Here is an 86,399-nt window from a genome sequence, read left to right as displayed (position 1 = left end):
CCCATATAGACCACGGAGACAGCCATGGGGACCACAATGACTAGTTGCAAAAGCCTTAGCCCCGTAAGGGGATTGCTACCACTGGGGACAGGTTCCCTCCCGCCAGCGAACCCTCGTTGCAAAAGCCTTAGCCCCGTAAGGGGATTGCTACGTTCACCTCCGCGGATAGGGAACCTTATTCCCTATCCAATGTGTTGCAAAAGCCTTAGCCCCGTAAGGGGATTGCTACAGTGCTTCCACGAGGGCCCTCAAATGGGCGGGTACGCGCAGTTGCAAAAGCCTTAGCCCCGTAAGGGGATTGCTACACACCAATCTGGTGCAGTTTGAGCTGGTGCGCCTCCTCCTCAGTTGCAAAAGCCTTAGCCCCGTAAGGGGATTGCTACATCTTCAACCCCTCCAGAATGCCTTCCTGGTAGGCAGTTGCAAAAGCCTTAGCCCCGTAAGGGGATTGCTACAGAACATCACTGGGCGCCGTGCCTCCACTGGAAGCGCGTTGTTGCAAAAGCCTTAGCCCCGTAAGGGGATTGCTACCCTGTCCGTCAGGGCCGCAGCATGCCCGTAAGCTGCCAGGGCCTGTTGCAAAAGCCTTAGCCCCGTAAGGGGATTGCTACCCGTTCGGTCCGGCAATGATGATGCTGTCCTCATAGACGTTGCAAAAGCCTTAGCCCCGTAAGGGGATTGCTACAGAACCTTGAAGACCTTCCTCTTGCTCATCCTTTCCCTTGTTGCAAAAGCCTTAGCCCCGTAAGGGGATTGCTACACGGCGCCCCTGGCCGCCCAGGTGGAGCTGGGGTTCCTCCCCGGTTGCAAAAGCCTTAGCCCCGTAAGGGGATTGCTACGAGTAGCGAACTCATCTGCGTGCCGTAGCCCACATCGGGGAGTTGCAAAAGCCTTAGCCCCGTAAGGGGATTACCTCCGGAGTGAGGGCGGCTGTCATTGCCCCTTGCTTTGACGGGGATACAGGGGCTTCTGCAGGGCAACCGCCAAAACTAGGACGGGGGTTCGTCCCCCGTCCTGCGTTTTTTGGTCCTAGCCCCCCACCTACACCCGCGCCCAAAGGAGCCTGAGGCTATTCAGGGTCACCAGGACAAGGGCCCCGTTATCGGCCAGGACCGCGGGCCAAAGCCCCGTGAGCCCGAGAAGGGTGGTGAGGAGGAAAAGGCCCTTGAGGCCCACTGCCAAGGCGATGTTCTGCCGCACCACGGCCAGGGTCCTCCGGCTCAGGTAAAAGGCCCTGGGCAGGGCGGCTAGGCTAAGAAGGCCCACGTCGGCGGCCCTCAGGGCGGCCTCGGTGCCCTCGGCCACCGCCAGGCCCACCGTGGCCCGGGCCAGGGCAGGGGCATCGTTCACCCCGTCCCCCACCATGGCCACCCCACCCCGCTCCGCCAGGTCCGCCACCACCTGTAGTTTTTCCACCGGGGAAAGACCCGCCAGCACCTCCCCTTCCGCCAGCCCCAGGGCCTGGGCCAGGGCCCGGGCGGCCTCCTCCCGGTCCCCCGTGAGGAGGAGGGGCCTGAGGCCCAGCCCCCGAAGCGCCCTCAGGGCCTGGGCGGCCTCGGGCCTGGCCTCATCCTGGAAGGCCAGGAGGGCCAGGGGCCTCTCCTCTTCCACTAGAAGGGAGAGGGTGCGCCCCTGGGCCTGCCAGGCCCGCACCAGGGCCATGGCCTCCTCCGTAAGGGGCCAGGCCTCGGGGCGCACCAGCCCCACCTCCCGGCCCGCCACCCGGGCAAAGGCACCCAGGCCCGGCACGGTGCGGTGGGCCTCGGCGGGAAGGGAGGGAAGCCCGATGGCGGCCTCCCGCACCGCCCGGGCCAGGGGGTGGCCCGAACCCTCGGCCACGGCCTTGGCCAGGGGCAGGAGGTCCCTCGAGGCCTCCCCCAGGGGCCGAAGCTCCACCAGCCGCGGGCGCCCCAGGGTGAGGGTGCCCGTCTTGTCCAGGGCCAGGTGCCGCACCCCCGCAAGCCGCTCCAGGGCGGCCCCGCTCTTGAAGAGCACCCCAGCCTTGGCCCCCCGGGCCACCCCAGCGGCGATGGCCGCCGGCACGGAGACCACCAGGGCGCAGGGGCAGGCGATGAGGAGGAGGGCCAGGGCCCGGTAGACGTGGCCCAGGAAGTCCCCCTGGAACAGGGGAAGGACCAGGGCCACGAAGGCGGCCAGAGCCAGGACCAGGGGGGTGTACCGCCGGCTGAAGGCGTCCACCACCCTTTCCGCCTGGCTCTTGCGCAGGAGGGCCGCCTCCGCCAGGCGCTCCATCTCCGCCAAGAAGCCCTCCTTGGGGTGGCGCTCCACCTCCACCACCAGGCTCCCCTCGACCACCAGGCTACCCCCCAGAACCCGGTCCCCCGGGGCTTTGGCCTGGGGCAGGGGCTCCCCGGTGAAGGCGCTTTCCTCCACCAGGGCCTCCCCCGAGACCACGCGGCCATCTGCCGGCACCCGCTCCCCGGGTGGGACCCGCACCCGGTCCCCCACCCGCAGGGCCTCGAGGGGCACCTCCTCCACCCCCGCCTCCCCCAGGCGGTAGGCCCGCCGGGGCAGGAGCTCCCCCAGGGCGAAAAGGGCCCGGCGGGCCTGGGCCACGGAGTAGGCCTCCAAGACCTCCCCCACCAGGAAGAGGAAGACCACCACCGCGGCCTCGGCCTGGGCGCCGATGAGCAGGGCCCCCAGGGTGGACACGGTCACCAGGGCCTGCATGCTGAAGGGGTTCTGCCGCAGGCCGAGGAGGGCCCGCCGGGCCAGGGGCCAGACCCCCACCAGGGCCGCCAGGGCGTACCCCAGGCCGCCCCAACCGGGCAGGAAGCGGGAAAGGAGAAAGGCCAGAAGGAGCAACCCCCCCGAGAGCAACGCCCAGCGCCAGGGCCCAGGAAGGCCCTCCGCGGCCTCCCCCTCGGGTCGGAGGCGGTAGCCCAGGGCCGAGAGGGTCTGGGCCGCCACCCTTTCCGCCTCGGGGGCCTCGAGGTGAAGGTAGGCCTTGCCGCTTTGGAAGCTCACCTCCACCTTGGCGATCCCGGGGACGGCCCGCAAGGCCCCCTCCACCTTGCGGGCGCAGTCGGCGCAGTCCATGCCCTCTACCTGGTAAACGCGCACCCTGGGGGTCTCCATGCCCCCAGGGTAGTATCATTTGAGCAGTTGGTCAAGTGTTTTCTTCCGCGTGGGCCAGGGCCTCCTGCAGGAGCCGGGCCACGTGGGCATCGGCCAGGCGGTAGTAGACCTGCTTGCCCTCCCGGCGAAAGGCCACCAGCCGGGCCTGGCGTAAAAGCCGGAGCTGGTGGCTCACCGCCGAAACGGAGACCCCCACCACCAGGGCCAGGTCGCAGACGCAAAGCTCCCCCGCCGCCCCCAGGGCCAGGAGGAGGCGCATACGGGTGGGGTCGGAAAGGGCCTTCAGGAGAAGGCTGGCCTCCTGCAGGAGGGCCTCCTGGGGCAGGGCGGCCCGGGCCTGCTCCACCCGCTCCGGGTGGATCTCGTAAATCCCGCAGACCGCCCGGGCCATCCCACTCCCCCTACCAGCCCCGCCGGGCCAGGCGCTCCTCCTCCTTGAGCTGGTCCAGGTTGATGCCCACCATGGGCTCCCCCAGGTCCTCGCTCACCTCGGCCAGGACCTCGGGGTCGTTGTAGTGGGTCACCGCCCGCACGATGGCCCGGGCCCGCTTCCTGGGGTCCCCGGACTTGAAGATGCCGCTTCCCACGAAGACCCCATCCATCCCCAGGTGCATCATCAAGGCGGCATCGGCCGGGGTGGCGATGCCCCCGGCAGCGAAGTTCACCACGGGAAGGCGGCCGTGGTGGTGGACCCACCGGACCAGCTCCAAGGGGGCCCCGATCTCCTTGGCATAGGCCACCAGCTCGTCCTCCCGCAGGGACTGGACGTAGCGGATCTGCTTCCACATGGTGCGGGCGTGGCGGACCGCCTCCACCACGTTGCCCGTGCCCGCCTCCCCCTTGGTGCGGATCATGGCCGCTCCTTCGGCGATGCGCCTTAAGGCCTCCCCCAGGTCCCGGGCCCCGTTCACGAAGGGCACCTTGAACTTCCACTTGTCAATGTGGTGCTCCTCGTCGGCGGGGGTGAGGACCTCGGACTCGTCAATGAAGTCCACCCCGATGGCCTCGAGGATCATGGCCTCCACGAAGTGGCCGATCCGCACCTTGGCCATCACGGGAATGGAAACCGCGGCCATGATCTCCTTGATGACCTTGGGGTCGGACATGCGGGCCACCCCACCCTGGGCCCGGATGTCGGCGGGGACCCTCTCCAGGGCCATCACCGCCACCGCCCCCGCCTCCTCGGCGATCACCGCCTGCTCGGGGGTGGTCACGTCCATGATCACCCCACCCTTGAACATCTCGGCGAAGCCCGTCTTGATCTGAAAGGTTCCCTTCTCCATCCCGTCCTCCATCCTCCAGCTTACCGCCCACCGGGTCAAGCGGCTAAACCTAAAAGCCGGGGGCCGGCGCCCCCGGCCCTCCCCGGCTTCCCCTAGGGCAGGTAGGCCAGGGGGTTGCGCACCACCCCGTTCACCCGCACCTCAAAGTGCAGGTGGGGCCCCGTGGACCAGCCGGTGGAGCCCACGTACCCGATGACCTCCCCCGCCTCCACCCAGTCCCCGGCCCGCACGGCCATGCGGGAAAGGTGGGCGTAGAGGGTCTCCACCCCACCCCCGTGGTCCAGGACCACGTGGAAGCCGTAGCCGAAGGCGCTCCAGCCCGCCACCTGCACCTGCCCCGCCTTGGCGGCCACCACCGGGGTGCCGTAGGGAGCGGCCAGGTCTATCCCGGTGTGGTAGCGCTGGAAGGCCCCCCGCTGGCCGAAGTAGGTGGTGATGCGGAAACCGGAAAGGGGCCAGCGCATGGCCCCCTCCTGGTAGCTCACCCGGCGCACCTGGGGCCGCTGGGTCTGGGCCTGCTGCACCTGCCGGGTACGTTGCTGGGCCAAGGCCTGCTGCCTCCTCCTCTCCTCCGCCAGGCGTCTAAGCTCCTCCTGGCGCCGGCGCTCCGCCTCGAGGCGGGCCTGCCGCTCCGCCTCCTGTTTGGCCAAAAGGCGCTGGTAGGTGGTCCTGGCCTGGATGCCGGGGAGGAGGACCAGGTCTCCCGGGCGGAGCTCCGCGGGGTTTTCCACCCCGTTGGCCTGGGCCACCCGCACGGGGGAAAGCCCAAAGCGCTGGGCCAGGTCCACCAGGGTCTCCCCCTCGGGCAGGGCCACCACCAGGCCCTTGGCCTCCTTGGGGATGTAGAGGACGCTACCCGCCACCAGCCGGTCCAGGCTCTCCAGGGAGGGGTTGGCGGAGACCAGCTCCAAAGGGGTGAGGCCGAAGCGCTGGGCCACGGAGGCCAGGGTGTCCCCCGGGCGCACCCGGTAGGCCTTCACCCCCGGGGGTACCCGGGGAGGGCGCTCCTCCGCCGCCACCAGGGGAATCTGCAGGCGCTGGCCCACCTGGAGCCGGTCGTCTTTAAGGCCGCTGGACCACATGATGTGCTTGGGGTCCACCCCGTAGCGGGCGGCGATGCCGGCCAGGGTGTCCCCGGGCCTCACCTGGTAGACGACCCACCCCTTCTTGGCCGCCCGCCCCACCTCCACCGTGGCCTCGGGAAGGGGCAGAGGGCTCAGAATGGAAACCTTGGCAAAGGCTAAAGCGGAGAGGGCAAAAAAGCCCAACGCTCCTTTAATTCCCCGCAACGTGCACCTCCAAAAAGAACCCCCTATGAACCACCGCCGGGATTATACCAACCCCTACCCCTAAGAAGGCAAGGGGCAAAACGCCCTGGGGGGCGGAAAGCCCGCCCCCCAGGGCCACAAACCCCCTAGCGGGCCGCCAGGGAGGCCAGGAACTCCTTGTTGCTCTTGGTGCGCCCCAGGCGGGAGAGGAGCATCTCCATGGCCTCAGCGGGGTCCATGTCCGCCAGGACCTTGCGCAGGAGCCACATCTTGTGCACCACCTCCTCCCCCAGCAGAAGCTCCTCCCGCCGGGTGCCCGACTTGAGGATGTCTATGGCGGGGAAGATGCGGCGCTCCTCCAGGCGGCGGGAGAGGTGGAGCTCCATGTTGCCCGTCCCCTTGAACTCCTCAAAGATCACGTCGTCCATGCGGCTACCCGTCTCCACCAAGGCGGTGGCCAGGATGGTGAGGCTACCCCCACCCCGGATGTTGCGGGCGGCCCCCAGGAAGCGCTTGGGGAAGTAGAGGGCGGCGGAGTCCAGACCCCCGGAGAGGGTGCGGCCCGTGGGCGGGGTCACCAGGTTGTTGGCCCGGGCCAGGCGGGTGATGGAGTCCAGGAGGATCATCACGTGCCCGCCTTCCTCCACGATGCGCTTGGCCCGCTCGTGGACGAACTCCGCCACACGGATGTGGTTCTGGGGGGGCTCGTCAAAGGTGCTGGCGATGACCTCGGCCCCCTGGACGCTCTCCCGGAAGTCCGTCACCTCCTCGGGGCGCTCGTCAATGAGGAGGACGATTACCTTGATGTCGGGCTCGTTCTTGAGGACGGCGTTGGCGATCTTCTTGAGGAGGGTGGTCTTCCCCGCCTTGGGCGGGGCCACGATGAGCCCCCGCTGCCCCCGGCCGATGGGGGCCAGGAGGTCAATCACCCGGGTGGAAAGCTCGTCCGGGGTGGTCTCCAGCCGGATCTGCCGGTCGGGGAACTGGGGGATGAGCTCGTCAAAACGGGGGCGGTTCTTGGCGGCCTCGGGGTCCAGGTCGTTCACCGCCTCCACCTTGAGGAGGGTGCCGTAGCGCTCGTTCTCCCGGGGCGGGCGCACCCGGCCCACCACGTGGTCCCCGCTCCTCAGGGCGTACTGGCGGATGAGGCCGGCGGAGACGATGGCCACCCGGGACTCCAGGTTGTAGAGGTTTTCCGTGAGGAACCCGTAGCCATCAGGGCTGATCTCCAGGTAGCCCTTGACCAGCTGCAGGCCCTCGCCCTGGGTCTGCCTCTCCAGGAGGGCCATGATCAGCTGGTCCTTCTTCATCCGCTTGTAGTTCTCAATGCCCGCCTCCTGGGCCAGGAGGTGCAACTCGGGCAGAATCTTGGCCGAGAGCTCCTGGTAGGAGAGGGGCGTCTCCGGGGCTTCCGCTTTTCTCCTCATGGCTTAACCTTCTCCCAATCCTCCATAAAGCGCTTGAGGCCGAGGTCCGTAAGGGGGTGCTTCAGGAGCTGCTTGAACACGGCATGGGGCATGGTGGCGATGTCCGCGCCCAGGAGGGCCGCCTCGGTGACGTGGCGCGGGTGGCGGATGGAGGCGGCAATGACCCGCACGGGAAGGTCCTGGACCTGAGCCATCTCCACGATTTCCCGCAGGAGCTGGCCCCCATCCCAGGAGATGTCGTCTACCCGGCCCAGGAAGGGGCTCACGTAGCTGGCCCCTGCCCGGGCCGCCAGGAGGGCCTGGTTGGCCGAGAAGATCAGGGTCATGTTGACCCGCACCCCCTCGGCGGAAAGCCGCCGGCAGGCCTTGAGGCCCTCCTCGGTGGTGGGAAGCTTGACCACGATCTGAGGATGCAAGGCGGCAAGCCGCCTTCCCTCGGTCACCATGGCCTCGGCCTCGAGGGCCGTCACCTCCGCGGAAACCGGGCCCCCGGCCGCCTCACAGACGGCCCGTAGGTGGGCGGCCAGCCCCTCCTCCGTGAGGCGCTCCCCCCGGGCGGCGAACTCCTTGGCCACCAGGGTGGGGTTGGTGGTCACCCCGGAAAGCACCCCCCAGCCGGCAATCTCCCGTATTTCCTCCAAGTTAGCGGTGTCCAGGTAAAGCTCCATGATCAAACTCCTTTTGTGCGGAAAGGGTACCGGCTTAGCCTGAGTCTAGCAGACCCGAGAAGGGCGTTGTCAAGCTGGGGGAGGGGCTGCTAGCATAGCCTTAGCCGCCAACGGGGGATTTTACCCCAGGGGGCGGAAGCTGTAAAGGCGAGGATGGGGAGAGTACCCCTTTCCAAGAGCCCCTAGCGAGCCGGGGAGGGTGGAAGCCCGGTGGTGAGGAAAGGCGGGAAGATCACCCCGGAGCCGCGGGAGGAAAAGGGCAACCCCCTGAGTAATGCCCGCCGGGTGCGCCCGTAATAGCGCCAACGAGGGCCTGGGGACACCCCCAGGAAGCGCGGTGGTACCGCGGAAGCCCTGCTGGCTTTCGTCCGCGCCCATAGGGCGCGGGCGTCCTTTTAGGGAGGTGGCCATGTTCAAGGAGGTCGGCGAGCCCAACTTTCCCAGGCTGGAGGAGGAGGTCCTGGCGTTCTGGAAGCGGGAGGCCATCTTTGAGAAGAGCGTGGAAAACCGCCAGGGTGGCCCCCGGTTCACCGTCTACGAGGGCCCCCCCACGGCCAACGGCCTACCCCACGTGGGCCACGCCCAGGCGCGAAGCTACAAGGACCTCTTTCCCCGCTACAAGACCATGCGGGGCTACTACGTGCCCAGGCGGGCGGGTTGGGACACCCACGGGCTTCCCGTGGAGCTGGAGGTGGAGAAAAGGCTTGGCCTCAAGAACAAGCGGGAGATTGAGGCCTATGGCATTGAGCGCTTCAACCAGGCCTGCCGGGAGTCCGTCTTCACCTACGAGAAGGAGTGGGAGGTTTTCACCGAACGCCTGGGCTACTGGGTGGACCTCAAGAACGCCTACGCCACCCTCCACCCCACCTACGTGGAGAGCATCTGGTGGAGCCTGAAGACCCTCTTTGACCGGGGTCTCCTCTACCGCGACCACAAGGTGGTGCCCTACTGCCCCCGGTGCGGCACCCCCCTCTCCTCCCACGAGCTGGCCCTGGGCTACAAGGAGATCACCGACCCCTCGGTCTACGTGCGCCTTCCCCTCCGGGAGCCCAAGAGGCTGGGCCTGGAGGGGGCCAGCCTCCTCATCTGGACCACCACCCCCTGGACCCTGCCCGGCAACGTGGCGGCGGCCGTCCACCCCGACTACACCTACGCCGCCTTCGCCGTGGGCGAGGAGGCCCTGATCCTGGAGGAAGGCCTGGGGAAGCGGCTCCTTGGAGAAGAGGCCCCGGTGCTGAAGACCTTTGCCGGACGGGACCTCGAGGGCCTGGCCTACCACCCCCCCTATCCCCAGGCCCTGGACAAGGGCTACGTGGTGGTCCTGGCGGAGTACGTGAGCCGGGAAGACGGCACCGGCATCGTCCACCAGGCCCCGGCCTTCGGCGCCGAGGACCTGGAGACCGCCCGCGCCTACGGGCTACCCCTCCTCAAGACCGTGGATGAGGAAGGACGGCTTTTGGTGGAACCTTTCCAGGGCCTCTTCTTCCGGGAGGCCAACCGGGCCATCCTCAAGGACCTCCGCGCCCGCGGCCTCCTCTTCAAGGAGGAAAGCTACCTCCACAGCTACCCCCACTGCTGGCGTTGCTCCACCCCCCTCATGTACTACGCCACCGAGACCTGGTTCATCCGCAACACCCGCTTTAAGGAGGAGCTCCTGGCGAAGAACCAGGAGATCAACTGGGTGCCCCCCCACATCAAGGAAGGGCGCTACGGGGAGTGGCTGAGGAACCTGGTGGACTGGGCCTTAAGCCGCAACCGCTACTGGGGCACCCCCCTGCCCATCTGGGTCTGCGGGGACTGCGGCAAAGAGGAGGCCATCGGGAGCTTCCAGGAGCTGAGGGAAAGGGCCACCGCTCCCCTTCCCGAGCCCTTTGACCCCCACCGCCCCTACGTGGACCGGGTGGAGCTCCGGTGCGCCTGCGGCGGGGTGATGCGCCGGGTACCCTACGTGATTGACGTGTGGTACGACTCCGGGGCCATGCCCTTCGCTTCCCTCCACTACCCCTTTGAGCACAGGGAGGAGTTCCAGGAGGCCTTCCCCGCGGACTTCATCGCCGAGGGGATTGACCAGACCCGGGGCTGGTTCAACTCCCTGCACCAGCTGGGGGTGATGCTCTTCGGCTCCATCGCCTTCAAAAACGTCATCTGCCACGGCCTCATCCTGGACGAAAAGGGGCAGAAAATGAGCAAGTCCAAGGGGAACGTGGTGGACCCCTGGGACATCCTGCGGGAGTTCGGGGCCGACGCCCTCAGGTGGTACATCTACGTCTCCGCCCCTCCCGAGGCCGACCGCCGCTTCGGGCCCAATCTGGTGCGGGAGACGGTGCGGGACTACTTCCTGACCCTCTGGAACGTGTACAGCTTCTTCGTCACCTACGCCAACCTGGACCGGCCGGACCTGAAAAACCCCCCTGCCCCGGAGGCGCGGCCCGAGCTGGACCGCTGGCTTTTGGCCCGCATGCAGGACCTCATCGCCCGGGTCACGGAGGCCCTGGAGGCCTACGACCCCACCACCTCTAGCCGCGCCCTCCGGGACTTCGTGGTGGAGGACCTCTCCCAGTGGTACGTGCGCCGGGGCAGGCGGCGCTACTGGAAAAACGAGGACCCCCTGGACCGGGAGTCCGCCTACGCCACCCTTTACGAGGCCCTGGTCCTGGTGGCCAAGCTCACCGCCCCCTTCACCCCCTTCCTGGCCGAGGTGCTCTGGCAGAACCTGGTGCGGAGCCTGGACCCCGAGGCCCCCCTCTCCGTCCACCTGGCGGACTGGCCCCAGGTGGACCCCGCCCGGGTGGACGAGGCCCTGGTGGCCAAGATGCGGGCGGTGCTCAAGGTGGTGGACCTGGCCCGCTCCGCCCGGGCCAGGAGCGGGGTCAAGACCCGCACCCCCCTCCCCCTCCTCCTGGTCACCGCCCCCACCCCCCTGGAGCGGGAGGGCCTCAGGCACTTCGCCCCGGAGATCGCCGAGGAGCTCAACGTGAAGGAGGTGCGGGTCCTGGAACCCGGGGAGGCCATCCTGAGCTACCGGGTCCTGCCCAACCTCAAGCTTCTTGGCAAGAAGTACGGGAAGCTGGTCCCCAAGATCCGCGAGGCCCTGGAGAGGGAAGCGGAAAGGGTGGCGGCCCTGGTGCTGAAGGGGGAGGGGGTGCCCCTTTTGGTGGAGGGGGAGACCCTAACCCTGGCCCCCGAGGAGGTGCTCCTCGAGGCCCAGGCCCCCGAGGGCTACCAGGCCCTGGAGAAGGACGGGTACGTGGCCGCCCTGGAGGTGCGGGTGACGGAGGAACTGCGGCTTGAGGGCCTGGCCCGGGACCTCATCCGCCACCTGCAGCAGGCCCGGAAGGAGATGGGGCTTAGGGTCTCCGACCGCATCCGGGTGGGCTACCAGGCCCAGGGGGCCTACCGGGAGGCCCTGGCCCGCCACGGGGCCTGGATCGCCGAGGAGGTGCTGGCCCTGGAGTTCGGAGAAGGCACCTTCCCCGGCTTTGAGACCACCCTGGAGGACGAGGAGGGCCAGGTGGTCTTCAACCTGGAAAAGATGGCGGGGTGACCCGGCCCCTCCGGGTGGACGCGCCTCCTCAGGGCGTGTATAGTGGCCCCGTGCTGGACCCAAAGACCCTCCTGGAACCCCTGGGGCTGGACGCCCTCTATGTGACGCGCCCGGAAAACGTCCGCTACCTTTCCGGCTTCCCCCACCCGGAGGACGCCCAGGTCCTCCTGACCCTGGAAGGGGCCTTCCTCCTCACCGACCCCCGCTACCCCGAGGCGGAAAAGGAAAGCCGCATTCCGGCCAAGGTGCTGAGGCGGGAGGAGAAGGAAGCCCTCCTCAAGGAGCTCCGGGGACGGGTGGGGTTTGAGGCCGAGCACCTGCCCTACGCCGCTTTGGAGCGCCTTCGGGAGCTCTCCCCCGTGGAGTGGGTGCCCACCCAGGGGGTGGTGGAGCGGCTCCGGCTCAAGAAGACCCCGGAAGAGGTGGCCACCATCCGCCAGGCCCAGGCCCTGGCGGAGGAGGCCCTGGAGCACGCCCTCACCCTCCTCCGCCCCGGACGGACGGAGCGGGAGGTAGCCCTGGAGCTGGAGTTCTTCCTGCGCCGCCGGGGGGCCGAGGGGGTGGCCTTCCCCCCCATCGTGGCCTCGGGGCCCCGGGGGGCCCTGCCCCATGCCGGGGCCTCGGAAAAGCCCCTCCAGGCTGGGGAGCTGGTCACCCTGGACCTGGGGGCGCGGCTTGGGGGGTACGCTTCCGACATGACCCGCACCTTCGCCCTGGGACGGGTGGACAGCACCCTGCGCCGGGCCTTTGACGCCACCCTGGCCGCCCTGGAGCGGGCCCTCGAGGCCCTGGGCCCCGGGGTGAGCGCCAAGGCGGTGGACGCCCTGGCCCGGGAGGAGCTTAAGCGGTGGGACCTGGACCGCTACTTCGTCCACTCCCTGGGCCACGGGGTGGGGCTGGCGGTGCACGAGGGCCCGGGGCTTTCCCCCTACTCCGAGGACACCCTGGAGCCCGGCATGGTGGTCACGGTGGAACCCGGGGTGTACCTGCCCGGGGTGGGAGGGGTGCGGATTGAAGAGCTGGTCCTCATCACCCCCAGCGGCATAGAGCTCCTCTCCCGCTTCCCCCGGGGCTGGCAGGAGGTCTAGGTGCGGGCCCTCTTCCTGGCCTTCCTCCTCAGCTCGGCCCTGGCCCAGACCCACACCGTGCAGAAGGGGGACACCCTCTACCGCATCGCCCGGGCCCATGGCCTCAGCGTGGAGGAGCTGAAACGGCTCAACGGCCTCACCTCGGACCTCATCCGCCCGGGGCAGGTGCTCCGGCTGGCCCCGGCCCAAGGAGCGTCCCAAGCAAAGGGCTTCCTCCAGGTGGGCCTGGCCGTCTGGTACGGCCCGGGCTTCCACGGCCGCCGCACCGCCAGCGGGGAGCGCTACGACATGCACGCCCTCACCGCCGCCCACCCCACCCTCCCCTTCGGCACCCGGGTGCGGGTGACCAACCTCCGAAACGGGAAAAGCGTGGTGGTGCGCATCAACGACCGAGGGCCCTTCGGGGGGAAGTACATCATAGACCTCTCCTACGCCGCCGCCAAGGCCATTGGGGCCCTTTCCGCCACCCGGGTGCGGGTGGAGGTGGTGGAGGACTAGATGGTGCGCTACGGGTTCCACCTGTCCATCGCCGGGAAAAAGGGGGTGGCCGGGGCGGTGGAGGAGGCCCAGGCCCTGGGCCTAAGCGCCTTCCAGATCTTCGCCAAAAGCCCCAGGAGCTGGAAGACCCGCCCCCTCTCCCCCGGGGAGATAGAGGCCTTCCGCGCCCTGCGGGAGCTGGCTGGGGGGCTTCCCGGGGTAATCCACGCCTCCTACCTGGTGAACCTGGGGGCCGAGGGGGAGCTCTGGGAAAAGAGCGTGATGAGCCTGGCGGACGACTTGGAAAAGGCCCGCCTCCTGGGGCTGGAGTACGTGGTGGTCCACCCGGGCTCGGGAAGCCCCGAGCGGGTCAAGGAGGGGGCCCTGAAGGCCCTGCGCCTCGCCGGGGTGCGGGAGCGGCCCACCCTGCTCCTGGAAAACACCGCCGGGGGCGGAGAGAAGGTGGGCCAACGCTTTGAGGAGCTGGCCTGGCTCATCCAGGACACCCCCATGGGGGTCTGCCTGGACACCTGCCACGCCTTCGCCGCCGGGTACCCGGTGGGGGAACGCCCCGCCGAGGTGCTCTCGGAGCTGGACCGCGCCGTGGGCCTGGAGCGGGTACCGGTGGTCCACCTCAACGATTCCGTGGGGAGCCTGGGAAGCCGCATAGACCACCACGCCCACCTCCTCCAGGGCCAAATCGGGGAAGGGCTTAAGGGGGTGCTTCTGGACAGGCGCCTGCGGGACCGGGTCTTCATCCTGGAAACCCCCAGGAGCCCGGAGGAGGACGCCTGGAACCTCCGGGTCCTGCGGGGCTGGCTAGAGGAGTCCGCCTCCCAGGAGAAGCCTTAGGGCCGAAACCCCCACCACCAAAAGCCCCAGCTTCCACGCCCGCTCCTCCCCGCTCAAAAGGCCGAGCCCCGCCCCCAGAAGGGCCAGGGGCACCACCATCCAGTTGAGCCAGCCCAAAAGGGGCAGGAGGGCCGGGAGGAGAAGGAGGAGGGCCAAAACCACGAGGAGCAGGCTTAGGGTGCGCACCTCCTCAGTCTAGGGGGGCCTAGCCCAGGAAGAGGCCGAAAAAAGCCCGGCGGGCCAGGGCCAGCACCTCCTGGATGGGCCCCCGGAGCACGGTGAGGATGAGGAGGAAGGAAAGCCAGGCGTACTGCTCCAGCCGCCACAGGAGGGGCTGCCAGGAAAGGGGCAGGAGGCTCTGCAGGATCTTGGAGCCGTCCAGGGGGGGGATGGGCAGGAGGTTGAACACGGCCAGGACCAGGTTGATGGAGCTGGCGAAGTAGAGGGCCAGGGCCAGAACCCCCACCAGACTCCGCTCCTCCCCCCGGAAGGCCAGGAGCACCCCCAGGGGGTCCAGGGCCACGAGGCCCCGGACCAGCAGGGCAAAGAGCACCGCCAAGAAGAGGTTGATGAGGATGCCGGCAACGGAGACCACAAAGAGCCCCAGGCGGTAGGTGGGGAAGGCCCCCGGGTTCACCGGCACCGGCTTGGCCCAGCCGAAACCCACCAGCAGGAGGAGGAGGGTGCCCAAGGGGTCCAGGTGGCGCAAGGGGTTCAGGGTAAGGCGGCCCTGGCGCTGGGCGGTCCCGTCCCCGAAGCGGAAGGCGGCGTAGGCATGCCCCCACTCGTGCAGGGAGAGGCTAAGGAGGAGGACGGAGAAGGCCAGGAAAAAGGCCAGGGGGTCTTGTTGCCAAAGCCCCATCATAGCCCGATGGCCCGGTAGATGGCGTTGAGGAGGCCGGAAAGCCCCCGCACCACCGCCCCCGTGACCCCGGTGTAGGAGAGGACCAAGAAGATGAGGAGGAAGCCTAGGGGGCCGTAGGCGGAAAGCTGGTCCAGGAAGCGGCGGGCCTCGTACCCCCCCACGGCATAGAGGGCCTTGGCCCCGTCCAGGGGGGGTACGGGGAAGAGGTAGATGGCGGCGTGGAGGAGCATGAGCCCCTGGGCGAAGAGCAAGCCCTCCCCGAAGGGGTAGGGGAGGAAGCGGGCCAGGAGGCCGTAGAGGAAGGCGGCCGCGAAGAAGCCCAAAGGGCCCATGAGGGCCACCCAGGCCCCCTTGCGCCCCGGGAGGGCGGTGGGGACAAAGCGGGGCCAGCCGAAGCCCAAAAGGAGGAGGAGTACCAGGCCCAAGGGCTCCAGGTGGGCCCGCAGGTCCAGGGAGAGGAAGCCATAGCGGCGAGGGGCCGTGTCCCCGTAGCGGTCCGCCAGCCAGGCCTGGAAGAGGTTGTGGAGGACCAGGCCTAGCGTGGCCAGGGCGAAGGCCACCAGGAAGACCGGGGGGTCATTGAGGAGGGGAAAGAGTCCCATCGCCCACCAGTCTACGGGCTAAGGCCAGTTCCTCCTCAAAGGTCCGCACCTCGCCCCGGGCCCGGGCCTCGGCCACCCGGCGCAGGATTTCCCCCACCCTGGGCCCCGGCTTCAGGCCCATCTGCAGCAGGTCGCGGCCCATGAGCTGGCGCGGCTTCTCGGCAAGCCAGCCCTCCCGCTCCGGGAAAAGGGCCAGGAAGGCGCTCCGCAGGGGCTCCTTGGCCAGGGCTTCCCGTTCCACCTCGGCCCCCCTGGCCGCCTTGAGGAGGAGGGCCAAGGCCTCCTGCAACCGCTTGGGGGTCCCCAGGGCCACGGCCCGCTCCAGGGGATCTTCCTGGAAGTAGAGGAGGAGCAGGAGCCGGGCCTCGCCCAAGAAGCGCTCGGGATGGGCCTCATCCCGGGGAACCGCCAGGCGGCGGAAGGGCTCGAGGGGAGGAAGCCTAAGGCCGTAGAGGGGCCCCAGGGCCCCGAGTGCCTCCAGCAGGGCCAGGGCCTGGTGGAAGGTCTCCTCCTCCAGGGTGAGGAGGAGCTCGTCCCGGAGGCGGCTTTTGCTGGCGGTGGCCAGGACCTCGGGCAATAGGGCCGGCGGGAGGGCCTTGAGGGCCTCCTCGGCGAAGCGGAAGCCGAGCCGGGCGGCCAGGCGCGCCCCCCGCACGATGCGGCTGGGGTCTTCCACGAAGGAGAGGGGATGGAGGGGGCGGAGGAGGCGGGCCTCGAGGTCCCTAAGCCCCCCGTAAGGGTCCAGAAGCTCCAGGGTGGCCAGGGAAAGCGCCATGGCGTTCACGGTGTAGTCCCGGCGCTCCAGGTCCTTGGCGATGGGGGCAGGGCGCACCTGGGGCAGGGCCCCGGGGTAGGGGTAGACCTCCTCCCGGCTCTCCGCCAGGTCCACGGTGAGGCCGAAGGCCAGGCGCACCCTTCCCGTGCCGAAGGCGTAGTGCAGGCCATAGCTTCCCCCAAAGCGCTCCACCAGGAAGCGGGCCACCTCCCCCACCCGCACCCCGGGCTCCAGCACCAGGTCCAAATCCGGGCCAGAGCGGGCCAAAAGGGCATCCCGCACCGCCCCCCCCACCAGGTAGACCCCCTGGGGGAAGGCCTCCTTCAAGGCCAAGAGGACCCGCCTGGCCCCCTCGGGCAGGGCCTCGAGGATCCTCTGCCCCAGGGGCTTCTCCCCCAGGGGCTTCTTGCGGTAGAGGTCGGTGCGGGTGAAGATGCCAAGAAGCCGGACCCCCTCCCCCACCCGCTCCCCCACCAGCACCCGGCCCCCGCCCTCCTTGAGGTAGGGCTCCACCTGGGAAAGGGGGGTCTCCGGGGGAAGGACCACCGCCCGGGCCAAAAAGCCCTCCACCGGGTGGTCCGAAAGCCCAAGCCGCTCCGCCTTCCTGAGGTCCCGCCTGCGGGCCAACCCCAGGACCCGCACCTCACCCCCCTCCAGGGGCACCCCCACCGGCATGGCCCCGTAGCCCCGCTCCTCCAGCACCCTGAGGGCCTCCCGCACCGTGGTGGGGGAGAGGGTCTCCACGGGGGCGGTCATGGCCTCCTTGAGGGTGGGCTCGGGGTCCAGGTACTGGGGAAGGCTTTCCAGCAGGCGGGCCACCGCGTGGCGCACCCCCCGAACCCGGGCGAAGGCGGCCCGGGGGTGTCCCCCGCCCCCCACCTGGGCGAGCCAGCGGCCCACGTCCAGGCGCTCCTTGCTCCGGGCGATGAGGAGGACCTCCTTGCCCAGTTTGAGCACCAGGAGCACGCCCTCGGCCTCGTGCAGGTCCAGGAGGGTGTGGGCCAGGGGGGCCAGGGCGGGCACATACCCCTCCTCCCGGGCCTGGGCCAGGAGGAGGCGGAAGCCTTCCCTTTCCACCACCCGGGCCGTTTTGAACAGGGCCCTGAGCACCGCCCGGGCCTCCTCCCCCAGGTGGGGGCGCACCCACTCCCGCACCCGGGGAATCTCCGCCCCCATGAGGGCCAGGTGGTGGGCGGCCTCGAGGTCCTGGGGGGTGGTGGAGGGGAAGCTGAACCCTCCGGTGTCCTCCCAGATACCCGCATAGGCCAGGGTGGCCTCCAGGGGGGTGAGGGAAAGCCCCCGCTCCCGCACCAGGGGCAGGAGGAGGCTCACCGTGGCCCCCACCGCCGCCACCCTGCCCCCCACCGCGGGCACGTCCCCCGGGGCCTTGGGGTGGTGGTCAAAGACCAAAAAGGGCACCCGGCCCACCAGGGCGCGGAAAGGGCCGATGCGCTCCGGGCGGGCGTTGTCCACCAGGACCACCTCGGAGACCTTCTCCAGGGGCACCTCGGCGGCGGGCACCAGGTCCAGCCGGTCCTCCAGGAGGGGGGCAAGCTCCTTCAAGGGGCCCTCGAGGCCCCCCACCAAGGCCAGCAGGCTTCCCGGGAAAAGCCTCCCCGCCAGGACCATGGACCCCAGGGCGTCAAAGTCCAGGTTCTCGTGGGCCACCACCACCCGCACGTTTCCCAGCTTACTTGACGATGGAAAAGGCTCTTGTTAGACTCAAGGTCGGCACTTGGAGAGGTGCCCGAGTGGCTGAAGGGACACGACTGGAAATCGTGTAGGCGGGCTTAAACCTGCCTCGCGGGTTCGAATCCCGCCCTCTCCGCCAAACGCCCCCGGCCTCAGGGCCGGGGGTTTTCCACCTCCACCACCCTTCCCCCCCGCCTGGCCTCCTCCGCCAGGAAGGTGAGCCGGTGGGCGTACACCGCCTCGGCAAAAGGCTCCAGCAACCCCTCCTCCCCTAAGGCCACCGCCCGCAAAAAGGCCTCCACCAGCCCCAGGTCCCCGCCCCCGTGCCCCCCGCGCACCGAGGCCTCGCCAAACCGGCCCACCTCCACCACCCGCTCCCCCCGCACGAAGTGGTGCACCCAGATGCGCTCCCCATCCCCAAAAAGCTCCCCCTCCGTCCCAAACACCCGCGTCTCCCGAAACCGCATCCGCGAAAGCCCCTCCACGTGCAGGCTCGCCGTCTCCCCACCCTCGTACTCCAGCATCACCACCTGGTGGTCCGCCACGTCGTTTCGCCCCAGGTACACGCACTCCCCGTAGGGGCCCTCCCTCAGAGCCTCCACCAGCCCCTCCCAGGTCACCGGGTAAGCCACCACGTCCAGGGGCCAGCCCCGCTCCCCACGCGCGTAGGCCTCCAGGTAGATCCGCCGCGCCGAGAAGGGGCACCTCCGCTCCACCCCCTCCGGGCAGTCCAGGCACCGCGTCCCCGCACCCTCGGGGCGCCTTTCGGGGCGGAAGTGGTACAGCCCCCCGAAGGAGGCCACCCGCCGCACCCCCTTGGGCAGCAGGAAAAGCAGCCAGTCCAGGTCGTGCACGCTCTTGGCCAGAAGGAAGGGGCTGGACTCCCCTTCCTTCCGCCAGTTCCCCCGCACGAAGCTGTGGGCGAAGTGCCAGTGCCCCACGGGCTCCAGGTGCTGCACCGAGACCACCTCCCCAACGGCCCCCTCCCGCAACAGGGCCTTCAGGGCCCGGGCGTAGGGGGTGTACCGCAGCACGTGGGCCACGGCCACCATGCGCCCCGTGCGGGCCTTGGCCTCCGCCACCCGGGCCACCTCCGGCCAGGTGGGGGCGATGGGCTTCTCCAGGAGGAGGTGGTATCCCCGCTCCATGAGGGCCACCGCCGCCTCCGCGTGCAGCCGGTCCGGCAGGGCCACCACCGCCGCCTCCCCAAGAGGGGGGGCCTCCAGGGCCTCCCGCCAGTCCCCAAAGGCCCTCTCCACCCCAAAGGCCTCCCGGAAGGCCTCCCGCCGCTCCCCCCTCGGCTCGGCCACCCCAGCAATCCGCGCCCCCAGGGCGTGGGCGAGGCGGGCATAGGCGAAGCCCCGGTTGCCCGCTCCCAGAAAAAGGAGGCTCACGGACACGCCCGCAGTCTACCCGCCGCCCCCACGGGCTAAAAGCCCCACTCCCGAGGGGGGAGTGGGGCTTGGGCTGCCTGGTGGAGCGGAGGGGATTTGAACCCCTGACCTCCCGCTTGCAAGGCGGGTGCTCTCCCTCTGAGCTACCGCCCCAGACCGAAGGAAGTATAGGCCAAGCGGGGGGCTTTCGTAAAGGGCAAGGGGGGCCTATAATCGGGGAGGTGTGCCGGACCAGCCCGCCAGGCAGGGGAAGGTCCTGCGGGAAATAGGCCGGCACGCGGGAAACGCCAAGCCCAACCTTCCCCAAATGGGAGGAATATGCCTGTCAACATCAGCGTGAAGGAACTTTTGGAAGCAGGGGTGCACTTCGGCCACGAGCGCAAGCGCTGGAACCCCAAGTTCGCCCGCTACATCTACGCCGAGCGCAACGGCATCCACATCATTGACCTCCAGAAGACCATGGTGGAGCTGGAGCGCACCTTCCGCTTCCTGGAGGACCTGGCCATGCGCGGGGGCACGGTGCTCTTCGTGGGCACCAAGAAGCAGGCCCAGGACATCGTGCGCATGGAGGCGGACCGGGCGGGGATGCCCTACGTGAACCAGCGCTGGCTGGGCGGGATGCTCACCAACTTCCGGACCATCGCCCAGCGGGTAAACCGCCTCGAGGAGCTGGAGAACCTCTTCGCCTCCCCCGAGATCGCCGAGCGGCCCAAAAAGGAGCAGGTGCGCCTCAAGCACGAGCTGGAGCGCCTCCAGAAGTACCTCATGGGCTTCCGCCGCCTGAAGCGCCTCCCCGACGCCATCTTCGTGGTGGACCCCACCAAGGAGGCCATCGCCGTGCGGGAGGCCAGGAAGCTCTTCATCCCGGTGATCGCCCTGGCGGACACCGACTCCGACCCCGACCTGGTGGACTACATCATCCCCGGCAACGACGACGCCATCCGCTCCATCCAGCTCATCCTCTCCCGGGCGGCGGACCTCATCATCCAGGCCCGGGGTGGGGTGGTGGAGCCCTCCCCCTCCTACGCCCTGGTGGAGGAGGCCGAGCGGCAGGCCCAGGAGGAGCCCCTGGGCCTTGACGGCGAGGACGAGGTGGAAGCATGAGCCAGATGGAACTCATCAAGAAGCTGCGCGAGGCCACGGGGGCCGGGATGATGGACGTGAAGAAGGCCCTCGAGGACGCCGGCTGGAACGAGGAGAAGGCGGTGCAGCTCCTCCGGGAGCGCGGGGCCATGAAGGCCGCCAAGAAGGCGGAGCGGGAGGCCCGGGAAGGCATCATCGGCCACTACATCCACCACAACCAGCGGGTGGGGGTCCTGGTGGAGCTCAACTGCGAGACGGACTTCGTGGCCCGCAACGAGGTCTTCCAGAACCTGGCCCGGGACCTGGCCATGCACATCGCCATGATGAACCCCCGCTACGTCTCCGCCGAGGAAATCCCCCAGGAGGAGCTGGAGCGGGAGCGGCAGATCTACATCCAGGCCGCCCTCAACGAGGGGAAGCCCCAGGCCATCGCCGAGAAGATCGCCGAGGGGCGGCTCAAGAAGTACCTGGAGGAGGTGGCCCTGCTGGAGCAGCCCTTCGTCAAGGAGGACAAGGTGAAGGTGAAGGAGCTCCTGCAGCAGGCCATCGCCAAGACCGGGGAGAACATCGTGGTGCGGCGCTTCTGCCGCTTTGAGCTGGGGGCTTAGGCCATGCCGTCCAACCGGGGCCCTGGGGAAAAGGGGCCCCGGTTTTTGCTAAAGCCATGAGGTACAAAAGGGTTCTCCTCAAGCTTTCCGGCGAGTTCCTCACGCAAAACGGCTTCGGCATTGAGCCCGAGGCCACCCGGGCCCTGGCCAAGGAGATCAAGGCCGCCTACGACACCGGGGTGCAGCTGGCCATCGTCATCGGGGCGGGCAACCTCTGGCGGGGAGCCAGGCAGGGGGTGGGCATGGACCGGGCCACCGCCGACTACATCGGCATGCTGGCCACCATCATGAACGCCCTGGCCCTGCAGGACGCCCTCGAGGCCCTGGGCATCCCCACCCGGGTGCAGACCGCCCTCACCATCACCCAGGTGGCCGAGCCCTACATAAGGCGGCGGGCCCTGCGCCACCTGGAGAAGGAACGCATCGTCATCTTCGGCGGGGGGACCGGCAACCCCTTCTTCTCCACGGACACCGCCGCGGCCCTGCGGGCCCTGGAGGTGGGGGCCGAGGTGGTCCTCATGGCCAAGAACAAGGTGGACGGGGTCTACTCCGACGACCCCCGCAAGAACCCCAATGCGGTGCGCTTTGACGAGCTCTCCTACCTGGAGGTGCTGAACCGGGGCCTCCAGGTCATGGACACCACGGCCATCACCCTGTGCATGGAGGCGGGACTCCCCATCGTGGTGTTTGACATCTTCAAACCGGGCGCCCTGGTGGGTATTATCCAGGGGGAAAAGGTGGGCACCCTGATCCACGCCTAGAGAGGAGGGAGCATGACCCTGAAAGACCTTTACGCGGAGACACGGGCGCACATGCAGAAGAGCCTCGAGGTCCTGGAGCACAACCTGGCAGGCCTGCGCACGGGACGGGCCAACCCCGCCCTGCTCCTCCACCTAAAGGTGGAGTACTACGGAAGCCAGGTACCCCTAAACCAGATCGCCACCGTCACCGCCCCGGACGCCCGCACCCTGGTGGTGCAGTCCTGGGACCAGAACGCCCTCAAGGCCATTGAGAAGGCCATCCGGGACTCCGACCTGGGCCTCAACCCCAGCAACAAGGGGGACGCCCTCTACATCAACATCCCCCCCCTTACCGAGGAGCGGCGCAAGGAGCTGGTGAAGGCGGCCCGCCACCTGGCCGAGGAGGGGCGGGTGGCCATCCGCAACGTCCGCCGCGAGGCCCTGGAGAAGCTGAAGAAGCTGGCCAAGGAGCTCCACCTCTCCGAGGACGACACCAAGCGGGCGGAGGGGGAAATCCAGAAGATCACCGACGAGTTCATCGCCAAGGCGGACGCCCTGGCGGAGAAGAAGGAGCAGGAGATCCTGGGCTAGGCACCCCTTCGGGGCCAGGAGAGCTCCCCAAAGGGGCGGATTTTTAGCGTGGACGAGGGCTTAGGGAAGAGCACCCGGGGGCCAAGGCCGTCCTGGGGAAAGGCTGGGGTGTGATCAAGGAAGGAGAAAACCTGGCGGCCCGCGTGGCTTCCGCCTTGGTGGGGGCAGTCCTGCTCCTTTTCGTGCTGTGGGCGGGGCTTCCCCTGGTCCTCCCCACCCTAATCTTCGTCCTCTGGCTGGGGAGCCTGGAGCTTAGGGACATGCTGGCCCGCCGGGGCATCGGGCTGAACCTGTCCTTTCTCCTTGGGGGGGGTGTGGTCCTCTTCCTCTTCTCCTTGCCCCAGCTCTATTGGCACTTCCCCCAGGTGCCCTGGCGGGAGGTGGCCCTGGGGCTTTTCCTCATGGCCAGCTTCAGCTACGAGCTCCTGCGGGGCGCCGACCTCACCCGCTTCGCCTTCACCCTCCTGGCCTTCCTCTACCTCCCCTGGAGCCTGGGGTACGTGCTCCTCCTGCGGGAAACCCCGGACGGCCACATGGGCCTCTGGACCCTTTCCCTGCCCATCGTGGCCAGCTTCGCCACCGACATCGGGGCCTACTTCGTGGGCCGGGCCTTTGGCCGGCGCAAGCTGGCCCCGGAGATCAGCCCCGGCAAGACGGTGGAGGGCTCCTTGGGGGGCATCCTGGTGAGCTTTTTGGCCCTGGTGGGCTACACCGGCCTGGTGCGGGAGGTCTTCCCCTTTGGCCTACTGGAGCTTTGGCTTTTCAGCCTCCTCCTCTCCCTGGCGGCCCAGCTTGGGGACCTGGCGGAGTCCATGCTGAAGCGCTACTGTGGGGTGAAGGACTCCGGGCGCTTCCTTCCCGGGCACGGGGGGCTTCTGGACCGGATAGATAGCCTCCTCTTCACCTTCCCCCTCACGTACTACCTGGTGGTGCTCTTCACATGAAACGGGTTGTGGTCCTGGGTTCCACGGGCTCCATCGGGCGGCAGGCCCTCGAGGTCTGCCGCTGGCGGGGCTACCGGGTGGTGGGCTTGGCGGCGGGCAGAAACCTGGAGGAACTCTCCCAGCAGATCGCCGAGTGGCAACCCCTCCTGGTGGCGGCGGAGGAAAGCCTGCACGGCGAGCTCAGGGCGCGCTTCCCCGGCCTTAAGCTGGGGACCCCGGAGGAGGTGGCCGCCCTGGAGGCGGAGGTGGCCGTGGCCGCCATCCCGGGCCTGGCGGGGCTTAGCCCCACCCGGGTGGCGGCCCGCACGGGCAAGCGCATCGCCCTGGCCAACAAGGAGGCCATGGTGGCCGCAGGGCCCCTCCTCTGGCAGGAGGTGGAGGCCCACGGGGCGGAAATCCTCCCCGTGGACTCCGAGCACTCCGCCCTCTTCCAGGCCCTTTTGGGAGAAAGGCGGGAGGATGTGGCCGAGCTCATCCTCACCGCCAGCGGGGGACCTTTTCTGAAGGAGCCCCAGGACCTCTCCCAGGTGACCCCGGAGATGGCCCTCCGCCACCCCCGCTGGCGGATGGGGCCCAAGGTGACGGTGGACTCGGCCACCCTCTTCAACAAGGGCCTCGAGGCCCTGGAGGCCAAGGAGCTCTTCCGCTTCCCCCTGGAAAGGGTGCGGGTCCTCGTCCACCCTCAGGCCTACGTGCACGGCCTGGTGCGCTTCCGGGACGGCAGCCTCAAGGCCCAGCTGGGCCCCACGGACATGCGCCTACCCATCCAGTACGCCCTGACCTACCCCGAGCGGGCGGAGACCCCCCTCAAGGACCTCCCCCTCCCCGGAACCCTGGAGTTCCTGGAGCCCGACACCCGGCGCTTCCCCGCCCTGGAGGTGGCCTACGCCGCGGGCCGGCGGGGCGGGCTAGCCCAGGTGGCGGTCTCCGCTGCGGACGAGGTGGCGGTGGAGGCCTTCTTGGCCGGCCGCCTTCCCTTCACCCGGATTCCCGAAGTGTTGGCCCGGGTGCTGGAAGCCAGCCCCAACCTTCCCCTAACATGGGATAACCTCTTCGCCGTGGACGCCTGGGCCCGGGAGGAGGCCAAGAGGTGGGCATGAGCCTTGTTTGGTTTCTAATCATCATCGGGGTCAGCATCTTCGTGCACGAGCTGGGGCACTACCTGGCGGCAAGGCTCCAGGGGGTGCGGGTCAAGGCCTTCAGCATCGGCTTCGGCCCCATCCTCTGGCGGCGGCAGGCGGCGGGCACGGAGTGGCGGCTCTCCGCCATCCCCTTAGGGGGCTACGCCGACATTGAAGGCCTCCTCCCCGAGGAACGGGGCCGGGGGTACGATGCCCTTTCCCTTCCGGGCAAACTCCTGGTCCTGGTGGCGGGGGTGGCCATGAACATCCTCCTGGCCTGGGGGCTTCTCGCCTACCTCTTCAGCGCCCAAGGGGTGCCGCAGGCCACGGGGCGGGCGGTGGTCCTGGAGGTGCTCCCGGGAAGCGTGGCCGAAAGGGCCGGCCTAAGGCCCCAGGACGTCCTGGTGGCGGTGGACGGAAGGCCCCTGGAAACCCCCCGGGACATTGAGCGGGTGAAGACCCCGGGGACCCATACCCTCACCGTGAGGCGGGGTGGGCAGGAGGTGGTCCTGAACCTCCGTTGGGAGGCGGGGATGGAGCGGCTCGGGGTGGTGTACCAGCCGGAGGTGGCCTACCGCCGGGTGGGCTTCCTGGAGGGCCTCTTCTTGGCGGCAAGCCGCACCCTGGCCTTCGGCCCGGAGATGGTGCGGGCCCTGGTGGGAGGGCTATTGGGGGTGCTGGCGGGCAACCCCGACAGCGGGGTGATGGGCCCGGTGGGCATCGTGGCGGAAACCGGCCGGGCGGCCCAGGAGGGGTTTTTCCGGCTGGTTGAGCTCACCGTGGCCATCAACCTCTCCTTGGCCCTCTTCAACCTCCTGCCCATCCCCGCCCTGGACGGGGGGCGGATCCTCCTCCTCTTTCTGGCCCGGCTCTTCCGCATCCGCCCCGAACAGGAGGCCGTGGTCCACTACCTGGGCTTCCTCTTTCTCATCCTGCTGGTGATCCTGGTCACCTTCCAGGACCTGAGGCGGCTTCTGGGAGGCTAGATGGAGGCCACGGTGCTCATCCCCGCCTACAACGAGGAGGCCACCATCGCCCAGGTGGTGCGGGCAGCCAAGGAGGCGGGCTTCCCCGTGGTGGTGGCCGACGATGGCTCCCAGGACCGCACCGCCCAGGAAGCGGCCGCAGCCGGGGCCCAGGTGGTGCGCCTGCGGGAGAACCGGGGCAAGGGGGGGGCCATCGCCGCGGGGCTCAAGGCGGTGGACACCCCTTTGGTTCTCCTGGCGGACGCCGACCTCCTGGGGCTCAAACCCCAGCACCTCCAGGCCCTGCTGGACCCCGTGGCCCGGGGGGAGGCGGAGATGACCGTGGGGGTCTTCCAGGGGGGGCGGCTTTCCACCGACCTGGCCATGCGCCTCACCCCCTTCCTCTCGGGCCAGCGGGCCCTGCGCACCGAGGACCTCCAGGCCATTCCCGGCCTGGAGGGAGCCCGCTACGACCTGGAGCTCCTCCTCACCCGCCACGCCAAGCGCCTGGGCTGGCGGGTGCGCTACCTGCCCCTGCCGGGGGTGAGCCAGGTGATGAAGGAGGAGAAGCGGGGCCTCCTGAAGGGCTTCTTCCACCGCCTGCGCATGTACGGGGAGATCCTGCGCTACTACCTCAGGGCCCAGGCTTAGGAACCTCCAAAAGCTCCACCCAGCTCTCCCCCGCCCGGTAGGCCACCACCCCCAGGCCGGGGACCAGGTAGAGCTCCTTGAGGTCAGTCCCCCCTTTTTCCGTGGTGTAGGCCACCCGCACCCGGTAGGCGTTGAAGGCCCCGGCCCGCACCCTCACCCCCTCCACCCCCTCCACCCGGGCGGAGAGGGCCACCCGCTGGCCCCGGAAGCGGACGCTTCCCCCCCAGGCCAGGCCCGGCTCCAGGCGATGGGGGTAGAGGAGCAAGGGGGGTTCAAAGGGGAAATACCCCTCGGGCAGGCCCACCCCCAGGAGGAAAAGCCCCTCGGGAAGGGCCTTAAGCCGGTCTTCTCGGAAAAGCTGCCCTCCTTTGAGGTAGCGCAGGCGGAAGCCCTCCGGGGTGGGGAGGAGTTCCTGCCGGGTGCCGTCGGAGTAGGCGTAGCGGGCCCCCGCCTGAGGAAAGACCTGGCCCCAGGCCAAAAGCAGGAGGCCAAGCCCGGCCAGGAGCGCCCACCTCCCCATGGCCCTATTCCACCTCCCCGAGCTCATGCCCCCGCCGGGTGGCCGCCTCCACCGCCTCGTAGAAGGCGGCGCGCAGGGCGCGGGCCTCGAGGGCGTGGAGCCCGTGGATGGTGGTGCCCCCGGGGCTTGCCACCTCGTCCTTGAGCTGGCCGGGATGGCGGCTTTTCAGAAGCTCCCCGGTGGCCGCCAGGGCCTCCGCCGCCAGGCGCAGGGCCAGGGAACGGGGCATCCCCATCTTCACCCCCGCGTCCGCCAGGGCCTCGGCCACCACCGCCAGGTAGGCGGGGGCAGAGGCGGACATGGCGGTGAAGGGGTCAAAGAGGTGCTCAGGAATCTCGTATACGTCCCCCACGGTGGCGAAAAGGCCCCGGGCGAAGTCCAGGTCCCCCGCCTCCCGGGCCTCCTTTAGTGCGGTGAGGGCGGTGGAGCTCTCCCCGATCACCGCCGCCAGGTTGGGCATGGCCCGCACGACCCGCCGGGTGTCCAGCCGGCGGGCCAGCACCGCCGTGGAAACCCCGGCCATGATGGAGATGTACCCCACCCCGGGAAAGGCGATCTCCGGGGCCAGGTGGGGGAAGTCCCGGGGCTGCACGGCCAGGAGGACCCGCTCCGCCCGGGCCAGCCCCTTCAGATCCAGGGGACGCAGGCCAAAGGCCGCCGCCAGCTCCCGGGTGCGCTCGGGGGTGCGCCCCACCACCCCCACCTCCTCCGGCCTGAGGAAGCCCCGGTCCAGGGCCCCTTTTAGGATGCTCCGGCCCATCTTGCCCAGGCCCAGGAAGGCCAGCTTCATGCTCTAGAGTCTACCCTGCGCAGGCGGAGGTAATAAAACCCGTCCAGCCCCCCCTCGGGGGCCACGTACACCCCAAGCCCCGCCTTAAGCACCGGGAAGGGGCAGGAAAAGGGCTCGGGCTGGAACTCGGGGTGCCTGGCCAAAAAGGCCCGGGCTACCCCCTCCCCCTCCTCCTCAGTAAGGGAGCAGACGGCGTAGACCAGAACCCCCCCTTCCGCCGTGGCCTTTGCCGCCGTTTCCAGCAGGGCAAGCTGAAGCTCGGCCATGGCCTGGGGGTCTTCCGGGGCCAGGCGGTAGCGCAGCTCAGGGTGGGTGCGGAAGGTGCCCGTCCCGGTACAGGGAGCGTCCAGGAGCACTTTCTCCGCCTTCTCGGGAATGGGGTGCCTCAGGTCCTGGGTGCGGTAGGCCACCTTCAGGCCAAGCCGGGCCGCCGTCCTGGCCCCCGCTTCCTGCCGCTTCTTGTTCAGGTCGTAGGAGATGACCTCCGCCCCCTTGGCCGCCAGGTAAAAGGCCTTGAGCCCCGCCCCCCCGCAGAGGTCCAGCACCCTCTCCCCCGACTTAGGCTCCAGGAGCTCTGCGGCGAAGAGGGAGGCCGGGTTCTGGGGCTGGAGGCCCAGGGCAGAGAAGTCCGTCTTAGGCCCTTCCCAGAGGTAGCTGTGAGGGATGGGGCCCGGGCGCAACCCCTCCACCGGCCGGTAGGCGGTGAGGAAAAGGGGAGCGGGCTCGTTAAAGCCCTCGGCAAAGCCCAGCCCCCCGAAGAAGGTACGCCAGGCGGCGCAGAGCCAGTCGGGGAGGCTTAGGCGCACGCACTCCGGGGCCTCCCTGGGGGCCAGGCGCCGCAGCACGGCGTTTACCAGGCCGGCCAGGCGGGGAAAGTGGCGCTTGGCCTCCTCCACCCAGGGGCTCACCCGGGCGTGGTGGGGCTTGCCGAGAAGCCACTCCAGGGCCCCTAAGCGCAAGGCCCAGCGCACCTCCGGGGGAAGCTTTTCCGGATGGGGGAGGAAAGGCTCCAGGAGAAAGTCCAGGAGGCGGAGCCGGCGCAGGGCCCCGTAGACCAGGTGGGTGGCGTAGGCCTTGTCCCGCTCCGGCCAGGGGAGGCGGTCCAGGGCCCGGTCCAAAAGGAGCTGGGCCCGGCCTCCCCGCTCCACCTCCAGGAGGAGGACCAGGGCCAGGGCCCTAGGGTTCTCGGGCCTCAAGACTCCAGGGGGTGGGCCTTGATGCTGAACTTCAGCGCGGTCCGCTCCTCGTTCTCCAGGTCCAGCTTCACGAAGGCGGGCTTGACCACCAGGTCCAGGTTGTCGGGGGCGATGTAGCCCCGGGCGATGGCGATGGCCTTCACCGCCTGGTTCACCGCCTGGGGACCGATGGCTTGCACCTCCACCTCCCCCTTAGTGCGCAAGAGCGCCGCGATGGCGCCGGCCACGGAGTTGGGGCGGGACTTGGAAGAGACGCGCAACGTTTCCACTTTGACCTCCTGAAAGCTCTTGGGCCACCCCGTCTGGAAAAACATGGGCGGCTTCAGGCCCATGCTAGAGCAAAGGGACCCAGGACGCAACTAGGCGGCCAGGACCCGCTCCTCCAGGCCCTTCAGCAGGCTTTCCACGTTTTCCTGCATGAGCTTCTGCACCAGCTTCTGCAAAAGCCCCCCGAAGATGGGGATGGTGAGCTCGTAGGTGAGGGTGAGGACCACCCGGGTCCCCTCCCCCTCGGGCTGGAAGACCCAGGTGCCCTCGTAGCGGTCAAAGTCTCCCTCGGGGGAGAAGAAGCGGTTTTTAAGGTTCTCGTCGTCCCACTCCTCCTCCTCCAGCCAGCGCACCTTCTTGCCCATGGCCACCGCCACCCACTCGCTTCGGGTGCGGTTTCCCTCCTGGGCCAGGACCTTTAGGCTCTCCACCTCCTTGAGGTAGGGCTTGAGGCCCTCCAAGTCCTTGGCCAGGGCGTAGACCTTCTCCGGGGGTGCGGGGATGAAGCGCTCGGCGCGTACCTCAGGCATGGGCCCTTTTTACCCGCTTTCCTCCTCCTTGACAAGCCGGTAGGCCTGAAGGGCCACGGAAAGGGGAAAACCCCGCCCCTGGAGAAAGCGCACCGCCTTGGCCTGGTCCTGGCGGCGGGGGTAGCGCCGGAGGACCTTTAGGGCGGCCTCCAGGGCCTCTTCCTCCCCGTACTGGGAGAGCAGGGCGTCCACCACCTCTTCCGGCACCCCCTGGGCCCAGAGGAGGTGGCGGAGCTTCCGCGGACCGTACTTGCGCCTTCCCGCCACGAAGGCCTCGGCGAAGGCCCGGTCGTCCAGGTACCCCAGGGCCTCCAGCCGTTCCAGGGCCGCTTCCACCTCTTCCTGGGGAAAGCGGGCCCCTAGCTTCTCCTTAAGGCGGGCGCGGCTGAAGGCCCGTCCCGCCAGGAGGCGGAGGGCATAGGCCAGGGCCTCTCCCATGCCTTTAGGGTACGCTAAAGCCCATGCGGGTATTCGCCATCGCCGACCCCCATCTATCCCGCGTCCACCCCAAGCCCATGACCGTCTTCGGCCCCGGGTGGAAAGGGCACCCCGAGGCCTTCTTCCACGGCTGGCGGCAGGTGGTGGGGGAGGAGGACCTGGTGGTGGTCCCCGGGGACATCTCCTGGGCCATGCGCCTGCCCGAGGCCCTTCCCGACCTCCTGGACCTGGCGGCCCTGCCCGGGCGGAAGGTGCTCCTCAAGGGCAACCACGACTACTGGTGGCCCTCCATCAGCCGCCTGAGGGCGGTCCTCCCCCCGGGGATGTACGCCCTGCAAAACGATGCCCTGGTGGTGGACGGGGTGGCGGTGGCCGGCACCCGGGGTTGGCAGTACCCACCCCCCACCCCGGAGGATGAGAAGGTTTTCGCCCGGGAGGTGGAGCGGCTCAAGCTTTCCCTGAGGGACCTGGAGGGCAAGCCCTACCGGCACCTGGTGCTGGCCTTCCACTTCCCCCCCTTTGGCCCCAGCGGGGAACCCACCCCCCTGCTGGAAGTGGCGGCGGAGGCTAGGCCCACGGCCATCGTCTACGGCCACCTGCACGGGGCCGACCCCAGCAAGCTCCCCCAGGCCTTCCAGGGCATCCCCCTCCACCTGGTGGCCGCCGACGCCCTGGCCTTCCGGCCCAGGCTGGTGCTGGAAATCCCCTAGGATGAGAAGGTGGCCCTGGTCACGGCCCGGGCCCCAAGCTGAGCGCCCTCCCGTGCCCGCACCCTTCGGCCTCCTCCTCGCCCTCCAGGTAGGCCTCCTCCTCCTGGGGGCCTCGGGGATGCTCCTCCTGGGCCTGCCCTTCGGGGAGGCCAGGGCCGGGGACCTCCTCTGGGCGGGGGGGCTTCTTCTGGCCCTGGGGGGCCTCGAGGCCCTCTTCCGCCTCCTCCTCCCCGCCTCCTTCCGGGAGACGGAAAGGCTCCACCAGGCCCTGGGGCGGGCCCTGAAGGAGGCCGGGATGGGGCCTTCTGCCCTCCTCCTCCTGGCCCTCCTCTCCGGGGTGGCGGAGGAGGTCTTCTTCCGCGGGCTGGTGCAAGGCCTCCTGGTAAAGGGGTTTGGCCCCTGGGGGGTCCTGCTCCAGGCCCTCCTCTTCGCCCTCTTCCACCCCGCACCCCGGCGGGCCCTGGCCTACCCCCTCTACACGGGCTTCGCCGGCCTCCTCCTGGGGAGTGCCTACCTCCTCACGGGAAGCCTCCTGCCCGGCATCCTGGCCCACTTCCTGCACAACGCCCGGGGTTTTTACGAGCTTTACCGCACACATTAGCAAAAGACCCCCTTCCCCGCAAGGTTCTCCCCCACAATCCCCGGGGTAAACCTGCTATAATGGGCCTAAAGCTATCCAAAACTTCCCGCGGGTCCCTATGGAGGAGGGTTTCCATGAGTGAGCTGGAACGCATCCGGCGCCGCCAGGACCTCGAGGCCTACCGGGCCCTGAGTTGGGAAGGCTCCTTCGCCGACTATCTGCGCCTCCTCAAGGAGGACCCGAGGCCCCTGAGGACCAGCTTCCAGCGGGTCCACGACATGATCCTGGCCCAGGGGGTGGAGGAGTACACCCTCTTCCGGGAAAAGCTCCTCCACTACCGCTTCTTTGACGACCCCTTTGAGGGGGGCAAGGACGCCATCTTCGGCCTGGACAAGCCCCTCATGCGCCTGGTGGCCACCCTCAAGGCGGCGGCCCACCGCCTGGGCCCTGAGCGGCGCATCCTCCTCCTCCATGGCCCCGTGGGCTCCGCCAAGAGCACCATCGCCCGCCTCCTTAAGAAGGGCCTCGAGGCCTACAGCCGCACGGAGGAGGGCAGGCTCTACACCTTCTACTGGAAAACCGAGGAAGGCCCCCTCCCCTGCCCCATGCACGAAGAACCCCTCCACCTCCTGCCCAAGGAGCTCCGGGAGGAGTTCCTGGCGGAACTCAGGGCCCTCCACCCCGCCTACCCCTATCCCCTGGAGGTGGAGGGGGACCTCTGCCCCGTCTGCCGCTTCCAGATGCGGGAGGCCCTGGCCCGGCACGGGGGGGACCTGGCCGCGGTTTTGGAGGAGGAAATCGTGGTGAAGCGCCTGGTCCTTTCGGAAAAGGACCGCGTGGGCATCGGCACCTTCCAGCCCAAGGACGAAAAGAACCAGGACGCCACCGAGCTCACCGGGGACATCAACTACCGCAAGGTGGCCATCTACGGCTCCGACTCCGACCCCCGGGCCTTCAACTTTGACGGGGAGCTCAACATCGCCAACCGCGGCCTGGTGGAGTTCATTGAAATCCTCAAGCTGGACGTGGCCTTCCTCTACGACCTCCTTACCGCCAGCCAGGAACACAAGATCAAGTCCAAGAAGTTTGCCCAGACGGACATTGATGAGATTGTGCTCGGGCACACAAATGAACCGGAATACCGCAAGCTCCAGGCCAACGAGTACATGGAGGCCCTGCGGGACCGCACCATCAAGATTGACGTCCCCTACATCCTCCGGGTCTCCGACGAGGTGAAGATCTACCAGCGGGACTTCGCCAAGGTGCGGGGTAAGCACATCGCCCCCCACACCCTGGAGATGGCCGCCACCTGGGCGGTGCTCACCCGGCTGGAGCCCCCCAAGCGAGCGGGGCTTACCCTGATGCAGAAGCTCAAGCTCTACGATGGCCGCCTCCTCCCCGGATGGACCGAGGAGGCGGTGCGGGAGCTCATGGCCGAGACCAAGCGGGAGGGCCTGGAGGGCATCAGCCCCCGCTACATCCAGGACAAAATCAGCAACGTCCTGGTCACCTCGGAGGAGCCCTGCATCAACCCCTTCATGGTGATGAACGAGCTGGAGGAGGGCCTGAAGCACCACTCCCTCATCTCCGACGAAAAGACCAAGGAGCGCTACAAGGCCCTCCTGCAGGAGGTCAAGGCGGAGTACGCGGAGATCGTGAAGAACGAGGTGCAACGGGCCATCGCCGCCGACGAGGAGGCCCTGAACCGCCTCTTCCACAACTACATTGACCACGTGAAGGCCTACGTCCTGGGGGAGAAGGTGAAAAACCCCTACACCGGCGCCCCCGAGCCCCCCAACGAGCGCCTCATGCGCTCCATTGAGGAGCGCATTGAGATCCCCGAGTCCCGCAAGGACGACTTCCGCCGGGAGATCATGAACTACATTGGGGCCCTGGCCCTGGAGGGGCGGCAGTTCACCTACAAGGACAACGACCGCCTGCGGCGGGCCCTGGAGCTCAAGCTCTTTGAGGACCAGAAGGACACCATCCGCCTCTCCGCCCTGGTTTCGGGGGTGGTGGACCCGGAGACCCAGGCCAAGATTGACGTGGTCAAGGCCCGGCTCATCCGGGACTACGGCTACTGCGAGCACTGCGCCGGGGGGGTCTTGGAGTTCGCCGCCTCCCTCTTTGCCCGGAGTGAGCGATGAGGCCCATTGAGCGCGACCTCTTGCGCTTCAAGGAAATCGTCCGGGGGGAGGTGAAGAAGCGGGCGCGGGAGTTCCTCACCCGGGAGGAGTTCTTCGGGCAGGTGGAGGGCCGCCTGGTCTCCATCCCCCTGCCCCAGCTGGAGGTGCCCAAGATCGTCCACGGGGAGCCCCCGGGGGAAGGTCTGGGCCTGGGGGGAGCGGGGGCCGAAGGGATGGGCCCGGGCGGGCACGTGCCCGTGGCCGAGCTGGAGCTGGAGGAGTTTTTGGACCTCATGGGGGAGGCCCTAAGGCTTCCCCGGCTTAAGCCCAAGGGGGAAGGGGAGGTAACGGAGGAGGCCTTCCGCTTCACCACCATCGCCCGCAAGGGGCCAAGGGGCCTGCGCCACGTGCGCCGAACCCTGAAGGAAAGCCTCAAGCGGGCCCTGCAAACCGGGGAGTACCAGCCCGAAGACCCCCTCCTGGTGCCGGAGCGGGAGGACCTGCGCTACAAGGCCCCCAGGAGCAAGCCCAGGCCCCACGCCCAGGCGGTGGTCCTCTTCGCCCTGGACGTCTCGGGGAGCATGCGGGAGGAGGAGCTAAGGCTGGTGAAGGTCCTCTCCTTCTGGATCACCCTCTGGATCAAGCGCCACTTCCCCCGGCTGGAACGCCGCTACCTGCTCCATGACGCCGAGGCCTGGGAGGTGAGCGAGGAGGAGTTCTTCCGGGCCCGGGAAGGCGGGGGTACCCGGCTTTCCAGCGCCCTCCTCCTGGCGGAGGAGATCCTGAAGCGCTACCCGGAGGCCTTTTACAACCGCTACCTTTACCACTTCTCCGACGGGGAGAACTGGCAGGGGGATACCCCCCTGGCCCTCGAGGCCCTAAGGCGCCTCCTCCCCACCCTGGCCCTCTACGGCTACGCCCAGGTGCAGGGCCCCTACGGTCAGGGGCGCTTTCTGGAGGACCTGAGGGAGAATCTGGGCAAGGCAGAAGGGCTCGCCACCGCCGAGGTGCGGGGCCGGGAGGACCTGCCCGCGGCCCTCAGGCGGCTCCTTGGGGGGTGAGGATGCAGAAGGAACTCCGCCACTGGGCCGGCCTCCTGCGGGAGCGGGCAGAGGCCGCGGGGCTTTCCTTTCCCCCGGTCCTCTTTGAGGAGGTGGGCCCCGAGGAGATGGCCATGCTGGCCGCCTACGGGGGCTTTCCCCGCCGCTACCCCCACTGGCGCTTTGGCAGCGAGTACCTACGCTACCGGGAGACCTACCGCTATGGCCTCTCCCGCATCTACGAGCTGGTGGTGAACACCCATCCCGTGCAGGCCTACCTCCTCCGGGGCAACACCCTGCTGGCCCAGAAGCTGGTCATGGCCCATGTGTACGCCCACGCAGACTTCTTCCACAACAACCTGGCCTTCAAGCCCATCCCCAAGGACATGCTCTCGGAGATGGCCCAGCACGCCGCCTTCGTGGAGCGGGCCATGGAGCGGCACGGGGCCAGGAGCGTGGAGGAGTTCTTGGACATGGCCCTCTCCCTGGAAAACCTCATAGACCCCCACGCCCCCTACATCCGCCGGGAGGAAGGCGAGGAGGAGGAAAGGCCGCCGGAGCGCCTGCGGGTGCGCCCCTACCTGGACCCCTACGTGAACCCGCCCCCCGAACCCCCCAAGGAGGCCCAGGAGGGGGCAAGCCCCAAGCCCCTTCCCCCCAGGCCCACCCGGGACCTCCTGGGGTTTTTGGCCCGGCACGCCCCCCTGGCCCCCTGGCAGAAGGGCATCCTGGAGATCATCCGGGAGGAAAGCCTCTACTACGCCCCCCAGGGGGCCACCAAAATCCTGAACGAGGGCTGGGCCACCTACTGGCACACCCGCCTCCTCCTCCCCCTCCTCACCCCCGAGGAGGCCCTGGAGTTCGCCGAGATGCAGGCGGGCCTCCTGGCGGCCCAAGGCTTCAACCCCTACCGGCTGGGCTACCTCCTCCTCAAGGAGGTGGAGGAGCGCTGGGACAAGGGGCGGTTTGGGCCGGAGTACGAGGCCCTGCCCCTGGGGGAGAGGCTCCGCTACGAGCGGCCCACGGGGGAAGGGCGCAAGAAGCTCTTCCAGGTGCGCACGGTCTACACGGACCTGCCCTTCTTGGAGGAGTTCCTCACCCCTGAGTTCGCCCTGCGCCAGGGGCTCCTCTCTCCCGAAGACCTCCCCCGCTTCGCCGAGGCCAAGCGGGTCCTCCTCTTCCGCCTTAGCAACCTGGGCTACCCCATTGTGGAGCTCCTGGACGCCAACCACGGCAACCGGGGTGAGCTCCTCCTGGCCCACGCCTACGAGGGGGTGGAGCTGGACCTTAAGAAGACCAAGGCGGTGCTGGAAAACCTGCACCGCCTCTGGGGCCGCCCCGTGCACCTGAAGACGGTGGTGGGGGGCAAGGAGGTTTTGCTTTCCGCCGGAACCTAGCGCAGGGCCCGCAGGTAGCCGAGGAGCAGGGCCTCAGAAAGTTCCCCCAGGTGCCGGGCCACCAGGCGCCCCTCCCGGTCAAAGAAGAAAGTGGTGGGCAGGCCCTGGGCCCCCAGGTCCTGGGAGAGGTGGGTTTCCGGATCCAGGAGGACCCAGTCCGCCTCGAGGCCCTCCTCCTCCAGGAAGCGGCGGACCACCGCCGGCCCCTCGCCCTGGCTGGCGAAGACGAAGTGGACCTCGGGGTGCTCGTGGCTCAGGCGCACCATCATGGGAAGCTCCCGGCGGCAGGGGGGGCACCAGGTGGCCCAGAGGTTCAGCACCACCGGCTTGCCCCGGAAGGCCTCGAGGCTCACCGGCGTACCCCCCAGGCTGGTGAGCTGGACCTCCGGGAGGCCCTGGGCCTCCGCCCCCCGGCCCCGGGTGAGGAAGACCCCCGCCACCAGCCCCGCGGCCAGGGCCGCCGCCAGGGTGTAGCGCCAAAGGTGCTTGGGCAGAACCATCAGCGTGTACCCTCCTCCTGCCAGGATACCCCAGATGGGGTCAAACCCTCCCTGCCACACATAGAGGACGGAAAGGGGGTCGCGGGCGAAAACAGGAAGGTTTTCCAGCACGAACCCCAGCCGCGCCCCCAGAAGCCCCACCAGCACCACCCCGCTGGCCCAGGAGGAAAGCCTCCGGTCCACCCGCCGGGCCAGGAGCTCGGCCACCAGGACCAGGGCCAAAAAGGCCAGGGCCACCCCCAGCCGCACCCAGGGGATGGCGAAGGGCCCAAGCTGCACCCCGTCCATCAGCGCACCAGGGGGTACCCCGCCTGCTGGATAGCCCTCACCCCGCCTTCCACGTGGTAGAGGTTGGTGTAGCCCCGCTTCTTCAGGTACTCCGCCGCCTGGCGGCTACGGTTGCCGCTACGGCAGTAGAGGTAGACGGGCTTGTCCTTGGGGACCTCATCCGCCCAGGTGGCGATGGCCTCCACCGGCAGGTTGACCGCCCCGGGCACGTGGCCCTGGGCGAACTCCCCCGGGGTGCGCACGTCCACAATGAGGGCCCCGGACTCCAGGGCCCGGTAGAGCTCCGCCGGGCCCACATCCTGGTAGCTCCCCTTGGGGCCGCAGGCCAGGAGAAGGAGGGGGAGAAGGGCAAGGAGGGCGCGGCGGGTCATGGCTAGGCCTGCACCCCCACGGCCTTGCGGATGGCCTGGAGGAACTGGGAGAGGGGCTGGGCCCCCAGCACCCGCTCCTTGCCGTGGTTGACGATGGTGTCCGGCACCCCGTGGATGTGGTAGCGGTTGGAGAGCTCGGGGAACTCGTTGGCCTCAATCATCTCGCCCCACACCTTGGGGGAAGCGTAGGCCATGCGGTGGGCGGTGCGCACCGCCTGGGGGCAGTAGGGGCAGGTGGGGGTGACGAAGACCTGCAGGACCACCTCCTCGGGCAGGCCCTGGAGCTCCTGGACCACCTGCTCGGGCAGGCCGTGCCCATCCCGGCCCAGCATCTCCAGGTCCTCCAGGAGGCTGGCGAACTCATAGCCCGCGGGGATACCCCGGTAGCGGAGGTTGATGGCCTCCGAGCCCTTCTCCCGAAGGATCAGGGTGGGAGCGGCCTCCACCCGGTAGGCCTGGGCCTGCTCCTTGCCCTCAGGGGTGGCTAGGTCGTAGACCACCAGGTGGAGCCTGGGGGAAAGCTGGGCAAGCTCTTCCAGAAGCTGCTTGGTCTCCTTGCAGTACATGCAGGGCTCCTTGCCCGGGGCGATGAGGGTGGAGGTGTCGGTGAAGAGCACCATCTCCACGTCCCGCACCAGGCTGGAAAGCCGCTCGCGCACGATTTCCTGTTCCTTGGGTCCCAGTAGCGCCATGCTGTCCTCCTGGATACCCCCGTAGGGGTACATCCTTCACCAACTATAGCAGAGGTCCTTTGGCAGACATAGGGGCAACGGTCACCATGCCCCCGGCGTTGACAGGATTACCCCGGTAGGGTATCTTGGCCTCGTGGGGACAAACGTCCCATCTCGGAGGTGAAGCCATGATCTTCCGGCAGATCTACGAAGAAGGCCTGGCCCAGATGAGCTATCTCCTGGGTTGCGCCGCCACCGGGGAGGCCCTGGTGGTGGACCCCAAGCGGGACGTGGACACCTATTTGGAGCTGGCCGAATCCCTGGGCCTGCGCATCACCGCCATCGCCGAGACCCACATCCACGCGGACTACCTCTCGGGGGCCCGGGAGCTGGCCCGGCTCACGGGGGCCACCCTCTACCTCTCCGACGAGGGGGACGAGAACTGGAAGTACCGGGGCCTCGAGGGCTTCGCCCATGTCCTCCTCAAGGACGGGGACGAGTTCAAGGTGGGCAACATCCGGGTGAAGGCGGTGCACACCCCCGGCCACACCCCCGAGCACCTCTCCTTCCTGGTGGCCGATGGGGCGGTGACGGACGAGCCCCTTCTCTTCCTCACCGGGGACTTCGTCTTCGTGGGGGATATCGGCCGCCCCGACCTCCTGGAGGAGGCCGCGGGCATCAAGGGCACCGCGGAGCCCGGGGCCCGGCGCATGTTCCGTAGCCTCCTGGAGAAGTTCCTCACCCTGCCCGACCACGTGCAGGTCTGGCCCGGCCACGGGGCAGGCTCCGCCTGCGGCAAGGCCCTGGGAGCCCTCCCCGCCACCACCGTGGGCTACGAGCGCCGCCACGCCTGGTGGGCGGAGTACCTGGAGCGCCGGGACGAGGAGGGCTTCGTGAGGGCCCTGCTCTCCGGCCAGCCCGAGGCCCCCACCTACTTCAAGGAGATGAAGCGGCTGAACCGGGACGGGATGCCCATCCTGGGGGGTATTCCCCACCCGGGCCGCCTCACCAAGGCCCAGTTTGACCGCTACCTGCAGGAGGGGGCCATCCTGGTGGACACCCGGGACAAGTTCGCCTTCGCCGGGGGGCACTTCCCGGGAAGCATCAACATCCCCGCCGGGAAGAACTTCTCCACCTGGGCGGGCTGGCTCCTCCCCTACGACCGGCCCCTCATCCTCTTGGCCCACCCCTCGGAGGTGGAGGCCCTGACCCGGGCCCTGATCCGCATCGGCCTGGACGAGGTGGTGGGCTACATCCCCAGCCTCCAGGGCTACGCGGAAGGGGAGCTGGAGACCGTGCCCCAGATCACGGCCAAGGAGGCTAAGGCCCTTTGGGAGAAGGGCCAGGCCGTAGTCCTGGATGTGCGCGGCCGGGACGAGTACCTGGCGGGCCACATCCCCGGGGCCAAGAACCTGCATGCGGGCCGCATCCTGGCCCACCTGGAGGAGCTTCCCAAGGACCGGCCCCTCATCCTCCACTGCGTGGGCGGGGACCGCTCCAGCACCGCCATCAGCGCCCTGCTGGCCCACGGCTTCCGCAACGCCCTGAACCTCACCGGGGGCATCCGGGCCTGGCAGCAGGAGGGCTTCCCCGTGGTCAAGGGGGAGGAGCTGGTGGGGGCCTAAGGCCCCGGGGCGGGGGAAACCTCCCCCGCCCGCCCTTAACGGAGGTGTTATGTACGAGACCGAGGTGAAAGACCTTACCCCTGAGGAAGCCAAGCGGCTCTACGACCAGGGCGTGCCCTTCGTGGATGTGCGGGAGGTGGAGGAGTACGCCCAAGCCCGCATCCCCGGGGCCAGCCTCCTGCCCCTTTCGGAGTTCCTGGCCCGCCACGGGGAGATCCCCAAGGACCGGCCCGTGGTCCTCTACTGCCGCACGGGCAACCGCTCCTGGCAGGCGGCGGCCTGGCTGGCGAGCCAGGGGTACGGCAACGTGTACAACCTGGAGGGGGGCATCGTGCGCTGGTACCGCGCCGGCCTCCCCGTGGACACCACCCCGGTGGAGGTGGGCTACGCCGCCACCCCCTACCGGGAGGTGGGGCCCCACGAGGCGGAGAAGCTCCTCCCCGAGGCCTTCGTGGTGGACGTGCGCGAGCCCTGGGAGTACCGGGAGGGGCACGTGCCGGGGGCGGTGAACATCCCCCTCTCCCTCCTTCCGCAAAAGCTCTCCACCCTGCCCCAGGACCGCCCCATCCTCCTGGTGTGCAACTCCGGCAACCGCTCCGGGGTGGCCGCGGACTTCCTGGTGCAGCAGGGCTTTTCCGGGGAAAAGGTGTACAACCTCGAGGGCGGCACCTACGCCTGGATGGGGGCCGGCCTCCCCATAGAGCGATGAGCCTGGCCCTCCTAGGTGCCCTCCTCATCGGCCTCTCCCTGGGCCTTCTGGGCTCGGGGGGGTCCATCCTCACCGTGCCGGTCCTGGTCTACCTCCTGGGGGAGGCCCCCAAGCAGGCCATCGCGGAAAGCCTCCTCATCGTGGGGGGCATCGCCCTCCTGGGGGCCGTCCCCTACGCCCTGAGGCGCCTGGTGGACTGGCGCAACGTCCTCCTCTTCGGCCTGCCGGGGATGGGGGGCACCTACCTGGGGGCCTGGCTTTCCCGCTTCGCCTCGGGGGAGGTGCAGCTCCTCACCTTCGCCCTGGTGATGCTCCTGGCCGCCTACTTCATGGCCCGGCCTGCCCCCTTGCAGGGCGGGAAGCCCAAGGGGCGCAAGGGGTGGAAGATCGTGCTGGACGGCATTCTGGTGGGGGCCCTCACGGGGTTCGTGGGGGTGGGGGGCGGGTTTTTGATCGTGCCCGCCCTGGTGCTCCTGGGGGGGCTTCCCATGCACCTGGCGGTGGGGACGAGCCTCTTCATCATCGCCCTCAAGTCCTTCGCCGGCTTTTACAAGTACCTCCACCTCCTGCCCCAGTACGGGCTTTCCGTAAACTACGCCGTGGCCGGCCTCTTCGTGCTGGTGGGCACCCTGGGAAGCCTCCTGGGGGGCAGGCTGGCGGTGCGCCTGCCCCAGGAGGGGCTTAGGCGGGGCTTCGCCCTCTTCCTGGTGGTCATGGGGGCTTTCATCGTGGCCCAGAGCCTGGCGGGTTAGACTCTAAGGGTGCCCTTCCGCACCCTCTTGGTCCTGCAGACCGAGGTCCGGCCCGAGCCCTACCGCTCCCGGAAGGCCTTCCGGGAGCGCGTTTTTTCCCTGCTCGCCCCCCTGGAGGGCACCCCTGCCCCCAGGCTGGCCGCCTTTCCCGAGCTCTTCGGCCTGCCCCTCCTCCTCCACCTCGAGGGCGACCTCCACCCCAAAGACCTCCTCCGAGACCCCCTCCTCCCCTGGCGGAGGGCGCGGCGGGCCTTCTGGACCTTCCACGGGGTGATGGCCGAGGCGGCGCGGGCTTTCGGCACCTACCTGCTGGCGGGGTCCATCCTGAGCCCCCCCTACGAGGAGGAGCTCTCCCGGGGCCGCTTCGCCCGCACCCCCCTCTTCCAGAACCTGGCCCTCTTCTTCAACCCCCAGGGCCGCCTCCTGGCCCAGGTGCCCAAGATGGAGCTCACCCCCGCCGAGCGCTGGCTAAAGCGGGGGCGCTTTGGCCCCCATCTGGTGGAGACCCGGGCGGGCCGGGTGGGCATCCTCATCTGCCTGGACGGGTTTTACGAGGGCCACCTGGCCCGGCTGGACGCCCTGGGGGCGGAGGTCCTCCTCCAGCCCTCGGCCAACCCCGCCCTCTGGGACCGCCCCTGGCCCCAGGACCCCGGGCGCAAGGAGGGGGAGGTCTGGCTGGCCTCGGCCCGGGAACGGCTTTGGGGCCGGGAAAACCTGCGCTTCCTCCTGAACCCCATGCTGAACGGAACCCTCCTGGGCCTCACCTTTGAGGGGCAAAGCGGCCTCTACGCCCCCGGGGAGGCCCTACGCCTGGCCCAGGCCCCCCGGGGGGACGAGGCCCTCCTCCACCACCCCTAAAGCCGCTCGGGGAAGAGCCGGACGGGGTAGGGGCGGGCCAGGGCCTTGGCCAGCTTCTCCCAGGCCAGGTCCTTGACGGAGGCCAGGAGGGCCTCCTGCACCTCCCCCAGGGGGTAGCGGCCCGCGGGCTTTACCCCCTCCAGGAGGATGAGGTGGAAGCCGAACTGGGTGCCCACGGGCTCCGAGACCTGCCCGGGCTTCAGGGCCAGGAGGGCCTTCTCAAAGGCGGGGACGTAGGTGCCCTCGGGCTCGCAACCCAGGTTGCCCCCGGCCTCCTTGGAGCCCGGGTCCTGGGAGAGGGCCTGGGCCACCTGGGCGAAGGCCTCCCCCCGCTCCAGGCGGCCGAGGGCCTCCTTGGCGGCCTCGAGGGTGGGCACCAGGATGTGCCGGGCGCAGTAGAGGGTGGGGTGGCGGTACTCGGGGCTCAGGAGCCAGAGGGCCTTGAGGGCCGCAGGGGACACCTGGAGCTTCTCCCGGTAGTGCCCCTCCAGGGCCTCCAGGGCCAAGGCCTCGGCCAGGAGGAGGCGGTAGGTGGCCAGGTCCGGCACCCCCGCCCCCCTCAGGGCCTGGAGGAGGGTCTCCTGGTCGGGGAAGGCCTCCTGCAAGGCCAGCACCCGGGCCTCCACCGCCTCGGGCCTGGGCCAGAAGCCCCGGGCCTTGGCGGCGAGGAGCAGGGCCCGCTCCTCCGCCAGGGCCTGGAGGTAGGGGGCGCGGTACTGCTCCAAAAACTCCCGGGTCTCCTCGGTGTCGGGCAGGCCCAGTTGCCTCAGGGCGCTCCGGGCGAAGAGGCCAAAGCGGAGCTCAAACTGGCTCTTGGTGAGGACCTCCGGCCCCACCTGGGCCACCACGGGGTCGGCCTCCTGGGCGGCGGCCAGGCCAAAGGCCAGGGTCAGGGCGAGGAAAAAAGCGCGCATGCCCCATGCTAGCATGGGGGGCGTGAACGACCTCATCCTGCGCGCGGCCCGGGGGGAGCCCACCCCCAGGCCCCCCGTCTGGTTCATGCGCCAGGCCGGCCGCTACCAGAAGGAGTACCAGGAGATCCGCAGGCGCTACACCCTGCCGGAGATCGTGAAGACCCCCGAGGTCTGCGCCCAGGTCACCCTCCTGCCGGTGGAACAGCTGGGGGTGGACGCCGCCATCCTCTTCGCCGACATCACCACCCCCCTCTACGGGATGGGGGTGGAGCTGGACCTGGTGGAGGGCAAGGGCCCGGTCATCCACCGCCCCATCCGGGACGCCAAGGGGGTGGAGGCCCTGAGGCCCCTGGAGCCCGAGGAGGCGGTGCCCTTTGTCCTCAAGACCATCCGCCTCCTCAAGGGGGAGCTCAGGGTGCCCCTCATCGGCTTCGCCGGGGCCCCCTTCACCCTGGCCAGCTACCTGGTGGAAGGGGGGCCAAGCCGCCACTTCAAGGAGGTGAAGGCCTTCATGTACCGGGAGGAGGCCCTCTGGCACCAGCTCATGGAGCGGCTTACCGAGGCCATGGCCCGCTACCTGAGGGCCCAGGCGGAGGCGGGGGCCGACCTCCTCCAGGTCTTTGACTCCTGGGTGGGGGCCCTCTCCCCCGCGGACTACCGCCGCTACGTGAAGCCCCACATGGCCCGCCTCTTCCAGAGGCTCAAGCCCCTGGGGGTCCCCGTCATCCACTTCGGGGTGGGCACCATGGGCCTCCTGAAGGAGATGCAGGAAGCCGGGGGGGACGTGCTGGGCCTGGACCACCACACCCCCCTCCCCTGGGCCCGGGAGGTGCTGGGGAAAACCCCGGTGCAGGGCAACCTGGACCCGGTGGTCCTCTTCGCCCCCAAGGAGGTGGTGCGGCGGGAGGTGGGGCGCATCCTGGAGGAGAACGCCTCCCGCCCCGGGCACATCTTCAACCTGGGCCACGGGATCCTGCCCGGCACCCCGGTGGAGAACGTGCGGTACGTGGTAGAACTCCTGAAGGAGGTAGCGGCATGAACGTCCTCTTGATGGCCTACGGCACCCCCTACACCCCGGAGGAAATCGAACCCTACTACACCGACATCCGCCGGGGCCGGCGACCCTCGGAAGAACTCCTCCACGAGCTCACGGAACGCTACGCCGCCATCGGCAAGAGCCCGCTGAACGAGATCACCCTGGTCCAGGCCATAAGGCTCCAGGCCCTTTTGAACCTCGAGGCCCCCCCCTACCCCAAGCGCCTCCTGGGCCCCTTCGGCCCCCGTACCCCCCAGGGCCCGGCCCGGGTCTACGTGGGCACCAAGCACTGGCACCCCGCCATCGGCGAGGCGGTGGCGGCCATGCACGAGGACGGGGTGCGGCGGGCGGTGGCCATCGTGGCCGCCCCCCACTACTCCCTAAGGAGCGTGGCCGAGTACAAGGAGAAGGTGGACCAGGCCCTAAAGGCCCTGCCCGAGCCCATTGAGATGGTCTGGGTGGAAAGCTACGAGGCCCACCCCGGGCTGATCGCCGCCTACGCCAGGAGGCTGGAGGAGGCCATCTGGCGGCTTCGGGACCCCAGGCGGGCGGCCTACGTCTTCACCGCCCATTCCATCCCCGTGGCCGCGGTGGAGAGGGGCGACCCCTACCCCCGCCAGGTGGAGAAGACGGCAGAGCTCATCGCCAAAAGGCTCTCCCTGCCCCGCTTCCAGGTGGCCTACCAGTCGGCGGGGAGGACCCCCGAGCCCTGGCTTGGCCCCGACATCAACGAGCTCTTGCGGCAACTCAAGGAAGAGGGCTTTGAGGAGGTGGTGGTGCAGGCCGTGGGCTTCCCCGCCGACCACCTGGAGGTCTACTTTGACCTGGACCTCGAGGCCCAGGCCACGGCCCGCGAGGTGGGGCTGAGGCTCCTCCGGGCCCGGAGCCTCAACGCGGACCTGGACTACATCCAGGTGCTCAAGGACCTGGTGGAGGCGGCGTGGCTCAGGTAGTCGTGGTGGGCGGGGGATGGGCAGGGCTTTCCGCCGCCCTGGCCCTGAAGGAACGGGGCGCAGACTTCCTCCTCCTGGAGGCCGCCCCCCGCCTGGGAGGCAAGGTCTTCACCCACCGGGGGGAAGGCTTCCTGATTGAGGGGGGCCCCGACGCCAGCGTGCGCTACAAGAAGGAGGTGCTGGCGCTGGGGGAGGCCTTTGGGCTCACCCCCATAGGCACCCTGCCGCAAAAGCCCGCGGCCTTCATCCTGCGCAAGGGAAGGGCCCACCCCCTCCCCGAGGGGCTTCTGCAGGTGGTGCCCGGGGACCTCAAGGCCCTGGCCAAAACCCCCCTCCTCTCCCCCTGGGGGAAGCTCCGGGCCCTCTATGACCTCTTCCTTCCCCGGGGGGGAAAGGAGGACGAGAGCCTCAAGGAGTTCGTGGAGCGCCGGCTGGGCCTCGAGGTCTACGAGGCCCTGGTGGCCCCCCTGGCCGGGGGGATCTACGGGGGGGAGCCCGAGGAGCTTTCCATGAGGGCCGCCTTTCCCCAGCTCCTGGAGCTGGAGCGGAAGCACCGAAGCCTGGTCCTTGGGGCCATGCGGGCCAGGAGGGCCCGGGGAAGCCGGGAGGGAGGAAGCCTCTTCTTCTCCTTCGCCGAGGGGCTTTCCGCCCTTACCCGCAAGATGGCGGAGGCCCTGGGGGAAAGGACCCTCCTGGCCACCCCGGTCCTAGGCCTAGAACCCGGGAAGGGGGGCTACCGCCTCCACACCCCCAGGGGGGTCCTGGAGGCGGAGGCCGTGGTCCTGGCCACCCCCGCCCCGGTGGCCGCGGCCCTCCTAAGGCCCTTCCTCCCCGAGGCCACCGCCCTCCTCAAGGGCATCCCCCACACCCCGGCGGCCACGGTGAGCCTGGCCTTCCGGGAACCCCTTCCGGTGAGGGGCCACGGCCTCCTCATGGCCAAGGGGGAGGGGTACCGGGTGCGGGGCTTCACCTGGACCCACCAGAAATGGCCGGGAAGGGCCCCCGAGGGGTTTTCCCTGGCCCGGGCCTACCTCTCGGGGGAGGTGGCCCGCCTGGCCGAGGCGGAGCTGGTGCGGGTGGCCCTGGAGGACCTGCGCCGCTTCCTGGGGCAGGAGGTGAAGCCGGAGCGCACCTGGGCCTTCCGCTTCCCCGAGGGCATGCCCGCCTACCGGGTGGGGCACCTGGAGCGGGTGGAGCGGCTGGAGATGGCCCTCCTTAAGGCCCCTGGGGTGTTCCTGGCCGGGAACTACCTGGAAGGGGTGGGCCTTCCCGAGGTGGTGCGCACGGGCAGGCGGGCCGCGGAAAGGGCCGTGGCCTACCTGGCCCTCTCCCCCTCCCCCGGCTGAACCCCCTGGCAAAAGGAGCAGAGCCTGGGTTAGCATGGCCCAAACATGGCCCTGCCCTATCCCGTGATCGCCTTGGGGGCCCTCCTGCTGGGGCTTCTGGTGGGGGTTTTGGGCTACTCGGATCCCTACATCCTCCCCTGGTTCATGATCTTCACCGCCACCACGGCCAGCCTCTACGGGCTTGGGTGGGGACTGCTGGCCAGCCTGCTCTCCACCGCCTTGCTCTTGCCCTTCCCGGGGTTCCAGCCCCTGGCCGTGGCCCTTCTCCTCCTCTCCGCCCTGCTGGCCAACGACATCGGACAGAGCCTCCGGAAGGCCCACTTCAAGGCCCGGGCCCTGGCCCACACCCAGCGCCTCCTGGCCAGCGCCCTCGAAGGGCTCCCCCAGGCGCAAAACCGCAAGGCCCTCCTGGAAAGCCTTCCCCAGAGCCTGGCCGCCCTGGGGGAAGGGGGGCACGTGGGGGTGTGGGTGCCTTCCCCCAGGGGCTTCCGCCTTTTGGCCAGCGTCCCTCCCCTGGCCCTGGAGGAGATTCCCCCAACCGGGGTGGTGGGCCGGGCCTTCCGGGAGGGGAAGCCCCTTTACATCCCCGATGTGCGCCAGGAGCCCAGCTACCTGGGCGCCCCGGGGCACCAGGCCCTTTCCGAGCTGGCCCTGCCCCTTAAGCTTCGGGGGGAGGTGGTGGCGGTCCTCAACCTGGAGCGGGACAGACCCTTCTCCCCTGAGGACGTGGGGGGGCTTTCCCGCTTCGCCCAGGCGGTGAGCCTGCACCTGGACCGCCTGGTGGACCTGGAGGAGCGCCGCTTTTTGGCCGAGCTCTCGGAGCGCCTGCAAAGCGCCGCCACCCTCGAGGAGGCGGCCCAGAAGGCCCTGGCCCTGCTCCTGGAGGTGCTCCAGCTGGAATCTGGGGCCCTTTGGGAGGTGCGGGGGGCCAGGCTCCAGGCCCTAGCCCATCAGGGGGTGAAGGAGGAAACCCTCCTCCGCGTGTTGCAAGAGGGCCTCCCCTACGGCCAGGGCCTGGCCTGGCAGGTGTACGAGACGGGAAGCCCCCTCTTCACCGCCCGCTATGCGGAGGAAAACCGGGTAGTGCCCGCACTCAAGGCCCTGGACTGGCGCACCTTCGCCGCCCTTCCCCTGCCTTCCCCAGGCGCCCCCAGGAGCCGCCGGGTGCTGGTGGTGGGCCAGCGGGCAGAGCGCCTCTGGTGCCAGGCCGAGGTGGAACTCCTCCTCCTGGCCTGCCGCACCCTGGGCCTGGGGCTGGAACGCCTGGCGGAAAAGCGCCGGCACGAGGGAGTGAACCGGCTTTTTCTGGACCTTTTGGAAAAGCCCCTGGAGGAACTCTACCAGCGGGTCTTGGAGGAGGCCATCCACCAGGTGCCGGGTTCCGAGGCAGGAAGCCTCCTGGTGCTGGAGGAAGGCCAGTACCGCTTCAAGGCGGCGGTGGGCTACGACCTCCCGGCCCTCCAGTCCGTGGCCTTCAGCCCCGAGGACCAGCTCCTCTGGTACGGCCTGGGGGAAGGACAGGCCCGCCGCGGGGAACCCCGCATCATGAGCCAGGAGGAGCGGAACATCCCCGAGATAAGCCACCGGACAGCTCCGCCCCAAATCATTGACACCGCCGGCCGTGCCCGGGAAATCCAGGCCAACCTCTGCCTGCCCATCCCCTACAAGGGGGAGGTGCTGGCTTACTTGAACCTGGACAACCTCCACGACCCCCGGGCCTTCGGGGAGGACTCCTTGCAGGTGGCCCGCTTCTTCGCCGCCCCCATCGCCACCCTGCTCCACGAGCACCGCACCCGCCACCTCCTGGAGGAGGCCGCCCTCACCGACCCCCTCACCGGCCTCCCCAACCGCCGCGCCTTTGAACGCGCCTTCCTGGAGGAGCTCAAGCGAGCCGAGCGCTACGGCTATCCCCTCTCCCTGGCCGTCTTGGACCTGCAGGGGTTCAAGGCCATCAACGACCGCCTGGGCCACGCCACGGGGGACCTGGCCCTCATCAAGGTGGCCGAGGCCCTTTCCCAAGAGCGGCGCAACGGGGACCGCCTCTTCCGCTGGGGCGGGGACGAGTTCGCCGCCCTCTTTCCCCACACCGGCAAGGAGGGGGCCCTGGCCGCCGCCTTCCGCTACGCCCGGGCCATAGAGGCCCTCTGCTTCCAGGGCCTCTGCCTGGGGGTGAACATCGGCCTGGCCACCTACCCCGAAGACGGAACCGCCCCAGATGCCCTCCTCACCGCCGCCGACAGCCGCATGTACCAGGCCAAGGCCCAGGGCCTCTCGGTCCTGGCCTAGTCCTCCTTGTTCCACCCCCAGGAAGCGGGTATACTGACCCCGGTTCGGCCATGGACCTGGCCCCCGGGGCAAGCCTCTACCGGACCCTCCTTCCTCTCCTGAGGGACGGGCTCCAGGGCCTTCCCAAGGCCCTGGAGGGCATAGGCCAGGCCCTCAGGGCCGACCGGGCCTACCTCTTCCGCCTGGAGAAGCGGAAGGGTGCCTGGTACACCTCCCAGCTTTGCGAGTGGGCGGGGCCCGGCACCACCCCCCAGCTGGAAAACCCCGCCCTGCAGAACCTGCCCATGCGGGAAGGCGGCTACGGCCGCTGGATGGCCTACTTCCTGAAGAACCGGGCGGTGGCCGGCCCGGTGAGGACCTTTCCCCCGGAGGAAAGGCCGCTTTTGGAAGCCCAGGACATCCTAAGCCTCCTGGTGGTCCCCATCTTCTTGGAGGGCACCCTCTGGGGGTTCCTGGGGGTGGACGACTGCCGGCGGGAGCGGGTCTTTACCCCGGAGGAGGAAGAGCTCCTGCGGGTGATGGCCGAGGCGCTGGCGCGCACCCTGGGGCTTTGGGAGCGGACGCGCTGGCTGGAAAGGCTTCTGGAGACCTCCCCCTTCCACCTGGCCCGCCTCAGCCCCGAAGGCCGCCTCCTCTACGCCAACCCCGCCTTCCGGCAGGCCTTCCCCAAACCCCCACCCCTTCCCCTGGCCCAGGCCCTGGCCCACCCGGGCCGCCCCCACCTCCACACCAGCGAAGGCCATCGGGCGGTGGAGTGGACCCTCCTGGGGGTACCTGGCCCCGGAGGGGAGGCCCTGGAGGTGCTGGCCCTGGGGGTGGACGTAACGGAAAGGCGGGAGATAGAGGCCCGGGAAGCCCGCTGGAGCGTCTTCCGCAAGAACCTCCTTCGGGTCTACGAAACCCTCATGGCCGAGGGCATCTCGGACTCCATCTTCGGCCTCATCCTCGAGGCCGCCCTGGAAACCCTCCCCAGCGCCCAGGCGGGAAGCGTCACCGTGCTCCTGGAGGACGGGAACTACCACTTCGTGGCCGCCAAGGGGTATGACCTTGCGGCCCTGCGCCAGGTGACCCTGCGCCCCGAGGAGCCCCTTTCCCTCACCGGCCACCGGGAGGCCCAGATCTTCACCTGGAAGGACCTCCAGCGCTTCAACGCCCGCCTGGACAAAAAGCGCCGCCAGGTGATGGAGGAGGCCGGGCGGGTGCGGGAGATCAGGGCCATCCTCTCCGTACCCGTCTACCTGGCGGGGGAACGCAAGGCCTTCCTCTACCTGGACAACTTTGAGCGGGAAGACGCCTTCACCCCGCTGGACCTGGAGCTGGCCCAGGCCTTCGCCAGCCAGCTGGGCCTCCTCCTCAGGCGCCTGGAGCTGGAGGGGCAACTCCACCACCTGGCCTACCACGACCCCCTCACGGGCCTCCCCAACCGCCTCTTCTTCCTGGAGAAGCTGGCCCAGGCCCTGGCCGAGGAAAACCAGGGCCTGGCCGTCTTGTACCTGGACCTGGACGGCCTCAAGCTGGTGAACGACCTGGACGGCCACGCCGCCGGGGACGAGGTGCTGAGGGGGGTGGCCGCCCGGCTCCGGGCCGCCCTCCGCCCCCGGGACCTGGTGGCCCGCCAGGGAGGGGACGAGTTCCTGGTCCTCCTCACCGGCCTTCGGGGCCCCGAGGAGGCCGCGGCCGTGGCGGAAAGGCTTCTGGAGGTGGTGCGCCTGCCCCTCGGGGTGGGGGAGCGGGTCTACCACCTCACCACCTCCATCGGCATCGCCCTGGGAGAAACCGGCCTTTCCCCCGGGGAACTGTTGCAGAGGGCGGACCTGGCCCTGTACCGGGCCAAGGGGGAGGGAAAGGACCGCCTGGCCTTCTACGAGGCCCACCTCCAGGAGGGCCTGCGCCGGGAGATGGCCCTCCTGGAGGCGTTGCGGGAGGATTTGGAGGGGGAAGAGGGGCTTTGGCTCGTCTACCAGCCCATCGTGGACCTGCACACCGGGGAAAGGGTGGCCCTGGAAGCCCTCCTGCGCTGGCGCCTGGCCCCGCCTTCCGAGTTCATCCCCCTGGCGGAGCGGCACCGGCTCATGGCCAGGCTGGGCCACTGGGTCCTCCGCCGGGCCTGCGCCGAGCAGAAGCGCCACGGCCTCCCCGTGCACGTAAACGTGAGCCCTCAGGAGCTCCTGGACCCCCACTACCCCGCCGGGGTGGCCCAGGTGCTGGAGGAGACGGGGTGCCCTCCCGAGGGGCTGGTCCTCGAGGTCACGGAGACCAGCGTCATCCCCGACGAAAGGGGCCGGGACGCCACCAAGGCCCTGGGGGTGCTGAGGGGCCTGGGGGTACGGATATTCCTGGACGACTTCGGCAGCGGCCACTCCAGCCTGGAGCGCCTGGCCCACCTGCCCGTGGACGGCCTGAAGCTGGGCCAGGCCTTCACCCAGGCCCTGGGAAGCCCTCCAGACCCCCAAAGCCCGGCCGCCCGGGTGGTGGCCGCGGTGGCCGCCCTGGCCCGGGCCCTGCGCTTGACGGCCGTGGCCGAGGGCATTGAGGAGGAGGCCGTTTTGCACCACCTGAAGGGCCTGGGCTTTGCCCTGGGCCAGGGATACCTTTTGGGGAAGCCCCAGGCCTTATAATGCAGGCGGCGTGCGCCTCAGCAACCCCTGGAAACTCACCCTGGCCTATGCCCTCTTCGCCCTGGTGTGGATCCTGGGGAGCGACCAGCTTTTTCTCCAGCTCTTCCCCGAGGCCCAGACCCTCACCCGCTGGCAGACGGGAAAGGGCCTCACCTTCGTCCTGCTCTCCGGCCTCCTGGTCTACTTCCTGGCCCTGGCCCTGGAGGCCCAAAGGCGCAGGGAAGAGGAAGGCCTAAAGGCCTCCGAGCGCCGCTTCCGCGCCCTGGTGGAAGAGGGGCGGGAGCTCATCTACGTGGTGGACCCAAAGGGTGTGCTCACCTACGTCTCCCCCAACGTGGCCCAGGTGCTGGGCTATGACCCCCTGGGCTACACCCGCACCCCCCTGCACGCCCTGGACTTCGTCCACCCCGAGGACCGCACCTACGCCGAGGCCGTCCTGGAGGACCTTCTCCGCTACCCCGGGTCCACCCGGGAGTACAGCTTCCGCATCCTGGACGCCAGGGGAGAGACCCGGTTCGTGCGGGTCTGGGGCCGGAACCTCCTCCAGGACCCGGCGGTGCGGGGCATCGTGCTGAATGTGCGCGACGAAAGCGAGCTGGAAAGGGAGCGTGCCCGGCTCCAGGGCCTTTTGGAAGCGCTACCCGGCCGCGTCTTCCAGGCCCTGGTTCCCGAGGGGGCCGATCCCGCCTTCCTGCCCCTTCTCTACGCCTCTCCCCAGGCGGAGCGCATCCTGGGCTACCCCAAAGAGGCGCTGGCCGAGCCCGCGAGCTTTTACGAAAAGGTCCACCCCGAAGACCGGGAGGCCGCCCAAGAGGTCTGCCGCCAGGCAGTGGCCAGACCCGGGGAAGTGGTCCAGCTCCGCTACCGCTTCTGGCACGGAAGGAAGGAGCAGTGGGTCTGGCTCCAGGACAGCCTGGTCTACGACCCGCAAAGCCGCCTCCTGACCGGGTACGGCATGGATGTCACCCAGGAGGTGCAGGCTGAGGAGCGCTTCCGCCTCCTCTTCCAGGCCCACCCCCTGCCCATGTGGGTCTACGACCGGGAGACCCTCCGCTTCCTGGAGGTGAACGAGGCGGCGGTGGCCAAGTATGGCTACAGCCGGGCGGAGTTCCTCACCATGACCATCCTGGAAATCCGCCCGGAGCGGGAGAGGCTCCGCCTCCTGGAAGAGCTGAAACAGCCCCGCCCCCCCCTGCAGCAGTCCGGCCCCTGGACCCACCGCCTCAAGGACGGCCGGGAAATCCAGGTGGAAATCCACTCCCACACCCTGGAATACGGGAGGCGGCCGGCGGTGCTGGTGGCGGCTTTGGACGTGACGGAAAAGCTCAAGGCCGAGGCCACCCGGAGGCTCCTGGAGGAGGCCCTGAGGGCCGCCCACGAGGCCGTGGTGCTCACCGACCGCGACGGGCGCATTGCGTGGGTGAACCAGGCCTTTACCCGCCTCACGGGCTACGCTTCGGAGGAGGCCCTGGGCCAGAACCCCCGCATCCTGAAGTCGGGCAAGCACCCCCAGGAGTTCTACCAGCAGATGTGGGAGACCATTCTCTCCGGGAAGGTCTGGGAGGGGGAGATCGTCAACCGCCGCAAGGACGGCACCCTCTACACGGAGTACATGACCATCACCCCCGTCCTGGAAGAGGGCGAAATCCAACACTTCATCGCCATCAAACGGGACATCACCGAGGAGAAGGCCAGGGAGCAGGCCCTCAGGGAGTCCGAGGCCCTCTTCCGCACCCTGGCCCAGACCGCCCCGGCCTTCATCCTCCTGTGGCAGGAGGAGCGCCTCATCTTCGCCAACGAGGAGGTCCTGAGGGTCACCGGCTACACCCTGGAGGAACTCCAGAGCCGCCCCATCTGGGACTTCGTCCATCCCGCCGACCGGGAGACGGTGCGGGAGCGGGGCCTGGCCCGCTTCCGTGGGGAAAACCCCCCAAGCCGCTACCCCTTCCGCATCCTGACCAAGGACGGGGAGGTGCGCTGGCTGGACTACGCCGCCGCCCGGGTGGAGGTGGGGGGAAGGCCGGCCGTTTTGGGGATAGCCCTGGACGTCACCGAGGCACGGGAGCGGGAGCTGGCCCTGGAGGCCTTCGCCCGGGTGAGCGTGGCCCTGCGCCGGAGCGAGGAGCTGAAGGAGATGATGGAATACGCCTTGGAAGCCGCCCTCGAGGCCCTCGAGGCCCCGGCGGGAAGCCTCCTCCTCTACGACCCGGAAACCGGCCGCCTGGAGGCCGTGGCCAGCCGGGGCTGGGTCCAAGACCTCCCTCCACCCCCCAGCCTGGATGAGGCCAGCCTGGTGCAACAGGCCTTCCAGGGACAGGTCATGGTCAGCCCCAACCTCCGGGAAGACCCCCGGGTTCGGGCCGGGGCCAAGCCCTTCATCCCCGAGGGTTGGAGTGGGGCAGCGCTTCCCCTCATGGCGGGGAAGGAGGCTGTTGGGGTCCTCACCCTGGCCTGGCCCCCTCCCCGGGTACCCACCCCCAAGGAGGTGGGGCGGGCGGAGCTGATAGCCGAGACCATCGGCAACGCCGTCCGCCGGGCCAGTCTGAGGAAAAAGCTGAGCCAGCGCCTGGAATACCTAGAGGCCCTGCGGGCCGTGGACCTGGCCATCGTCCACTCCCTGGAGCTTGCCCCCTCCTTGGAGGTCTTTCTGGACCAGGTGATGCGCCTGCCCCTGGACGCCGCCGCCCTCTTCCTCTACCGCTCAAAGGACCGGGTCCTGGAGCTAAAGCACGCCAAGGGGTTCCTCTCCCCCAAAAAAGCCCTGCCCCACCACATCCCCCTGGGCCAGGGGCACGTGGGCAGGGCCGCCCTCCTGGGGGAGGTGGTGCACGTACCCGACCTCACCCAAGACCCCGGCACCTCCCCGGAGTTCACCCTGAAGGAAGGGCTGGTGGTGGAAAGGGCCTATCCCCTCTTCGCCAAGGGCCAGCTCCTCGGGGTGCTGGCCGTCTTCACCCGAGGCCCCTGGAACCTGAGCCCAGAGGACGAGGAGTTCCTGGAGGCCCTGGCCACCCAGGGAGCCATCGCCCTGGACAACGCCCTCACCTTCCAGGAGCTCCTCAAAAGCCAGCGGGAGCTGGAGGCCGCCTACGACCTCACGCTTTGGGGCTGGGCCAAGGCGGTGGAACTGCGGGACCAGGAGACCGCCGGCCACACGGAGCGCGTCACCGAGCTCACCCTGAGGCTGGCCCGGGCCCTGGGGGTACCCGAGGAGGACCTGGACGACATGAGGCGGGGGGCCATCCTCCACGACGTGGGCAAGCTGGGCATCCCCGACGCCATCCTCCTCAAGCCCGGCCCCCTCACGGAGGAGGAGTGGGCCGTCATGAAGAAGCACCCCGTCTACGCCTACGAGTGGCTCTCCGGCATCCCCTATCTGAAGAAGGCCCTGGAAATTCCCTACGCCCACCATGAGCGCTGGGACGGCTCCGGCTATCCCCGGGGGCTGAAGGGGGAGGCCATCCCCCTGGCGGCCCGCATCTTCGCCGTGGTGGACGTCTATGACGCCCTGACCTCCGACCGCCCCTACCGCCAGGCCTGGCCCAAGGAAAAAGCCTTGGCCTACCTCCAGGAGCAAGCGGGAAAACAGCTGGACCCCGAGGTGGTGGCGGCTTTTTTGAGGATCATGGAAGAGGCCGAAGAGGGCTAAGCGCTGGCGCGCGAAAGCTGCCCCAGCCAGCAACGCCCATGGTCTTTCTGAGGCACGATGGGCACTTAGTCCCCCTGCGCTCAGACCCCGCCCAGGAGCCGCCGGGCCTCCGGGGAGAGCCGGGCCGGGGTCCAGGGGGGGTCAAAGGTCAGCTCCACCGCCACCTCCTCTATCCCCGGAAGGCGGGAAAGGGCTTGGCGTACCGCCTCCCCCATGCTGTCGTGCAGGGGGCAGCCCGGGGTGGTAAGGGTCATGCGCACGTGGACCCTAGGGGGCTCCACCTTGAGCACATAGATGAGCCCCAGGTTCACCACGTCCAAGCCCAGCTCCGGATCATAAACCGTCCGCAAAAGGTTCCACGCCTGTTCCTCCAAAGGGTTCATCGCCGCATCACCTCCCAAAGGGCGTAAAGGTGGGGGAAAATCCCCAGGAAGTAGACCCACCCCGCCCAGGGAAACAGGGGGAAGAGGAGCGCCCCCGCCGCCAGAAGCATCCCTGCCAAGTACCCCGCCCCCTCGGGGAGCATGTCTTTGAGAAGGGGAACCCGCTCCTTACCCGCTTTAGGGGCGTAGCGGTGGGTCCAGACCAAAAAGGGAAAGATCTTATAGAGCATCCCGGTGACCACCAGGCCCACAAAGCCCAGGGTAAACCACAAAGCGGCCTGCACGGGGCTAAAGGGCAGGGCGACCAAGGAGAGGCCCAGGAAGCAAAGCCCCCCGAGATAGTGGCGCACCCCGATGTCCAGGGATTTTTTCATGCGGTTTTTGAGAATGCGCCAGGTGTCGTAGAGGGCCAGGGCGTAGGCCAGGAGGAGAAGGAGGTACCCCAGCCGTTCTCCCAATGCCACGCCCAAAAGCCCCAGGTTGGCCACCCAGAGGAAAAGCCCCAGGACCCGCTCGTCCACCTCGTGGGTGAGGGTGAACATGGAAAGAAGCTTGTATCCCACCCCCAGGATGGAGAGGAGGAAGACCCCGCCCAAGCCAGCGAGGAGGTGCCAAGTGAGCCTTTCCGGGTCGTAAAAGCCGTAACGCAGAGAAAGGGCCTGCACAAGGCCCAAAAGGGGGGTGAGGACCACGTAGAAGCCCACCCAGGCCAAGGCGGTGGCCACCCGGTTCCACCGGGGGGCCAGGCGAAAGGTGCGGTAAGCATTGTAGGCGAAGAAGAGGAGGGCCAAAAGGGCCAGGCTTCCCCCCACCGGCACCAAAACTGGGACCTGGGCAAAGCCCAAGGCCAGGAGGGCTACCCCCAGGGCCCAGAGGGCCATCACCGGGTACCCCCACCCCAGGCGGTAGAGGGGCACCTCGAGGACCACGGGCAGGAGCTGGTGCAAAGCCCCGAGGAGCACCCCCACCCCGAAGCCCAAGAGGAAGAGGTGAGCCCCGGCGAGACCTAGAGGGTGCCGGGGAAGGGAGAGGACCTCGGGGTGAAGGGCCAGAACCAGGCCCGAGAAGAGGAAGAACCCCTCCCCCAGGAAGATGAACCCTGCGGGAAGGGCGAGGGGAACAACCCGGGTGTGGACGCTCGCCAGCATCGTCCTAAATCTGAGTTCGGCGCTCGGAATGGGCCATGACCCAGGTCATGACCCCCTCACCGCCCCGGGGGTAGGAGGGTGAGGAGGTCCCCCTCTCCCAACGGAGTGGCCAGCCCCTCCAGATACCGCACATCCCGGCCATTGCGAAGCACCGCCCAGCGGGGGCGCAGGGAGTAGAGGGTCTTGGGGGAAAGCCAAAGCCCCACCTCCTCCTCGGCGGGGAGGGCCTCGAGGGCCAGGTCCCGCAGGGCGGGGTGGGCGGCGAAGACCTTGCCAAGCGCCTCCCCCACGCTTCCTGCCTGCAGGGCCACGGGCTTGGGCAGGGCGGGGTAGGCCAGCCCCAGCGCCTGGAAGCTCACACGTGCCCTCCCTTCCTTCAGGGCCAGGGCGGCGTCAAAGCCCTTGCGCATCACCTCCACCTGGGCAGCCAGATAAACCAGCCAAGGCCCCACGTCCCCCACCCGCTCCGCCACGTACCGCCCCACCTCGGCGAAGGCCAGGCCCACGTACTCCGGGGGGATGAGGGCCGCCTTGGGCCCAAGCCCCCCATGCCAGAGGCCCGCCCTATACACCTCCCGGGCAAACTCGGGGGAGGTATCCACCCCGAAGGTGCGGGCCAGCCAGGCGGAGAAAAAAGCCCTACGCAGGTAAAGCTCCTCCTCGGGCACCCTCCCCTCCCAGCCCAGGGCGCGGGCGGTGCCGGGATGGCGGCTCAGGTGGTCGTAGACCCGGGCCACAAAGGCTGCGGCCCCCTCCAGAAGCCTTTCCGCATCCAGGCGCATGGCCCGTCTGGCCTCCTCCCCCAGCCCCCCGAAGGCCAAGAGGTCAGCGAAAACCTCCTCCGGCAGGGGCGGTAGGTCCAGAACGAGGGCCTCCTCCCAGACGACGACCGGCTTCATCCTCCTCTCCTTTCCCGCTCCTCGCGCATTTTCCTCAGCATATCCCCCGTGACCACCCGCCTACGCATGGCCAAGGCGAAGACCAAGGTGGCGAGAAGCTGGAGCCCCCCGGAAAGCCCGAGCCAAGGGCGCAGCCCCTCCTGGCCCAGGAGGTGGAGGGGCTCCAGGAAAAGCCTCAGGAGGAGGCCGGCATTGAGGAGAAGGAAGGTGAGGGCCTCGAGGGCATCCTGCCTCAAGCCTCCCGGCCTCGGCATCATCCAGTAGGCCACCCCCATGACCATCTGCAGGAAGAAGCCCACCAGCCCGGCGTGCACGTGGGAGGGCCTGAAGGGCCCCACCAGCCCTGGGAAGAAGTAGAAAAGCGTGCCCAAGAGGGCGGTGTAGATAAGGTATAAAAGAGCCGCCCGGATGAAGAGGAAGTGCCAAAAGCCCATGGGCTTTGAAGGCCTACCCCCCTTTCCGGATCAGGATCTTCACCTGCCCCGGGCCCAGGTCCTTGAGCAGGTAAGCGTGCCCCTCCTCCTCGAGGCGGGCGAGGAGGTGGATGGGCCTGCGCACGTGGTGGACGAGAAGCTTCTCCCCCGGTTTGAGGGCGGCCAGGGCCTCGAGGACCCGCATCATGGGCAAAGGAGGCTCCAGGTTCTCCTCAATGAAGACCTCGGCCTGGAAGTCCTCCCAGTCCGCCTCGGTGAGGGGGGCGGCATGGTCCCTTTCCCCCTTCCTCCCCTCCCCCACCTCCTGTCGGTAGAAGTGGGCCCGGTAGTGCCTTTCCCCAAGCCGCTCGCACCAGGCCAGGAAGCCTTGCTTCCCCAGGACCTTGTAGAGAGGTATGGGCTCAAAGAGCACCTCCAGCACGAGCCTCTCCCCGGGCTTCACCTCCTTGGCCGCCGCCATGATGGCCTGGAAAGGCTCCCCTCCCGCCTCGAGGGTAGGCCGGACGTCCAGCCGGAAGCCCACGGGGGCGGAAAGCCAGGGAGGGGGCGGGGTGCCGAGGAGGCTCTCCTCCGCCTTGGCCACGGGGGGCCTGGCCTCCACCCCCAGGGCCCGGTTGAGCCTTGCCACGAGCTCCTCCGGCTCCAGGCCTCCGATCCTCGCCGCCTGGGCCACGGTGACCAGGTTGGGCATGGTGCGGCGGAGGAGGGGGTTTTTGAGCTTCTGGAAGGCGGGGCTTGCCGCCACCAGGACCTCGAGGAGGTGGGGCCAGCGCTTTAGGACCTCCGCCACCTTCATCTCGGGGCGGACTACTTCTTCCCGATCCGCACCCGCCATACCTCCGGGCCCTCCTCCAAATAGGTCCAGTCCACCTGGCCCGGGCGCTCGGCCATGAGCTGGTAGTAGAGGGGTTTGGGGTCGTGGTCGTTGACCAAAACGAAGCTCTGCCCCGGCTTCAAGCTGTCAAAGACGCCAAAAATCCGTGGGTGCCGCTCTCTTGGGGGTATGGTGCGAACGTCCAGCTCCATAGCGCCCTCAGTTTCCCCGGGCCAGTTCCCCTTTCGCCATGACCTGGGTCAAAGGGAAAAGCCCCCGCCAAAGGCGGGGCCACCAGGCAGGCCTGGATTCAACAGGGCTTCTCCGCCCCCTTGCGGGCATAGTAGTACCAGTTCAGGAAGAGGTTCAGAGCGTAGAAGACCATGAGGCCGTAGAAAAAGGCGGTAAAGCCCCCCGTGGCCTTTTGGGTGTAAGCGGCTAGTGTGGAGAAGATAAAGGGCCCGTAAGCGCCGATGGCCGCCGTCCAGCCGATGACCCCACCCGCCTGCCGGGGCGGGAAGATCATGGGCATCTGCTTGAAGGTGCTGGCGTTCCCCACCCCGGCGAAGAAGAAGACGGCCAACATAGCCCCCACGAACATAGGGAACTGTTCCAGGGAAGTCGGCCGGGTGTACAGGGTAACCAGGAGGGCTGATAGGAAGATGCCCAGCGCCGAAACCTGGGTCACGATGGCTCCGCCAAAACGGTCGGTGAGGGGCCCTGCGAGGATCCGGGAAAGGGAGCCCACCAAAGGCCCCAAGAAGGCGTAGCGCAAGGGGTCGGGGGCCCCGTCAAACTTCCCGTACACCTCCCGGATCAAAAGGGGGAAGATGGCGGAAAACCCGGAGAAGGAGCCGAAGGTCATGATGTACAGGCTGGTCATGACCCAGGTGTGTTTGTCGCGGAAGATGTCAAACTGCTCGCGGAAGTTGGCCCGGATGGGAACGCTCCGCAGGTAGATCCAGGCCAAAAGGGCCCCCAGGAGCACGAAGGGAACCCAGATGAAGGTGGCGTTCTGCAGCCAGATGGGCTGGGAAACCCCGGGCTTAGGGGTGAAGGTCTGGGGCCCACCCAGCAGGGAACCGAAGAGGGCAAAGCCGATGATCCAAGGGGTGACGAACTGCACCACCGAGACCCCGAAGTTGCCGATGCCGGCTTGCAGGGCAAGGGCCGTACCCTGAAGCCGCCTGGGGAAGAAGTAGCTGGTGGAGGGCATGAAACCCGAGAAGTTCCCCCCGCCGATCCCGGCCAAGAAGGCCAGAAGGAGGAGAACCCAGTAGGGAGTCCCGGTATTCTGGACGGCCACGCTCCAACCCAGAAGGGGGATGAGGAGCAGCAGGGTGGAGAAGGTGACCAGGTGCCTGGTACCCAGGATGGGGGGCAGGAAGGTCCAGACGATGCGCAAGGTGCCCCCAGCCAGGCCAGGCATGGCCGTGAGCCAGAAGAGCTGGGTGGTGGAGAGCTCAAACCCCACCTTGGGCAAGCGCACCACCAGGGCGCTCACCACGAACCAGGTGATGAAGGCCAAAGTTAGGTTGAAGGTAGTGATCCAGAGGGTACGCCAGGCGAGCCGGGAATCCCAGCGCGTGGGGTCTTCCGGGTTCCACTCTGTGAGCCAGGTGCCCTTTGCGGTCTTCAGCATGGACGGTCTCCTTTCAGTTCAAAGTCGTGCTTCAGGTGCTTGGCCTCTTGTTGCAAAAGCTGGATCACCGTGAGGTGCATCCAGAGGAAAGCAATGGCCGTGAGGAGGAAGAGGACGAAGAAGGTCATCTGGGGCAGGCCGGTCCAGGCCTGGGCGTAGGCGAAGAGGGGCGGGAGGAAGAAGCCCCCCAGGGCCCCCAGCATCCCCACCAACCCGCCCACTGCCCCCACGTCCTGAGGGAAGTAGGTGGGAATGTGCTTGTACACCGCAGCCTTGCCAATGCCCATTCCCACGCCGATGATGAAGACCAAGAAGGTGAAGAGCCAGACGTTCATGGTGAACTGCATGACCTCCTTGGGGCCCGCCTTGGTGTAGAGCACGATGTGACCTTCAGGCATCATGAGGATGGCCGAGGGAATGAGGATGCTCCAGAAGGTCCAGTACATGACGCGCCTGGCCCCCAGGCGGTCGGAGAAGTACCCCCCCACCGGCCTCAAAAGGCTTGCCGGGAAGATGAAAAGAGCGGTGAGCAAAGCGGCCTGGTGGAGGGGCAGGCCGAAGACGTCCACGTAGTACTTGGGCAACCAGGCGGAAAGGGCCACGTAGGCGCCGAAGACGACCACGTAGTAGAGGCTGAAGCGCCAAACCCGGATGTGGCGGAGGGGTCTGAGCATCTCCCAAAGGGGCCGCCCCTGCCCCGGCCGCTTGTCCCGCCTGGGGGTGCCGAACCACATGACAAAGCCCATCAGCACCAGAAGCACGGCATAGAGGAAGGGGATGAAGCGCCAACCTCCGGGGACAAGGCCTCCCAGGTAACCGGTAGCGGGAACGCTGGCGATGAGGGCGGGGCCGATGAACTTGGTGACGCTAGCCCCCACGTTCCCCGCCCCGAAAAGGCCCAGGGCAAAGCCCTGCTGCTCCTTGGGGAACCAGGCGGAGTTCCAGGCGATGCCCACGCTGAAAGCGTTCCCGGCAAAGCCCACCAAGAAGGCGTAAAGGAGGAGTTCCTGGTAGCTCCCGGCGCGGGAAACCAAGTAGGCCGGGATGGCGGTGAAAAAGAGCATGAGGGTGAAGACCAGCTTGCCCCCGTAGCGGTCGGCCAGGATGCCCGTCACCATGCGCCACAGGGAGCCATTCAGGATGGCCACCGCCGAAATCCAGGAAAGCTGCACGTCCGTAAGGCCAAACTCCTTGCGGATGGGCACCCCCAGCACCCCGAACATCAGCCACACGGCGAACATCAGGGTGAAGCCCAGGGTGGAAAGCCAGAGGACCCTAAGCCGCTCGGGGCGCTCCTTTTCCAGCTGCACAGGATCGTGAACCATAGCTCACCTCGCCAGCTTGCGCACCCAAACCACGATTTGCCAGGGCCTTAGGAGATAGCCCAGAGGTACAGTGATCACGTGGACCAAGCGGGAGAAGGGGAAAACGGCCACAAGGAGCCAGAAGTTGAAGACGTGGAACTTGATCCAGAAGGGTAGGTCCAGGAGGAGCTCAGGCCGGGGCTGCAGGGTGAGGACGCTCCAGAGGTAGGGGGTCATGACCGCGGGGAACCAGAAGCTCCCGTAACGGTAGAAGAGGGCGGTCAGGACCCCAGAGAGGGCGGAGAGGAGAATCAGGACCAGGACCAGGTAGTCCATGCCCGTGGAGGCCGCCCGCACCCGGGCCACCGAGATCCGCCGGGCCAGGAGGACATAGGTGCCCACCAGAGCCCAAAATCCAAGACCCAACCCGGTGATCTCCAGGAGATAAAGCCTCACGGGCACGGCGTTCCAAAGGAGCAGGCCCTTGGGCAGGAGGAGGGCCAAAAGATGGCCCAGGAGAACCAGGACCAGGCCCCAGTGCATGGCGGTAGAGCCGAAGAAGAGGCGCTTCTGCTCCAGAAGCTGGCTGGACTGGGCCGAGACCGAGAAGGGCCTGTAGACCATGCGGTAAGCGGTGACCCCCACCGCCAGGGTAAGGGCGATGTAGGGGAAAACACCGAAAAGGAGTGTGTTCCAGTTCATCCTTCACCTCCCGGCCAAGACCCCTTGGACCGCCTCCTGCACCGCCTCCAGCACCAGGAGGTAGGGGTTCTTGGCATCCAATGTCTTCAGGGTCTTGTGCATCTCGGAAAGGGCCTTGGGCAGGATGTCCACCAGTTCGGGGAGCGTGTGCTCACACCGGGCCAGGTAGCGGAGCACGTTAGCCAGGTGGTCGGGAAGTTCGCTACCCGGGTCCAGGTTCAGCTCCCGGTAGGCCCGGACCAGGGCGGCGAGGAGCTCCCCGCGCTGGTAGCTTTCCCCATAGACGGCGAAGCCCACGTAGGGGGCGGTGGTGGGGGTCAGGTCCAGGGTGCGGGTGTAAAGCTCCTCCCATTCCCCCAGGGAAAGCTCCTCCACCGTGCGTAAAAAGCGCTCCAATTTCTGCTTGGCGGGCCCGCGGGGGCACTCAATCCAGCGCCGCCAGAGCTCCTCCATCCGGCCCGGCATGGGGTAGTCCAGGGCCAGGGCCAAGGTGTCCAAGAGCGTGGGGTTTACCATGCCACCCTCCTATTCGCCCCGCACGGGAGGCTGAACGTAGCCAAAACCGGCCTCACCCTTGGCGGCCAGGGGGTCTTTCCAGACCTCGGCGGCCATCTCCCGGTGGTATGGAGGCAAGACAAAGCGCTCCTCGAGGGTGGGCAAGGTGGTGAGGCGGTAGATGGCCTCGGCCTCCTCGAGGGTGAGCCCGGCATCCGCCAGGACCCTAAGGGCCTTCTCCGTAACACCCCCTTCCAAGCTTTCCTGCCGCTTCAGGAGGCGTACCGCCAAGAGCTTCTTCAGGATGGGGACAATGAGCTCCTTCTTCCCCGCAGCAAAGAGGTTGGCCAGGTACTCCACGGGCATGCGAGCCTTTTCCAGATTGTCGTAGAGTTCAAAGTCCAGGTTGCTTTCGGGCAAGTCCAGGCGCACCAGACCGCCGTTCCCCTGGCTGGCCCTGAGGGCCTTCTCCACCGTAGCCACCACTGGGGAAAGAGGGGGGACGTAGAACATCATGGCCAGAGTCCGGTACTCGGGGTGCAAGGGCAGGGCCAGGCGCCAGACCTTGACGAACTTGTAGAGGGGAGAGTTCTGGGCTGCCTTGATCCAGCCCTCATCCAACCCCTCGGCCCTGGCAGCGGCGATGACCTCGGGATCAAAGGGGTCCAGGATGATGTCCAGCTGGGATTCCACCAGCCGTTCGTCCGGGACCATGGCCGCCTCGGGGATGCGGTCGGCATCGTAAAGCAGGACCCCCATGTAGCGGATCCGCCCCACGCAGGAATGGGCGCAGGCTGGGGCCTGGCCCGTCTCCAGGCGGGGGAAGCAGAGAATGCATTTCTCGCTCTTTCCCGTGGCCCAGTTGTAGTAGACCTTCTTGTATGGGCAGGCGGCCACGCACATCCGCCATGCCTTGCACTTGTTCTCGTTAACCAGCACCACCCCGTCCTCCGCCCGCTTGTAAATGGCCCCCGAGGGGCATGCGGCCACGCAGGCCGGGTTCAGGCAGTGGTTGCAGATGCGGGGCAGGTACTGGAAGACCACCCCCTCAATCTCGGAAAGCTGGGCCTGCACCTCGGGGTCCAGCCCCTTTAGGTTGGGATCGTTGGCGGCGTAGAGGGGGCTTCCCGAGAGGTCATCGTCCCAGTTGGGCCCGGCCCCTGGGGTCATGGGTTCCCCCGTGATCATGGAGATGGGGATGGCGGTGGGCTGATCCTCCCCTTCCGGGCTGGTGAAGAGGTCGCTATAGCGGAAGGTGTAGGGTTCGTAGTAGTCGTCCAGGGAAGGGAGGGCGGGGTTAAAGAAGAGACGGAAAAGTCCCTGGGCCCGGGAGTGCAGGCGGAGGTCCAGGTGGCCGTCCTTGTACTCCCAGCCGCCCCGGAAGCGCTCCTGGTCCTCCCAGCCCGTGGGGTACCCGGTACCGGGCCGGGTTTCCACGTTGTTCCACCACATGTACTCCGCACCTTTGCGGTCGGTCCACAGGTTCTTGCAGGCAATGGAGCACGTGTGGCAGCCGATGCACTTGTCCAGGTGGAAGAGCATGGAAACGTGGGCTCTAACCTTCATGGCTTCCTCCTTACCACTCGGGGGCCTTGTCCAGCTTGCGCACGTAGACCCAGGTGTCCCGGTTCACCCCCACGGGGCCCCAGTAGTTGAAGGCGTAAGTGAACTGGGCGTAGCCCCCCGACATGAGCACGGGCTTGAGGCGGGCGCGGGTGATGGAGTTGTTCATTCCCGCCCGCTTGCCCCGCAAGGGGCTTTTGGGAATGCCCACGGTCCGCTCCGTGGCGTGGTACACGAAGACCGTACCCCGGGGAATACGGGCGGAAACAATGGCCCGCTGGACGAAGACGCCGTTGTCGTTGAAGAGCTCCACCCAGTCGTTGTCCTGGATGCCCAGCTCCGCGGCGTCCTTATCGTTAAGCCAGATGGGGTAGCCGCCCCGGGAGAGGGTCATCATGCGGTGGTTCTCCGAGTAGGTGGAGTGGATGGACCACTTGCCGTGGGGAGTGATGTAGTTCATCAGCTTGCCCAGAGCCTCCCTGGCGCTTTTCTCCGTTTCTTGGAGCATGTAGACCTCGGGCCTGGGCTTGTAGGTGGGCAGGTGCTCTCCCCAGGCCAGGTAGTTGGGGTGGTCCAGGTAGAAGTGTTGCCGCCCTGTAAGGGTGCGCCAGGGGATCTGGCGCTCCACGTTTAGGGTGTAGGGGCTGTAGGCCCGCCCATGGTTGATGATGGCGCTCCAGGTGGGGGTGGTGAGCTGGCGGCGGGGCTGGGCCACCAGGTCCTTGAAGGAGATCCGCACGTGGCGGTTCCCCTCGGCCAGGTCGGTGAGCTGGACCCCGGTTTTCTTCTCCTCGTCCAGGAAAGCCCGGTAGGCCAGCTCCCCGTTGGAAACGGGGTCCAGGAAAAGGATGGCCTCCGCCACCTCCCGGGCCTCCTCGAGGCTCGGCCGCTTCTCCCCCTCGTAGACTCGCGGCTGGCGCTCGGCCAGCTCCCGGTAGAAGTCCTCCACGGGAATGGAAAGCCCGTGCATCCCCACGCCGTTCTTCTCCACCGCCGGGCCCAGGGTGACCATCTTCTCGTAGAGCTTGGTGTAGTCCCGCTCCACCACCCGGAACTTGGGCATGGTCTTGCCAGGGATGGCCTCCACCTCCCCCTTCTTCCAGTCCCGGTCCTCGGTCTGGGCCAGTTCGTCAGGGGTGTCGTGCTGGAGGGGAATCATCACGATGTCCTTCACCGGCTTGGGCAGGTGAACCCGGGCCAGCTCGGACACCTTGCGGGCAATGGCCTTGTAGATTTCCCAGTCGGGCTTGGACTCCCAGGCAGGGGGCACAGCGGCTTGGAGGGGGTTGATGAAGGTGTGCAGGTCAGTGGTATTGAGGTCATCCTTCTCGTACCAGGTGGCGGCGGGGAGGACGATGTCGGAGTAGAGGGCACTGGTATCCATGCGGAAGTTGAGGTCCACCACCAGGTCCAGCTTCCCCTCGGGGGCTGGCTTGCGGTAGACCACCTCTGACACGTGTCCCTCGGCCTGTTCTTCGGCGATGGCGGTGCTGTGGGTGCCCAGGTAGTGGCGCATGAAGAACTCGTGCCCCTTGGCGCTGGTACCGATGGCGTTGCCCCGCCAGATAAACCAGACTCGAGGCCAGTTTTCAGGAGCATCGGGGTCCTCCACAGCAAACCGGAGCTCCCCCCGCTTCAGGGCCTCCACCACGTGCTGAACGATCTCTGCCTCGGTCTTGGCCCCCTTGGCCTCGGCCTCCGCCACCACCTGCAGGGGGTTCTTGTTGAACTGGGGGAAGAAGGGAAGCCATCCCTTCCTGACCGCCCGTACCTGGTGGTCAATGGTGTGATCGGAAAGCCCCTGGGCTGTCTTATCGTAGGCGGCGAAGCCCCGCTCGTAGCGCCACTGGTCGGAGTGGACGTAGTGGAAGCTGGGGGTGTTCTGCTGCCGCGGAGGGTAGCCCCAGTCGGTGGCGAAGGCGATAGGGGCCCAGGAAGCCTGGTTGGCCAGCTTCTCCTGCCCCACGTAGTGGGCGAGGCCGCCCCCGTTCACCCCCACGCTTCCTGTGAGCATCAAGGCCACGATCCCCGCCCGGTACATGAGGTTGTTGTGGTACCAGTGGTTGATGCCGGCCCCGATGATGATGAGGTTCTTACCCTTGGTTTTCAGGCCGTTCTCTCCCCAGGCCCGGGCGTACTTGAGGAGGGTATCGCGGTGGATGCCGGTCCACTTCTCCTGCCAGGCCGGGGTGTAGGGCAGGTCATCCTCGTAGCCCTGGGGGTAGTCCCCAGGAAGACCCCGGCCCACCCCGAACTGGGCCATGAGCAGGTCAAAGACAGTGGTCACCGCCACCCGCTCCCCTTCCCGGGTGGTCAGGTACTTCACCGGCACGCCCCGCCGGAGCTTTTGGTCCGAGGCGAAGTCGTCAAACTCCACCAGGGCCACCTCGTCCTCCACCCCTAGGAGGCTGAGACGGGGGTTGAGGGGCTCCCCGGTCTTGGGGTCCTCCAACTTCAGGTTCCACTTCCCCTTTTCCTTCTGCCAGCGGAAGCCGAGGGTGCCTCCGGGCATCCTGGGGCCTTTGGTTTCGTCAAGGATCAGGAGCTTGAAGTCCCCGTTCTCCTCCTCGGCGTACTCCGCAAGACGGTTGGCCCGCAGGTAACGCCCGGGGCGGCCCCCTTTGATCTCTACCAGGAAGGGGCTATCGGTGTAGCGCTTCAGGTAGTCCTGGAAGTAAGGGACCTCCCGCTCGGCGTAGAACTCCTTGAGGAGCACGTGGTTCACCGCCATCCAGAAGGCCCCATCCTGGCCAGGGTGGATGGGAATCCACCAGTCGGCGTACTTGGAGACCTGGGAAAAGTCGGGGCTGAAGACGGTGAGCTTGGCCCCCGCATGCCGCACCTCGGCGATGAAGTGGGTGTCGGGGGTACGGGTCATGTTGAGGTTGGAGCCCATGACGGCGATGAAGCGAGCGTTGTACCAGTCCGCGGACTCGTGGACATCGGTCTGCTCGCCCCAGATCTCCGGGGAGGCGTTGGGCAGGTCGCAGTACCAGTCGTAAAAGCTCATGGGCACGCCCCCCAGAAGGGAAAGGAAGCGGCTCCCGGCGGCGTAGGAGATCTGGCTCATGGCAGGGATGGGGGAGAAGCCGATGACCCTGTCGGGCCCGTAGCGCTTTACCGTGGAGACCACCGCAGCGGCGATGAGCTCCAGCACCTCCTCCCAGCTGGCCCGCCTAAACCCTCCCTTGCCCCTGGCCTTCTGGTAGCGCTTGCGCTTGTGGGGGTCCTGTTGGATGGCCTCCCAGGCCGCCACCGGGTCCGGGTTCTGCCGCTTGGCCTCCCGCCAGAGGTCCAGGAGGGCCCCCTTGGCATAGGGGTACTTCACCCGGATGGGGCTATAGAGGTACCAGCTGAAGCTAATGCCCCGCTGGCACCCCCGGGGCTCGTAGGGGGGGAGGCCCGCCTCGAGGCTCGGGTAGTCGGTAGCCTGAAGCTCCCAGGTGACGATCCCATCCTTGACAAAGACCTCCCAGGAGCAGCTCCCGGTGCAATTCACCCCGTGGGTGGTGCGCACCCGTTTGTCGTGCTGGAAGCGGTTGCGGTAGAACTCCTCCCACTTCCTCTCCGTGGGGCTTTCTATCTCCTTAATCCAGTCCTTCATGTCTACCTCCTAAGCTGGCTACGGATACGCTCTGCAAGGCTTTGGGGACGCATTTGCCAGAGGATGGCCTGGTAGAGAAGCAAAAGGCCCAAAAGGACTAGCCCCGCCACCAGGAAGCGGCCCTGGTAGAGGGAAGCCGGCCGGGGCGCCTCCTGGGAAACCTGGACCAGGAAGGCCGCCAGGGCCGCAGCCTCTACTTCGGTCAAGGGCTTGTCCTTATAAGCCTCCCGCATGACCAAAAAGGCGGGGTTCTGCAAAACCGCCCTCAGGCCAGCCTCGCCCCCCAGCCGCTTAGCGGCATCCGTCAGGTCGCGGCCCAGAGACCCTCCCCCGAGAAACCCCACCCCGGCCACAGTGTGGCAAGCCTGGCAGGGCGCCCCTCCGTTCTGCAGGGCCTTCTGTCCCAGATAGAGGGCCCGGCCCAAGGCGGGATCCCCCTGTACCTGGGGTGCGGGGGCTGGAGGCTGGGCGGAAGCGCCGGAGAGGCCCTTGAGGTACTGGGCAATGGCCCGGGCGTCGGCCTCCGCCACCTGGGGCATGGGGGGCATGACCCCGCTATAGGCCACCCCCTTGACCTCCAGGGGGCCAGAGAGCCCCTCCCGCACCACCTTCACCACGTAGGCCTCGTCGGCCACCCTGGGGTTCCCGGCCAAGGGGGGAATGGCCCCGGGTATACCCTGCCCCTCCGCCCCGTGGCAGGCGGCGCAGTGCTGCCCGTAGAGGGCCTTGCCGTCCTGGGCCAGGGCCAGACCCAGGAGGAAGGCCAGGGCCAGGGGATAGAGCCTTACTCCCTTCATCCTCACCTCCGGTTCCCAGTGTGGAACCCTCACCTTGCGCCTACTTCTCCCCTCCGGGACATCTGTCCTAAAAGATGGGCCTACCCTGAGAAGGGATGAAGCCCCTAGCCCGGCTCCGGCTAGACCCCTGGGGAAGGGCCAAGGTCCTCGAGGCCGACCCCTCCTTGGGCCTGGAAGGGTCCGATCTCCCCTGTGCCCTCCTGGTGCAGGGGCAGGACCCCTTTGGCCGCCCTCTCTGCGCCCGATGCCCCGTGCAGCGGGAGCTCAAGCGGGGAGCTTACCGGGCCAGCACCCCTCTGCTCCTCAAGGGCAAGCGCCTGCGCTGCCAGGGGTACCGGGAGGATGGGGGCTTTTTAATAGAGTTTTACCCAGAAAAGGCCGAGCCCCCGGACCTCCTGCTGGAGCTCTCCCGCTTCACCCAGCACCTCCTACGCCATCCCGAAGCCTTCCCAGAGGCCCTGGAGACCTTCTTGGGCACCTTGCGCAAGGCCCTGGGCATGGAGGCCGCCGAGCTCTTTCTGGCCGACCCCGAAGGCCACCACCTGATCCTCACCGCCTACGAGGGCCTGCACCGCGAGGCCTTTTTGGAAAAGCCCTGGTTCCAGCTCGGGGAGGGCTACCCGGGCATCGTGGCCCTGAAGCGCGAGCCCCTTTACACTCATGCCCTCCAGCAAGATGCCCGCTACCTGCGGCAAAAGGTGAAGCAACTGGGCTACCAGACCTACATCTGCTACCCCCTGGAGCTACCCCAGGGCCTCATTGGGGTTCTGAACTTGGCCTCCCGCGACCCGGGGGCCAGGCACGAGGAGGCCCTGGACACCCTTTCCCGCATCGGTCCCCTTTTCGCCAGCACCCTCTACACCCTTCTTACCCGCCTGGGGGAGGCGGGGCTCATGGCCTTGGAGCAACACCTCCATCGGGGCGAGGTCAGCCAGGCCCGGCACAACCTTCTCAAGGAACTCAAGCGCTTCAGCAAAGCCACGGGCGTCCGGGTAGCCACCCGGGGCGGGGAGCGGCTAGAGCTGGGGTTGGTGCCCACCTGTGCCATGCGGGACTGCCCCGCCTGGCGAGGGGAGGTGGTGGGGTTCAAGAACGGCCTTCCCGACTGCCCTGAGGCCGAGGGAAGGCCCCGGATCTGCTTCCCCCTTTGGGCCCGGGGCGAGGTGGCGGCGGTGGGCACCCTGTTCCACGCCCGCCCGCCCAAGCCTCCCACCGGGCCGGCTGCCCCAGTCCTGTGGTTGGCCCGCCTGGCTACCCCCTTGCTTTTCATCCCCCTTCCCGAGGAGCCCCCGGAACTCGAGGTCTACGCCCTGGGCGGGTTCAGGGTGTGCTACCGCGGGCAGGAGCTCTCCCCCAAAAGCTTTGGCCGCACCGGGGCCTTCCGCCTCCTCAAGTTCCTTCTAGCCAACAAGGAGCGCGCCCTTTACGCAGACGAGCTTTGCGAGACCTTCTTCCCCCATCTGCCCCCGGAAAAAGCCCGCCAGGAGCTCTACGCCCTGGTCTACCACCTGCGCAAGGCCCTCCCCGGCTTGGTGGTGCGCGAGGGGGAGTACTACCGCCTGCACCTGCCGGAAAAGCGCTACCTGGACTTTGAACGCTTTGAGGAGCTCATGCGCAAGGCCGACCTGGAGGAGGGCCTTTCCGCTTTTAAGACCCTGCGCCAGGCCCTAGAACTTTACAAGGGCCCCCTCTTCGGGGACGACCCCTACGGGGAGTGGGCGGAGGGCGAGCGGGCCTATCTGCAGGACCGGGCCCTCTCCGGGTTGATGCGCTTGGGGGAGCTGGCCGAGGCCTTGGGCTACAAGGAAGTGGCCAAGGAGGCCTATGCCCGGGCGTTACGCTTAGAGCCCTTGCTGGAGGAGGCCAGGGAACGCCTTCTGGCCCTGAGGGAGTGAGGTGTGGAGCTTTCCCAGGTTCCCCTTTTCCGCGAGCTCTCCTTGGGGGACCTCGAGGCCCTGAGGCGCGAGTCCCAGACCCGACGCCTCACGAAAGGAGAAGTCCTTTTTCTGGAAGGGGAGCCTGTTAGAGCCCTTTTCGTGGTGCAAAAAGGCCTCATCAGGGTCTACAAGCTGGACCCGGACGGGCGAAAACAGCTCACCCTGCACGTGGAAGGTCCGGGCCGGGTTTTGGCCGAAGTGGCCCTCTTCCTGGATCGCCCCACCTATCCCGCCAGCGCCGAGGCCCTGGAGGCGAGCGAGGTCCTGGCCATCGCCAAGGAACGCTTCTTCCAGCTGGTGGAGGCCCGCCCCCCCTTGGCCCGGGCACTGATCCGCTACCTGGCCCGGCGCCAAGGGCAACTTTTGCACCTCCTGGACCGCCTGGTCTTCCACGAGGTGCGGGAAAGGCTCTGCGAGTACCTTCTGGAAAGGCTAAGGGAAGAGGGACAAGGCTTCCGCCTCCCCACCAACTCCGAGCTGGCCGCTCTGCTGGGCACCGTGCCCGAGGCGGTCTCCCGCAACCTGGGGGAGCTCTACCGCCAGGGACTCGTTCGGCTTTCGGGCCGGCGGGTGGAAATCCCCGATCCCTTGGCGTTGGCACAGGTTATTCGCTGAGGGCGGCTTCGTCTTAGCCGGGGTTTTCGGGCACTTGGCCTACCGAGGCCGCATTTCCGTCCGGTGCGGGCCAAGGGACGAGAAAGACCCTGAAACCTAGCCTTTTTCCCCTAGGGTATGCACGTTGGGCAGGGTCCTTGCCCATTCCCTGTTCTTTTCTATGTAAATCCGCCACAGCTCGGGAACGTCCTCTTCGGGGAAGATGGCATTCACCGGACAGGCGGGCACGCAGGCCCCGCAGTCAATGCACTCGTCGGGATGTATGTAAAGCTGGTCGCCAGCATCGTAGATGCACTCCACGGGGCAAACCTCCTGGCAGGAACGGTCCTTGACGCCAATGCAGGGTTCACAGATCACGTGGGGCATGGTCCACCTCCAAGGTCCAGCCTGCCTCCGGGGGCTCTTGGTTGTCCATGACCAGGGTCAAAGGACCCCCAGGCCCTGAGGCACCTTCCCCCAGGGGTAGAGGGGATAGGGTGAAGGAATGGTGCATCTGCGGCAACCCCTTCCCCCCTACCTCCTCCGCACCCCGGAGGGGCAGAAGGTCTACCTGCCCGACCTTAAGGGCAGGACCCTGGTCCTGCTGCGGGACCTCCCCCTGGCCCAGGCCCTGGCCGCCCATAAGGAAGCCCTGGAGGCCCTCGAGGCCCAAGCCTTCCTCCTGGCCCCGACCCCCCAGGCAAGCCCCCTTCCCCTCCTCCTGGATCCGGAAGGCCAGCTCCTCGTGCGGCGTTATTCAGAAGGCGTTCTTCCCAAAGCGCCGATATCCTAAAACCATGAAGCTAGCTCTTCTCAGCCTTGGCCTCTTCTTCACCGGGCTTGGCTTCCTTGGCCTTTTCCTTCCTGTCCTCCCAGCCACCCCCTTCTTCCTAGTGGCCGCCTACCTCTTCTCCCGTAGCCACCCCCGCCTCGAGGGGTGGCTTCTTTCCCTTCCCCGGGTAGGCTCCCTGATCCAGGGATATCGGGCGGGAAGGGGCATCCCCAAGCGGGTAAAGCTCCTAGCCACAGGCCTGGCAGTAGGAGCGGCGGTCTTTAGCCTTCTCCGGCTACCCAACCCCATGGGCCAGGCCTTGGTAGCGGGCCTGGTGGCCTACGGGGTCTACTTTCTCTGGAAGCGGGTGCCCACCCAGGTAAAGGAGTGAAGGCCCAGACCGGCCCAGGCAAGATCCCAACCGCTTTGATCCAGGTCATGGCGGTAACACCCGGGACAAGGGAAGGCTAAGGGACGTGGAAGAGATCACCCTGGACACACCCGTGAACGAAATCCTGCGGCACTATCCGGAAGCGGTAAAGCTACTCAGTAGCTTTGGCCTGGACACCTGCTGCGGGGGAGCCGAACCCCTGAAAGAGGCCGCCCGGCAGGCAGGTCAGGAACCGGCACAGGTCCTGCAGGCCCTTCTCGGCTTCCTGGAGGCACAGAAATGAACCTACTGGAACAAGCCCGCTACGGAAACACGCGGCAGGTGCAACTCCTCGCCGACCATCCTGAGGTGCGCCTCGTCCTTTTCAGCCTCCAACAAGGCCAGGAAGTGCAAGGCCAAGGGGAGCCACGGGTCCACCTGCTCTGTCTGCAAGGACAGGGGGTCCTCTGGGCTGGGGACCGCGAGGTTAGGGCCACGCCAGGCACCCTCCTGGCCGCCGAGCCAGGGGAAGCCCACGGGGCCAAGGCAGGGGAAAGGTCCTTCTTGGTGCTTGGCATCATCACCCCCAGGCCATGATCCTCGCAAGCCGCCTCGCCCTCACTAGCGCCTTAGTCTGGTTTGGCTTCGCCAATCTCCTGGGCCTGCTCATGGGCCTCGGGGTCCTGCCCTACACCTGGCGGCCTGCCCACGCCCACCTGCAACTTATAGGCTTTGTGGGCCTCATGATCTACGGGGTCTCCTACCACGCCCTACCCCGGTTCCGGGGGGTGGTCTTCCGCAGGGCGGGGGTAGCCTTAATACAAGTGGTGTTGGCCAACCTGGGGCTTTTGGGCATGGCCCTGGCCTGGGGGCTGGCTTGGAGCCCCACGATTTGGGGGGTCTTTGCCGGAGTTTCCACCCTGGCAGGTCTTCTTTACATCCTCCTCATGCTGGAGGTGCTTTGGGTCTGAAGGACCTTTGCCCCCCAGTCCTTCCCCTACCCTGGAGGCAGGCATGCGCACCCCAAGCGTTCCTCTCAAAACGGTGGCCCTCCCCACGGAGCACGGGGGATGGGGCTTCACCCTAGAACCCCTCCTCCTCGCCCTCCTCCTCACCCCAGGACCCCACACCCTGGGGCTATTCCTGTTTGGCCTCTGTGGCTTCTTGGCTCGGCATCCCTTAAAACTCGCCTACCAGGACCTGCGGAAAGGAAAGCGCTACCCCCGCACGGACCTGGCCCTTCTGGTGGGCGGGGCCTACGCCCTCCTTGCGCTAGTGGGCCTTCTCCTGGCTGCCCTCACCGCTTGGGGGCCTTTCTTTTTACCCCTGCTGGCCGCTCTTCCTTTGGGGGCTTACGTGGCCTGGGCCGATGCCCACGGCCGGGCCCGGGAGCTTTTCGCCGAGCTGGCCGCCGCCCTCTTCATGGCCTCCTTGGCCCCCGCTGGGATTCTGGCCGGGGGGCTTGATGCGGAAGTGGCCCTGGGAAGCTTCCTGGCCCTGGCCCTCCGCGACGTGGCCGCCCTTTACTACGCCCGCACGCAGGTGCTCCGGGCCCGGGGGCTAAAGCCCAAGACCCACCCTGCCTTCCTGGCCCTCTGGAGCGCCTTCTTGGCCGCTCTCCTCCTCGGTTTCCTAGGCCTCCTTCCCTGGAGCGTACCCCTGGCCCTCGGCCTCCTTGCCCTTTACGGAAGCTTAGCCCTCCTGCGCCCCCCTGTCCCGGCGCGGGTCATCGGCTGGACACAGATGGGCTTCGGCCTCCTCCTGGTCCTCCTCACCGCCTTGGGATACACCTGGCAAGGCCTCCCTACCCTCCTCCTGGAGGCACCTTCCCTGCACCGCCTCCTGGGGTGGGGCCTGGTGGCCCTGGCCTTCCTGGCCGGCCTCTACCTCCTGCGCCGCCAGGAGGTGCCCCGGGGGGTGCGCCTCCTGGTGGGGCTTTACGACCTCAACGCCCTCCTGGGCCTCCTCCACTTGGCCCTGGGAGGAAGGCTCCTTCCCCACCCCCTCCTGGCCCTGCTGGGCGTGATCCTCCTGCACCGCCTCCTAGGGAGGCCCTACCCCTGGCCGGGCTTGGGCTTTCTCCTCTTAGGCCTCCTCCTCCTCTGGCACTGAGGGCAATGGTGGCCCTGCCCACCCTGCCTAGGGTTTCCGGCGGGAGAATGGGGGCATGAGGAAAGCCTGGGGTCTAGTCTTCCTCCTGCCCCTGGGCTCGGCCCTTTACGCCCTCTGGTCCCAGGGACCGACCACACGCTGGGCGGAGCCCGTTCAGGCCAGCCCCTCCGCCCTGCAGGAGGTGTACGCCCGGGCCCATCCCGCGGTCTTGCGCATAGACGGGCCCGAGGGCGGCCGGGGCACGGGGTTTTTCTACGCTCCGGGCCTAGTGCTCACCGCCTACCACGTGGTGGCCGAGGGGGGGCCTTTCACCCTGGTCCTGGCCAACCGCAGCCGGGCGGAGGCCCGGCTTCTGGGCTTCGCCGAGCCCCTGGACCTGGCGGTGCTGGCCACGGAGGCCAAGGCGCCCGCCCTGCTTTCCCTGGAAACCAATAGGCGGCTCCAGGTGGGGGAGGCCCTCCTCCACATCGGCAATGGCCGGGGCCAGTTCATCGCCCCCCGCTTCGGGCGGGTGACCCGGCTGGAGGTGAGCCCCTCCGCCTTCCTGCCCCAGGGGCTGGTGGAGACCAGCCTGCCCCTTTCCCCTGGGGACTCCGGGGGCCCCCTCCTGGACGCAGAGGGAAAGGTGGTGGGGGTAGCGGTGGCCATCGGCCAGACGGAGGAGGGCTTCCGCAGCTTCTTCACCCCCCTGCACGGCCGGGGTGGGGTGCTGGCCGCCCTAGAAGGGGGCGAGCGCACCTACTGGCCCTACCTGGGCCTGCGAGGCCCCAGGGCCCTCACCCCGGAGCTGGCCCGGGAGCTGGGCCTTCCCCCGGGGGGAGTGCTGGTGGGGGAGGTGGTGCCGGGCGGGGCCGCCCACCGGGCAGGCCTCAGGGGCACGGAAAGCGGGGGGGTGCCGGATGTGATCCTCGAGGTGGAGGGCACCCCGGTGAACACCTTTGAGGACCTCCTGCGGGAGGTGCGCAAGCGCCAGGTAGGGGACAGGGTGCGCCTCAGCGTGCGCCGGGGGAGCGAGGTCTTCCAGGTGGAGGCCCTTCTCGGCCCCTTCCCCGGGCGCTAGCCCAGGAAATCCCGGTAGCTGGGAACCCCGGGGAAGCCCTCCGCCAGGAGCACCGCCCGAGCAATGGCCCGGGAAAGAGCATCGGCGGCGTAGGCCCCCAGGCGCAAGAGGGCGTAGGGCCCCACCCCCCGGGCGTTCCCCAGGGCCAGGGCGAAGACTAGGTCCCCGTCCAGGGGGGTGTGGGCGGGGCGGATGGCCCGGGAAATCCCGTCCTGGGCCATGATGGCCAGGCGCCTGGCCTCGGCCTTGGTGAGGGGAGCATCGGTAGCCACCACGGCCAGGGTGGTGTTCTGGCCCAGGAGGAAGGGGTAGCGGTAGGCCTCGGGAACCCCCCGGTAGCAGGAGCGGTCGGGGAGGAGGGCCCGCTCCTCGGGGGCCAGGAGGTCCTCGGCGTAGAGCCTGCCCGTGAGGGGGTCAAAGGGGCGGCCGAGGCTATTCACCGCCGCCAGGGCCACTACCCTAAACCCCTCCTCCAGGAGGTAGCCGGCAAACCCCACACCCCCCTTCACCCCTCCCGCCACCGCCCCCGTGCCCGCCCCCACGCTGCCCTCCGCCACCTGGGGGGAGGCCTCGAGGGCCGCCCGGTAGCCCGCCTCTGGCCCCGGGGGGCGGTGCACCCCGCCCCGGCCCAGGTCAAAGAGGACGGCCGCGGGCACGATGGGCACCACCCCCCCGGGGGTGGGAAACCCCTTGCCCCGCTCCCGCAGGTAGGCCATCACCCCTTGGGCCGCTCCCAGCCCAAAGGCGCTCCCCCCGGTGAGCAAGACCGCCTGCACCCGCTCCACGGTGTTCTCCGGCAGGAGGAGGTCGGTCTCCCGGGTGCCGGGGGCCGCCCCCCGCACGTCCACCGCCGCCACCGCCCCCTCCTCCACCAGGACCACGGTACAGCCGGTCCGGGCCTCCCCATCGGTGAAGTGGCCGATGGAAAAGCCCTCCAGGTGCGCCCTGCCCGGGGCCAAGACTTCCGCCATGGGCCCAGTATGGAGTAGCCTAGGGGGCAAGGCAAGGAGGGGCTATGTGGGAATACCTGGTGCACGGCGAACCGACGCCCAAAGTCCAGGCCTTTTTGGAAGGGCTGGGAAAGGCCCTGGAGGCCCAGGGCTTCCGCCTGAACCCCGCCTCCGAGGCCCCCAACCTGGTGCTGAACGCCATCACCCCGGAAAACCCTAGGCCCTACCGAAGGAGGGCCCAGGCCACCTTTGTGGCCTCGGTGCTGGAGCTCCCCGAGTTCCCGGAAAACCCCCTGCAAAGCCTCTACCCCTACCTGGTGCGGGCCCTTTCCAACGTCCTCCTGGCCTACGTGCCGGGAAAAGGGGTGAAGTTCCTCACCCTGGAGCTCGGCCACTACCAGGAGCCCGAGGGCGAGGGGTTCTTCAGGCGGGTGGCCCAGCGCCTCCGCCCCATCGCCTGCAGCCGGCTGGTGATCAACAACATCTTTGAGCCCGACCTGGAACCCGAGCTCTGGCAGGGGGACGAGCTCACCAAGAGCATGTACTGGGCCGGCAAGAAGCTCAAGGAATGGGACCTCCTCCCGGCTCCCTTCCCCATAGAGGAGATCCTCCCCCCTGAGGACCTGCGGCACGTGAAGCGGCTCTACGGCATCGGGGGGCTTTCCTATGGCAACCTTTCCGTGCGCAAGGACGAGCGCCGCTTCTGGATGTCCGCCAGCGGGGTGGACAAGGCCAACCTCAAGGAGGTGGGCCGGGACATCCTGATGGTGAAAGACTACGACCCGCAGAGGAACGCCATCCTCCTCTCCGTCCCCCCCCACGTGGAGCCCAGGAGGGTGAGCGTGGACGCCATAGAGCACTGGATGATTTACCGGGAGCACCCCGGGGTGGGGGCCATCCTCCACGTGCACGCCTGGATGGAGGGGGTGCCCGCCACCCCCTTCAACTACCCCTGCGGCACCTACGAGCTGGCCCAGGCGGTGGCGGAGAAGGTGCGGGAAGCCCCCGACCCCAGCCGGGCGGTGGTGGGGCTCAAGAACCACGGCCTCACCATCACCGGCCGCAGCCTGGAGGAGATCATGGAGCGCATTGCGGGTAGGCTCATCCGCACCGTGCCCATGACATGAAAGCCCTCCGCTACACCCCTTCCCTCCCCCGCTTCTTCGCCGCAAGGGCCTTGGGCAAGCGCTTCCCCAAGGGCCTCCTCCCCCTGGGCCTCACCGAGGTGCCCCTGCCCGAGCGGAAGGGCTTCGTGCGGGTGCGCGTGCGCCTGAGCGGGGTGTGCGGCTCCGACCTGGCCCTCCTCTACGGCAAAAGCCCTCCCGCCATCAGCCCCTTCTTCTCCTTCCCCGCGGTCTTGGGCCACGAGATCCTGGGGGAGGTGGAGGGGAGCCTGGTGGCGGTGAACCCCCTCCTGGCCTGCGCCGACCGCGGCCTCCCCCCCTGCGCCAGGTGCCGGGAAGGGGAGGAGGGGCTTTGCGAGAACGTGGCCGAGGGCGCCTTAGCCCCGGGGATGCTGGGGTACAACCGCGACCTGCCCGGGGGATGGGGGGAGTGGGTCCTGGCCCGGCCTGAGCGCCTCTACCCCATCCCAGAGGGGGTACCGGAGGCCCGGGCGGTCCTGGCCGAGCCCCTGGCGGTGGTGCTCCGGGGCCTGAACAAGCTCAGGCCCTGGCCCGAGGAGGTGCTGGTCCTGGGCATGGGGACCATCGGCCTCCTGGCGGTGAGGCTCCTCCGCGCCCTGGGCTACGGGGGAAAGGTCTTCGCCGTGGCCAAGTACCCCCACCAGGCCCAGTGGGCCCGGGCCTTCGGGGCGGATGCCGTCTTTCCCAGCGCCAAGGAGGCCCTGGAGGCGCGGGCCAGGGGCTACCGCTACCTCCTCTTCCAGGGGTACCGGGGCGGCTACCCGGCGGTGGTGGAGGCCTCGGGAAGCGGCCGGGGCTTCCGGGAGGCCCTGGCCCTGGCCCGGGAAGGGGGCCGGGTCCTCCTCCTGGGGGCGCCGGGGCTGGACTGGGCCGACCTCTCCCCCTTCTGGTTCAAGGAAGTGGGCCTTTTGGGGAGCTACACCTACACCCGGGAGGAATTCGGGGAGGCGGTAGCCCTCCTGCCCGAGCTTCCGGGCCTGGAGGGGTTGGTGGGGGGGGTCTTTCCCCTAAAGGCCTGGCCCCAGGCCCTGGCCGCCCGGGGCAAGGCCCTCTTCCGGCCCTAGGAAATGTGCCCTAAAGGGGGGTGGCCTCCCCCAAGGGGGGCTATACTTCCGGGAAACCCCTGGAGGCGCACATGGCCTGGGATGAGGAACCCTTTTTGGAGGCCGGGGAGAAGCTCAGGGCCCTCCTCAAGGAGGTGAAGCGGGTCATCGTGGGCCAGGACCAGCTCCTGGAGAGGATGCTGGTGGCCCTCCTGGCCCGGGGCCACCTCCTCATTGAGGGGGTGCCGGGCCTGGCCAAGACCCTGGCGGTCAAGACCCTGGCCCAGGCCGTGGGGGGAAGCTTCAAGCGCATCCAGTTCACCCCCGACCTGGTGCCCGCCGACCTCCTGGGCACCCGCATCTACAACCCCAAGGAGGGAGAGTTCCGCACGGAGCTCGGTCCCATCTTCGCCCACCTCCTCCTGGCCGACGAGATCAACCGGGCCCCCGCCAAGGTGCAGTCGGCCCTCCTCGAGGCCATGCAGGAACGCCAGGTGACCCTGGGCAAGGAGACCTACCCCCTGCCCAAACCCTTCCTGGTGCTGGCCACCCAGAACCCCATTGAGAGCGAGGGCACCTATCCCCTGCCCGAGGCCCAGCTGGACCGCTTCCTCCTCAAGGTGGTGGTGGACTACCCCGCCTTCCACGAGGAGCTGGAGATCGTAAGGCGCATGACCACCGGGGAGGAGATCGCCGTGGAGAGGGTGCTCAGCCTGGAGGACCTCCTGGCCCTGGCCCGCCTAGCCGACCGGGTCTACGTGCACCCCAAGGTGGCCGAGCACGCCGTGGCCCTGGTCCAGGCCACCCGGAACCTGGTTGAGGCGGGGCTAAAGGACCTCAAGCCCTTCGTGGCCTACGGGGCCAGCCCCCGAGCCTCCTTGGCCCTGGTGCAGGGGGCCAAGGCCCTGGCCCTGGTGCGGGGCCGGGCCCACGCCCTGCCGGAGGACGTGCGCGACCTCTTCCCCGACGCCCTGCGCCACCGCCTGGTCCTCTCCTACCAGGCCCTGGCGGAGGGCGTGGGCGTGGAGGCCGTGCTCAAGGCCGTCCTGGAACGCTTCCCCCCGCCTTTCGTACCCCTTCACGACCCCTATGGAGACGCCCGAAGCCCTCTTGGCCCGCCTGGAGCTTGAGGTGGTGCGTCCCCTGGATGGGTTCCTCTTCGGGGACTACCGGGGGGTGTTCTACGGCCGCAGCCTGGAGCTGGCGGAAATAAGCCCCTTTAGCCCCGGGGACGAGGCGGAGCGCATAGACTGGCCGGCCACCGCCCGCACGGGGGAGGTGCACGTGCGCCGCTACCGGGAGGAGCGGGAGCTCACCCTCTGGCTCCTCCTGGACGGAAGCCCCTCCATGCGCTTCGGCAGCCGGCGCCGGGAGAAGTACACCCTGGCCCTGGAGCTGGCCCTGGCCGTGGCCCACATCGCCCTGCGGCACGGCAACCGGGTGGGGGCGGTCCTGCCTGCGGGCCTCCTTCCCCCCCGGGGAGGCAAGGCCCAGGCCCTTCTCCTGGCCCGGGAGGCCCTGCGCCCAGGCCCCCCCAGGCCCCTGGGGGAAGCCCTGGACCTCCTGGGCCGGGTGGCGCGGCGGCGGAGCCTCCTCTTCGTCTTCTCGGATTTTCTGGATAGTTTTCATGAGCCTCTGGCGCGCCTGGCGGCCCGACACGACCTGGTGGCGGTCCTGGTGGAAGACCCCCTGGAGCGGGCCCTGCCCGAAGGGGGGGTCTTCAGCTTCTTTGACCCGGAGACGGGGGCCACGGCGGAGGTGAACGCCTTTGACCCCCGGGTGCGGGCGGCCTACCAGAAGCGGGCCGCGGCCCTGCGGGAGGCCCGCATCCAGGGCATCCGGCGGGCGGGGGCGGACCTCCTCCTGGCCTCCACGGAGGCCGACCTGGTGCCCCTCCTCCTGGGCTTCGTGGAAAGGAGGCGAAGGTGGTCCTCAAGAGCCCCGAAGGCCTCCTCCTAGGCCTCCTCCTCCTGGGGATGGGGGGCCTGGCCCTCTGGTACCTGGAGAGGGCCGGGCAAAGGCGGCTCGCCCACCTCCTGGACCCCCCCTTCCGCCCCCCGCCCCGCCCCCTGGGCCTGGCCTACCTCCTGGCCCCCCCCCTCCTCCTCCTGGCGGCGGCCCGCCCCGAGGCCAGCCTCCCCTGGCGGGAGAACCTCACCCGGGTGGTCCTGGTGGTGGACACCAGCCACTCCATGGCCGCGGACGACGAAAAGCCGAGCCGCCTGGAGAGGGCCAAGGCCCTGGCCCAGGCCTTCCTGCGGGGCCTGGACCCCTCGGTGAGGGTAGGCCTGGTGAGCTTCGGACCCCAGGCGGTCCTCGTCCTCTCCCCCACCACGGACCGCAAGGCCCTCCTGGAGGCCCTCCAGGCCCTAAGGCCCGGGGGCACCAGCCCCCTGGGCCAGGGGCTTTTGCAGGCCAGGCGGGTCCTGCGCCCCGAGGGGCCGGAGCGGGACCTGCCCCAGGCCAAACCCCCCGCCGCCCTCCTCCTCCTCTCCGATGGGGCGGCCAACGCCGGGCGGGACCCTTTGGAGGTGGCGGCGGAGCTGACCCGGGCGGGCCTGCCCGTCTTCGTCCGCCCCCTGGGGGACCCCAGGGGCACGGTGAGCCGCATCGGGGAGGGGCTTTTCTTCGTGCCCGCTGACCCCATGCGCCTGTTGCGCCTGGCCCAGGCCACAGGCGGCAGCGTGCTCCAGGAGGACTTCCGTCCCCTCTACCAGGCCTTAAAGCCCCACCGCGTGTGGCGGCACCGCCCCCAGGAGCTTTCCCAGGCCCTGGTGGTGGCAGGGTTCTTGCTCTTCGCCTTTGGGGCCTACCGCACCCTGGCCCTGGAAGGGAGGTGGCCGTGAGCCTCCTGGCCCCCGAGGCCCTAAGCCTCCTCCTCCTTTGGGCCTTTCTCCTCCTGGCCCTTTACCGCAGGGCCCCCAGGGCCCGTCTGCCCCACCCCCTCCTGCCCCTCCTCCGGGAGGCGGCCAGGGAAGCCCGGGGCCCCCTTCCCTGGCTTCCCACGGCCCTCTTTGCCCTGGGGCTTCTCCTCCTGGCCCTGGCGGCCAGCCGGCCCCTCCTGCCTCTTCCCGGGCAGGTGAGCGAAAACGCGGCCATCCTGGTGGTGGACGTGAGTCGGAGCATGATGGCCACCGACCTCAAGCCCAACCGCCTCGAGGCCGCCAAGGAGGCCGCCCGCACCTTCCTCCGGGAAGCCCCCAGGGGGCTCCGCATAGGCCTGGTGGCCTTCAGCGGCTTCGCCCACACCGTCCACCCCCCCACCACCGACCGCAAGCGCCTCCTGGAAAGCCTGCAGAGCCTGGAGTTTGGCCGCTCCACGGCCATCGGCGAGGGCATCCTGGAGGCTTTGCGCAACATCCGCGAGGCGGGGGGCAAGGGGGAGGTCCTCCTCCTCACCGACGGGCGCAACCGCACGGGGGTAGACCCCCTGGAGGCCGCGGGGGAGGCCGCCCGCATGGGGGTGCCCATCTACGCCGTGGGGGTGGGGGTTCCGGGCTGGACCCCAGGGCCTGAGGACCTGGCCGCGGGCCTGGGCTTCTTCGCCGGGGCCTACGAGGTGGACGAGGAGCTCCTCTGGTCCCTGGCGGAGCTCACCGGTGGGAAGTACTTCCTGGTGGACTCGGAGGAGGAGCTCGCCCGCCTCTACCGGGCCCTGGCCAAGGAGGTGCGCCTCCAGGTTCAGCCGGTGGAGGCCACGGGGCTTTTGGGGGTCCTAGGGGGGCTCCTGGCCCTCCTGGGGGTAGCCCTCAGGCGCTACCTCTTCCCCGCTTAGGAGCCGCCAAAGGGGTTGGGCACGGGCTCCACCGGGAAAAGCTCCTGAGGCTCCCCCCCGGGCACGGGGAGCATGCGGAAGAACTCCCCGTTCAGGAAGAGGTAGACCTGGGGCTCGCAGGCCCCCTCCCCCTGGGGGGGAAGCTGGACGGGGAGGGCCACGGACTCAGGCCCCGGGGCCCGGAGCATCCAGGCGGTCCCCACCCCCAGAAGCCCTCCCAGGCACAGGCCCAGCAGGAAGGGTTTCATGCCCCTAAGGTAGCAGGCCGGGCCCCAGCGGAGGAAAGCCAGGCCACCTTTGGGGCGTTGGGCCACACCTGGCCCGCCCCCGCTTCCCTAGGCTAAGCCCATGCGCGCCCTCACCCTCCTCCTCTTCCTGGGCCTCTTCAAGGCCCAGGCCCTGGCCCCGGGGGACAAGGCCCCCCTCCTGGAGGCCACGGACAGCTACGGCCGCCCCGTGGACTTCCGGGGAAGCTACGTGGTCCTCTGGTTCTACCCCAAGGCCAAAAGCCCCGGCTGCACCGCCCAGGCCAAGCGCTACTCTGAGCTTTACCCCGAGTTCCAGCGCCTGGGGGCCCGGGTCTACGGCGTAAGCCACGACCCCGCCAGCGAGCAGTGCGACTTCGTGGAGAAGCTGGCCCTCAAGGGGGGGATGATCCCTGACCCAGAGGGGAAGCTGGCCCGGGCCTACGGGGTGCGGAACCTCTTCGGCTTCTACAGCCGGGACACCATCCTCCTCAACCCCGAGGGGCGCATAGAGCGCATCTGGCGGGGGGTTAACCCCTTCAAGGACGCGGACACGGTGCTGGCCTACCTGAAGGAGCGCTCCCGGTGAGGCTCATCTACCACCTGGCGGTGAGCCTCAACGGCCTCGCCACCCATCCGGAGGGCCCGGACTGGCTCGTTCCCTTTGCTGAGGCCGCTTTGGTCTACCTGCCCCGCCTCCTGGGTGAGGTGGACGGGCTCCTCATGGGCCGGCGCACCTACGAGGAGGCCCTGGTCCTGGGCTGGGCTTACGGGGAGAAGCCAGCCCTGGTGGTGAGCACCAAGGAAGGTCTGGGAGGGCCTGGCAAGCGGGTGGCAAGCCCGGAAGAAGCCATCCGCCTGGCCAGCACCCTGGGCCTCACCCGCCTGTGGCTCGTGGGAGGCCCCACCCTGGCCCAGGCCCTCCTGCCCCAGCTGAGCGAAGTGCGCCTGGCCTACTGCCCAGTGGTCCTCGAGGCGGGAAAACCCTTTCTGCAAGGCCCCCTCTCCCTGCGCCTCCTGGGGACCGAGGTCCTTCCCGGGGGCGTCCTCCTCTGCCGCTACCGCCCCCAGGTCTCTCCCACCCAGGGGCCTTAAGATATAGGGCGTGTACGCCATCCGCGAGGGCCTGCGGCAACTCCTCCGCCATCCCACGGCCAGCCTGGCCACCTTCTTCACCGCCTTGGTCTCCTTCGCCCTCCTCTACTTCCTGGGGCTTCTCCTTTGGAACCTGGAGCGGGTGGTGGACAACCTGGAGCGGGAGCTGGAGGTGGCCGCCTTCCTAAGGAAGGACGCCCAGGTGGAGACCCTCCTCCAGGCCATCCAGGCCTGGCCTGAGGTGGGCGAGGTGCGGCTCCAGAGCAAGGAGGAGGCCCTGGCCCAGCTGGTCCTGGACTACCCCTACCTGGCCGAGGCCCGGGACCTGGTGGAAAACCCCCTGCCCGACACCCTGCGCCTCAGGCTCAAGACCCCGGAGGCGGTGCGGGCGGTGGCCGAACGCCTCAAGGGGCTTCCCGGGGTGGAGGGGGTGGAGTATGGGGGAGAGCTCACCGAGCGCCTGGTGCAGGTGCTGGCGGGTAGCCGCCTGGCCATGGTGCTCCTGGTGGGCCTCCTCCTCCTCAACACCTTTTTCAGCGTGATGGGGGCCATACGGCTTTCGGTGGAAAGCCGCAAGGAGGCCCTGGCCATCATGCTCCTGGTGGGGGCCACCCGGCGCTTCATCCAGGGGCCCTTCGTGATGGAGGGGGTCTTCCTCACCCTGGGGGCCGGGGTGGTGGCGGTGGCCTTGGGCGGCCTCCTCTACCGGGCCCTGGCCCAGGCCCTGCAGGGCCTCCTGCCCTTTTTGCCTGTGCTCGGCCCGGAGGACCTCTGGCGCACGGGAGGGCTGGTCCTCCTCCTGGCGGTGGTGCTGGGGGCCGGGGGGGCCTACATGGCCAGCCGGGTCCACCTGAGGGAGGCCTAGGATGCGGTGGCTTGTGGCCCTGGTCCTGCTCCTCTCCCTGGGGATGGCCCAGGACCTCCGCACCCAGGAAGAAACCCTGCGCCAGCTGGAGGGGCAGGCGGCCAGGGCCAAGGCCCTGGAGGAAAGGACGCAGGCCCGCATCCAGGCCCTGAACCGCGAGCTTTCCCGCCTCTCGGAGCGGGTACGAAACCTCCTGGCGGAGAAGGGGCGCCTGGAGAAGGAAATTGCCCGCCTGGAAGGGGAAAGAGCCTCCTTGCGCCGGGAGATCGCCCGCCTGCAGGAGGAGGTGCGCCAGAAGGAGGCCCGCATCGCCAAGCTGGAGCGGGACCTGGGGGAGCTCAAGGGGAGGCTTCAGGCCCTCATGGGAAGCCTCCACCGGGAGAAGGCCGGGCGCTACCTCCCCCTCCTCCGGGCGCAGTCCTTCACCGACCTGGCGGTGCGGGCCCGCTGGGTGGGGTACCTCTCGGCGCGGGACGCCGAGCTGGTGCGCACCTTCCAGGCCACCCTGAAGGCCCTTAAGGAGGAACAGGAACGCCTCCGCCTCCTCCTTGCCGACCTCTCGGGGAAGGAACGGACCCTGGCGGAGACCCAGGGGGCTTTGGAGAGGGAGAGGCGGGGCCTCGAGGCCACCCTGGCCGCCCTCCGGCGGGAGGAGGAGGGGAAACGGGCCCTCCTGCGGGACACCCTCGAGGAAAGGGCGCGCCTCCAGGCGGAGCTAAGCCGGCTTCAGGCCCGGGTGCTGGCAGAGCAGAGGCGGCTTCAGGAGCTCCGCCGCCAGGAGGAAGAGAGGCGGCGGCAGGAGGAGGCTCGGCGCCGCCAGGCGGCGGCCAGGCCAGCCCCGGTGGTGGTGATGCCCCCACCCCCCCTGCCCGCCACCGTGGGCAACCTGGCCTTCCCCGTGCCCGGAGGGCGGGTCCTGGTGCCCTACGGCCGGGAGGGCCCCTTCCAGGTCATCCAGGGGCCCGCCCCGGGAAGCCCGGTCCAGGCCGCCGCCGAGGGGTACGTGGCGGGCATCCTCTACCTCCCCAACCTGGGCTACACGGTAATGCTGGTGCACACGGAAACCCTCTCCACCGTCTACACCAACCTGCAGGAGCCCCTGGTACAGGAAGGACAGAAGGTGTCCCGGGGCCAGCTTCTGGGCCACACCGGAGGAGGCCTCCTCATCCGCCCCGAGGAGCTGGAGTTCCGGGTGGCGGTGCGGGTGGGCGAGGAAACCCGCTTCGTGGACCCCGCCGCCTACTACTAACCCCCGCCGCAGGGCTTACCTGCGGCGGGACCAGAGGAAGGGCTAGGCGGGCTCAATGAGCCCGTAGTTCCCGTCCTTGCGGCGGTAGATGACGTTGATCTCCTCGGTCTCCGCGTTGCGGAACACGAAGAAGTCGTGGCCCAGGGCTTCCATCTGGAAGGCCGCCTCCTCGGGGTCCATGGGCTTCATCTCAAAGCGCTTCACCCGCACGATGCGAGGCCCCTCCTCCTCCTCAGGCTTGCGCAGGGCCTTCAGGTCCTGCACCTCAGGAGGCGGGGGCCCCTGGTAGGAGTGGCGCTTGCCCACGAAGCGCCGCTCCTTATAGCGCTTGAGCTGGGTCTCCAGCCGGTCCACCATGCGGTCAATGGCGGCGTAGAGGTCGGGGTCCTCCTCCTCCACCCGCACCAGCCCCCCGGGGAGATCCACCTGCACCTCCGCCTTGGCCTTGCGCTCCACATGGGCGCTACCCGCCAGGGAGAGCACCACCTTGGCCATGAGCTCCCCGTTCTGGTAGCGGTCCAGGCGGGAGAGCTTCCTTTCCACATACTCCCGGATGGCGTCGGTGATCTCCAGGTTGCGGCCGATGAGCTTGTAGACGTTCATGTGCCCTCCTTTCCGCCCCGGTCAGGGCTTTCCCTTACCCTTATGCTACCACCTTCCCCGGGACGCTCGTCCCGCACCACCTGGCCCGCCTTGAGGACCACCACCCGGGCGGGATAGGCCTCCAGAAGCTCGCGGCTATGGGTGGCCACCACCACCGTGGCCCCGCGGCTGTGGGCGGCCTTGAGGATGTCCAGGACCTGGAGGGCGTTTTCCAGGTCCAGGTTGCCTGTGGGCTCGTCCGCCAGGATCACGGGGGGATCCAGGAGGAGGGCGCGGGCGATGGCCACCCGCTGGGCCTCCCCCACGGAAAGCTCCTCGGGAAAGGCCCGCTTCTTGTGGGCAAGCCCTACCCGGCGAAGGGCGGTGGCGATGCGCTCAGGCCATTCCTTGCGGGGCACGCCCTGCACCTCCAGGACGAAGGCCAGGTTCTCCTCCACGGTTAGGTCGGAAAGGAGGCGGTGGTCCTGGAAGACCATGCCGATGCGCCGGCGGTGGAGGGCCACCTGGTCCCCCCTTAGGGCCTTGAGGTTCTGTCCGGCGAAGTAAACCGCCCCCTGGGTGGGCAGAAGCCGCCTCAGGATGAGGGCCAAGAGGGTGGACTTGCCCGCCCCGGAGTGGCCCACCACGTAGACGAACTCCCCCTTCTTGACCTCGAGGCTCACGTTGTAGAGGGCCTTGGTCCCCGTGCGGGGGTACTCGAGGCCCACCCGGTGGAAGGCGATCATGCCCTCACTATAACCCCCTTTTCGGATATTCACCTGCGTACTCACCTCACGCCACCGCCCGCAACACCCGGGTGATGGGCAGACCCGCCTGCCCAAGAAGCTGGGCCACCACGCTCCAGGCCATCACCCAAGCTTCCACTTGCAGGGCCACCGCCTTCAGCCCCCGT

Annotated in this window: 85 protein-coding genes, 2 tRNA genes and 1 CRISPR repeat array; of the genes, 47 read left to right on the top strand and 40 right to left on the bottom strand. The window is 68.5% G+C overall.

Annotated features, from left to right (window positions below; all coding sequences use genetic code 11):
- Positions 1–43: 43 nt before the first annotated feature.
- Positions 44–916: direct repeats of the CRISPR family, unit length 36 nt; unit sequence GTTGCAAAAGCCTTAGCCCCGTAAGGGGATTGCTAC.
- Positions 917–1,041: 125 nt separating this feature from the next.
- The 6 genes from B128_RS0110005 to fsa all read right to left on the bottom strand — a co-directional run bounded on the left by B128_RS0110005 (position 1,042) and on the right by fsa (position 7,745).
- On the bottom strand, positions 1,042–3,099 hold the full coding sequence (locus B128_RS0110005; protein ID WP_018112136.1) for a heavy metal translocating P-type ATPase: 2,058 nt from the start codon (positions 3,097–3,099) through the stop codon (positions 1,042–1,044).
- A gap of 31 nt (positions 3,100–3,130) precedes the next feature.
- Complete coding sequence (locus B128_RS0110000) at positions 3,131–3,490, bottom strand: ArsR/SmtB family transcription factor (protein WP_018112135.1); 360 nt, start codon at positions 3,488–3,490, stop codon at positions 3,131–3,133.
- A 10-nt stretch (positions 3,491–3,500) separates the two neighbouring features.
- Entirely contained in the window at positions 3,501–4,382 is an 882-nt protein-coding gene (gene pdxS / locus B128_RS0109995; RefSeq protein ID WP_026175176.1) for a pyridoxal 5'-phosphate synthase lyase subunit PdxS, read from the bottom strand.
- Between the two features lie 92 nt (positions 4,383–4,474).
- Complete coding sequence (locus B128_RS0109990) at positions 4,475–5,671, bottom strand: M23 family metallopeptidase (RefSeq protein ID WP_026175175.1); 1,197 nt, start codon at positions 5,669–5,671, stop codon at positions 4,475–4,477.
- A gap of 125 nt (positions 5,672–5,796) precedes the next feature.
- Entirely contained in the window at positions 5,797–7,077 is a 1,281-nt protein-coding gene (rho, locus tag B128_RS0109985) for a transcription termination factor Rho (RefSeq protein WP_018112132.1), read from the bottom strand.
- Positions 7,074–7,745, bottom strand: a complete 672-nt coding sequence (gene fsa, locus B128_RS0109980; protein ID WP_026175174.1) for a fructose-6-phosphate aldolase — start codon at positions 7,743–7,745, stop codon at positions 7,074–7,076. The genes rho and fsa overlap by 4 nt, the downstream gene beginning before the upstream one ends.
- A gap of 409 nt (positions 7,746–8,154) precedes the next feature.
- Between fsa and ileS the strand changes: the two genes are divergently transcribed.
- The 4 genes from ileS to nfo are packed head-to-tail and all read left to right on the top strand — an operon-like array spanning position 8,155 to position 13,706.
- Positions 8,155–11,289 (top strand): isoleucine--tRNA ligase, encoded by a 3,135-nt coding sequence (gene ileS, locus B128_RS0109975; protein WP_018112130.1) that lies wholly within the window; start codon positions 8,155–8,157, stop codon positions 11,287–11,289.
- Between the two features lie 53 nt (positions 11,290–11,342).
- Positions 11,343–12,377 carry a M24 family metallopeptidase gene (locus B128_RS0109970; RefSeq protein ID WP_026175173.1) on the top strand — a complete coding sequence of 345 codons (1,035 nt, stop codon included), beginning with the start codon at positions 11,343–11,345 and terminating at the stop codon, positions 12,375–12,377.
- Entirely contained in the window at positions 12,378–12,875 is a 498-nt protein-coding gene (locus B128_RS0109965; RefSeq protein ID WP_018112128.1) for a septal ring lytic transglycosylase RlpA family protein, read from the top strand. It begins immediately after the preceding gene.
- Positions 12,876–13,706, top strand: coding sequence for an endonuclease IV (nfo, locus tag B128_RS0109960; protein ID WP_018112127.1), 831 nt, complete (start codon positions 12,876–12,878; stop codon positions 13,704–13,706).
- Here nfo and B128_RS0109955 read toward each other — a convergent pair.
- Genes B128_RS0109955 through B128_RS0109940 form a run of 4 tightly spaced genes read right to left on the bottom strand, consistent with a single transcriptional unit; the run spans position 13,674 to position 17,628 of the window.
- On the bottom strand, positions 13,674–13,892 hold the full coding sequence (locus tag B128_RS0109955; RefSeq protein ID WP_018112126.1) for a hypothetical protein: 219 nt from the start codon (positions 13,890–13,892) through the stop codon (positions 13,674–13,676). The two genes, nfo and B128_RS0109955, sit on opposite strands and share 33 nt — an antisense overlap.
- Before the next feature lie 19 nt (positions 13,893–13,911).
- A complete protein-coding gene (locus B128_RS0109950; RefSeq protein WP_026175172.1) occupies positions 13,912–14,571 on the bottom strand; it encodes a site-2 protease family protein in 660 nt (219 codons plus the stop codon).
- On the bottom strand, positions 14,568–15,173 hold the full coding sequence (locus B128_RS0109945; RefSeq protein ID WP_018112124.1) for a zinc metalloprotease: 606 nt from the start codon (positions 15,171–15,173) through the stop codon (positions 14,568–14,570). The genes B128_RS0109950 and B128_RS0109945 overlap by 4 nt, the downstream gene beginning before the upstream one ends.
- Entirely contained in the window at positions 15,148–17,628 is a 2,481-nt protein-coding gene (locus B128_RS0109940; protein WP_018112123.1) for a CBS domain-containing protein, read from the bottom strand. The genes B128_RS0109945 and B128_RS0109940 overlap by 26 nt, the downstream gene beginning before the upstream one ends.
- A 57-nt stretch (positions 17,629–17,685) precedes the next feature.
- Between B128_RS0109940 and B128_RS0109935 the strand changes: the two genes are divergently transcribed.
- Positions 17,686–17,779: transfer RNA gene (locus B128_RS0109935), tRNA-Ser, on the top strand.
- Between the two features lie 13 nt (positions 17,780–17,792).
- On the opposite strand, the gene B128_RS0109930 is transcribed toward B128_RS0109935, so the two are convergent.
- Together B128_RS0109930 and B128_RS0109925 are read right to left on the bottom strand one after the other, a co-directional pair.
- The gene (locus tag B128_RS0109930; RefSeq protein WP_018112122.1) at positions 17,793–19,040 is read right to left on the bottom strand and encodes a Gfo/Idh/MocA family protein; all 1,248 of its coding nucleotides are present in this window, start codon (positions 19,038–19,040) and stop codon (positions 17,793–17,795) included.
- 72 nt (positions 19,041–19,112) lie between these two features.
- Positions 19,113–19,187, bottom strand: a tRNA-Ala gene (locus B128_RS0109925).
- 165 nt (positions 19,188–19,352) lie between these two features.
- Here B128_RS0109925 and rpsB point away from each other — a divergent pair.
- From rpsB to B128_RS0109885, 8 genes are all read left to right on the top strand, one after another.
- Positions 19,353–20,138, top strand: a complete 786-nt coding sequence (gene rpsB / locus B128_RS0109920) for a 30S ribosomal protein S2 (RefSeq protein WP_018112121.1) — start codon at positions 19,353–19,355, stop codon at positions 20,136–20,138.
- Positions 20,135–20,725 carry a translation elongation factor Ts gene (gene tsf, locus B128_RS0109915; RefSeq protein WP_018112120.1) on the top strand — a complete coding sequence of 197 codons (591 nt, stop codon included), beginning with the start codon at positions 20,135–20,137 and terminating at the stop codon, positions 20,723–20,725. Before rpsB ends, tsf begins: the two co-directional genes overlap by 4 nt.
- A gap of 56 nt (positions 20,726–20,781) precedes the next feature.
- Complete coding sequence (gene pyrH, locus B128_RS0109910; RefSeq protein WP_018112119.1) at positions 20,782–21,486, top strand: UMP kinase; 705 nt, start codon at positions 20,782–20,784, stop codon at positions 21,484–21,486.
- Between the two features lie 12 nt (positions 21,487–21,498).
- Positions 21,499–22,056, top strand: a complete 558-nt coding sequence (frr, locus tag B128_RS0109905) for a ribosome recycling factor (RefSeq protein ID WP_018112118.1) — start codon at positions 21,499–21,501, stop codon at positions 22,054–22,056.
- A gap of 110 nt (positions 22,057–22,166) precedes the next feature.
- Positions 22,167–23,000 carry a phosphatidate cytidylyltransferase gene (locus tag B128_RS0109900; RefSeq protein WP_018112117.1) on the top strand — a complete coding sequence of 278 codons (834 nt, stop codon included), beginning with the start codon at positions 22,167–22,169 and terminating at the stop codon, positions 22,998–23,000.
- Positions 22,997–24,100, top strand: coding sequence for a 1-deoxy-D-xylulose-5-phosphate reductoisomerase (gene dxr, locus B128_RS0109895; protein ID WP_026175171.1), 1,104 nt, complete (start codon positions 22,997–22,999; stop codon positions 24,098–24,100). Before B128_RS0109900 ends, dxr begins: the two co-directional genes overlap by 4 nt.
- Positions 24,097–25,107 (top strand): M50 family metallopeptidase, encoded by a 1,011-nt coding sequence (locus B128_RS0109890; protein WP_018112115.1) that lies wholly within the window; start codon positions 24,097–24,099, stop codon positions 25,105–25,107. The genes dxr and B128_RS0109890 overlap by 4 nt, the downstream gene beginning before the upstream one ends.
- On the top strand, positions 25,108–25,737 hold the full coding sequence (locus B128_RS0109885) for a glycosyltransferase family 2 protein (RefSeq protein ID WP_018112114.1): 630 nt from the start codon (positions 25,108–25,110) through the stop codon (positions 25,735–25,737). It begins immediately after the preceding gene.
- Here the strand turns inward: B128_RS0109885 and B128_RS0109880 are convergent.
- The 6 genes from B128_RS0109880 to B128_RS0109855 form a co-directional block, all read right to left on the bottom strand.
- Positions 25,721–26,257: a hypothetical protein gene (locus tag B128_RS0109880; RefSeq protein ID WP_018112113.1), complete on the bottom strand. Its 537-nt coding sequence runs from the start codon at positions 26,255–26,257 to the stop codon at positions 25,721–25,723. The genes B128_RS0109885 and B128_RS0109880 overlap by 17 nt on opposite strands.
- Positions 26,258–26,261: 4 nt before the next feature.
- Positions 26,262–27,047, bottom strand: coding sequence for a pyrroline-5-carboxylate reductase (gene proC / locus B128_RS0109875; RefSeq protein WP_018112112.1), 786 nt, complete (start codon positions 27,045–27,047; stop codon positions 26,262–26,264).
- Positions 27,044–28,243: an RsmB/NOP family class I SAM-dependent RNA methyltransferase gene (locus tag B128_RS0109870; protein ID WP_018112111.1), complete on the bottom strand. Its 1,200-nt coding sequence runs from the start codon at positions 28,241–28,243 to the stop codon at positions 27,044–27,046. Before B128_RS0109870 ends, proC begins: the two co-directional genes overlap by 4 nt.
- On the bottom strand, positions 28,240–28,512 hold the full coding sequence (locus tag B128_RS0109865) for a stage V sporulation protein S (RefSeq protein WP_014515944.1): 273 nt from the start codon (positions 28,510–28,512) through the stop codon (positions 28,240–28,242). Before B128_RS0109865 ends, B128_RS0109870 begins: the two co-directional genes overlap by 4 nt.
- A gap of 90 nt (positions 28,513–28,602) precedes the next feature.
- Positions 28,603–29,040, bottom strand: coding sequence for a type II toxin-antitoxin system RatA family toxin (locus B128_RS0109860; protein ID WP_018112109.1), 438 nt, complete (start codon positions 29,038–29,040; stop codon positions 28,603–28,605).
- Positions 29,041–29,049: 9 nt separating this feature from the next.
- On the bottom strand, positions 29,050–29,478 hold the full coding sequence (locus B128_RS0109855) for a regulatory protein RecX (RefSeq protein WP_018112108.1): 429 nt from the start codon (positions 29,476–29,478) through the stop codon (positions 29,050–29,052).
- A gap of 23 nt (positions 29,479–29,501) precedes the next feature.
- Here B128_RS0109855 and B128_RS0109850 point away from each other — a divergent pair, with 23 nt between their 5' ends.
- From B128_RS0109850 to B128_RS0109830, 5 genes are all read left to right on the top strand, one after another.
- Complete coding sequence (locus B128_RS0109850; RefSeq protein ID WP_018112107.1) at positions 29,502–30,188, top strand: metallophosphoesterase; 687 nt, start codon at positions 29,502–29,504, stop codon at positions 30,186–30,188.
- Between the two features lie 52 nt (positions 30,189–30,240).
- Positions 30,241–30,789, top strand: coding sequence for a CPBP family intramembrane glutamic endopeptidase (locus tag B128_RS0109845; protein WP_018112106.1), 549 nt, complete (start codon positions 30,241–30,243; stop codon positions 30,787–30,789).
- A gap of 113 nt (positions 30,790–30,902) precedes the next feature.
- Entirely contained in the window at positions 30,903–32,915 is a 2,013-nt protein-coding gene (locus tag B128_RS0109840) for a PrkA family serine protein kinase (RefSeq protein ID WP_018112105.1), read from the top strand.
- Positions 32,912–33,955 (top strand): DUF444 family protein, encoded by a 1,044-nt coding sequence (locus B128_RS0109835; protein ID WP_018112104.1) that lies wholly within the window; start codon positions 32,912–32,914, stop codon positions 33,953–33,955. Before B128_RS0109840 ends, B128_RS0109835 begins: the two co-directional genes overlap by 4 nt.
- Positions 33,956–33,957: 2 nt before the next feature.
- Positions 33,958–35,331: a SpoVR family protein gene (locus tag B128_RS0109830; protein WP_018112103.1), complete on the top strand. Its 1,374-nt coding sequence runs from the start codon at positions 33,958–33,960 to the stop codon at positions 35,329–35,331.
- Here the strand turns inward: B128_RS0109830 and B128_RS0109825 are convergent.
- From B128_RS0109825 to pdo, 3 genes are read right to left on the bottom strand one after another with little or no spacing between them, the layout of a single operon-like run.
- Positions 35,328–36,119 carry a TlpA disulfide reductase family protein gene (locus tag B128_RS0109825; RefSeq protein ID WP_018112102.1) on the bottom strand — a complete coding sequence of 264 codons (792 nt, stop codon included), beginning with the start codon at positions 36,117–36,119 and terminating at the stop codon, positions 35,328–35,330. The genes B128_RS0109830 and B128_RS0109825 overlap by 4 nt on opposite strands.
- Complete coding sequence (locus tag B128_RS0109820) at positions 36,119–36,490, bottom strand: rhodanese-like domain-containing protein (protein ID WP_018112101.1); 372 nt, start codon at positions 36,488–36,490, stop codon at positions 36,119–36,121. Before B128_RS0109820 ends, B128_RS0109825 begins: the two co-directional genes overlap by 1 nt.
- A gap of 2 nt (positions 36,491–36,492) precedes the next feature.
- Positions 36,493–37,182 (bottom strand): protein disulfide oxidoreductase, encoded by a 690-nt coding sequence (pdo, locus tag B128_RS0109815; protein WP_026175169.1) that lies wholly within the window; start codon positions 37,180–37,182, stop codon positions 36,493–36,495.
- A gap of 167 nt (positions 37,183–37,349) precedes the next feature.
- On the opposite strand from pdo, the gene B128_RS0109810 reads away from it, so the two are divergent.
- From B128_RS0109810 to B128_RS0109795, 4 genes are read left to right on the top strand one after another with little or no spacing between them, the layout of a single operon-like run.
- Entirely contained in the window at positions 37,350–38,786 is a 1,437-nt protein-coding gene (locus B128_RS0109810; protein ID WP_018112099.1) for an MBL fold metallo-hydrolase, read from the top strand.
- A gap of 49 nt (positions 38,787–38,835) precedes the next feature.
- Complete coding sequence (locus B128_RS0109805; protein WP_018112098.1) at positions 38,836–39,495, top strand: rhodanese-like domain-containing protein; 660 nt, start codon at positions 38,836–38,838, stop codon at positions 39,493–39,495.
- Complete coding sequence (locus B128_RS0109800; RefSeq protein WP_018112097.1) at positions 39,492–40,247, top strand: sulfite exporter TauE/SafE family protein; 756 nt, start codon at positions 39,492–39,494, stop codon at positions 40,245–40,247. Before B128_RS0109805 ends, B128_RS0109800 begins: the two co-directional genes overlap by 4 nt.
- A 9-nt stretch (positions 40,248–40,256) precedes the next feature.
- Complete coding sequence (locus B128_RS0109795) at positions 40,257–41,105, top strand: nitrilase-related carbon-nitrogen hydrolase (protein WP_018112096.1); 849 nt, start codon at positions 40,257–40,259, stop codon at positions 41,103–41,105.
- On the opposite strand, the gene B128_RS0109790 is transcribed toward B128_RS0109795, so the two are convergent.
- On the bottom strand, positions 41,102–42,019 hold the full coding sequence (locus tag B128_RS0109790) for a peptidylprolyl isomerase (RefSeq protein WP_018112095.1): 918 nt from the start codon (positions 42,017–42,019) through the stop codon (positions 41,102–41,104). The two genes, B128_RS0109795 and B128_RS0109790, sit on opposite strands and share 4 nt — an antisense overlap.
- Positions 42,020–42,032: 13 nt before the next feature.
- Here B128_RS0109790 and hemE point away from each other — a divergent pair, with 13 nt between their 5' ends.
- Genes hemE through B128_RS0109760 form a run of 6 tightly spaced genes read left to right on the top strand, consistent with a single transcriptional unit; the run spans position 42,033 to position 53,907 of the window.
- Entirely contained in the window at positions 42,033–43,058 is a 1,026-nt protein-coding gene (gene hemE / locus B128_RS0109785; protein WP_026175168.1) for a uroporphyrinogen decarboxylase, read from the top strand.
- Positions 43,055–44,008: a ferrochelatase gene (gene hemH, locus B128_RS0109780; protein WP_018112093.1), complete on the top strand. Its 954-nt coding sequence runs from the start codon at positions 43,055–43,057 to the stop codon at positions 44,006–44,008. The genes hemE and hemH overlap by 4 nt, the downstream gene beginning before the upstream one ends.
- Positions 43,996–45,354 (top strand): protoporphyrinogen oxidase, encoded by a 1,359-nt coding sequence (hemG, locus tag B128_RS0109775; protein ID WP_026175167.1) that lies wholly within the window; start codon positions 43,996–43,998, stop codon positions 45,352–45,354. Before hemH ends, hemG begins: the two co-directional genes overlap by 13 nt.
- A gap of 45 nt (positions 45,355–45,399) precedes the next feature.
- Entirely contained in the window at positions 45,400–47,640 is a 2,241-nt protein-coding gene (locus tag B128_RS0109770) for a diguanylate cyclase domain-containing protein (protein ID WP_018112091.1), read from the top strand.
- Positions 47,641–47,690: 50 nt separating this feature from the next.
- The gene (locus B128_RS0109765; protein ID WP_018112090.1) at positions 47,691–50,258 is read left to right on the top strand and encodes a bifunctional diguanylate cyclase/phosphodiesterase; all 2,568 of its coding nucleotides are present in this window, start codon (positions 47,691–47,693) and stop codon (positions 50,256–50,258) included.
- 10 nt (positions 50,259–50,268) lie between these two features.
- Complete coding sequence (locus B128_RS0109760) at positions 50,269–53,907, top strand: PAS domain S-box protein (protein ID WP_018112089.1); 3,639 nt, start codon at positions 50,269–50,271, stop codon at positions 53,905–53,907.
- A gap of 80 nt (positions 53,908–53,987) precedes the next feature.
- Here the strand turns inward: B128_RS0109760 and B128_RS0109755 are convergent, their stop codons facing one another.
- The 13 genes from B128_RS0109755 to B128_RS0109695 form a co-directional block, all read right to left on the bottom strand.
- The gene (locus B128_RS0109755) at positions 53,988–54,290 is read right to left on the bottom strand and encodes a metal-sulfur cluster assembly factor (protein WP_018112088.1); all 303 of its coding nucleotides are present in this window, start codon (positions 54,288–54,290) and stop codon (positions 53,988–53,990) included.
- Positions 54,287–55,438, bottom strand: coding sequence for a hypothetical protein (locus B128_RS0109750; RefSeq protein ID WP_018112087.1), 1,152 nt, complete (start codon positions 55,436–55,438; stop codon positions 54,287–54,289). Before B128_RS0109750 ends, B128_RS0109755 begins: the two co-directional genes overlap by 4 nt.
- Before the next feature lie 56 nt (positions 55,439–55,494).
- Positions 55,495–56,337 carry a protoglobin domain-containing protein gene (locus B128_RS0109745; RefSeq protein ID WP_018112086.1) on the bottom strand — a complete coding sequence of 281 codons (843 nt, stop codon included), beginning with the start codon at positions 56,335–56,337 and terminating at the stop codon, positions 55,495–55,497.
- The gene (locus B128_RS0109740; protein ID WP_018112085.1) at positions 56,334–56,771 is read right to left on the bottom strand and encodes a hypothetical protein; all 438 of its coding nucleotides are present in this window, start codon (positions 56,769–56,771) and stop codon (positions 56,334–56,336) included. Before B128_RS0109740 ends, B128_RS0109745 begins: the two co-directional genes overlap by 4 nt.
- Positions 56,772–56,784: 13 nt before the next feature.
- A complete protein-coding gene (locus B128_RS0109735; RefSeq protein ID WP_026175165.1) occupies positions 56,785–57,606 on the bottom strand; it encodes a DUF2249 domain-containing protein in 822 nt (273 codons plus the stop codon).
- Entirely contained in the window at positions 57,579–57,797 is a 219-nt protein-coding gene (locus B128_RS0109730; protein ID WP_018112083.1) for a DUF2249 domain-containing protein, read from the bottom strand. Before B128_RS0109730 ends, B128_RS0109735 begins: the two co-directional genes overlap by 28 nt.
- 98 nt (positions 57,798–57,895) lie before the next feature.
- Complete coding sequence (locus tag B128_RS0109725) at positions 57,896–59,227, bottom strand: MFS transporter (protein ID WP_018112082.1); 1,332 nt, start codon at positions 59,225–59,227, stop codon at positions 57,896–57,898.
- Positions 59,221–60,552, bottom strand: coding sequence for an MFS transporter (locus B128_RS0109720; protein ID WP_026175164.1), 1,332 nt, complete (start codon positions 60,550–60,552; stop codon positions 59,221–59,223). Before B128_RS0109720 ends, B128_RS0109725 begins: the two co-directional genes overlap by 7 nt.
- Positions 60,553–60,555: 3 nt before the next feature.
- Positions 60,556–61,233, bottom strand: coding sequence for a respiratory nitrate reductase subunit gamma (narI, locus tag B128_RS0109715; RefSeq protein WP_018112080.1), 678 nt, complete (start codon positions 61,231–61,233; stop codon positions 60,556–60,558).
- 3 nt (positions 61,234–61,236) lie between these two features.
- Positions 61,237–61,749, bottom strand: a complete 513-nt coding sequence (locus tag B128_RS0109710) for a nitrate reductase molybdenum cofactor assembly chaperone (protein WP_018112079.1) — start codon at positions 61,747–61,749, stop codon at positions 61,237–61,239.
- A 9-nt stretch (positions 61,750–61,758) separates the two neighbouring features.
- A complete protein-coding gene (gene narH / locus B128_RS0109705) occupies positions 61,759–63,294 on the bottom strand; it encodes a nitrate reductase subunit beta (RefSeq protein ID WP_018112078.1) in 1,536 nt (511 codons plus the stop codon).
- 10 nt (positions 63,295–63,304) lie between these two features.
- Positions 63,305–66,895 carry a nitrate reductase subunit alpha gene (locus tag B128_RS0109700; RefSeq protein ID WP_018112077.1) on the bottom strand — a complete coding sequence of 1,197 codons (3,591 nt, stop codon included), beginning with the start codon at positions 66,893–66,895 and terminating at the stop codon, positions 63,305–63,307.
- A gap of 2 nt (positions 66,896–66,897) precedes the next feature.
- Positions 66,898–67,692, bottom strand: a complete 795-nt coding sequence (locus tag B128_RS0109695) for a c-type cytochrome (RefSeq protein WP_018112076.1) — start codon at positions 67,690–67,692, stop codon at positions 66,898–66,900.
- Between the two features lie 95 nt (positions 67,693–67,787).
- Here B128_RS0109695 and B128_RS0109690 point away from each other — a divergent pair, with 95 nt between their 5' ends.
- Positions 67,788–69,587, top strand: coding sequence for an AfsR/SARP family transcriptional regulator (locus B128_RS0109690; protein ID WP_018112075.1), 1,800 nt, complete (start codon positions 67,788–67,790; stop codon positions 69,585–69,587).
- A gap of 3 nt (positions 69,588–69,590) precedes the next feature.
- Positions 69,591–70,244 carry a Crp/Fnr family transcriptional regulator gene (locus B128_RS0109685; RefSeq protein ID WP_018112074.1) on the top strand — a complete coding sequence of 218 codons (654 nt, stop codon included), beginning with the start codon at positions 69,591–69,593 and terminating at the stop codon, positions 70,242–70,244.
- Between the two features lie 96 nt (positions 70,245–70,340).
- Here B128_RS0109685 and B128_RS0109680 read toward each other — a convergent pair whose 3' ends face one another.
- The gene (locus B128_RS0109680) at positions 70,341–70,610 is read right to left on the bottom strand and encodes a ferredoxin family protein (protein WP_018112073.1); all 270 of its coding nucleotides are present in this window, start codon (positions 70,608–70,610) and stop codon (positions 70,341–70,343) included.
- 118 nt (positions 70,611–70,728) lie between these two features.
- Here B128_RS0109680 and B128_RS12380 point away from each other — a divergent pair, with 118 nt between their 5' ends.
- From B128_RS12380 to B128_RS0109645, 7 genes are all read left to right on the top strand, one after another.
- Positions 70,729–71,016, top strand: coding sequence for a hypothetical protein (locus tag B128_RS12380; RefSeq protein ID WP_018112072.1), 288 nt, complete (start codon positions 70,729–70,731; stop codon positions 71,014–71,016).
- A gap of 4 nt (positions 71,017–71,020) precedes the next feature.
- Positions 71,021–71,386 carry a YbaN family protein gene (locus B128_RS0109670; protein WP_018112071.1) on the top strand — a complete coding sequence of 122 codons (366 nt, stop codon included), beginning with the start codon at positions 71,021–71,023 and terminating at the stop codon, positions 71,384–71,386.
- 85 nt (positions 71,387–71,471) lie between these two features.
- Entirely contained in the window at positions 71,472–71,669 is a 198-nt protein-coding gene (locus B128_RS0109665; RefSeq protein ID WP_018112070.1) for a DUF542 domain-containing protein, read from the top strand.
- Positions 71,666–71,962 (top strand): AraC family ligand binding domain-containing protein, encoded by a 297-nt coding sequence (locus tag B128_RS12725; protein WP_018112069.1) that lies wholly within the window; start codon positions 71,666–71,668, stop codon positions 71,960–71,962. Before B128_RS0109665 ends, B128_RS12725 begins: the two co-directional genes overlap by 4 nt.
- Positions 71,959–72,336: a hypothetical protein gene (locus B128_RS0109655; RefSeq protein ID WP_018112068.1), complete on the top strand. Its 378-nt coding sequence runs from the start codon at positions 71,959–71,961 to the stop codon at positions 72,334–72,336. Before B128_RS12725 ends, B128_RS0109655 begins: the two co-directional genes overlap by 4 nt.
- 43 nt (positions 72,337–72,379) lie before the next feature.
- Positions 72,380–73,477, top strand: a complete 1,098-nt coding sequence (locus B128_RS0109650) for a YwiC-like family protein (RefSeq protein ID WP_018112067.1) — start codon at positions 72,380–72,382, stop codon at positions 73,475–73,477.
- A gap of 55 nt (positions 73,478–73,532) precedes the next feature.
- The gene (locus B128_RS0109645; protein WP_018112066.1) at positions 73,533–74,537 is read left to right on the top strand and encodes a S1C family serine protease; all 1,005 of its coding nucleotides are present in this window, start codon (positions 73,533–73,535) and stop codon (positions 74,535–74,537) included.
- Here B128_RS0109645 and B128_RS0109640 read toward each other — a convergent pair.
- Complete coding sequence (locus B128_RS0109640; RefSeq protein ID WP_018112065.1) at positions 74,534–75,508, bottom strand: P1 family peptidase; 975 nt, start codon at positions 75,506–75,508, stop codon at positions 74,534–74,536. The genes B128_RS0109645 and B128_RS0109640 overlap by 4 nt on opposite strands.
- Positions 75,509–75,552: 44 nt before the next feature.
- On the opposite strand from B128_RS0109640, the gene B128_RS0109635 reads away from it, so the two are divergent.
- The 6 genes from B128_RS0109635 (at position 75,553) to B128_RS0109610 (ending at position 81,450) form a co-directional block, all read left to right on the top strand.
- A complete protein-coding gene (locus B128_RS0109635; protein WP_018112064.1) occupies positions 75,553–76,614 on the top strand; it encodes a class II aldolase/adducin family protein in 1,062 nt (353 codons plus the stop codon).
- Positions 76,611–77,696, top strand: coding sequence for a zinc-dependent alcohol dehydrogenase (locus B128_RS0109630; RefSeq protein ID WP_018112063.1), 1,086 nt, complete (start codon positions 76,611–76,613; stop codon positions 77,694–77,696). Before B128_RS0109635 ends, B128_RS0109630 begins: the two co-directional genes overlap by 4 nt.
- A gap of 71 nt (positions 77,697–77,767) precedes the next feature.
- Positions 77,768–78,805: an AAA family ATPase gene (locus B128_RS0109625; RefSeq protein ID WP_026175162.1), complete on the top strand. Its 1,038-nt coding sequence runs from the start codon at positions 77,768–77,770 to the stop codon at positions 78,803–78,805.
- On the top strand, positions 78,765–79,634 hold the full coding sequence (locus tag B128_RS13390; RefSeq protein ID WP_026175161.1) for a DUF58 domain-containing protein: 870 nt from the start codon (positions 78,765–78,767) through the stop codon (positions 79,632–79,634). Before B128_RS0109625 ends, B128_RS13390 begins: the two co-directional genes overlap by 41 nt.
- A complete protein-coding gene (locus B128_RS0109615) occupies positions 79,601–80,521 on the top strand; it encodes a vWA domain-containing protein (RefSeq protein WP_018112060.1) in 921 nt (306 codons plus the stop codon). Before B128_RS13390 ends, B128_RS0109615 begins: the two co-directional genes overlap by 34 nt.
- Positions 80,518–81,450, top strand: a complete 933-nt coding sequence (locus B128_RS0109610; RefSeq protein WP_040683613.1) for a vWA domain-containing protein — start codon at positions 80,518–80,520, stop codon at positions 81,448–81,450. The genes B128_RS0109615 and B128_RS0109610 overlap by 4 nt, the downstream gene beginning before the upstream one ends.
- Here B128_RS0109610 and B128_RS0109605 read toward each other — a convergent pair.
- A complete protein-coding gene (locus B128_RS0109605) occupies positions 81,447–81,698 on the bottom strand; it encodes a hypothetical protein (RefSeq protein ID WP_026175160.1) in 252 nt (83 codons plus the stop codon). The two genes, B128_RS0109610 and B128_RS0109605, sit on opposite strands and share 4 nt — an antisense overlap.
- Before the next feature lie 100 nt (positions 81,699–81,798).
- Between B128_RS0109605 and B128_RS0109600 the strand changes: the two genes are divergently transcribed.
- From B128_RS0109600 to B128_RS0109585, 4 genes are read left to right on the top strand one after another with little or no spacing between them, the layout of a single operon-like run.
- Positions 81,799–82,284, top strand: a complete 486-nt coding sequence (locus B128_RS0109600; protein WP_018112057.1) for a peroxiredoxin — start codon at positions 81,799–81,801, stop codon at positions 82,282–82,284.
- Positions 82,281–82,790, top strand: a complete 510-nt coding sequence (locus tag B128_RS12370; RefSeq protein ID WP_018112056.1) for a dihydrofolate reductase family protein — start codon at positions 82,281–82,283, stop codon at positions 82,788–82,790. Before B128_RS0109600 ends, B128_RS12370 begins: the two co-directional genes overlap by 4 nt.
- Positions 82,791–82,800: 10 nt before the next feature.
- Complete coding sequence (locus B128_RS0109590; protein ID WP_018112055.1) at positions 82,801–83,655, top strand: cell division protein FtsX; 855 nt, start codon at positions 82,801–82,803, stop codon at positions 83,653–83,655.
- Between the two features lies 1 nt (position 83,656).
- Complete coding sequence (locus B128_RS0109585; RefSeq protein ID WP_018112054.1) at positions 83,657–84,904, top strand: murein hydrolase activator EnvC family protein; 1,248 nt, start codon at positions 83,657–83,659, stop codon at positions 84,902–84,904.
- Between the two features lie 42 nt (positions 84,905–84,946).
- On the opposite strand, the gene hpf is transcribed toward B128_RS0109585, so the two are convergent.
- Positions 84,947–85,507, bottom strand: a complete 561-nt coding sequence (gene hpf / locus B128_RS0109580) for a ribosome hibernation-promoting factor, HPF/YfiA family (protein ID WP_018112053.1) — start codon at positions 85,505–85,507, stop codon at positions 84,947–84,949.
- A complete protein-coding gene (gene ftsE, locus B128_RS0109575; protein WP_018112052.1) occupies positions 85,504–86,232 on the bottom strand; it encodes a cell division ATP-binding protein FtsE in 729 nt (242 codons plus the stop codon). The genes hpf and ftsE overlap by 4 nt, the downstream gene beginning before the upstream one ends.
- Positions 86,233–86,399 lie beyond the last annotated feature (167 nt).

The sequence above is a fragment of the Thermus igniterrae ATCC 700962 genome (assembly GCF_000376265.1).
GTDB lineage: Bacteria > Deinococcota > Deinococci > Deinococcales > Thermaceae > Thermus > Thermus igniterrae.
Note: the sequence above shows the minus strand (reverse complement) of the source record. Positions and strands in the feature narration are given on the sequence as shown.

Coding starts and splice junctions, on each gene's coding strand:
- B128_RS0110005 (WP_018112136.1), bottom strand. CDS start 3,099: ATGGAGACCCCCAGGGTGCGCGTTTACCAGGTAGAGGGCATGGACTGC.
- B128_RS0110000 (WP_018112135.1), bottom strand. CDS start 3,490: ATGGCCCGGGCGGTCTGCGGGATTTACGAGATCCACCCGGAGCGGGTG.
- pdxS (WP_026175176.1), bottom strand. CDS start 4,382: ATGGAGAAGGGAACCTTTCAGATCAAGACGGGCTTCGCCGAGATGTTC.
- rho (WP_018112132.1), bottom strand. CDS start 7,077: ATGAGGAGAAAAGCGGAAGCCCCGGAGACGCCCCTCTCCTACCAGGAG.
- fsa (WP_026175174.1), bottom strand. CDS start 7,745: ATGGAGCTTTACCTGGACACCGCTAACTTGGAGGAAATACGGGAGATT.
- ileS (WP_018112130.1), top strand. CDS start 8,155: ATGTTCAAGGAGGTCGGCGAGCCCAACTTTCCCAGGCTGGAGGAGGAG.
- nfo (WP_018112127.1), top strand. CDS start 12,876: ATGGTGCGCTACGGGTTCCACCTGTCCATCGCCGGGAAAAAGGGGGTG.
- B128_RS0109950 (WP_026175172.1), bottom strand. CDS start 14,571: ATGATGGGGCTTTGGCAACAAGACCCCCTGGCCTTTTTCCTGGCCTTC.
- B128_RS0109945 (WP_018112124.1), bottom strand. CDS start 15,173: ATGGGACTCTTTCCCCTCCTCAATGACCCCCCGGTCTTCCTGGTGGCC.
- rpsB (WP_018112121.1), top strand. CDS start 19,353: ATGCCTGTCAACATCAGCGTGAAGGAACTTTTGGAAGCAGGGGTGCAC.
- tsf (WP_018112120.1), top strand. CDS start 20,135: ATGAGCCAGATGGAACTCATCAAGAAGCTGCGCGAGGCCACGGGGGCC.
- pyrH (WP_018112119.1), top strand. CDS start 20,782: ATGAGGTACAAAAGGGTTCTCCTCAAGCTTTCCGGCGAGTTCCTCACG.
- frr (WP_018112118.1), top strand. CDS start 21,499: ATGACCCTGAAAGACCTTTACGCGGAGACACGGGCGCACATGCAGAAG.
- dxr (WP_026175171.1), top strand. CDS start 22,997: ATGAAACGGGTTGTGGTCCTGGGTTCCACGGGCTCCATCGGGCGGCAG.
- B128_RS0109890 (WP_018112115.1), top strand. CDS start 24,097: ATGAGCCTTGTTTGGTTTCTAATCATCATCGGGGTCAGCATCTTCGTG.
- B128_RS0109885 (WP_018112114.1), top strand. CDS start 25,108: ATGGAGGCCACGGTGCTCATCCCCGCCTACAACGAGGAGGCCACCATC.
- B128_RS0109880 (WP_018112113.1), bottom strand. CDS start 26,257: ATGGGGAGGTGGGCGCTCCTGGCCGGGCTTGGCCTCCTGCTTTTGGCC.
- proC (WP_018112112.1), bottom strand. CDS start 27,047: ATGAAGCTGGCCTTCCTGGGCCTGGGCAAGATGGGCCGGAGCATCCTA.
- B128_RS0109860 (WP_018112109.1), bottom strand. CDS start 29,040: ATGCCTGAGGTACGCGCCGAGCGCTTCATCCCCGCACCCCCGGAGAAG.
- B128_RS0109855 (WP_018112108.1), bottom strand. CDS start 29,478: ATGGGAGAGGCCCTGGCCTATGCCCTCCGCCTCCTGGCGGGACGGGCC.
- B128_RS0109850 (WP_018112107.1), top strand. CDS start 29,502: ATGCGGGTATTCGCCATCGCCGACCCCCATCTATCCCGCGTCCACCCC.
- B128_RS0109840 (WP_018112105.1), top strand. CDS start 30,903: ATGAGTGAGCTGGAACGCATCCGGCGCCGCCAGGACCTCGAGGCCTAC.
- B128_RS0109835 (WP_018112104.1), top strand. CDS start 32,912: ATGAGGCCCATTGAGCGCGACCTCTTGCGCTTCAAGGAAATCGTCCGG.
- B128_RS0109830 (WP_018112103.1), top strand. CDS start 33,958: ATGCAGAAGGAACTCCGCCACTGGGCCGGCCTCCTGCGGGAGCGGGCA.
- B128_RS0109825 (WP_018112102.1), bottom strand. CDS start 36,119: ATGGACGGGGTGCAGCTTGGGCCCTTCGCCATCCCCTGGGTGCGGCTG.
- B128_RS0109820 (WP_018112101.1), bottom strand. CDS start 36,490: ATGACCCGCCGCGCCCTCCTTGCCCTTCTCCCCCTCCTTCTCCTGGCC.
- pdo (WP_026175169.1), bottom strand. CDS start 37,182: ATGGCGCTACTGGGACCCAAGGAACAGGAAATCGTGCGCGAGCGGCTT.
- B128_RS0109810 (WP_018112099.1), top strand. CDS start 37,350: ATGATCTTCCGGCAGATCTACGAAGAAGGCCTGGCCCAGATGAGCTAT.
- B128_RS0109805 (WP_018112098.1), top strand. CDS start 38,836: ATGTACGAGACCGAGGTGAAAGACCTTACCCCTGAGGAAGCCAAGCGG.
- B128_RS0109800 (WP_018112097.1), top strand. CDS start 39,492: ATGAGCCTGGCCCTCCTAGGTGCCCTCCTCATCGGCCTCTCCCTGGGC.
- B128_RS0109790 (WP_018112095.1), bottom strand. CDS start 42,019: ATGCGCGCTTTTTTCCTCGCCCTGACCCTGGCCTTTGGCCTGGCCGCC.
- hemE (WP_026175168.1), top strand. CDS start 42,033: ATGGGGGGCGTGAACGACCTCATCCTGCGCGCGGCCCGGGGGGAGCCC.
- hemH (WP_018112093.1), top strand. CDS start 43,055: ATGAACGTCCTCTTGATGGCCTACGGCACCCCCTACACCCCGGAGGAA.
- B128_RS0109770 (WP_018112091.1), top strand. CDS start 45,400: ATGGCCCTGCCCTATCCCGTGATCGCCTTGGGGGCCCTCCTGCTGGGG.
- B128_RS0109765 (WP_018112090.1), top strand. CDS start 47,691: ATGGACCTGGCCCCCGGGGCAAGCCTCTACCGGACCCTCCTTCCTCTC.
- B128_RS0109755 (WP_018112088.1), bottom strand. CDS start 54,290: ATGAACCCTTTGGAGGAACAGGCGTGGAACCTTTTGCGGACGGTTTAT.
- B128_RS0109750 (WP_018112087.1), bottom strand. CDS start 55,438: ATGCTGGCGAGCGTCCACACCCGGGTTGTTCCCCTCGCCCTTCCCGCA.
- B128_RS0109745 (WP_018112086.1), bottom strand. CDS start 56,337: ATGAAGCCGGTCGTCGTCTGGGAGGAGGCCCTCGTTCTGGACCTACCG.
- B128_RS0109740 (WP_018112085.1), bottom strand. CDS start 56,771: ATGGGCTTTTGGCACTTCCTCTTCATCCGGGCGGCTCTTTTATACCTT.
- B128_RS0109735 (WP_026175165.1), bottom strand. CDS start 57,606: ATGGCGGGTGCGGATCGGGAAGAAGTAGTCCGCCCCGAGATGAAGGTG.
- B128_RS0109730 (WP_018112083.1), bottom strand. CDS start 57,797: ATGGAGCTGGACGTTCGCACCATACCCCCAAGAGAGCGGCACCCACGG.
- B128_RS0109725 (WP_018112082.1), bottom strand. CDS start 59,227: ATGCTGAAGACCGCAAAGGGCACCTGGCTCACAGAGTGGAACCCGGAA.
- B128_RS0109720 (WP_026175164.1), bottom strand. CDS start 60,552: ATGGTTCACGATCCTGTGCAGCTGGAAAAGGAGCGCCCCGAGCGGCTT.
- narI (WP_018112080.1), bottom strand. CDS start 61,233: ATGAACTGGAACACACTCCTTTTCGGTGTTTTCCCCTACATCGCCCTT.
- B128_RS0109710 (WP_018112079.1), bottom strand. CDS start 61,749: ATGGTAAACCCCACGCTCTTGGACACCTTGGCCCTGGCCCTGGACTAC.
- narH (WP_018112078.1), bottom strand. CDS start 63,294: ATGAAGGTTAGAGCCCACGTTTCCATGCTCTTCCACCTGGACAAGTGC.
- B128_RS0109700 (WP_018112077.1), bottom strand. CDS start 66,895: ATGAAGGACTGGATTAAGGAGATAGAAAGCCCCACGGAGAGGAAGTGG.
- B128_RS0109695 (WP_018112076.1), bottom strand. CDS start 67,692: ATGAAGGGAGTAAGGCTCTATCCCCTGGCCCTGGCCTTCCTCCTGGGT.
- B128_RS0109690 (WP_018112075.1), top strand. CDS start 67,788: ATGAAGCCCCTAGCCCGGCTCCGGCTAGACCCCTGGGGAAGGGCCAAG.
- B128_RS0109680 (WP_018112073.1), bottom strand. CDS start 70,610: ATGCCCCACGTGATCTGTGAACCCTGCATTGGCGTCAAGGACCGTTCC.
- B128_RS12380 (WP_018112072.1), top strand. CDS start 70,729: ATGGTGCATCTGCGGCAACCCCTTCCCCCCTACCTCCTCCGCACCCCG.
- B128_RS0109670 (WP_018112071.1), top strand. CDS start 71,021: ATGAAGCTAGCTCTTCTCAGCCTTGGCCTCTTCTTCACCGGGCTTGGC.
- B128_RS12725 (WP_018112069.1), top strand. CDS start 71,666: ATGAACCTACTGGAACAAGCCCGCTACGGAAACACGCGGCAGGTGCAA.
- B128_RS0109655 (WP_018112068.1), top strand. CDS start 71,959: ATGATCCTCGCAAGCCGCCTCGCCCTCACTAGCGCCTTAGTCTGGTTT.
- B128_RS0109650 (WP_018112067.1), top strand. CDS start 72,380: ATGCGCACCCCAAGCGTTCCTCTCAAAACGGTGGCCCTCCCCACGGAG.
- B128_RS0109645 (WP_018112066.1), top strand. CDS start 73,533: ATGAGGAAAGCCTGGGGTCTAGTCTTCCTCCTGCCCCTGGGCTCGGCC.
- B128_RS0109640 (WP_018112065.1), bottom strand. CDS start 75,508: ATGGCGGAAGTCTTGGCCCCGGGCAGGGCGCACCTGGAGGGCTTTTCC.
- B128_RS0109635 (WP_018112064.1), top strand. CDS start 75,553: ATGTGGGAATACCTGGTGCACGGCGAACCGACGCCCAAAGTCCAGGCC.
- B128_RS0109630 (WP_018112063.1), top strand. CDS start 76,611: ATGAAAGCCCTCCGCTACACCCCTTCCCTCCCCCGCTTCTTCGCCGCA.
- B128_RS0109625 (WP_026175162.1), top strand. CDS start 77,768: ATGGCCTGGGATGAGGAACCCTTTTTGGAGGCCGGGGAGAAGCTCAGG.
- B128_RS13390 (WP_026175161.1), top strand. CDS start 78,765: ATGGAGACGCCCGAAGCCCTCTTGGCCCGCCTGGAGCTTGAGGTGGTG.
- B128_RS0109605 (WP_026175160.1), bottom strand. CDS start 81,698: ATGAAACCCTTCCTGCTGGGCCTGTGCCTGGGAGGGCTTCTGGGGGTG.
- B128_RS0109600 (WP_018112057.1), top strand. CDS start 81,799: ATGCGCGCCCTCACCCTCCTCCTCTTCCTGGGCCTCTTCAAGGCCCAG.
- B128_RS0109585 (WP_018112054.1), top strand. CDS start 83,657: ATGCGGTGGCTTGTGGCCCTGGTCCTGCTCCTCTCCCTGGGGATGGCC.
- hpf (WP_018112053.1), bottom strand. CDS start 85,507: ATGAACGTCTACAAGCTCATCGGCCGCAACCTGGAGATCACCGACGCC.
- ftsE (WP_018112052.1), bottom strand. CDS start 86,232: ATGATCGCCTTCCACCGGGTGGGCCTCGAGTACCCCCGCACGGGGACC.